This window comes from Streptomyces sp. NPDC050997 (assembly GCF_040660135.1).
Lineage (GTDB): Bacteria > Actinomycetota > Actinomycetes > Streptomycetales > Streptomycetaceae > Streptomyces.
In genome coordinates, this window is record NZ_JBFAGK010000008.1 from 285,590 (window position 1) to 366,492 (window position 80,903).

Consider the following 80,903-nt stretch of genomic DNA (forward strand, 5'->3'; position numbering starts at 1 on the left):
CTGTTCCCACTGGTGGCTGCCGCGTCCCGCCGCACGCCGGAGGAGCTCGCCGAACTCGCCGCCTTGCCCGACGACCAGCTGATCGCCCGAGCGGAGAAGACCGCGGGCGAGCTCCCGGTAGCCGTACCGGAGGCCGACCCGGTCCGCTACGGCCTGGACGACGCGGGCGCGGTCCGCGCGCTGCTGGGTTGCGTCCGTGAGGCGGGGGCACAGGCCGCCGTCGACGTCCTCGCCGAACGCGAACTGGACGAGGGCGCCGCCAGCGGCGTTTACCAGACCCCGGAGGGCCTGGCCCTGCTCATGGCACGGCTCCTGCCCGCCGGCGCGTCCGGCGTCCTCGACCCCGCCTGCGGCAGCGGTACGCTCCTCTCCGCCGCCGCCCGGCAGGGCGCACAGGAGCTGTACGGGCAGGACTCGCTCCCCGTCCAGGGCCAGCGCACCGCGGTCCGGCTGCTGCTCGCCGCGCCCGAGGCCGAGACGGCGATCCGCGTCGGCGACAGCCTGCGCGCCGACGCCTTCCCCGACGTCACGGTGGACGCCGTCCTGTGCAACCCGCCGTTCGCCGACCGCGATTGGGGTCACGACGAGCTGGCCTACGACCCGAGGTGGTCGTACGGACTCCCGCCGCGCTTCGAATCCGAACTGGCCTGGGTGCAACACGCCCTCGCGCACCTGGAGCCCGGCGGTTACGCGGTCATGCTGCTGCCGCCCGCGCTCGCCTTCCGCTCCTCCGGCCGCCGCGTCCGCGCGGAACTCATCCGCAGCGGGGCCCTGCGCGCCGTTGTCTCACTTCCGGCGCGTGCCGCGTATCCGCTCCACATCGGCCTGCAGATCTGGGTGTTCCAACGCCCCGAGCCGGGCGGCACGGATCGTACGACGGTGCTGTTCGTCGACGGGGAGGGCGAGCAGCGGGACGGCGCCACGGGCACGCCGTCCGCCCCCGACACGGCCACGGCCGGCGTCGGCACCCGCGGCGGCTCACGCCCCCGCCGATCCGGCTCTTCCTCTTCCGCCGCCTCCTCTGCCCCCGCCTCTTCCGCCTCTGCCTCCGCCTCCTCCTTCGACTGGGCGGGGCTGACCGACCGGGTCCTCGCCCAGTGGGCCGCGTTCACCCCCGCCCCCGACACCTACGCCGACGAGCCCGGCGTCGCCCGCGCGGTGCCGCTCGTCGACCTCCTCGACGACGTCGTCGACGTCACCCCGGCCCGCCACGTCCGGGCGACCGCGGCCGACATCGACCCGGCCGCACTGGCCCGCCGCGTCCACGACCTGCACGAGCAACTGGCCGAGCAGGTAGCCGCCCTGGCGGCCGCCTCCGCGTCCGGCGGGTGGCAGCCGTCCGGGGCCTCGGCCCGCGAGTGGCGTACGGCGACCATCTCCGACCTGGCACGCGGCGGGGCCCTGACCGTGCTCCGGGCGGCGGCGCCCGGCACGCGAGGCTCCAAGGGTCCCGCCGCTCCCACCGTGGACCGGCCGGTCATCACCGCCAAGGACATCTCCGCCGGAAACCCCCCGTCCAGCGGGGCCGTTGACATCCACGCCGACACAGCGCAACCCGTCGCCGCCGGGGACGTCCTCGTACGCGGCGTCGCGGGCGGCGGCGACGCGGCCGCGATGACCCGGGTCGCGGACGACCGGGACGCCGGAGCCCTGCTCGGGCCACAGGTCCATCTCCTGCGCCCCGACCCGGCCCGTCTCGACCCGTGGTTCCTGGCCGGATTCCTCGGCGCCGAGGACAACATCGCCTCCGCGTCCACCGGCAGCACCCTCGTGCACGTCACACCGGGCCGCCTGCGCGTACCGCTGCTGCCCCTGGAGGAACAGCGGCGCTACGGCGAGGCCTTTCGCCGTGTGTACGAGCTGCGCGCGGCCGTCCGCCGAACCGCCGACCTCGCCGCCGACACCGCGGCCACCCTGACCACCGGCCTCACCGCCGGCGTACTCCTGCCACCGGACACCCCGGGCACCCCGGGCACCCCGGACAGTCGTTCCGCCTGAAACGCCCGACACGTCCCACCGCACACGACCACACTGGATCCCTGCCGTCCCACGCCCGGACGGTGCTCTTCGAAAGGAAGCCGGGACCTCTTGAACAGCAGCAAGCACACGGAGCTGGCGAATCACGCCTGGTCCGTCGCCGATCTCCTGCGCGGCGACTACAAGCAGTCCGACTACGGCAAGGTCATCCTGCCGTTCACCGTCCTGCGCCGCCTGGAGTGCGTCCTGGAGCCGACGCGCGAGAAGGTCGTCGAGACCGTCGCCAAGTTCGCGGGCCAGGAGATCGACACCGGCCACTTCCTGCGCAAGGCCTCTGGCCACTCCTTCTACAACAAGAGCGACCTGACGCTGCGGAAGATCGCGGCCGACCCACAGAACGCGGCGAAGAACCTGCAGATCTATGTCGGCGCCTTCTCCGACAACGCCCGCGAGGTCCTCGACAAGTACGAGTTCAACCAGCAGGTCAAGAAGCTCGACGGCGCCAACCTGCTCTACCAGGTCATCGGCAAGTTCACCGACCTCGACCTGCACCCCGATGTCGTGCCCAACCACAACATGGGCTACATCTTCGAGGAGTTGATCCGCCGCTTCGCCGAGCAGTCGAACGAGACCGCGGGTGAGCACTTCACCCCGCGCGAGGTCATCAAACTGATGGTCAACCTGCTGGTGGCGCCTGACGCGGACGCCCTCAGCCTGCCGGGTGTCGTCCGCACGGTCATGGACCCGGCCTGCGGCACGGGCGGCATGCTCAGCGCCGCCGACGACCGCATCAAGGCCCTCAACCCGGACGCGACGGTCGAGGTGTACGGGCAGGAGCTCAACCCCGAGTCCTGGGCGATCTGCCGGTCCGACCTCATGATCAAGGGCCAGGACCCGGAGAACATCCGCTTCGGCAACTCCTTCTCCGACGACGGCCACGCCCGCCGCAGGTTCGACTACATCCTCGCCAATCCGCCGTTCGGCGTGGAGTGGAAGAAGGTCAAGGAGGAGGTCGAGTACGAGCACAAGTCGCTCGGCGATGCCGGCCGCTTCGGCGCGGGTCTGCCGCGCATCAACGACGGCTCGCTGCTCTTCCTCCAGCACATGATCTCGAAGATGAAGCCGGTGGACGTCAACGGCGGGGGCGGCTCCCGCATCGCCATCGTCTTCAACGGCTCCCCGCTGTTCACGGGCGCGGCCGAGTCCGGCGAGTCCAACATCCGCCGCTGGATTCTGGAGAACGACTGGCTGGAGGCCATCGTCGCCCTCCCCGACCAGCTCTTCTACAACACCGGCATCTCCACGTACTTCTGGATCCTCACCAACCGCAAGGACGCTGACCACAAGGGCAAGGTCGTCCTGCTCGACGCGCGCGACCAGTGGCAGAAGATGCGCAAGTCGCTCGGCGACAAACGCAAGGAACTCGGCGACGGGACGAACGGCCGGCCCAACCACATCGGCGACATCACCCGCCTGTACGCGGAGGCCCTCCAGGTCGCGAAGGCTCCCCAGCACCCGCTGCACGGCAAGGCCAAGGTCTTCGCCAACGAGGACTTCGGCTACCAGCGCATCACCGTCGAACGGCCGCTGAAGCTGCGCTTCGAGGTCACGGAGGAGACGTTGGCCGCACTGGCGGAGGCCAAGCCGGTCGCGAAGCTGGAGCGGAGTGAGGAGTTCGTCGCGGCGGTGAGTACGTTGCTCGGCTCGTCCTGGACGACGAAGTCCGAGGCGTTCATCGCACTCAAGGACGCGGTGGTCGCGGCTGGCCTGACCTGGCCGTCGGGCGCGCCGTTCGCGAAGGCGGTACGGGAGACGATCGGCGTCCGGGACCCGGAGGGCGAGATCCAGAAGGTCAAGGGCGTGGCGGAGCCGGACACGGACCTGCGGGACTACGAAAACGTGCCGCTCGGCGAGGACGTCGAAGAGTACCTCAAGCGCGAGGTGCTGCCGCACGTCCCGGACGCGTGGATCGACCACACGAAGACGAAGATCGGCTACGAGATCCCGTTCACGCGGCACTTCTACATGTACAAGCCGCCCAGGCCGCTGGCCGAGATCGATGCGGAGTTGAAGTCGTTTGAGGCGGAGATCCAGACCCTGCTGGGTGAGGTGACCAAATGACGTTTCCCGCCAACTGGCAGACTCGCCGAGCTCGCTTCTCCTTCTCGCGTCGCGACGTACGAGGCGCTGACGCCCCCTTGGCCTCCGCAACCAAAGATGGCGTCAGTCTGCGAAGCGACCTGGACTTCTCAGTGTGGAACCCGGACTCCAACGTCAGTAACTACAAGCTCGTCGAGCCAGACGACTTCGTCATCGGCCTGCGGTCCTTCCAACACGGGATTTCACACTCCGCCGTGCGGGGCATCGTGAGCCCGGCATACACGGTTCTGCGGTCAGCAGGCGACTTGGATCCGAGATTCTTCAAGCACTATTTCCGATCCAGCCTGCTCATCTCCCATCTGGCGAACGTCACCCAGGGGATCCGGCAAGGTCAGGCAATTGACATTGAGGCCTTCCAGAACCTTCCGATGCCTGTACCCCCGCTAGAGGAGCAGCGCCGCATCGCCGACTTCCTCAACGCCGAGACCGCCCGCATCGACCTGTTGGTACGGAAGCGTCAAGCACAGCATTCGCTGATTGACGAGCGAGCTTATGCGCATGTCTCCGAGACTCTAATCCCGGGCATCCTGACCCACCCGCTCGAGCGAGGCCCGTGGCCGTGGCTCCCGGCTGTCTCCTCGGTCCACCCCCTGGTGCGGCTCGGCTACATCTGCCGCATTCAGAATGGCCTCACAGTCGACGGGAAGCGCGACGTGACGGGAGACGTGCTGACGCGCCCGTACCTTCGTGTGGCCAACGTCCAAGCCGGATACGTCAATCTCGACTCGGTCGCCGAGATCACTGTCCCCCGAGCAGTCGCCAGCCGCAGCACACTCCGTCCCGGTGACGTCCTCATGACCGAAGGCGGCGACCTCGACAAACTCGGCCGCGGGACGGTGTGGAACGGCGAGCTCCCGAATTGCCTGCACCAGAACCACATCTTCGCGCTCCGCGTGGACGAGTCCCGCCTGGACGGACACTACCTGGCTCTGATGACACAGACTGTGCACGGGCGTTGCTACTTCGAGAGCACGGGCAGCCGCACCACGAACTTGGCATCAACCAACAGCAGCAAGATCTTGAGTTTCCCTGTCCCGCTCCCACCCGTCGCCAAGCAACAAGCCCTGGTCCGAGAGGTGAATACGAAGCTGGACTGCGTCCGGCGCGCGAAGGAGAGACTCACGACTCAGCTCGACCTTCTTTCTGAACGCCGCCAGGCCCTGATCACCGCTGCCGTGACCGGGCAGTTCGACGTAGCCACCGCCAGCGGACGCAACGTAACGGACGGAGTGAGCGCATAGCCATGAGCCCCATCCACACGGAGTCCGCCTTCGGTGACGCCATCGTCGCCGCCATGGTCGAGCGCGGCTGGCGCGAAGCGCGTCCGCAGGACTACCGGGCCGATCTCGGCCTGGACACCAACGAGTTGTTCACCTTCATCGGGGCGACCCAGCCCGAGGAGTGGAGCGAGCTGCTCACCGTCTACGGCGGCGACCCGAACGAGGCGCAGCGCGGGTTCGCCGGTCGCCTCGACCAGGCCATCGCCACCAACGGGCTCCTCGACGTGCTTCGCAACGGCGTCAAGGACCGCGGTGTCCTCCTCCGCGTCGCGTACTTCAAGCCGAACCTCGTCGCCCACGACTCCGTGCTCGACGGCTACCGGGCCAACCGCCTCACCGTCGTCCGCGAGCTCGAGTACGCGACGAAGCAGGCCGACTGGGGCAACCGGCTCGACCTCGCCCTCTTCCTCAATGGAATCCCGGTCGCCACGGCCGAGTTGAAGAACCCGCTGACGAAGCAAGGGGTGGAGCAGGCCAAGGAGCAGTACCGCACCGACCGCGACCCGACCGAGCTGATCTTCACGCGCCGGGTCGTCGCGAACTTCGCCGTGGACCCGGACCTGGTATTCGTCGCCACCCAGCTCAAGGGCAAGAACACCCGCTTCCTCCCGTTCAACACCGGCTCCAGCGGCCCCGGCCAGCCGGGCGGCGCCGGCAATCCGGCCCCGACCGCCTACGGCACGTACGCGACCTCCTACCTCTGGGAACACGTCTGGCAGCCGGACAACTGGCTGGACCTGCTCCAGCGGTTCGTGCACCTGCACAAGAGCAAGTCGCCCGGCGGCGGCACCACCAAGACGATGGTCTTCCCCAGGTTCCAGCAGTGGGACGCGGTCAAGAAGCTCACCACGCACGCCGCAACGAACGGCGCGGGACACGACTACCTGGTCATGGCCTCGGCCGGCTCGGGCAAGTCGAACACCATCGGCTGGCTCGCACACCGCCTCAGCGACCTGCACACCCCTACCGACCCGTCGGCGCTCGACCCCGAGGCCGTGGCCAAGGGCCTAAGGCCGGGCGTGCCGGTCTTCGACAAGGTCATCGTCATCACCGACCGCCGCAACCTGGACGCGCAACTCCGGGAAACGGTCGGCAATTTCGAGCAGACCGCGGGCCTGGTCGTGAAGATCGACGAGAAGCACGGGGCGAAGGGCGAGCAGCTCGCCCAGGCCCTCTCCCGCGACACCGGGAAGATCGTCACCGTCACCCTGCACTCCTTCCCGGCGCTGCTCGACTACCTCCAGCGCAACCCCACCGAGATCCAGGGCAGCCGCTTCGCGATCATCGTGGACGAGGCGCACTCCTCGCAGTCCGGCGACGCAGCCACCGCCGTACGGTCAGCCCTACGTGACCTCGGCCTGGATTCCGATTCGGACGACGCGGGCGCGACCACGGTCAAGGCCCCGGCCGCCGCCACCCTCGACGAGCAGCTCAAGAAGAGGGCCGAGCAGCGTTCCCGCGCCGCGAACCTCTCCTACTTCGCGTTCACCGCCACGCCGAAGGCCAAGACCCTCGAACTCTTCGGCACGCTCCAGGACATCGACGGCAAGGCGACGTACCGGCCCTTCCACACGTACTCGATGCGGCAGGCGATCGAGGAGGGCTTCATCCTCGACCCGCTGCGCAACTACGTCACGTACAACACGTACTGGAAGCTGGTGAACCAGAACCCTGACGAGCGGGAGGTCGACCCGTCGAAGGCGAACGGCCTGCTCGCCCGGTACGCGCTGACCCATGACTCGACGGTCGCGCAGCACGCGCAGGTGATCGTGGAGCACTTCGTGGCGCACAGCCGGGGCCGTCTCGGCGGGCGGGCCAAGTCGATGGTGGTGACCGCCTCGCGGCAGTCCGCCGTGCAGATGGCGCGCGCCATCAAGAGCTACGTCAAGGACCGGGACTACGACACCAAGTACCCGGACCTGGGTGTCCTCGTCGCCTTCTCCGGCTCGCTCACCGTCGACGGCGAGGAGACCACCGAGCCGAAGGAGAACGGCGGGCTGTCGGAGAGCGCGCTGCCGAAGGCGTTCGCGTACACGCGCGCCGATGACAAGGCCGCGCGAGCCGGCGGGGCGGGACAGCGGGAGTACAAGATCCTGGTCGTCGCGGAGAAGTATCAGACCGGGTTCGACCAGCCGCTCCTGACGACGATGTACGTCAACAAGACGCTGACCGGCATCTCCGCCGTCCAGACCCTGTCCCGGCTGAACCGGACCGCCGAGCGCAAGACCCAGGCCGACCTGGCGGTACTGGACTTCGTCAACGACGCCGACGACATACAGGAGTCCTTCCGCCCGTACTTCGAGGAGGCGATGACCCTCCCCTCCGACCCCAACCTGCTCTACACCGCGCAGAGCCGGGTCATGCAGGCGCCGATCCTGTCCGGGCAGGAGATGGACGAGTTCGCCGCCGCGTACTTCGCCGCCAAGGAGAAGGCGGCAGGCTCACAGTCCAAGTGGGAGAAGCTGCACGCCGAGTTGTACCGGCTGCTCTCCCCCGCCGTCGCCCGCTTCACGCCCCTGCTCGAAAGCGACGACGAGGACGACCAGGAGACGGCCGAGGGCTTCCGCGCCGACCTCAACGACTACGTCAGGAAGTACGGCTTCCTCGCGCAGATCGTCCCCTACCGGGATGCCGAGCTGGAGCGGTTGCACCTCTACGGCCGCTACCTCCTCAACCGGCTGCCGCGCCGCGCGGACGGCGGCGTGGACATAGGCGAGATCGACCTCAGCCACATGCGCGTGGAGAAGACCGGCGAGTACGACGTCTCCCTCACTGCCGAGGGTCCGACAACGATGCAGGGCTTCGGCGACGGCTCAGGCGGCGCGAAGGAAGCGGAGAAGTCGCTGCTCTCGCAGTTGATCGACAAGTTCAACGAACGCTTTGGCACCGAGTTCACCGAGCAGGACGTCATCCGGCCGTTCGAGGAGGCCAAGGCCGACCCGAAGGTACGGGCGGCGGCCGTCGTCAACGACGAGGACAACTTCGGGCTCGTCTTCGACAACGTCTTCGCGGACAAGATGGCCGACCACATCGACACCATCGCGGGCATGGGCCGCCAGTACTTCGGCCCCGACAAGGGCTTCAAGTCCAGCCTGGACCGCAGCGCCCGCAAGGCCGCGTGGCGGATGATCCGCCGCGAGGAGGGGCTGGACGACGACGTCTGATCCGTACGCCCCGGCTGGACATGCTGACCGGGGCACCCCTTGGCCTCGATTCGTCTGCGGCCTGACACCTGTGGTTGATGTGGCGTGATTTGTCCGGATTATCGTCGGTTCGCCGGCAGGCAGCGCCCGTAAACGAATGCACGAGGTTCATGCCGTTCTTGTCCGATGCAAGCCATAGGTTGTTGTGGGAAAAGAGGGGGAGACGATGACTGACGACCGCAGGGCACTCGTTCCGGTGTGGACACTGGCGACCGGTGACGTCCGGGTGCCCGCATTGGCCGGAGACGAGCCGATGACGGCTGAGCGCCTGGCTGAACTGCGCGGTGTGCTGGCCGCCCTGGCCGACGCGCCGATTGCCACGCTGGAGATGCATCCGCTGCCCGCCAAGCTCGCCCGCAGCCGAGGCATCCCGCTCGATGCCGCGAGTCCCCTGGCGCAGCACCTGTCACAGTTCATCACGCAATCGACGCGAAGTTCCCTTACGGCGGCCAGGGCGACCGCTGCCGGCGAAAACCTGTATCGCATGGTGGTTCCGGCGAAGGTTGCTGCCCAGTTCGGTCAGGGCATGGTTCGCCCGATGGCGTCGAAGGCGGCGGCCGGTGGCATCCACAGTGCACTCATGAACTCGACGGGCATCGCCGCCAATGCGACGTTCGTGCCAGTCGGTAAAGCGGCCGCAGCAGGCGCAGTCGGTGGAGCCGGTGCAACAGCAGGCGTCGCGGCCGCCGGCAGCGCGGCGCTCACCGTGGCCGCGCCGCTCGTGCTCATGGCCGTAGCGGTGGGGGTAAGCGCGCATGCCGACTACAAGCGCCAGCAGGCTATCGAACACATCACAGAACTGCTGGAGCAACTGCACGAGCAGAAGCTCGAAGACGAGCACAGCGAACTCGACGGCTGCCGCGATGCCATCGACAAAGCCACCGCCATTCTGCTCGACCAGGGCAAACTCGGTATCTCGCTAGGACTGGACTCGGCGGTACATGCCATCAACACGGCTCTGGGCGCCGCTGACCGCCGCCTTGCCCGGTGGCAGACCGCACTCGACAAGCTGCCTGACGACAAGCCCGTCGAGATCAGCACGCTGACCAAGTCGTTCCTCGGCGTCGACGAGCATGGCGGCACGTTCCGAGCCCACCTCGAACTCGCCGCCTTGGCCATTGCGCTGAAGCGGCGGGTCGTCGTCCTGCAGGCGGTCGAGCATGCCCAGGACAACCCTGACAACATGTTCGAGAACTTCACCCGCGAGCTCAAGCGCGACCAACAGCGCCTCGACGAGCTGGAGTCGAGCATCGCCGGTGTGCTGGTGCACCTTTCGGCGCTGGAGCTGGCAGGCCCGCAGGGTTTGCGGCCCGTCTTCACGACCGGTGAAGTCGATCGCCTGATGCGCGCGGCAGACCGCATTCGCAAGCTGGGCGACGGCGTCATGGTCAACAGCCGCACGACAGACGTGGCGATCGAGATTGCCCGCAACAAGGACGGCTCGGTGATCGTGTTCCCCGCGCTGCCCATGCAAGCGTAGGCGCACTCGCCTCAGCAAGGACGGCCCCGCATTACGATCCGCCATAGACAAGCTGCGTACCGTCGAGGACATGGCGACGCAGACGGTGTCCGTGTGACGTGTGGGTGGAGTACGACCCCGGACGTGGGCCCAGCCGCCTGTGCGACTGGGCTCGGGGCTACGAACGTACGGCTCAGATGGTCTGGGCGGCGGCCAGCCGGACGAGCCCGGCCCACGTCTCGGGAGTGATCGTCAGAACCGGTCCGGATCGGACCTTCGAGTCACGGATGTGTATGCCGTTGACGGCGGCTGCGACCTCGACACACTCACCACCCCCGCCGCTGCTGTAGCTACTCGTGAACCAGGCCGACACCGGCACAGTCGACTCGGTGAGCTGAACACTCATTTCTCTCCCAGCAGTTCCTCGATGAAGGCCAGCGACTCACAGGGGGTGAGTGCCTGTGACCGGAGAATGCCATATCGGGCTTCGAGCTCACGGATCTTTCCGGCGCTGGTGTACAGACGACTGTCGTCCTGGACCTCGGTACGCGATTCGTCGCCCGTCGGCGTTGTCGATCAGATTGAAGGGTCCGCCCAGCCCAGCATGGTCCTCTCGGTCGGTGGGCATCACCTGAATCTCCACGTTGCGGTTCTGCCCCACGAGCAGGATCTGCTCCAACTGTTCGCGGAGTGTTGCCAGTCCACCGATCGGCTTGCGCAGCACCACTTCCTCGATGATGAAGCTCAGAAGGGGGGCTGGGCGACGAGTGAAGATTTCCTGCCGCGCCATCCGTGCCGCCAACCGCTGTTCAATGACGTCGTCATCCAGCAGGGGGCGCTGCATCTGGAAGACGGCCCTCGCATACTCCGTTGTCTGTAACAGGCCCGGCACCGCAAGAGCCGCGTACACAGACAGGCCGACCGCGCTCGCCTCCAACCGCGCCATGTCCCGGAAGAACGCCGGATACTGTGCCCGCCCCACCTCCTCCTTCAGTGCCTTGAGGACGCCCCCGGCGTCCAGCACCTCGTCCGCGCGGTCGATGAACCTGGGGGAGGGGATCCGTCGGCCCTGCTCGAAGGAGGCGATCGACTGGCCCGCGTAGCCCGTGAGCTTCCCGAACTCCGGCCGTTCCAGGCCCGCCCGTACCCGCAGCAGCTTCAACTGCCGCCCGAACGCCATCACCACGCCGGACCCCGGCTCGTCCTCCGGCCTCGGCCCGCCGTCTTCCCGCTCGCCCTCGCTCTGCTCCACCGACTCCACCGAATTCATGGGCTCCACCGCCTCCCCGGCCCGGTTCCCCGGCCCAACTCGCCCGCCCCGAGCCGGTCACGCGGCGCGCCTCGTACAGACCCCACCCCGCCGCGTACAACCGGAACGCGACGGCGCGTCACCACTGGTCGCGCTACGCCACCACCGGGAGCGTTGAGGGCATGATCAGTGAGACCGCTCCCCCCGACCGCGTCCCCCGACCCACCAGCCCCACAGGCCACTTCGCGATGCGGTTCAGCTCCACTCCGCGCGGTGCGCGGCTCGCCCGGCGGCTTGCCGGGGAGCGGCTCGACGCGTGGGGCATCCCCTACGACTGCGACACGCACCACGCGCTGACGCTGATCGTCGCCGAGCTCGCCGCCAACGCCGTCCGGCACGGCCGGGTCCCCGGCCGCGACTTCCAGCTCTCGTTCGCCCGCAACGCCACGACCGTACGGATCGAGGTCACCGACACCCGCACCGAAGGCGTACCGGTCGTGGCGACGCCCGCGGACCTCGGCGACACCGGCCGCGGCCTGCTCCTGGTGGAGCACCTCGCCAACCGCTGGGACTGGCACCCGCGCCCCGACGGCACCGGCAAGACGGTCTGGGCGGAGTACGTCCTGCCGGCGGGAGGCCGACCGGTCGCCGCACCCTCCTGCCCGTCGTCCATCGCCGAGCCCGTACCCGTGGAGCAGCGCGATCCCTGGACGGCAGATCGACGCAGCGGTCACACTTGACCCCTGACCGTGACTGTTCATCACGCACACCGGGGGCAAGGTGCCGCAGGAGGCGATCTCCGACCGTTACGAACTCCTGGAGGAGCTCAGCCACGGCGGCATGGGCGACGTGTGGCGCGGCTACGACGCCGTGCTCGACCGGCCCGTCGCCGTGAAGCTCATCCGGCAGGCGTCGGTCACCTCCCCGCAGCTGGCCGAGGAGTTCGCCAAGCGCTTCCGTCGCGAGGCCCGCATCACCGCGCGCATCCAACACCCCGGCGTGCCGCAGGTGTACGACGCGGTGCTCGACGCGTCGTACGAGCGGCTGTTCCTGGTGATGGAGCTCGTCGACGGCGTACCACTGTCCGCCTACCTAGACCCCGGCCGGCCGCTGCCGGTCAGCTGGGCGGCCGCCGTCGCCGCGCAGGTCGCGACCGTGCTGTCGTACGCGCACGACGTGCCGGTCATCCACCGGGACCTCAAGCCGGGCAACATCCTCGTCGCCCGTGACGGCACCGTGAAGGTCCTCGACTTCGGCATCGCGGCGATCCTGCGCACCGACGTCACCAAGCTGACCGCCACCGGCAGCCCCATCGGCACCCACCAGTACATGTCGCCCGAGCAGGTCCGCGGCGGACGCATCACCCCGGGGACCGACCTGTACGCGCTGGGCTGCGTACTGCACGAACTCCTCAGCGGGCGCGTCGTGTTCGAGGCGGAGAACGAGTACCTGCTGATGTACCAGCACGTCAACGCCGCCCCCACCCCGCTGCGACGGCTGCGGCCCGACGTCCCCGAGGCGATGGAGGAGCTGGTCCTGCACCTGCTGCGCAAGGCGCCCGAGGCGCGGCCCGCCGACACGCAGGAGGTGTACGCGCGGCTGCTGCCGTTCCTCCCGCCGCCAGGCGGAGAACCCGGCACAGCCGACGCCGGGCCGGTCGGCGCGCCCGATCCGACAGGCGTGTTCCGTCACCCTTTCGCGCCCCGCGCCCGCGCCCAGGCTCCCGCACCCGGCGGTTCCACGCCGACAGCCGTCCTCCCCAGGGCCCAGCCGGTGCCCGTCCCCGCCCAGCTGCGCGAGGACATCAAGGAGGCGTACGCCCACTCCGACGCCCTGCTGGAGGAGGAGCGGTTCGCGCAGGCCGCCGAGGTGCTCGGCGAGGTCATCGAACCCGCGGCCCTCGCCCTGGGCTCCGAGAGCAAGCAGGTCCTGGCGCTGCGCCGCCAGCGCGCGGCGATCCGCCTCCTCGGTGGCGACTACCGGGCCGCCCTGCCCGAGTTCGAGGCCCTCGCCGACGCGTACGCCCGCATCGCCGGACCCACCGGCGAGCAGGCCCGCGCCTGCCGCGCCCAGGCGGCCCGGTGCCGCGCCGAACTCGGCCAGGTCACCGACGCGCTCGCCGCGCTCCAGGGCGTGCTGAACGTCGTACGGGCCGTCGACAGCGACGTGAGCGAGGAAGCCGTGGAGCTGCGGCACAACATCGGGATGCTGCTGCTCGCCCAGGGCCGGGCCGTCGAAGCCCGGCAGATCCTCGAACCGCTCCACCAGGACATGTGCATGGTGTTCGGCCCAGACGACGAGATGACCGTCGAGATCGCCGAGGCACTCGCCGTGATCCGCCTCGGCCTCGACGGTTCGGCTTCCTGACCCGGGTCCTCCAGAAGCAGCATCGGCCGAAACCATGCTGCTCGCGACGAGTTCGGATCCGCGCCGCGTCGGTGACCACAACTTACGAGCCGGGCTCCCCGGGTGAGCGACAGCCTGCAGGTGCATGAGCCCTGAAGTCTGCTGTCCCTGACTCCTTACAGATCCCACTCGTCGGCCAGCAGTCCCACGAGCCGCCGCTGCCGCTTCTGCAGCAGTCCCGGCGCCCAATCCTGGTGCTGCAACACTCCTCACCGGCGCATGCGAAGCCCGGCTTTCTGCCACCGTCAGGTTCGTCCGAAAAGACCTTGGCTCGGGGGGCTGAGCCGTCGGCGGACGATGTCGCTCGCCGAGGGAAGAGAAGGGGACCACGACGGGAAGGCCGCGCTACATAGTGGCATGTATGTGTACACACGCTCCTAGAAGCTCGCAGTTCATGCTGCTCCTGGTGATGCCGAGTCACCAGCTCGTCCGAAAGGGAGTCGAGTTGGGGTTCCATATCTGGTCGGTATGGGATCGGTCGCAGCTTGAGGCCGACTTCGCGCCGCGCGTCGAAGAGGTCTCCGAGGAATTGCTGCTGACCGATTTCACCGACGAGACCGGACTGCGCGAAACCATCGCGCGGACCGCGCGGCGCCATGGCATCGACACCGTGCTGCACTGCGGACACGGCAGCTCCGTGCTGCCGGTGGTCCGGGAGGCATGGCAGCTGGGCCTGTCTCCGAACCCCCCGGCGGTGCACGAACGGCTCCAGGTTCACGAAGGGGACGACCGGGTCCCTGCCGAGGCTCCCCGGGTGAGCGTCGAGACGCTGACCGTGAACGGGACCCACTACGTCGTGGGGATGACCGCTCAACGCATCACGGGGCCACCGCACTACCTCGTGACGGGCTACCTCCATCCGGCGCCGTTGACCGACGACGAACGAAAGATCATCGGGGCGGCGGTCGAGGAGCGGCTGACGGCGACCGGATACCGTTCCGGCCCGGCCCACACGGAGGTGGCGTTGCTGCCCCACGGGCCGCGGATCGTGTCCTGCCGCGCGCACCTGGGCGCCGACCGCATCCCTCTGCTCATCGAGACCGCGAGCGGGTTCGACCTGGAGGCGGCGGTCTTCAAGGGCCTCCTTGGCAGCCGCCCGGTCGTGCCGAACGCTTCCCAGTACGCGGAGGTCGGGTTCTTCCTGCTGCCCGAGGGGCGGCTGGAGACGTACACCGGAACGGAGGACATCGCCGTGACCCCTTGGGTCCGTGGAGCCCGCTTCCCGTACACCGTCGGTGACTGGGTCGCTCCCGTCGGCGACCCACGAGCCCGGCGCGCCTATGTGGTCGTCGAGGGGGACACACCGGAACAAACCCGCGAACGAGTCGCCAAGGCGCGACAGGACCTCGTGGCCGAGATCCGGCCAGCCACCCGATGACGTGCGCCGGGTAGTTGTGTTTTCCTTCTGAACGAAGCGAAGGCACGGAGGGGCGGGGACGCAGGATCGAACGTGCCTGGAGTATGTGCTCCGCGAGATGATCTACCCTCGCGGTGACGTGTGTCCCATCTCATCGCTGACGGGGGAGAACAAGGTGCGGGCCGCGACATCGAGACCTGTTCAAGACGGCACGAGTCCCAGACCGGAATTCGCCATTCTGGGATCTCTGGAAGTCCGCAGCGGCAGCGAACTCTTATCGGTCAACGGGGCTCTGCAACGGCGCGTTCTCGTGATGCTGCTTCTGGAGGCCGGGCGCGTCGTGCCCGTCTCCCGTCTGGTGACGGCGGCATGGGACGAAGAACCGCCGGACAGCGCCGAGCACCAGGTGCGCAAGACGGTTGCCAAACTGCGCGGCCGCATTCCGCACGGCCCCGAGATCATCGTCACCGACGGGCCCGGATACCGCGCGGTCGTCGACACCGAGCAACTCGATCTGCTGCGCCACCAGCAACTGTTGAAACAGGCCAGGGAATCACTGGACGCGAGGGAGACGGAGCGGGCCACCCCACGGTTGCGTGAGGCGCTGGCGCTGTGGCGAGGTCCGGTGCTGTCCGGTTCCGGCGGCCGTGTGGTCGACGCCGCCTCGACGGCTCTTGAGGAGCAGCGGCTCACCGCTGCCGAGCAGCTCTACGATCTGTGCATCGGCGCGGGCGAGGCCGCCGAGATAACGAGTGAGCTGCGTGTCCTCGTCGACGAGCATCCGCTGCGTGAGACGCTGCGCGGCCGGCTGATGCTCGCCCTCTACCACTCCGGTCAACAGGCCGCCGCGCTCGACGAGTACGCCCGTACCCGAGGGCACCTCGCGGACGAACTGGGCATCGCCCCGGGCACGGAGCTGACCGGACTGCACGAACGCATCCTGCGCCAGGACCCGTCGCTCACCCGCCCGGAACGCGCCGCGTCCCGTGTCCCGCACCAGGTGACGGAGGCTCCGCACGCGCTGCCGTTCGACGTGCCCGACTTCTCGGGCCGCAGCCCCGAGTTGCAGTGGGTCTGCGATGCGGCCAGACGTGCCCCGGAGGGGGCACCGACGGTCCTGTCCGTCGACGGCATGGGCGGCGGCGGCAAGACGGCACTGGCCATCCGCGCCGCCCATCAACTGGCTGAGCAGTATCCGGACGGCAATCTCTTCATCGACCTGCACGGCTTCACACCGGGCAAGACACCGCTCAGCGCGTTCCAGGCACAGGGAGACCTGCTCGCCGCCGCCGGCATCTCCAGCGAGGAGCTGCCCACGGCGCCGGCGGGACGCGCCGCGCGGTGGCAGTCCTACATGCGGGGCCGTCGCATGGTCCTGGTGCTGGACAACGTAGCCGCCTCGGAGCAGGTGCGGCAGCTGATCCCCGCCTCGTCCGACAGTCTGGTCCTGATCACCAGCCGCCCGCGACTGACCGGACTGGACGGAGTCGAGTGGCTCTCCCTGGGCGCCCTTCCGGAGCGGGACAGCCACCAGATCCTGAACAACATTCTCGGTGCCGAGCGCGTCGAAAGAGAGCCCGTCGCGGCCCGTCAACTGCTGCGGCTGTGCGGAGGACTCCCGCTGGCGGTCCGGATCGCCGCCGCCCGGCTGGCCAACCGTCCGCACTGGACCCTCCAGCGACTCGTCGAACGGCTGCGGGACCATGACCGGCGCCTGGACGAACTCACCAGCGAGGGAAGGGGCGTGGCGGGGGCGCTGCTGCTGTCGTACCAGTCCATGCCCCGGGAACAGCGAACGGCCTTCCGGCTTCTGGGGCACCACCCCGGACGCTATCTGGATGCCGAAGAAGCCGCCGCACTGCTGGACACCGATGTCCTGACGGCCGAAGACGTGCTGGAAGGACTGGTCGACGTAAGGCTGTTGGAGGCCAGGGAGCCGGGGGTGTACGCACTCCACGATCTGGTGCGCAGCTTCGTGCAACGGGTCGCGCAGGGCCAGACGGAGCCGGAGGACGGGCAGGCGGTGCGGCGACTGCTGGATCACTACCTGAACACGGCGGAACGCGCGTGCGACACGTTGTTTCCCGGACGGCGCCGTTTCGGAGACCACGACGAAAAGGGCCTGGGACGAATCGAGTTCGACCACAAGGACAAGGCGCTCCAGTGGCTCGACCAACACCGCGACAGTCTGCTGGCGGCCGTGGACGCCGCGTGTCACGAGGGACTGCTGTGGCACGCTGCGCGGCTGCCGCGCGAGTTGGGCTTCCACTCGAGCATCCGCGGCTACGACGCCAGCGCGAACGCGGCGCTGGAGAAGGGTGTCAGCGCGTCGCGAGAACTCGGGGACCGGTCGTTGGCCCGGCTGAACCTGATGAATCTGGCCATGGGGAAGTGGCGGCTGGGGCAGTTGAGCGACGCGGTCGCCCGACTGGAGGAAGCCGTGGACCTGTCCCGGCAGATGGAGGATGTGCACAGCGAGGCGGAATGCCGGGCCCGGCTGGGACAGGCGTGCAACAGCATGGGGGAGCTGGAACGCGCGCTGCAGCTGTGCCAGGAGGCCAACGCGCGTGCGCAGGAGCTCAGCTTCACTCGGCTCGACGGCTCGTCGCTGAGCACGCTCAGCCTGGTCCAGTTGCGGCTCGGGCGGTTCGATGAGGCGGCGGCGTCGGCGGAGCGGGCGGTGGCCATCTTCGACTCGATCAAGGAGGTCCAGCTCTCCGTGGACGCGCTGAGCAATCTCTCGCAGGCGATCGAGCGCCTCGGCCGCTTCGAAGCGGCGCTCGCTTGGGCTGACGCGGCGCTGGAACGGTGCCGGCGCATCAGCATGCCCTCGGTGCTGCCTCTCGTACTCGCCCGCAGAGCCGACGTGTTGGTACGCATGGGAGAGTTGGAGGAGGCGTCGGACAGCGCCGACCACGCACTCGCCAAGGCCACCAGCAGCACCGACGACATCCACCGCGCCACTGTGCACCTCTCGGTCGGGCGCGTGCGGTACGCGCAGGGTGACCTGGAGACGGCGCAGACTCAGCAGCTGCTGGCCCACGAGATCGCCTGCCGTATGGAGTTGCGCTACGACGAGGCGTGCGCGCTGTGGGACCTTGGCCGTACCGCCGAGGCCCAGGGACACTCGCAGATGGCCCGGCAACACCGCTCGGCGGCGGACAGCCTTTTCTCCCTCATGAAAGTGCCGGAGACCGCACGGTGAGTCCTGCGCGTCGGGCGGCCCACGACGCGGGGATCGGGCGGGTGTCCAGAGGGGAACGGGCCGGGAAGGCAGATCGCAATCATGAAGGAGTCAAAACGGCCTGCCTGTCCCAAGGAGTTCGCTCATGCGCTTAGCCCCTGTCGCCGCCGCCTCCGTCATCGCTTTCGGCGCACTTCTGGGGGGATTCACGGCCTCCTCCGACGCCGACGCGCCGGAGACGGTCCAGCAGCGCACCGTCGCCTTCGCCCCTTCGACGGACGTGACCGTTCTCGAGACGCCTGACAACAACGGCAACGGCTGAGCTGGTCGGCCGCGACCACTGATCGCGGCCTATTAGTCCAGCTCGCCGGAAGAGTCACAGGCCCTCGCGATATCCGGGCGTTGACGTGCCGCACGCCGGCGCGAGCTGCCTGCTCGGCAAGGACGCAAGCCCGCAAAAGCGGATCACCCTCGGTCCATGTCATCCGTACGAGATCGCTCGTTCGAGTCTCAGGCGCTGCCTACGGTCATGGCTCACGAGTCATGTGTCATCCCACCCCATCTTGTATGCCCGCAACCCGATCCGAGGGAGTCTGTCATGCCTCTTTCTCGTGCCGAATCACTCTGTGATGTACAGCAGGGCCCCATCACACGCATAGGAATTGTGGGCTCGGGGACCATGGGCGCCGGTATCGCCGAGCTCTGCGCCGTGCGTGGTCTCGACGTTCGCCTGGCGGTTTCCCGGGAATCGTCGCTCGCCCGGGCGCCCCGTCGCATCGCGGAGTCCCTCGACCGGCGGGTGGCGAAAGGGAAGCTCGACGAGCAGGTGAGGGACGACGCACTCGCGCGCATCCACGTCACCATGGACATGGGCGAACTGGCCGACCGGCAGCTGGTCATCGAGGCCGCTGTCGAGGACAAGGCTGTGAAATGCGAGATCTTCGGCGCTCTGGACAAGGTCGTCGCGCCGGAGGCGATCCTCGCTTCAACCACCTCCTCCTTCTCGATCGCCACTTTGGCGCAGGTCACCAGTCGGCCCGAGCGTGTGATCGGCGTTCACTTCTTCAATCCCGTCAGTGCGCTGCGACTGGTCGAAATCGTGCCGACGCTGCTCAGTGACGAGGCGGTCTCCGACCGTGTCGAGCAGTTCGTGACCGGCGTACTGGACAAGACGTGCGTGCGCACCGCCGACCGCAGCGGATTCGTCGTCAACGCCCTGCTCATTCCGTATCTGCTGGCGGCCGTCAGGCTGGTCGAGGCGGGCACCGCCTCGGCGGAGCAGGTGGACCTGGCCATGGAACTCGGATGCGCCCATCCCATGGGGCCGCTGCGGCTGGCCGACCTGATCGGCCTCGACGTCGTGGTCGCCATCGCCGATTCGCTGCATGAGGAGTTCAAGCAGCCCCACTACGCCACTCCGCCGTCGCTGCTGAGGCTGGTCGAAACCGGATGGTGCGGGCGGAAGAGCGGCCGCGGCTTCTACGTCTACTCCTGATCCGCTCCTGATTCCTCGGACGGCCCCCGGGACACCCCGGCGGTCTCGAGGCGACTGTCGAGCGTTTCTGAAGGTTCCCCGCAAGAAATTCTCCGAGCGAAGGCTGTGAAAGAGCGAACCATGCACACATTCCTCAATGTCAAGAAGTCCGCCCGGATCAGTGACGTGTTCTGGGACGTCACGGAAGAGGCTGGTCTGTTCGACGTCGTCGTCAAGGGGCTCGGCGATGGAGAGCACCGGGCGATAGATGACGGACGCGAGTTCATCAACATGTCCTCGTACTCGTACCTGGGCCTGGACACCCACCCCGGGCTCGTCCGGGCCGCGGCGGACACCGTTCTGGCCGAAGGCGCGCTGAATACCTCGACGTCCCGCATGCGGGTCCGGTTCGAGTCGCTGCGCAACGCGGAGGAGGCACTGTCCGGGCTGTTCGACGCCGAAGTGGTCACCGTGGCCTCCTGCGCGGAAGCGGCCTGGGCCACCCTGCCCCTGGTCGCCTCGGGCTTGTTCACCGACGAAGAGCCGCCGCTCATGGTCTTCGACCGCAACGCGCACTTCTGTCTGAACGCGATGAAGCCCAGCGTGGCCGACGAGACCGAGGTGACCTCGGTCCGGCACAACGACGTCGAGGCACTCGAAGAACTCTGCAAGCGGAACAAGAGAGTCGCGTACGTCGCCGACGGCGTGTACAGCACCGGCGGTCAGGCGCCCGTCAAGGAACTGCTGCGCCTGCAGGAGAAGTACGGCCTGTTCCTCTTCTTCGACGAGGCGCACGGCACCTCCACCGTCGGCGAGCGGGGACGAGGCGTCGTACTGACCGAAATGGGTGAGATCAACGATCAGACGCTGATCATCACCTCACTGAACAAGGGCTTCGGAGCCTCGGGCGGCGCGGTGTTCCTCGGCCCCCGCGGATCCGCACGCAGGCGCACCGTCACCATTCGCAACGGTGGTCCCATCATGTGGTCCCAGCGGATCAACACCGCCGGACTCGGAGCGGTGCTCGCCTCGGCCGAACTGCACAGGACCGCCGAACTCACGGATCTCCAGCAGCGGTTGCAGGACAACATCGCGCTCTTCGACAGCCACATCACCACGGAGCAGCACGGCGACGGCCTGCCGATCCGGCACGTCAACCTCGGTGACGAGGAGCTGACGGTCCAGCTCGCCCAGCGGTTGTTCGAGGAGGGCTTCTACTCGTCCCCGATCTTCTTCCCGGTCATCGGCCGTGGAAAGGCCGGCCTGCGGCTGATGCTGCGGGCCAACATGGAAAAGGCCGACATCGACCGCTTCTGCCTGTTGCTGACGAAGCTGCGAAACGAACTCGGCTGAGTCACGGGCTGCCCACCGAGGTCCAAGAGTCCATGAGGCGACGCGATGCAAGCGTCAACAGGGGAGCCGGGGTTCTCATCGCATGGCTGTACTCACAACGAACATCGACACCGGATCAGGCGTTTTCCGCCGGAACGTAGAGGACTTCGAGCGTAGGCGCGACACCGTCGTCCGGGCCCGCGGCGCCTCGACGGCCGGCGGCGACGAACGCGCCCATCGACGGCACACCGAGCGAGGCAAGCTCACCGCACGGCAGCGGATCTCCCGACTGCTCGATCCCGGGACCCCGTTCCTGGAGATCGGGCAGCTGGCGGGCCACGACGTGTACGACCAGCCCGTGCCCTCGGCCGCGCTGGTCACCGGCATCGGGGTGGTCGCCGGCCGCCTGGTGACGATCTTCGCGAACGACGCCACGGTCAAGGGCGGCACGTATTTCCCGCTCAGCGTGCAGAAACACCTCCGCGCTCAGGAGATCGCCCGCGAGAACGGCCTGCCCTGCGTCTACCTGGTCGATTCCGGCGGGGTGTACCTGCCGTTGCAGGAGGACCTCTTCCCGGGGGAGCACCACCTGGGCCGGATCTTCCGCAACATCGCGGAGATGTCGGCGGCCGGGACAGCCCAGATCGCCGCGGTCATGGGATCGTGCACGGCCGGAGGCGCGTACATCCCGACCATGTGCGACGAGGTGGTGATCGTACGCGGAACCGGCACGGTGTTCCTCGGGGGACCGCAGCTGGTGAAGGCGGCCACCGGCGAAGTCGTCGACGCTCAGACGCTCGGCGGAGCCGACCTGCACACGAGGGTCTCCGGCGTGGCCGATCACTTGGCGGAGGACGACGAGCACGCCCTGGCCCTCGTCCGCGAGATCGTGTCGCGCCATCCCGCGCCGCCGGTGAGTGAGCCGCCCGTCCCGCCCCAGGAACCTCTCTACGACCCTGCCGAACTCCCTGGCATCGTCAGCGCCGGGCTGCGGGAGCACATCCCCGCCCGCGAAATCCTCGCGCGTCTGCTGGACGGAAGCGAATTCTCCGAGTACCGGGCCAGGTACGGGACCACCATCGTCTGCGGCACCGGCCGCATCGGCGGATATCCGGTCGGCGTCGTCATCAACGACGGCGTCCTCTTCCCGGACAGCTCGCTGAAGGCGGCCAACTTCATCGAGCTCTGCGTCCAGCGGGACATCCCCCTGCTGTTCCTCCACAACATCAACGGCTTCATGGTCGGCTCCCAGTACGAGGCCGAGGGCATCGCCAAGCACGGAGCGAAACTCGTCAACGCGGTCTCCACCGCGCGCGTCCCGAAGTTCAGCATCGTGATCGGGGGCAGTTACGGCGCGGGCAACTTCGCGATGTGCGGCCGGTCGATGGGACCGCGGCTGATGGCCATGTGGCCGAGCGGCAGCTCCACCGTGGTCGGCGCGGAGCAGACCGCGACGGTGATGGCGCTGATCCACCAGGACAAGCTGGCCAAGCAGGGCAGGACCCTCTCCGAAGAGGAGGAGCAAGCGATCAAGCAACCGATCATCGAGGCGTACGAGAAGCAGTCGCAGCCCGTCTACTTCGGAGCTCGGCTGTGGGTGGACGCGGTGATCGATCCCGTGGAGACCCGGGAGTGGATGACGTTGAGCCTTGCCATGGCGGCCGGTTCGCCCAAGCAGGAGACGCGTTTCGGCGTCTTCAGGATGTGAGGGGCCATGCTGAAGCGAATCCTGATCGCCAACCGCGGTGAGATCGCGCGGCGGATCGCCCGCACCTGTGCGCGGCTCGGCGTCGAGTACGTCAGCGTCTACTCGGACGCCGACGCCGGGGCCGAGCACCTGACGGGCGCCTTCGAGAAGGTCCGCATCGGCGCGGCTCCCGCGGTGGAGAGCTACCTCGACATCGACGCGCTGATCCACGCGGCGCTGCGCCACGGGTGCGACGCGGTCCATCCGGGGTACGGGTTCCTGTCCGAGAACCCACGGTTCGCCGAACGGGTCGTCGAGGCGGGCCTGACCTTCATCGGACCCCAGCCGGAGACCATCCGGGCCATGGGCGACAAGGCCACGGCCCGGAAGCTGATGCAGGCGGCGGGCGTACCTGTCCTGCCCGGCTCCCGGGAGGCCACCGAGTCGGTGGCCGAAGTGGCCGCGGACGCACGGAGAATCGGCTACCCGCTCATACTCAAGCCCGCCGCGGGGGGCGGCGGCAAGGGCATGCGGGTGGTCGCCGACGAGTCCGAGCTGGCCGACGCGGCGGCCGAGGCCATCCGGCTGGGACGGGCAGCCTTCGGAGACGGGCGGATCATCGCCGAGCGGTACATCCCGTCGCCACGCCACATCGAGGTGCAGGTCTTCGGGGACACCCAGGGTTCCGTCGTCCACCTGTACGAGCGTGACTGTTCGTTGCAGCGCCGGCACCAGAAGATCGTCGAAGAGGCGCCGGCCTTCGGCCTCGACGCTTCCGTACGGGAGGCGATGCTCGAAACCACCGTGCGCGGCGCGCGGGCGCTGCACTACGTGAACGCGGGCACCTTCGAGTTCATCGTCGCTCCCGGGGGCGACTTCTTCTTCCTCGAGGTCAACACCCGACTGCAGGTCGAGCATCCCGTCACCGAGGCGATCACGGGGGTCGACCTGGTCGAGTGGCAACTTCGGGTCGCGGCGGGCGAGCCGCTGCCGCTGGCACAGGAGGAGATCGTCAGCAGCGGCCACGCGATCGAGTGCCGCGTCTACGCGGAGGACCCGGCGGCCGGCTTCCGGCCGGCGCCTGGCCGGGCGCTGTACGCGCGATGGCCGGACTCGGTGCGGGTGGAAGCGGCCTTCGACACCGCGGGCGTGGCGTCGGAACACTACGACCCGCTGATCGCCAAGCTGGTGGCCCACGGGCCGGACCGTGCCGCGGCACTGAACCGCATGCTCGAGTCGCTCCGGTCCACCACCGTCCTTGGCCTGACGACGAACGTCGGATTCCTCGCCCGTCTCCTGGGCGATCCCCGAGTGATGGCGGGCCGTACGCACACCCATCTGGTGGACGGCGTCGTACCTGACGAGGGTCCCGACGCAGCGGATCTCGCCGTCGTCTGCGCCGCCGCGATGGCCGGCATGCCCGCGGGCGACACCGCGTCACCGTGGTGGGGACGGGTGGGGCCCTTCGACCGCACGGAGCTGGCGCCCGAGGCGCCGCTGGGCCAGGTGACGGTCTACTGCCGCGGGAACCGTCGGCAGGCGGCCATCACGGCCCGGACCGGGTCCCTCCTGACCGTCGCCGTCGGGGACCGGGCCTTCGACGTCCGGGTCGTCCGGCAGGATGCGATGTGGCATGGCCACGTCGGAGGTCGCCGATGGTCCGGTATGCGCACGGGCGCCGACGTCGAACTGTCCATCGACGGACACCGGTTCACCGTCACTGGCGAAGTCCGGTCCGACCAGGGCGCCGCGGCGTCGGACAACGTCCTTCGCGCGTCGCTTCCCGGCGTCGTGGTCTCCCTCCCGCACACGGAAGGAGATTGGGTCGAAGCCGGTGAGACGGTCGTCGTGATCGAAGCCATGAAGATGGAGCACCGCCTGGCCGCGCCCGCCCCCGCCAGGATCGAGAAGCTCGGCTGTGTCCTGCACGAGTCCGTGGCGGCGGGTCAGGTCCTGGCGATGCTGCTGCCCGAGGAACCAACGGGGCCCCCGCCGGGACAGCCGGTCGGGCCCGAACCGGAACGGAGCGAACATGACCGTTGATCACACTCCCCGCCCCACCCTGCTCCTCGTCGGCGGCGCCCGCGCCGTGACGATCAGCGTCGCGATGGTGGTCGAAGCCTTGAAACAGGCCCGCGCACGCGGTATCCGAACGCACGTCGTCGCCCCGGCCGCCGCTCTGGCCGCGACGCCCGAGGTCATCGCCGCGGCCGACGCCGTATCGGCGGTCGACTTCATCGATCCGCAAGCCATGTCCGAGTGGGCCACCGCCGAGGCGGCAGAGGGCCGGACGATCGACGCCGTCTACGCGCTCCAGGAGATGGCCCAGGTCACCGTCGCGGAGACCGCGCGGGTCGTCGGAGCCTCGGGCAATCCCCCAGAGGCGGTCCACCGAGTCCGTACGAAGGACCTGTGCCGGGCAGCGCTGTCCGAGTCCGGCTTCACACAACCGCGGGTACGTCTGTGCGACAGCGCGGCGGATGCTGAAGCGTTCATGGAGGAAGTCCCCGGCCCCTGGGTGGTCAAGCCCCGAGATGCCATGGGCAGCATCGGCGTGAGCCTGGTCGAAACGCCGGAGCACCTCGCGAGGGCCCTTGACGCCCTGCCCGATCCGAACCGATTCCTGATCGAAGAGTTCGTAGTAGGACCGGAGTTCAGCGTCGAGGGCGTGTTCCTGGAGGGACAACCGCACATCTTCGCCATCACGGCGAAGGACAAGGCCGCGCCGCCCTTCTTCGTCGAGATCGGGCACACGCTTCCCGCGGTTCTGTCCCCCGCCGAAAAAGCCCGCATCGAGGCGAGCGTCACCGCCGCTCTGCGCGTCCTCGGCCTGCGTGCCGGCGCCTTCCACGTGGAGCTCTGGCTCACCCCGGACGATGTCGTGCTCGGTGAAGTGCACGGCCGCTACGGCGGAGACTGGATCCACCGCATGCTCGAGCACGCCGTCCCGGGGCTCGACCTGTACGGCGTCGTCTACGACGACCTCCTCGGGCGCCGCGACGGGCGGTCCGGCCAACTTCCCGAGCGGGGCGCGGCCGTGCGCTACTTCACTCCGCCTCCCGGAAGGCTGCTTTCGGTCGAAGGGTGGGACGAAGTGCGACGCCACCCCTCGGTGCTGTACTCCGAAATCTCAGTGAAACCCGGTGACCGTATCCACCCCCTGCGCAGGTCGAGCGACCGGGCAGGGCTGATCGTGGTCGGCGCGGAGGACGCCCCGGCCGCCGAGAAGCTGGCGCGGGAACTCGCCGAATCCCTCGTCTTCACGGTGGAGCCCGACCGCTCGACCGATCCATCCTCCTGATGCACCACGATCCGGAAAGCATCGACGTACCGCCAAGGAAGCAAGGCACGCCAAGAACGCACAGCACTCGACACCAAGCACTCCAAGGAGACACCGCATGAACCATGTGATCGGCGTGCTGGGCACCGGCTCCTACCTGCCCGAACGCATCGTCTCCAACATGGAGATCGCCGGACCCGCCGGGGTGGACGCCCCCTGGATCGAACGCAAGACCGGGATCCGTTCCCGGCACCGGGCGGCCGAGGACCAGGCCACGTCGGACCTCGCGGCAACAGCCGCTCGGCGTGCGCTGGACGCGGCCGGGCTCGATGCGTCGGACATCTCCCTCGTCATCGTCGCCACCTCCACCCCCGATCAACCCCAGCCGGCGACCGCGAGCTTCGTCCAGGACCGGATCGGCGCCGCCCAGGCGGCCGCGGTCGACGTCAACGCCGTCTGCAGCGGATTCGTCTACGCCCTGTCTCTGGCTCGCGGACACCTCGCGGTCGAGGGCTCCGGCGGCGCGGCACTCGTCATCGGCGCGGACGTGTACTCGCGGACCCTCGACCACACGGACCGCAGGACCGCGGTGCTGTTCGGCGACGGCGCGGGCGCCGTGGTGCTCGGCCCGGTCGCCCGGGGACGCGGACTGTACGCGAGCAAGCTCCGCGGGTTCGGCGAGGGCAAGGACCTGATCCGAGTCGAGGCCGGCGGCTCCCGACTGCCCGCCTCGGAGCGGACCGTACGCGACGGCCGACACCACTTCCGGATGGAGGGCCGGGCGGTGAGGGAGTTCGTCTCGGACACTGTGCCCAAGCTCGTGCACGAACTGCTCATGGAACAAGGCGTAGCAGCCGACCTGGTGCGGCACTTCATACCGCACCAGGCGAACGGGATCATGCTGGGCGAGCTCTCGGAGCTCCTCTCGCTGCCGACGGCCACCACTCATGTGAACGTGGATCGCGTGGGCAACACCGGCGCCGCCTCCATACCCATCGCCCTGGACGAGGCATGCCGGGCGGGCAGGATCGGCGCGGGCGAGACCGTGCTGCTCGCGGCCTTCGGCGGGGGCATGAACAGTGCGCTCGCGCTTCTGGAGCGGTAGCGCTCCGAGAAATCCCGGGTGACCCTCCGGCACGCCCGGCACCGGAAGCCGATCGGGCGCCCGGGCCGAACCTCTGCACGACACCGCGACTTCGCCATGGAAAGGGTCGAACCATGTCCGCAATGCTTCCCGCGGGAAAGCCACAACGGCTGCTGGTCGCAGCGACGTTGCTCACGATGCTGGGGTACGGCATCTACCTTACGGCCGGTGTGCTGTACCTGACGCGCGGGCTGAACCTGCCGGCCACGCAGGTCGGTCTCGGCATGAGTGTCGCGGGCGCGGTGTCGCTGGTGGCGGGCATTCCGATCGGTCATCTCGCCGATCGGCTGGGAGCACGTGCCGTCTACACGGTCACGCTGCTCCTGGGCGGTCTGGCGATGGCCGGTCTGTGCCTGACCCGGGACTTCTGGGCCTTCGTGGTGTGCGCGTCCCTGGGCGCCGTCGCGCAGGCCGCGGGCCCAGCCGCGCGCAGTCCCCTGGTGCAGAAGTACGGGGGCGAGAAGCCGGCCGAGTTCCGCGGCTACCTGCGGGCGGTGACGAACCTCGGCATCGCGGCCGGTTCCGTCGTCGCGGCCTGGGCGATCGAACGCGACACCAGGTCGGCGTACGTGCTGATCATCGGCGCGAGCGCGGTGTCGTACGCGGTCGGGGCCGCGATGGCGGCCTTCATGCCGAGCGTGCCGCCGCTGAACGCGCGCCCCGGTCCGCGGTGGATCGCGCTGCGGGACCGTCCGTACGTGGTGCTCACGGTCCTGGACGGGCTGATGGCCATGCAGTACCGGGTGCTGACCGTCGCGGTTCCGCTCTGGCTGCTCGACCGGACTGCGGCTCCGGCCTGGTCGGTGTCAGCCGTGATGCTGGCCAACACGGCCCTCGTTGTCTGCCTGCAGGTGCGCGGGAGCAGGAACATCGACACCGTTCCCTCCGCGGCGGCCGCGTTCCGCCGGGCCGGGTTCGCGTTCCTGCTCGCGTGCGTCGCGATATCGGTACTGCCCGGGCTGCCGACATGGGCTGTCCTCCTCGTGCTGCTCGCGGCCGTCACCGTCCACACGGTGGGCGAGATCTGGCAGGCCGCCGGCGGCTTCGAGCTCTCCTTCGCGCTCGCGCCCAAGGAGTCCCTCGGCCAGTACCAGGGCCTGTTCGGGATGGGCTTGGGACTGGGCACTTCGCTCGGCCCCTCCGTCCTGATCGCGCTCTGCATCGACCAGGGCCGGGTCGGCTGGTGGATCGTGGGGCTCGGCTTCGCCCTGACCGGCCTCGCCATCCCTCCGACCGCCCGCTGGGCCGAACGCGCACGCTCGTCGGCCCGCCCATGGGCCGACGCCGGAGCCGCCGTGCCGGAGCGCCACCATGAGTCGGCGCACTCACCGTCATCACCTTCTGGAACCGGCGTGAGCGAGCGCTGAGCGGTCTTCGGCCTGCTGGGCGTTCTGCGAACTGGAGTCGGGCCTTCCCCCAAGGCCGGGTAGGCCGGTGAGTACGGCCCTGGTCATGGCGGGCGGGCCGCGGACGTACACGTCGCGTTCGTAGATGTGGCCCCGTTCCCAGTGGAGATCGAACTCGGGCAGGTCTGACCAGGCGCTGCTCGGCAGCCAACAGTTCCGACCAGGGGAAACAGCACCGCGCGGCAGCGCCGGCCCCCACCCCGCAAGGACGCGATCCCACTCCTGAAGCGGGTGTCGCAGGTTCGAATCCTGCCGGGGCACCAGGCACCCTGAGTAGCTCCCCCTCCAGGGAACGGATCCCGGCCTCGCTCAACTCGCCCTTCCGCACCGCAAGCGGCGCCGCGGTGGACCTTCTAACAAAATTTTTATCGAAATTGTCAACGATCCACAGGCTCCTTGCCTACAGTCTGGGACTCGAGTGAGCCGCACAGCCCGACCTGCCCGCGGTGTCGCCGGGGCGGTGCGCAGGTACGGCTGTGACCACGTAACCCGCTGTACAAGGAGGTCTACGGGTGGACATCAACCGCAGAGCCGTTATCCGGGGCGCCGCGGCCGTAGCCGCGTTCGGAATCGCAGAGGGCGCGGCAGGCACGGCCTTCGCCGGCACCTCATCGTCGCGCAGCTCGTCGAGCACGTCCTCGGCGTACTCGCTGGAGTTCGATTCCACCGCCTGGTCGTACGACTCGCCCAACGACGTGTACTACCAGCTCGGGAAGGTGTACGTCGCCAACCCGGCCACGACGGACTACGAGAACCTGTCGATCTATGTGCCGGGCGCCTATCTGACGGCCACCGTGAACAGTGATGGGACCACGTACACCGCGACGGTCAACCCGAAGGGCACCGTCGGCGACTACTCGGGACGCACGGCACCGATCGTGATCCCGGTCAACACCCCCGGCTACGCCTCGCAGAAGCCGGCCACGTCCTACAGCTACAGCAGCGTGTCGAAGTACCTCGCGGCCGGGCACATCTACGTGTGGCCGGGCCTGCGCGGCCGGGACGGCTCCACCAGCACCCGTTCCGACGCGGCCCCCTGGGGCGTGACCGACCTCAAGGCCGCGGTCCGCTTCCTCCGGTACAACCGGAGCGTCCTGCCCGGCAGCACGGACGACATCGTCCTGTTCGGCATGAGCGGCGGCGGCGCCCAGGACACCGTGGCGGGTGCGTCCGGTGACAGCCCCCTGTTCGACCCCTACCTGCGTACGATCGGCGCGGCGATGGAGGACGCCAAGGGCCGACCCCTCAGCGACGCGGTCGCCGGCGTCATGGCCTGGTGCCCGATCACCAGCCTGCACGAGGCCAACCTGTCCTACGAGTGGAACATGGGCCAGTTCGCCTCGACCGGCACGCGCGCGTCCGGCACATGGACCAGCGCCTACTCGACGGACCTGGCAAAGGCCTGGCCCAAGTACCTCAACCGTCTGGGTCTGCGCGACGAGCAGGGCAGGCGCCTGGAGCTGACCGAGTCCAGCAGCGGCATTCACCTGGCCGGCAGTTACTACGACTACCTGATCGAGGTGATCACCACCTCGCTGAACCACTTCCTGTCCGACACCACCTTCCCGTACACCGTCACCACGATGGGCGGCCCGCCCGGATCGGGCCAGCCGGGGTCCTCGACCACGTACGAGACGGTCGCCGACTACATCGCCTACCTCAACACCGACAGCACCTGGGTCACCTACGACGCGACGACCAACACCGCCACGGTGTCCGGCCTCAAGGGCTTCGCCAACAGCCAGAAGACCGGGAACAAGCCGGTCGGCGCGTTCGACGGGTACTCCCGCGCGCAGACCGAGAACAACGTCTTCGCGATGGGGCTGGGCGCCCCGTCGCACTTCGCGCCGCTCACCCGTGACGTCATCAAGGCGAACGAGACGACGTACGCCACGTACTCCGACTGGAACTCCGACTACGGCTCCTCGGCGTACGACAGTGACTTCGCCAAGAAGGACAGCGTCGGCAAGGACATCGCCTGGCGGGCCGACGCGTACAACCCCCTGTACTTCCTCTCACCCGCCTTCGCCGGCTACCGCCGGTCGCAGGTGGCGCGCAACTGGCGCATCCGCACCGGCATCATGCAGGGTGACACCGCCAATACGACCGAGATCAACATCGCGCTGGCCCTGCAGAACTACGGCATCCACAACGTCGACTTCGCCACCGTGTGGGCCCAGGGACACACACAGGCCGAGCGCACCGGCGACTCCACGACGAACTTCATCAGCTGGGTGGCGTCCATCACCAAGAGGTGACCACCGGCCCGGACAGCCCGGGTGCCTGAGCGACGAGCCTCGATCAGACGCCCGGCACCGGAGCGGAGACGCTCCCGGCAGCACAACCTCCGGCGCTGCCCGCCTACACGACGTGCGTCGGGAGTCCCCCGCTCACGCGGACTTCCGGCCGGTGGTCGGCAGATCCAGGATGAGCGTGCGCAGCAGGTCCGCCACCAGCGCGGCAGCGTGCGAGAGCGGCTGCACCTCGGGGGTGCACAGGGACATCGCGGTACGCAGCCGGGCGTCGGCGAAGCGGTAGATGCGAACCTCGTCGGGGGCGAAGTTGGCCTTGGCGGCCGTGAGCGGCAGCACCGTCACACCGAGCCCGTTCACCACGGCGTCCCGCAGCACCGTGTTCGGCTCGACCTCAGCGACGACCGAGCAGTGCAGTCCCGCCGCGTGGAAGGCGGCGTCGGTGATGTGCCGGACGGTGTGCAGTTCGCTCGGCATGATGAAGTCCAGGCGGCTGGCCTCCTTGAGCGTGACGGTGCCGCCGCGGCTCGTGACGGGCGGTGTCCTGACGCTGGTGATCAGATGGAACTCCTCCTCCAGGACGTGCTCGAAGACGACTCCCTTGACATAGCCGGGGTCGTAGATCAGCGCCATGTCCACCTGGCCGAGCAGCACGGCCTGGCTCATCACCACCGTCAGGTTCTGGATCAGCTGGAGTTGAATGTTCGGGTACCGTTCGCGCACGGCCCGCAGCAGCGGTGCACCCAGGCCCGGAGCCATGCTGTACGAGGCCAGGCCGACGGTCACCAGCCCGGCCGGGGTGTCGCTGCCGGCGCGCAGGTCGATCCGTGCGGCCTTCTCGAGGCGGAGGATGCCCTGTGCGTAGCGGTAGAGGGAGCGCCCGGACGCCGTGACCTCCACACCGCGGCCGGTGCGTTCGAGCAGGCGGGCCTTGAAGTCGTTCTCCAGCGCCGAGATGTGCTGGCTGAGCGCGGATTGCGTGATGTGCAGCGAGTCCGCGGCCCTGGTGATGTTCCCGACGTCGACCACCCTGACGAAGTAACCGAGCCTGCGGGTGTCCATCGAGCTCCTCCTCGGGGTGGCGCTCTTCCTTTGGGGTGGCGGTCCTCGCCGTGATCAGCGGCGTCCGAGGTGACCGCCCACGGCGCCGAGACCGTCGTCATGGGCGGAGGAGGGTAACCACATGAGGAGAGACATCCCGGTGAACGTACCCCGCCGCTCATCAGTGCGTCGAGCACGGCGACGCCGTACCGGCGGGGCCGGTCTCCGGGTCGACAGCACGATCCGCGCGCGCAGGCCCTCGGGGTGTGCGACGGCTCGGCTCCCGAACTCGTCTCACTCCTCGACGACCAGGCCCTTGACCTTCAGCTTCTCGGTGAGCCCGTGCACCTCGATCAGCGTCCTGTCACCGCGGCGATGCTGCTCCCGGATCTCCGCCTCGTGGTCCTCACGCTGCCGGCAGAGCCGTACGACTTCCTCGGCCTCCTCCGGGTCGACCACGACGATGCCGTCGGAGTCGCCGCGCAGGATGTCGCCGGGCCGGACGATCTGCCCGCCGACGGAGATCGGGCGGTTCACCAGGCCGAGGGTCTCCTTGACCGTTCCCTCGATGCAGACCGAGCCGGAGAAGACAGGAAAGCCCAGTGTCCGCAGGTCCGCACTGTCGCGCACGCCGGAGTCGGTGACGAACGCTGCCAGTCCCTTGCTCTGACAGGCGGTGGCGAGGACGTCACCGAAGGAACCGGCCTGCTCGAACTCCGAACCGGCGACGATCACGACGTCACCGGGCTCGGCGTACGAGATGGCGACCTGGACCATGATGTTGTCGCCCGCCTGCGCCTCGACCGTGAAGGCAGGCCCACAGAACGACATGGCGGGGTCCACGGGCTTCAGCCGGTGCGCCAGAGCGCCCTTGCGGCCCTGCGCCTCGTGGATGGTCGCGGCGGAGAACCGGCCGAGCGCCGCCACCACCTCCGCGGACGGGCGGTCGATCTTCGTGCGTACGTGGATCACGACGGGGCTTCCTTTTGTTCGAACAGTTCAAGAGCTGAGGTACTTGGCTCGTTGTTGTGACCGGGCCGCCTGCGGGGTCAAGTGAGCAGCGTGGGCGGCACGTTGACGACCTCGTCCGGCTGTTCGCCACGGCTCACCGCGATGAGCGATGCCACCACGCTCGCCGAGACCGCGGCGGTGTACTGGTCCGTCCAGCACAGGGAGTGCGGGGCGAGGACGACGTTGTTCAGCGCGATCAGCGGGCTGTCGCTCTTCAGTGGCTCCTCGGCGAACACGTCCAGACCCGCGCCGGCCAGCCGGCCGTCCGACAGCCGCGCGGTCAGCGCCTCCTCGTCGACCACCACTCCGCGCGAGACGTTGATCAACCGGGCGGTCTGCCGCATGAGCGCCAGTTCACGCTCCCCGATGAAGTGCTGGGTACCGGCGTTCGCCGCGACGGTGACGACGACGTAGTCGCTCTCCGCCAGGACCTCGTGCAGCGGGCGGAGTTCGATACCGATCCCTGCCGCCTCCCGGCTACGGTCGCTGCGGTTGTACCCCAGCACACGCAACCCCTGCGCACGCACCCGGCGCGCGGTCTCCAGCCCGATGCCGCCGAGCCCGACGATGCCCACCGTCGCGCCGGTCAGCCCGGAGCCGCGCCATGCCTCGCGCTCGGCCCACCGTCCCTCCCGCACCAGCCGGTCCTTGACGACCAGGTGGTGCGACAGGGCGTACAGCAGAGCGATCACGGAGTCGGCCACCGGCCGCCGTACCGCGTCGGGGGCGTTGGTCACCAGCACACCGCGCCGGGTACAGGCCTCGGTGTCGACGGCGTCGAAGCCGGCGCCGAACCGCGCGACATGCCGCAGCCGTCCCGACGCCGGGATCGACTCCGCGGTGACCCGCTCGTGCCCCAGCACGAGGACCGCGTCCGCGTCATCGAGTTGGTCGGCGCGTAGCTCCTCGATCTCCTCGTCCAATACCCGCCACGCCAGTCCGGCGTCGGTCAGCCGGGAGAGCCCGATGTCGCCGAAGACGGTACTCCCGTCCGGCTGGGCATAACCTCGTGTAATCACTACCTGATAAACCACAATGGCCTTTCTCACCGGCCGCGACATTCACACGCCGTGTCGGCCGGTCTACCGGTTCGCGTCGATGTCGGCCCGTGGAGCTATTTCGCCGTCGTGACCGTCGAGAGGCTGTCGATCGCCTCGACGTCCGCCGGGGACAGCGCCAGGTCGACGGCGGACAGGTTCCGCTCCATCCGCTCACGGTGCGCGGACTTCACGGTCACCGCGACTTTGTGGTGCAGGTTCCATGCCAGGACGACGTCGCGCGCCGAACGGTCGTGCCGCCGTGCGATGTCCGTCAGCACCGGGTGGTCCAGGTCGGTGCTGCGCAGCGGGCTGTGCGCGCTGAGCAGCACGCCGCGCCTGCGCATCGCCTCGGCGAAGTCCGGTTCGTGGTCGCCCGGCCCCCACTGCACCTGGTTGACGGCCGGGTAGACGCCGGTCTCCTCGTGCAGCGCGTCGATGAGCTCGACCGAGTAGTTGCTCACACCGACGGCCCGTACGAGGCCCTCGTCACGGGCGCGGACGAACTCGCGCCAGCTGGTGACGCCCGGATATCCGCCCGGCGGCCAGTGGATCAGCCACAGGTCGACGTAGTCGCAGCCCAGCGCGGTGAGGCTCTGTTCCAGCGTCAGCCGTTCCCTGCCGACCTGGTCGGGCGGCATCTTGGTGGTCACGAACAGGTCGGACCGGGGCAGGTCGGTGGCCGCGAGGGCCGCTCCGACGGCGGCCTCGTTGCGGTAGCGGGTGGCGGTGTCGACGAGCCGGTAGCCGACCGAGAACGCGGTCAGCACCGCTTCGGTGGCCTGGTCGCCACGCATGGGGTGGGTGCCGAAGCCGATCAGCGGCACGGTGTGGCCACCCGCGTCGGCCGTGGGTACTCGGCCCGCTCCGGACGGGAGGGTCGTGTCCATGGCGGTTCTCCTCTTACGGTTCACACGGTTCTCACGGCCGCACCGTCGTACGGTCGTGGCAGCTCGGCGGGGCGGTACAGGTCTCGGTGCAGTACAGGTCCAGGTCCAGGTACAGGTCTCAATACAGTTCGACGAGGCGCAGCGGCGTCCGCGCCTGTGGGTCCGCGCCCGAGGCGGTCACCACGACGGTCTCCGCGAGTTCGACCGAGCGCCGGCCGGGCGACACGACCTCGGTCCGTACGCCGAGCACCATGCCGGGCTGGGCGATCACCGTGCTGTCGGGCAGCAGCGGCAGTGACGCCCCACCGTCGCGCAGCGCGACGATCCGGCAGGTCGCCAGGTGCTCGCCGGCCTCTCGGTCGAACGCCGCGCAGCCGTCGCGGAGCGGGGCGCCCGGCCGCAGCGCCGCAAGCAGCGCGGCCGTAGCGGCGGCACAGGCGTCGCCGGCGGCGCGCAGTGGGCCGTCCGCCTTGCTGAGCACGGCGGTTGCGGCGGCGTATCCCGCGGCCCCGTCCAGCAGCGGGTGCAGAACGTAGCGGACCGGGGTCGCGGCGGTCAGCCGCGCGGTGCCGGGGTCGTGCCCGCGGACGGTCACCAGGTCCGAACCGGCCGCCCCGCTCGCGCCGTACGGGTCGTACCAGCCCAGCAGGCCACCCGCCCGGCGGATCGAGCGGTCGACGTTCCCCGACAGCTCACGTACGTCCATGCCGACGTGCAGGTGGTCCATGACCGCCGTGTAGCCGACGGAGGCGAGGTCCGCGGCGGCGGCGAAGGCGGGCAGTTCGCCGGGTTCGCAGCTCGCCAGTTCGGCGAAGACCAGGTCGGCGGCGGGGCGCAGTTGCACGCCCGCGTTGCTGACCTGCTCGAGCACCTCCCAGGGCACATCGGTCTCCGAGCCGACCACGCCGGCTCTTACGCCGGCCGCACTCAGCGCGGCGGTGACCGCAGCGGTGAGGTCACCGGTCGCGCTCGCCACCGTGCCGTCGGTGGTGAGCAGGACGGCGGTTCCGTCGGCGAGGCCGGGCGCCGATCCCCGCACGTACCGGCACCCTGCGGGCGAGGTCAGCAGAAGGGCCGTGAAGCCCGCCTTGTCCAGTCGTACGCGGAGCTCGTCGAGTCGGGCTCCGGCCTGGCAGGTGGCTGCTGTCGCCACGGGACCACCGTCCTTTCGGAAATGTGTGTTCGGCTGGGTATGCCAAGTTCAGCGTTTGAGCGGTTCGAACGCCGTCTCGCGGATGCGCAGCGCGGTGAACCCGGCGACGGCGGAGGTGAGGACGAGGTAGATCGCCGGAATCCAGATGCTGCCGGTCGCGGCGATGAGCGCCGAGACGAGCAGGGGTGCACCGCCGCCGAAGATCGCGGTGCCGAGGTTGTAGCCGACGCCGTACGCCACGGTGCGCACGCGGGTGGGGAACAGCTCCGCGAGCGTCACCTGCATCACGCCGTTGGTACCGGCGAAACACACGGACATCAGCACCGCGCCCACCACCGCTGTGGCGAAGGAGCCCCGCGTCAGCAGCCAGTAGCAGGGGAAGCCGATGACGACCATGCCGAACGCCGAGCTGCTGAGCAGCTTTTTGCGGCCCACCCGGTCGGACAGCCGTCCGGCGTAGAGCACGGCGAACGTGCCGACGGCCAGCATGATGGCCGTGACGAGCAGTCCCTCCGTGGCTGAGAAGTGCATCTGGTCCGTCATGTACAACGGCATGTAGATGAAGAGTACGAAGTAGCCGGAGCTGTTGAGCAGCGGCAGCACGATGGTCAGTCCCATCGCGCGGAGGATCTCGGGAGAGGTGAACGCCTCCTTCAGCGGGCTGCCGGTCACCTCGCCCTTCTCCTCGGCCTCGGTGAACTCCGGTGACTCGTCGGCCAGTCGGCGGACGAGCAGGCCCACCACACCGAGCGGCAGGGCAAGGAGGAACGGCAGACGCCAGCCCCATGCCTCCATGGAGGAGGTACTGAGCACCGCGGTGAGCAGTGCGGCGAAGAGGGTGCCGAGCAGCATCGCGACGAACGTGGCGGCGTTGGCGTAGCTGACCACCCGCCCCCGCCGCCCGTCCCCGGCGTGCTCGGCGAGGAACGAGTTGCCGTTGCCGGGCTCTCCGCCCATCGCGAAGCCCTGGACGAACCGCAGCAACAACAGGCAGATCGGCGCCCAGACGCCCGCCGTGGCGTAGCTCGGCAGGGCGCCGACCAGGGTGGTGGACAGGGCCATCATGGTGATGAGCACCAGCAGGACGCGTTTGCGGCCTACCCGGTCGCCCCACGATCCGGCGACCGCGGCACCCACCGGGCGGAAGAAGAACGGGATGCCGAAGGCCACGAAGGTCAGCAGGACACTCGTGGTCGGAGCGTCGCTCGGGAAGAACACCACCGCGAGGGTCCCGGCCACGAAGCCGTAGATGGCGTTGTCGTACAGCTCGATGAAGACACCGACGAGACCGCCGATGATGGACAACTTCGTCGCCCTCGGCCTGGCCAGAGGCGTCTGCGCACGCGGCGGAGCCGTGGAGACCTTGCTGTTCACGGGCACTACCTTTCACGAAAGTGACGTCGCCGTCACCGGAAGGTTGACGCCGGCCGACCGGCCGTCGGGGCCGACCCGCCCCTCGCGGTTTCAGTGCGAAATCCGTGACGCTGGTCGCGTTCTCCCGGGTGGCGGATCACCGGCACTAGGAACTTTGGCCCGTGATTATTTCCTCGGTATTGCCGGTGGGTATACCCCGTCGGATTCCCAGTGCGGCTTCTTTTGCCGCCATCACGGAAACTTATTCCTGTCGGCCCGCGAAGCGGAGACACAGGGAGGTGAATTCATGGGCGGCGCAGGAGGGATACCGCATGTGCGAGCCCCGAGACGGCTTCTCGAATGGTGTCGGAGGACAATGCGAAGCTGGCCCGGAAATGGTTTGGGCTGCCGTAGGAGTCACCCGTGATCACCACCACGCCGGAGGTCTCCAGGAAGTACTCCGCGAGATCGGCGTCGGATGCCAGCGTCGTTCCCGAGGGGGTCACGGCCCCCAGCAGTCCGGAGGAGTCGGTCCACACATAGAAGCCGCCCTCGGGGACCGCCGGGCGCAGTCCGTCGATCGCGCCGAGCCCGGACACGAGCAGGTCGCGTCGCTCGGCGTAGATGCGTACCGTGCGGTCGATGAACTCCCGGCCGCCGTCCAACGCGGCCACCGCCGCGGCCTGACTCACCGACGACGGGCATGACGAACTCTGCGACTGGAGCGTGCCGATCGCCGCGCACAGCCGGGATGCGCCGGCGCCGTAGCCGACCCGCCAGCCGGTCATGGCGTAAGCCTTGGACACACCGTTGACGAGGAAGATGCGTTCCCGCAGGTCGGGGGCGACGGTCACGGCGCTGGGCACCGGCCGCGCACCAAAGTTGATCTCGTCGTAGATCTCGTCGCAGAGGACCGAGACGTGCGGGTGCGCGCGGAGTACATCAGCAAGACCGCGCAGCTCAGCCTCGCTGTAGACCGCGCCGGTCGGGTTGTTCGGCGTGTTCAGTACGACCCATTTCGTCCGGTCGGTGATGGCCTCGCGCAGCCGGTCCGGGGTGAGTTTGTACCCTTCCGCCGCCGTGGTGCCGACGACCACGGGGTGCCCGCCGTTCACCGTGACCATGTCCGGATAGGACACCCAGTACGGCGCCGGGACGATCACCTCGTCGCCCTCGTCCAGCGTCGCCACGAACGCCAGGAAGATGAGCTGCTTGGCGCCGCCGCCCACGCAGATCTCGTCGGTGGTGTAGGACTGCCCGGTCTTCCGCAGCAGACGGGAGGTGATCGCCGTCTGCAAGGCGGGGGTGCCCTTCGCCGACGTGTACTTTGTCTCGCCCGCGCGGATCGCCGCGATCGCCGCGTCCTTCACATGGTCCGGCGTATCGAAATCGGGTTCGCCGATCGTCAGCGGGAGGACCTTGCGGCCCGCCTCCTGGAATGCACGCACCCGGTCCGCAACCCGGGAACTCGGTGACTCCTTGACACGCGACATCCGCTCGGCAGGCGCGGGCGCCCGAAGCGTTTCGGAATGGGACATCCCTTTTCTCCTTCGGTGGTGCGAGGGGTGTTCATACGAAAGGTTCAGGCAAGTGCCGCGAAAGCGGTGCGCGCACGCAGTGCGATCCGGTCCAGGAGCCGCCGCCGCTCCACGTAGGCGGCGGTGGCGGCGGCCGCGGTCGTCCGGCGGAAGCGGACCTCCTGCCCGGGTCTGAGCTGCGCCGCGTTGTCCAGGGCACCGGAGGTGAGCACCGCGAGCACCGGGTAGCCCGCGGTGACCCCCCGGCCGCGCATCAGGACGAGCAGTTCGTCGCCCGCCGGGGCCTCGATGGCCCCGACCGGCACACCACGCGACAGCACCTCCCCGGTGACCGAACGCCGGGGGACGTGCCCGGCCACGCGCAGCCCGACGTGGTTGATGCGCGGCGTGACCGTGTACGGGGAGTCGTACAACCGCTGGAGTCCCGTGCCGAATTCGGCGGCGTCGGGCCCCTCGATCACATCCAGGACCGCGGACACGCGGCCGACGTCGCGGGGGATGCCGAAGTCGAACACGGTGGCGCCGAAGTGCCGGTTCACCAGCGGCGGGTGGGATCGCGACAGGGACAGGGAGGTACCGGCCGTGACGTGGGTGCCGAACTCGATCATCGAGTCCGGTGCGCAGCTTCCCATCAGCCGGGGAACATCGAAGGACCCGTGCACGGCGACATAGGCGCGCAATCCCGCGTCGGAGACGCGGATCCGCACCGTCTCGCCCGCGCGCACCGAGATCGGCGCCCAGGCCGGATACGCATGGCCGTCGACGGCGGGTTCGGCGGGCGCGCCGGTGACGGACATGAGGACATCGTGGCTGGGACGGAGGGTGACACCGAAGCCGGTGGCCTCGATCAGCGGGTCTGTGGGCGCGTTGCCGACCAGTACGTTCGCGGCGCGGGCGGCGAACTGGTCGAGCGCGCCGTTGACCGCCAATCCGCGCGCGGGGCCCGAGACCCGGCCGAGGTCGGTGACCACGCACGCCGTCGCGGACTCGACGTGCAGTTCGGGGCGATCACTCATCGTGCCGGTACCCCATCGGAGCGCCGAGCAGGTCGGCGTACTCGGCCTCGTCGATCGGCAGGAACCGCACTCGGTCGCCCGGGCGGTACGGGACAACGGCGTCAGTACTCGGGTCGGTATTCGGGTCGGTATTCGGGTCGGTATTCGGGTCGGTATTCGGGTCGGTCCGCAGGATGTCCAGGGGGGTGCGTCCGATCTGCCGCCAGCCGCTCGGTGCGGCGACGGGGCCGATGACCGCCTGCCGGCCCGCGACGGAGACCGCGCCGGGCGGTACGCGTAGCCGTGGGGTCGCCAGCCGGGGAATCGGGATCCCGAAAGCCGGTCCGTCCATCATGGCCGACGCGGCCGGGCCGCCCAGGCAGCGGATGACGTGCTCCCTCGCGCAGACGAGGTCGACGACTTTCGGCACCGGCTCGCCGACGATGCCGGCGACCCAATCCAGATCGGGCCCCGCCTCACCGCCGAACAGCACCGGCACGTCGATGACATCGCCGTCGGCCTCCCCGCCATCGCCGGTCAGGGTGTCCCAGGAGCGGATGTGCGAGGCGATCACCTCACCCACCGCGTGGTAGGGATCGAACTCCACGAGCACCGCGTCGTAGGTCGGGACGGCCCTCACCGTGGGGTGGGTCACACCACTGTTGAGCCATCCCGCGAGCCCGTGCACGGTCGTCCACACCCGGTCGCTGTCGGTGCCGTCGACGGTGACGCGCAGCGCGGAGTCGCCGCACGGCGAGATGGCGATCGTGATCGCTGTGCTCGTGTCCGTCATGCGGCCTGCGCATTCAGCACCTCGCCCAGCGGCGCCAGACGGACGCCGGCGGCCTGGAGTGCGTCACGGATGCGCGTCGCGAGCTGGAGCGCCGCGGGACCGTCGCCGTGCAACTGCACACAGTCCGTCCGCACCGGTATGTCCGTCCCGTTCCGGCTGGTGATCACCCCTTCGGTCACCATCCGGACGGTCCGGCGGGTGACCTCGTCCGGGTCGTGGAGCACGGCTCCGGGCTCCGACCGCGACACCAGCGTGCCGTCGTCCTCGTAGGCGCGGTCGGCGATGCCCACCATGGCCATCCGCAGGCCACGTTCGCGCGCCACGGCCGCCATCTCCCCCTCCTGCATCAGGATCACCAGGGACGGGTCGAAGGCCTCGACCGCGTCGGCGACGGCCTCGGCGTACTCCCGCCGGACGACCACGAGGTTCCCGAGGCGCCCGTGCGGTGCCAGGTGTCCGATACGGGTACCGTGCGCGCGGGTGAACGCGGACAGCGCCCCGATCTGGTACAGCACGTCGGTGCGCACCTCGTCCGGGGTCAGGTCCATCGCCCGCCGTCCGAAGCCCACCAGGTCGGGGAAGCTCGGGTGCGCGCCGATGCCGACGCCGCGCTCCACGCAGGCGCGCACCGTCGCGTCCATCACCCGCGGGTCCCCCGCGTGGAATCCGCACGCGACGTTCGCGGACGTCAACAGTTTCAACAGTTCGGCGTCGTTGCCCATGGTGTAGGCCCCGAAACTCTCTCCGAGATCGGCGACCAGATCGACGACAGGCACAGTGAGGCTCCTTTCCTGCCGGGTCGGGACGGCGTCGAATCACGTCCGGCGCTCGCGTGGAACGGGTCCGGTGAAGGACCGCCTCCAGGTCAGAAGCTAGGTCCGGCGGGGTCGGGGGAGGAAGGGCTCATCAAGAAGCCACATGGCCGCATAGCCGTTCGCGATGGGTGGTGCCCGTGGATGTGGGCCGGGCGGGCGACCCTGGCGACGGGCATTCCGGCGAGCGCGGAGACGATCGGGGCGGCAGCGCTGTCGGCGGCGGCCGGCCGCCCCTACCTGGACCACCAAGTCGTGCCAATTTTCCGGGTGTTGAGCCGCCGGCGCACACCAAAAACTGAGAGGCGCCGCGTGGGCGCCTCTCAGTCGACGTCGAGGGCGAGGAGAGCGAAAGGACTTGAGTTCATTTCCAGTGAATGAGAAGGAAGCCCCTTCATGGCCTCGCCGTGGGCCACGCTAGCACTCAGCCCGGGATCAAGTCGCGCAGATTTTCGAGGGTGATGACCTGGGAGTCCGGGTGCAGCCCCTCGGGACGTTCGAGACCGATGTACATCACGGGCTCGTCCGGGACCGGCTCGCCGCCCCACAGGTCCACGGCCGTGGTGTCGCGGGACATCAGGTCGATCAGGTACCCCGTCGTCAGCTGCTCGCGCTCCACGAGAGCACGCACCACCTTGGACACCGACACCTGGTTCTCCTCGACCCGGTTTTCCTCCGAGATGCCCCTCAGATACAGGTGCAGCCACTTCGCACGCCACCGGCCGTCGTCCCCGCGCTGGAAGACCAGCGGCAGCGCCACACGGCCCGCCCCACGCAGCTCCGACTTCATCCGCACCGTGCGCGGCTCGAACGGACGGCCCTTCTGCTCACCGTCGCGCAGCATGAACCCGAAGAACGACTCCTCGACCTCCTCGAAGCTTTCGCCCGCGTAGATGTTGACCTGCGGAACGATGAACGTGCTGCGCACCCGGTCCAGGGACAGGTTGATGAACTCCGAGGCCCCGTCGGGCGCCTCGGTGACATCGCCCGAGTGCTCGCCCCCGACCGCTGTGAGGGCCGTGTAGGAGAGCCAGGAGTCGGTGCTGTAGTCGCTGTGCAGAAGCAGGGCCGACAGGTCGTAGTCGGTCTGGCGCTCGGTCTCCTTCCAGTACACGAAGAAGCGCAGCAGTTCGCCGTCGACCTCCGAGACCGAACCCCGCGGCAGTACGCCGAACCCGGCCGCGGTCGCCCTGCCACTGAGCGGGAGCGCCACGTCGAGGACGTCGGGGTCGAGCAACAGCCGGCCCGGCGCCGGTAGCCGACGGCGTATCTCTGCGTCGAGGGCGGCGATCAGACGGTCGCGGTCGGCGGCCGGTACCGGAGGCCGGATGTCGGAGGTCACCCAGGCGCGGCCCCGGCGGTTGACGAAGATGCGGGGTTCGTCGGTCTCCCGCTCCCGGTTGTGGAAGTGCTCACGGACCGAGAGGACGACCCGGCCGGAGACCTCGGGAGCGACCTCCACCGCGACGGCCACCACCGCGTCCCGCGCCTCCTGGTCGGCGGCGATACGCAGCAGGTGGTCCAGGGCGCGGAACAGCTTGCCGGGAGCGGACTTCAGCAGCTTCACCGCACCGGTGACGTCGAACTCGTCGAGCAGCTCCCCGACGCGGCTGTCGAAGGACCGCGCCTCCTTCTCGCCCCGCGCCACGGCGAACACATCGGCGGCGTGTGGCCAGCGCGGGTACTCGTGTGGATGGAGACGCTCACCGAGCCGCTTGAAGGGCTCCCGGCGCGCGTGCACATCGGCGAGCTTCGCCGGGTTCGCCGCGACCACGGCGTCGAGGCCCGCGAGCAGCCCCCGGCGCACCGGCCGCGACAGCGTCCGGAACCGGGTCGGCTCCTGGAGCGTCACGTCGCCGCCCGACAGTGCGCAGGCCAGCCGGAGCACATCGGTGACGGTGTCCAGCAGGAGGTCGGCGCCGACGCCGAGGCGGGCCTCGTTGACGACCGCCCGGTTCTCCCGGACGGGGATCGCCTCCGGCTGGGGGCCGAGCGCGCATCGCTCGGCGAGGGTCTTGAGGTCGCGCAGGTGGTCCTCGCCCAGGGGCGTCGTGCTGCCCGCCAAGGCCAGGTACAGGTCCGTGAGTTCGTCGTCCAGGTCCCGCCCGAGGTGCAGGACGGTCACCCGGTCGCCCGCCGAGGCGATCAGCTCGTCCTGCGCCGCGAGCATCTCCTCGTACGTCTGCTGGTAGCGGCCGTACGTGGGGAGGCTGAGCAGGTCCAACACCCCGTGCGCCAGCTGCGTCAGCACGTTCTCGCGCGACGTGTCGTCGCCGAGCGCCTGCGCCACACACCGCATCCAGAACTCTTCGGTGTCCGGCACGTTCGCCGGAAAGTCGATGAAGTACGAGTTGTGCCGGACGTGGTCGCCCACCATCTCGCTCACGGTGCGCAGCGTTCGCTCGGCGGTGTGCACGACCGCGGCCTCGGACAGCCCTGACAGCCGCTCCAGCAGCTCGGCCGAGAGCTTGAAGCCCACGGATGTCAGCACCGCGTCGAACTGCCGTGCGGCGGCGGCTCCTTCCCCGGCAGAGCCCTTGGGGGAGGAAAGGCGGTGGGTGTGCCGGATGACCAGCGATTCGAAACTGTGCGCCATTCGGGGATAATCGCAGAGGTGCGCGAGCCGACGCCCAGGAGTTTTTTCCGGTGGGCGGCCGTCCGGCAGCGATCCGGTGGGCGGCGGGTCCGGTGGGCGGCGGGTCCGGTCAGCCGAAGAACGTCTCGAACTCGTCGTACAGCGACGGATCGACGAGCTTGTTCTTCGCCGTGGCATCGGCGAGGGGGACGCGGACGATCCGGGTGCCCTTGAGGGCGACCATGACGCCGAAGTCAGCGTCCTTGACCGCGTCGATGGCGTGCAACCCGAAGCGCGTGGCCAGCCAGCGGTCGAAGGCGCTCGGGGTGCCGCCGCGCTGGATGTGCCCCAGCACCGTGGTGCGGGCATCCTTGCCCGTGCGCTCCGAGATCTCCCGAGCCAGCCACTCGCCGATGCCGGACAGCCGCGTATGGCCGAACTCGTCCAGCGACTGGTCCTTGAGGACCGCCTGCCCCTCCTTCGGGGCGGCCCCCTCGGCCACCACGACGATCGGCGCGTAATTGATCTTGAATCGGCTCTTCACCTGCTCACAGACCTGATCGATGTCGAAGGGCCGCTCAGGGATGAGGATCACGTTGCCGCCGCCCGCGACGCCGGCGTGCAGCGCGATCCACCCGGAGTGCCGCCCCATGACCTCCACCACCAAGGCGCGCATGTGCGACTCGGCGGTGGTGTGGAGGCGGTCGATGGCCTCGGTCGCGATGCCGACCGCGGTGTCGAAGCCGAAGGTGTAGTCGGTGCCGAAGACGTCGTTGTCGATGGTCTTCGGCACGCCGACCAGGGGGATTCCCTGACGGCTCAGTTCGGTGGCCACGCCGAGGGTGTCCTCGCCGCCGATCACGATGAGCGCGTCCACGTCGTGCGTGGCAAGGGTGTCCTGTATGCGTCGCAGCCCGTTCTCGTGTGTGAACGGGTTGGTGCGGGAGGAGCCGAGGATCGTTCCGCCGCGGGGGAGGATCCCTCGCACGGCGGCGATGTCCAGTGGCATGACGTGGTCCTGGAGCAGGCCGAGCCATCCGTCCCGCAAGCCGACGAAGTCGAAGGCGTATTCGTGGACGCCTTTGCGTACGACACTGCGGATCACGGCGTTGAGGCCGGGGCAGTCACCGCCGCCGGTCAGTACTCCGACCTTCATGGGTTTCTCCCATCCGCTGGACGCCTGCGCGGTCGCGGCCTTGTCGTCGTACGAGGTGCTGCCGAGAACAGGATCGCCTGCTTCAAGCCTCCCTCCGTTCGGTCCACAGTGGCCACTCGACGGACGCCGGGTCCAAAGCCCTGGCCGTGGCGCTACCCCTGCGTTCGGCCCCCTCCCGGGGCGGCCGGAACCGCGTCGGCGGACAGGGCGGACGGGGTACGGCCCGAAGCGTTCGTGGCAGCCCTGACTGTGGCGGTTGCCGCTTTCCTCGGGGTGCGCAGCAGGATCGCGGAGACCAGGGCGGCGAGCAGGGTGAGGGCCGCGGCCACGATCAGGCACAGGTGGAGGCCGTCGAGGAAGGCTTCGCCCACGGCGCCCAGAGCCTGGCCGGTGCTGCCGCCCAGGTCCATCTGGGCGACTGCGCCGAGGCCGCCCGCCTGTGCGGTCTCCACGATGCTCTGTTGTGTCGCCCCCGTGACCCCGGCGTCGGCGAGGTGGCCAGGGAACGTGTCGAGGGCCCTGGCGGTGAGCAGCGCGCCCAGGACGGCCGGGCCGAGGGCCCCGCCGACCTGCCGGAAAGCGTTGTTGCCGGCCGCGGCCATGCCGGCCAGGTGGTGGGGCACGGAGGCGACGGCGGTTGCGGTCATGGGTGTCAGGACGCCGCCGATCCCCAGACCCAGCAGTGCCAGTCGCCACGCGATGGAGGCGAACGAGGTGTCCGCCTCGACGGTGGTCAGCGAGAACAGCGACCCGGAGACGACGAGCAGACCGACGGTGATCAGCAGGCGTGCGGAAACCCGGTGCATGAGACGTCCGACGGGCTGGCCGATGACGATGGCCGCAGCGGTGACCATGAGGAGACGCCAGCCCGCCTGGAGGGTGTCGAGCTGCTGCACCAGGCCGAAGTAGAGGCTCAGGAGGAAGAAGAAACCGATCAGCGCCAGGAAGGTGATCATCGCGATGAGCGTGGTGGCCGTGAACGCCGGGCTGCGGAACAGCGTCAGATCCAGCATCGGGCTGTCGCTGCGTCGCTCGGCGAGGACGAAGGCGACACCGCTGACCACGGCGATGAACAGTGCCGACATGACCCGTACGTCGGTGAAGGAGCCGGCGCCGCCTTCGATCACGCCGTAGACCAGCGCGGTGATCGCCGGCGCGGCGGTGAGCTGGCCGGGCCAGTCCAGCCGGCGCCCGTGCGGGGCACGCGAGTCGGTCAGCAGTCGCGCGGCGAGGACCATCGCGGTCAGTGATACGGGGATGGCCAGCAGATAGATCCACCGCCAGGCAGCGTGGTCGAGGATCACCCCGGCGATCAGCGGGCCCACCGCCAGCGCCACCAGGAGCGAGGTGGCCCACAGGCCGATGAACTTGCCCCGCTCCCGGAAGTCGGGCACCGCGTGGCTGATCAGCGCCAGTGTGGTCGGCAGCAGCGCGGCCGCGCCCAGTCCGGCGAGAGCCTGGCCGATCCACAGGACCTGGATCGACTGGGCGGCCAGCGCGACGGCGGCACCGGCGGCGGAGAACAGCAGACCCGCCTGGAACACCTTCTTGCGCCCGTGAACGTCTCCGAACACACCGGCGGTCAGGATGAACGCGGCCATGGGCAGGACGAACGCGTCCTGGACCCACGACAGTTGGGCGGTCGACGCGGCCAACGCCGCCTGGATCGCGGGCAGACTCACGGCGACTGTGGTCACCGGCAAGTAGGCGACGAACACGCCCAAGCAGGCCATGACGAGCGTGGCAGCCCGCCGGTCGGTCGGCCCGCTCGCCGATGGTGTGACGTTCACGAGAACACTCCTTTGCGGCGCGCCACGCCGCGGTTGACATCTGGTGAGGTTCGGTCCGGCCAAGTGCCGGTTCCTCGGCGGCCGCGAACCGCGCACCGGCGCCGTCCCGCACATGAGGTTCGGGCCGGGAGGCTCTGCTTGCCTTTCGGAGCCTGTTCTTCGGGGCCTGCCCTTCGAGGCCTGACATTCGGGGCCTGTCCTTCGGGGCCTGTCTTCGGACGAACCCGCACACCAGCATCGACGGAGCAGTGCAGTATCGACAAAGAAACGGCCTGAGTCGATGAGAAACCGCTATGGCACACCGCTCAGTGACACACTTCCACCGTGGCTGACGACGTCGACATGCAAATCCTCCGCGCGCTGCAGTACGCCCCGCGCGCTCCGTTCCGGCTCATCGGCGACGTGACCGGGGTTTCGGAGCAGACCGCGGCCCGCCGTTACCACGCGCTTCGCCGCAGCGGGGTGATGCGCGTCGTGGGTCTGGTCAACCCCGCCGTGTACGGAGAGGCGCAATGGGTCGCTCGTATCCGATGCCGCCCCGACCGAGTCGGCCCGCTCGCCGACGCTCTCACCCGGCGGCCCGACATCGCCTACGCCAGCATCGCCTCGGGCGGCTCGGAGATCATCTGCATCATCCGGTCACCGCTCCAGGCCCAGCGCGATGACATGCTGCTGCGCCAGTTGCCCAAGTCCGCTTCCGTGCTCGACGTGAGCATCGACCTGCTCGTCCATCCGTTCGGCAGTCCTGGCGCAGCCGGCTGGACCGGCTACGGCGGCCACCTCACGGCCGAGCAGGAACAACGGCTCATCAGCGGCCGGCCCCCCGCACCGACCGGGCCTCTCCTGACCCCCACCACCGAGGACGCCCCACTCCTCGACGCCCTCGCCGAGGACGGCCGCACCACCCACACTCAGCTCGCCGACCTCACCGGCTGGTCCAAAGGCCGCGTAGGTCGTCGGCTGGAGGCCTTGGAGACGTCCGGCACGCTCTCCTACGACGTCGACCTGATTCCGGAACGCCTCGGCCGCCACCTCAACGCCACCCTCTGGCTGCGCGTCGCCCCAACCCATCTGGAGCGCACCGGAAACGAGATCGCCCGCCACGACGAAGTCGCCTTCGCCGGAGCCACCAGTGGCGACCACAACGTGATGGCCATCGTCGTCTGCCGCGACGCCGAGGACTTCTACCGCTACCTGACCACCCGCCTCGCCGCCATTCCCGGCATCGACGGCTACGGGGTCAGCATCAGGGTCCGCCGCCTCAAGCAGGCCGCCTCCCTCATCTCCCACGGCCGCCTGGTCCATCCCACGCTCGCGTAGACCCGGCTTCGCGCCGGCCCGCGGTCGGCCACTGCGGATTCCGGGCTGGACCCAACACCGCCTCCCCCATGGCCTGTTCGCGACATGGCGCTACGGTCACACCGACGCGCGGACCACGATCCGGCCTGGCACGGGGGCCAGGCCCTCCGTGTCGATACCGAGGGCGCCTCGGGCGGCGAGCCGCCCGAGGACTTCGGCGTCGATGTGGACGGTGGTGAGCGCGGGCGTGGACAGGGAGCCGTACTCGGTCTCGTCGAAGCCCATCACCGCCATGTCCTCGGGCACGCGCACCCTGAGGTCGTGCAGGGCGGTCAGGCTACGCAGGGCGATGTCGTCGTCGAAGGCGGCCAGGGCGGTTACGTCCGGGTGTGCTGCCAGAAACGTCTCGACGGCGGCCGCGCCGGCCTCCCGTGGCCGTGGCACGACGAGGCGTTCCAGGGGCGGAAGCCCCAGGCGCCGGGCGGCTTCCCGGGCGAATCCGAGGCGAGCCTCGGTGAGCGGGAAGTCATGGTCGGGCATGGCGATCGCGATCCGGAGGTGCCCCCGTTCGGCGAGGTAGCCGATCTGCAGGGCGGCGTTGGCGGCGAACCCGTTGTCCCAGTCCTCTTCGATGGGCCCGTGGCCCCGCATGTAGACCTCGCCGAGCCTGAACACCGCCCGCGGCGCGATGGTGTCGAGGATCTTCTGCGTGGCCTCGGGCGCGGCGTGTCCGTGCCGGACGAGAAGGACGTGGTCGTGCTGGGCCAATTCCTCGTCCAGGCCCCGGACGTAGCTGCGGGAGAAGTTGCCCTCGACGCCCCAGTCCACGTTGAGCACGACGATGCGCGACGACCCTTCGCGCAACGCGCGGGCGATCCCGTGCGGGACGTAGCCCAGGTCGCGGGCCGCTTCCAGGACCCGTTCCCGGGTCGCGCCGGAGATCGTCTGCCGTGGGTCGTCGTTCAGCACGAAGCTCACCGTCGCCCGCGACACGCCGGACGCCTCGGCCACGTCGCTCAATGTCACCCGGCCGGAACGGCCCATATCGGCATACTCCCTCTCCGTCGGACGGGGCACGCCCCGCCCACGAGCGGCGTCACCAGAAGTGGTGTCCGAACCCTAGAACGATTAAGCGCAAGGGACCAGCCTACGCGTGTTCCCGTTCCTTGACGCGTGACCGCGGCTGTACGGCGCCGGGACCGGGCCGGCCGCCGGTCGTCGCGGCCGGACGGCTCGGTCACAGGGATGGCGCACGACAAGACCGTTTCGTCCCTGCACCGGGCGGTTCTGCGTGCCGGAGAACAGTCCTCCGGCAGGCGAAGACGATGGTGTGGTTGCCGTCGCGGATGACCCGGTCCTCGGCGTGCCACAGCACGGCGCGGGAGAGCACCGCGCGTTCCACGTCGGCGCCTCGGCGGGAGAGGTCGGCGGCGGTCTGGGCGTGGGTGACGCGGACGACGTCCTGCTCGATGATCGGCCCCTCGTCGAGGTCCTCGGTGACGTAGTGGGCGGTGGCGCCGACCAGCTTCACGCCCCGCTCCTTGGCCTTGGCGTACGGCCCCGCGCCGATGAAGGCCGGCAGGAAGGAGTGGTGGATGTTGATGAACGGGACGCCGACGTCCTCGATGAAGTCGCCGGAGAGGATCTGCATGTAGCGGGCCAGGACGACGAAGTCGACGTTGCCCCTCAGCAACCGCAGGTGTTCCGCCTCGGCGGCGGACTTGTCCGGGCCCTGGCAGGGGACGTGGAAGAACGGGATGCCGAAGCCGCGCACCTCCTCGGCCACGTCGGGGTGATTGGAGATCACCATGGCGACGGTGACAGGGAGTTGGCCCTGCCGGTGGCGCCAGAGCAGGTCGAGCAGACAGTGGTCGGACTTGGACGCGAAGATCGCGACCCGCTTGGGCACCGACATGTCCCGAAGCGTGTAGCTCAGCCCGAACCCCTCCACCAGGCGCTTGTCGAGTTCGGCCCGCAGCGCGGGCATCGCCGCCTGGAGAGTGTCCAGGCCGAACACGGTGCGCTGGAAGAAGGCGCCGCCCTGTGGATTGTCGGAGTACTGGTCGAGGGAGACGATGTTCGCTCCGTGGCCACCGAGGACCGACGTCACGGCCGCGACGATGCCCGTGGCGTCGGCACCCTGCACGATGAGCGACGCCTGCTGGGCGGGGGGCTTTCCCGTCGCGGGGCGGGCCGGGGCGTCGTGCGTGAGGGTCATGCGAGGCTTTCCTTCCGGAAGCGGGCGGCCCAGTCGGAGGTGGCCTTGAGCCCGCCGAACGTATAGAAGTGGATCTTCAGGTCGCCGTGCCGGGCGGGGTCGTGGGCCGCGGCGAGGTCGCGCAGGAAACGGTCCGGTCCCGCGGTGCCCATGAGGTTGGTCAGCGAGAACCCGTATTTCTTGACGACGGACGCGCTGGTACCGACGCCGAAGCGGGCCGCGTACGACATGAGCCGGCGCACTCCGGCAGGCCCGGGCACACCGATCCTGATCGGGAGGCCGATGCCCTGGCCGCGGACCTTTTCCACCCAGGTGAGCACCCGGTCGACGTCGAACCCGAACTGCGTGATGACACCGCCCTCCAGGGGCTGGACGGCGAGCGCCCTGTGTTTGTCCCGCAGTGCGGACCAGAGCGATTCGCCGTCGATCGCCGGGTGGCCTTCCGGGTATCCGGTGATGCCGACATGCCGAACGCCGTACTCCTGCAGCAGCCCCGTGTCGATCAGGGACAGGGAGTCCGCATAGGGGCCCTCGGGGTGTGCCGGGTCTCCGCCGACGAGGAACACGTCGTCGGACGTGCCGTCGGCCCGCAGACCGGCCAGGAACCGCTCGAAGTCGGCGCGCGAGCCGAGGCGCCGGGCGGATATGTGCGGCACGGGCACGAAGCCGAGCCGCTTGACCGCGCGGGCCGCCGCCAGCCGCATCGGCAGATCCTCGTTGCCGAGGAAGGTGACATTGATGCGGGTGCCCTGGGGAATGGTGTCGCGGGCTTCTTCCAGTTTGGGGATGTCCTTTCCGGTCATCTCCAGGGAGAAGTCCTCAAGGAGCGATGTACCGACGGCTGTTCGTGCCGTGCTCGCGGGATTCATCGTCTTTCCTCTCACTTTCTCGTCTGCGGGGCCCAGCCCTCCAAGCCCCCGTCGCACCGCCGTGGCGGTGCGACGGGCCGGCGACGCGGCGACGCGGGGGCGCGGCACGCGTCGCAGGCCCGTGGGGCCGGAGCGGTGCCAGGCAGGTGGTCGCGTCAGCGGTCGCGGCGGTAGAAGGTGCGCGCGTGCTCGTTGAACGGGGAAGGCTGGACGGTGGCACGGATGCGGGGGAAGCCGAGGTCGGCCTCGGGGTGGGTGCCGGAACCGGGGTGCTCGCCCCAGACCACCGTCACCCCGGTGCCCGCGGCGGCATACTCGGAGTCGATCAGGGTCTGCGCCAGAACGGTGCCCACCGGGTCGATCGACGCGCTCTGCATCGTGACGCCGACCAGACCGGCGGCGGTCTCCACGCGGTGGCGGGCGTAGGTGAGCACGAAGCCGGGGTCCTGGCCCTCGCCGATGACCCTGCGCACGTCATCGGGGTCGAGGACGAGGGTGACCTTGGTGCGGCGTACCTCGCCCTTGGCCTTCTCCAGGGCGTCCCGGCCCACGAAGTCGTGGTTGAAGGAGATCATCTTTCCGTAGCCGAGTTCGTACGGGGAGACGTAGTAGTCCTCGATGTCCTCGGAGAAGAAGCTGCCGTTCAGCGGGCGCTTGCCCTCGATGCCGAACAGGGCCAAGTGCCGCCGGTAGTCGAGCAGTTCGGGGTCGGTGTAGATGCCGGGCACCGGCGAGGGGATCCAGCCGCTCTCCACGCTGGGCGTGGTGTAGGCCAGGGCGCCGACCTGGATCAGGCCGAGCGGCTCGCCGACCTTGAGGAACGTCTCGTGGACGTACGCCGCGTGCTCCCAGGGGCCGATGAACTCGAACCCGGCCTGGCCCGCCATGCCGTGGCGCAGGGCACGGAGGGGGCGGCCGTCCAGGGTGACCGCGCTGGAGTGGAAGAACTTGGTCTCCGGCAGCGGCCCGCCGAAGGCACGCTCGACCAGTTCCGCGGCCAGCGGGCCCTGGATCTGGTACCGGAACAGCTTCGGGTCACCGCCGCCGGGCCGGAAGGCGGACGAGGGGTCGGTGACGAAGCCGACGTCATAGCCGCCCTTCTCCGCGTGGTACCGCACCCAGTGCTGCGCCGCGGGGACGCCACTGAGCAGGTACTTGTTCTCGCCCTCGCGGGCGAGGATCCCGTCGGTGACGATCTTGCCGCTGCGGGTGACCGGCACGTACTGCTTGGCCTGGCCGATGGCGAACTTCTCGAAGTTGTTGGCACCGTGGTCGGCGAGCACCCGCGTCGCGTCCGGGCCCTCGATCCACATGTCGTACATGTGGTGCGAGAGGTTGAGCAGGGCCACGCCCTCGTGCCACGCGGCCTGCTCCTGACGCCAGCCCGCGTACTCGCGCTCGACAACCTCGGGGGTCCACGGCTCGGCGTTCGGCCGCCACAGCAGCTTCATCGGCGAACCGGCCTTCTCGATGCCGTCCTGAAGGGAGGGGGTTGCCATTGCGGCTCCTTTTTCGTAGCTGTCTGTCCCGAGAGAGCTAAATCGATCTAGTGCAGGCCAGCGGCAGGCCATGGCGCATGATCCGTCGATGGATCGACGGCACTAAAACGATCTAGCGAAGCTAGCAGAGCGGTCTCACTCAGGCGAGGCGCTGGGTTCGCATTCATTACGTGCGATCGACGCGCTCGACATAGGCGGTGGCCATGTGCACCGCCTATGTCGAGGCTCGCGCGGACGTCGTGCACGCGAACGCAGAACGCGCCTGCGACCGATGAGTGGAAGCCTGGGAACGTACGGCGCTACATCCACCCCCTCGCCGGAGGCGATCGTCTGCTCGCGCCCGGTGACAGCAGGCGCTGAACGTCGACCTCTACAGGGGGTTGTCCCGGAGCCAGGTCAGGACCTGGGCGGCGTGTTCGTCCGGGGGGAAGATCGGATAGAAAACGTGCTCGATCACGCCGTCGCGGATGATCAGGGTCAGCCGCTTGTACAGCGTCAGCCCGCTGGTCTCGAACGTGGGCAGGCCGAGTTCCTGTCCCAGGCTGTGTGCGGGGTCGGAGAGCATCTGGAACGGCAGGTTGAGCCGCCCGACGACCTCGCGCTGGTAGTCGGTCTCCTGGCTGGAGAGGCCGAACACGCCGTCCGCGCCGGCGGCGAGAAGATCCTGGTGGTGATCACGGAACCCGCATGACTCAGGGGTGCAGCCGCGCGCCCCGGGGATCGAGTCCCAGCCGTCGGGCAGGTCGATGCCCGGGCGTCCGGTGAGGGGGTAGACGTAGATCACCGTGCGGCCCACGCCGAGCGCGTCGAGGCGGACGGCCGTGCCGCCGGTGCCCTGGAGTACCAAGGGCGGCACCTTCGTGCCGGGCAGATGAGCGGCCGCGCCGTCATCCTCGGGGACGGGCAGGTCGGCGGGCATGCTCGTGTAGTCAGTCATCAGGTCCTCTCCTTCGTCGGCCGGTGAGACCCGGCTGCCGCGGTGAGCGGCCTGTCGCAGGTGCGCGACCAGTAGCGTCCGACGGGCGGTGAGTCCCTCGATCCGCTGAGTGAGCTCGTCGATCGCGTCCCGGTAACCGGCCAGCGACGCCGGACAGTCGTCGGCGTGTCGATGGCCGGCCGTGAGGCACTCCAGGAACGGGCGGGTGCGCTCGACAGGAATTCCGAGACTGCCCAGCGTCCGGATCTCCTGCGTGAGTCGTACGTGGTGCTCGTTGTAGTCCCGGTAGCCGTTGGCCAGTCGCTCGGGCGTGAGCAGGCCCAGCGATTCGTAGTAGCGCACCGCTTTCGTTGTCACGCCCGCCCGGCGGGCCAGCTCACTGATCTGCATGCCTCTCACCTCGAAGAACGCTAAACCTTGCCCCCGAGGGCAAGGTCAAGTCGCGGCGAGGCTCCCGCCTGCGCGGGCAGGTCGTTCGCGGTACGCGAACCGGTACAGGGCATCACATCTGTTGCAGGCGATGCGCGCTGAGTGCCAGAACCACCAAGGCCGCGTCCTCGGGGCGTCTGGGGTCGCGGCCGGTGAGTTCGGCGAAGCGGTTGAGGCGCTGTTGGATCGTGTTGCGGTGGCAGTACAGGGCGGCGGCCGTGTCGGCGACGGATCCGCTGCCCGACAGGTGCACCTGGACGGTTTCCAGCAGCCGGTCCGCCTCCGCCGGGGGAACTCCCGCGTGCAGCCCGCCGAACACGTCGGCCGCCAGATCTCGGCCGAGGTCCTCGGCCCGGTGGACCAGGACGTCGAGCCAGCTGTCCTCCAGCCGATGCGGTTCCGTGGCGTCGCGCGGCAGCACCCGGGCCGTGGCGGTCGCCAGCGCCACCGCGCGGGGCACCTCGGTCAGCCCGGTCACCACCGAGGAGACACCGCACGGCGTCCCCTGAAGCTGTGTCAGCACCGCTTCTCGGGACAGTCGAGGGCCCAACTGAACGACCAGGACCATGTCCGAGGCGACCGCCTGCTGCTGCAGCGGGGCACCGAGGCCGCGGAGTGCGTTCGCGACTCCACGCAGCGACGCTTCGCCGCCCCCGGGCGCGACCGCGGACAGGAACGGCCCGGACACCTGGAACCCGAGAGCCCGCGCGGCGTCCTGCACCACGGTGGGATTGTGGCCGTCGCTGTCCAGGAGCCGACTGAACCACAGACGCCGCTCCTCCTCCGTCCGCCGCCCCATCTCCAGCACGGTGCGCTGATAGGCGGTCATGATGCCGGTGACGTGACGCTCGACCGCCTCCCACACGTAGTAGGCGGAGGTGACCAACTGCGCCCTGCCCTCGTCACCCGCGCGCCGCACCAGGGCGGCCCAGACGACCCGGAAGTCCACGCGAGCGGCTTGCAGCAGCGCGTCCAGCGGAACGCCCTGCCGGGCGCGCTGTTCGCCGACCCGCTCGGAGACGCATGCGATGTGTTCCGGCACCGGCAACTGGGCGACGGTGCGCAACAGAACCTCGAACGCCTGCCAGGCGGTGTCGCGGAACTCCTGCGGGGAGACCAGGTCCGAGTAGGAGGCGCGGACCGGACCCACGTACTCGACCCACTCGTCGACCAGACTGTCGATCTCCTCCAGGCACTGGCGCGCCAGGGCGATGACATGAGGGTCCGGCAGGGGCAGCGACGAGTGCGGCGTGTGCATGTGCTCCATCGTGGCCTCGTCCTCACCTGGCATCAACGGAGGGGGCCGGTCCTCCACCTCGCTGTCCAGGCTGCGGCATCGTGTCACGCTTCGGCTTCGAGCGGAGTCAGCGAGCGTGTCCGCGTACGCGTATGACCTTCCGGTTGACGAACTCGCTCATTCCGTACGCCCCCAGCTCCCGCCCCACGCCGGAGAGCTTGACTCCGCCGAAGGGGAGGTCCTCCTGTGTGTCGGAGGGGCCGTTGATCGAGACCATGCCGACGTCGAGGGCGTCGGCGACCGCCTTCGCGGCCGGGATGTCGCGGCCGAACACGACGCTGCCGAGGCCGTACGGGGTGTCGTTGGCGAGGCGGATCGCCGTCGCGGTGTCGGGGACGCGGTGGACGACCGCGACCGGGCCGAAGATCTCCTCCTGGTACGCGCGCATGCCGGGGGCGACACCGGTGAGGACGGTCGGTTCGACGAAGGCGCCCTCGCGGGCGGGCCGCGTGCCTCCGGTCACCGCCGTCGCGCCCTGCTCCACCGCGTCGCTCACCTGCGCGATCACCTTTCGGGCGGCTTCCTCGGAGGAGAGGGGCCCGAAGGAGACGCCGTCGTCGGTGGGGTCTCCGACGGTCAGGGCTCGCACCGCGTCGGTGAAGGCGTCGAGGAAGCGGTCGTAGAGAGGGTCGACCACGATGAACCGCTTCGAGGCGGTGCACGCCTGGCCCGCGTTGCCCATCCGGCCCTGGACGGCCGCGCTGACGGCGGCCTCCAGGTCGGCGTCGGGGAGGACGATGAAGGGGTCGGAGCCGCCGAGTTCGAGGACGTACTTCTTGAGGTGGCGGCCCGCGACCTCGCCCACCGCGCGCCCGGCACGCTCCGAACCCGTGAGCGACACGCCCTGGACCCGCCGGTCCGCGATGACGCGGGCAACCTGCTCGTTGGTGGCGTACACGTTGACGTACGCGCCGGCCGGCAGTCCGGCCGCCCTCATGATGTCCTCGATCGCCTGCGCCGACTCGGGGCAGCTCGGCGCGTGCTTGAGGATGACGGTGTTGCCGAGGACGAGGTTGGGTGCCACGAAGCGGGCGACCTGGTAGTAGGGGTAGTTCCAGGGCATGACGCCGAGCAGTGCGCCGAGCGGCTCGGACCGGACGACCACGTCGTCGCCGCCGCGGATGTCGAGCCGCTGGTCCTCGGCGAAGGCGGGGCCGTGTTCCGCGTAGTACGCGAAGATCGCCGCCGACAGGTCCACCTCCCCCAGGGCCTCGCGGGTGGTCTTGCCCATCTCGCGGGTGATGATCGCGGCCAGTTCCTCTCGCCGGTTCTCGAACTCCCGGGACACGGCGAGGACGGCGTCGGCCCGCTCCTTGATCGGGCGTCGCCGCCAGTCGGCGAACTCCTCCGCGGCGGCCGCGATCGCGCGGTCGATCGCGGCGTCGTCCGACGTCGGATAGCGCCGCACGAGGCTGTTCGTGGCGGGGTCGACGATCTTGTATTCCGTCACGTGTTCCGTCTCGTGTGCCGTCACGTGTGCCGTCTCGTTCTCCGCCTTGATTTCCGTCTCGTGTGCCGTCTCGTGTTCCGTCACGTGCTTCTTCCTTCGCGGCTTCGGGTCGTGGACTGGTGATCGGTCAGCGCGGACGACCGGTCAGCCGAGGTGGAGGAGCGTCCGCAGGTCCTCGCCCGCCCGGATCCGCCGTAGGAGTTCCGGCTCGGCCGCGTCCGACAGTTCCGCCTGGTGCACTACGGCGGCCAGCGCGGCCGGCGGCAGGGCGATCACGCCGTTGGCGTCGCCGAGGACGAGGTCCCCCGGGGCGACGCGGACACCGCCGATGTCCACGGGCACCTGATGCCGCCCGCCCCGGCCGTCCAGTCGCTTGGTGGTCAGGCAACTGGTACCCCGGGCGTGGACCGGCAGTCCGAAGTGCGGATCCGTGAGCATGTCCACGTCGGTCACCACTCCGTCGACGACGATGCCCGCCGCCCCCCGTGCTCGCGCCGCCGCGATCGTGACGGCGCCGATCGGCGCGTGGGTGTGGTCGCCGCCCATGTCGACGACCAGCACCTCACCGGGGCGCAGTGCGACGAGCGCGTGGTTGAGCGCGGTGGCGTCCGGGGCGTCCAGGGCGAGGGTGGCGGCCGTACCGGCCATCCGCCGCGGCTGCCCCAGCCGCCGTACGGCCGGGTCGACGAAGCCCTCTTCGAGCAGATGGCCGAGGGTCGGGAGGTCGACTCGCTCGAGACGCTCCAGCAGCGCCGTGTGTACGAGGTCGCCCTGGTCCGGGGCCGTCACGCTCACCGCTCCGCCTCTGTCCTGACCACCGCGACGCACTCGATCTCCAGGGACACGCCCCACAGTCCCACGCACACCGTCGTCCGCGCCGGGCGACGGTCGGCGAAGAACCTCTCGTACGCCTCGTTGTAGGGCGCGAGCTGGTCCGGTGAGCTGAGGTAGGTGTTGACCTTGAGGATGTGGTCGAGGTCGGAGCCCGCCGCGTGGAGCACGGCTTCGAGGTTGCGCAGCGTCGCGTGCACGTCGTCCTCGAAGGTGCCGGTCGACTGTCCCGGGGCGGCGGGTATCTGGCCGGTGGTGAAGACGAAGCCGCCTGCGGACGTCGCCTGGACGTAGGGGCCGACCGCGGCCGGGACGCCCGGCGCCGAGTCGATCCGCGTGATCCCGCTGACGCTGTTACTCATGCGACCGCCCCGATCGGGCGCCCGGACGGCTGGGAGGCCAGGCCCGGCTCGTCGATGTCCCCGAACCGGGTCTCGGCGAGCAGGAGCAGGGCCAGCAGGGACAGGGTCGCCGCGCCGAGCACGTACCAGGCGATCGAGGAGCTGTTGCCGGTCGCCGTCAGGAGCCACGCGGTGATGGCCGGCGTCGCCGCGGATCCCAGCAGGCCCGACAGCATGTAGGCGACCGAGAGGCCCGAGTACCGCACCCGGGTGCCGAAGAGCTCGGCGAGGAAGGTCGCGATGGGTCCGTAGTTGGCGGAGAAGGCGATCATCATCAGGGCGTAGGCCACGAAGACCAGGGGCGCCGATCCGGTGTCCAGCAGCCAGAAGAACGGGAAGGCGAGTACCGCCTCCGCCGCGATGCCCGCGTAGATGACGGGCTTGCGGCCAACACGGTCGGAGAGCCGGCCGAAGTACGGGATGGCCAGGAAGGCGACACCGCAGGACACCATGACCGCCCACAGCATCAGGTTCTTCGAGTGCCCGAGGTCGCCTGTCCCGTAGCTCACGCCGGAGGCCACCATCAGGGTGAAGGTCGACCCCGTGGACAGCGTCGCGACGCCGCCCAGCAGCACCTGGCGCCAGTACCGGCGCATCAGGGCGAAGAACGGGATCTTGGCCTTGACGCCCTCCTGCCGGACCGCCTGGAAGGACGGCGTCTCCTCGATGTGGAGCCGGATGTAGAAGCCGATCCCGACGAGGATCGCCGAGGCCAGGAAGGGGATCCGCCAGCCCCACGAGTACAGCGCGTCGTTGCTCGTGGTGGAGGCCACCAGCAGGAACGCCCCGTTGGCGAGCATCGTCCCGATCGGTACGCCGATCTGGACCATGGAACCGAAGAATCCGCGCCGGTCGTCCGGTGCGTGCTCGACGGTCATCAGTACGGCACCGCCCCACTCGCCCCCCAGTGCGAGGCCCTGCACCACCCGAAGGCCGAGCAGCAGGAGGGGCGCGGCCACGCCGATGGCGTCGTAGCCGGGGACGAAGCCGATGGCGAAGGTGGCCACGCCCATCGCCGTCAGGGAGATCAGCAGCATGGACTTGCGGCCGAGCCGGTCTCCGAAGTGGCCGAAGAGTACGGCGCCCACCATGCGCGCCAGGTAGGCGGAGGCGAACGTCAGGAACGACAGGATCGTGCCGACGGCCCCGTCGAACTCGGGGAAGAACACCTTGCCGAACACCAGCGCGGACGCCGTGCCGAACAGGAACAGGTCCTACCACTCGACCGTGGTGCCGATCATGCTGGCCAGGGAGATCCTGCGCATCTTCGTCGCGTCGAGCCGGCTGCCGGGGGTCGGTGGGGAAGCGGGAGCGGTCATGGGGACTCCGGTCTGAGCAGAGGAAGCGTCTGGGTGGTGTGGGGGCGCCGTCCGGTCGGCCAACCGTGCATCGACGACTTCACCGACCACAAGAAGCAGAAGCACACCGCCAGGGCCCGGTGACTGTGCAGATGACCAATGCGCCACGTCGCACCGCGAAGCTTGGATGAAAACTTCGTGTTACGTACCTGGGCCCCACGCCCACCTCTGTTCATCTGCACATCGGGGCGCCCGCATCCGGGGGCCTTTGCCCCGTGTTTCCGGCCGCCTCGAAAGGAACACTGGCCGGGCAACCTCGGCCTCGAGAGAAGGACAGACCCCGATGGTGAACGTCGTACCCGAACCCTCCGCGCGCCCCCTCTCCGCCGGCCATCTCATCGTCGCGCAGCTGGAGCGCGAAGGCGTACGGCGGGTGTACGGCGTTCCCGGTGAGTCCTTCCTCGACGTTCTCGACGGCCTGCACGACTCGCCGGTCTCGACCGTGGTGACCCGGCACGAGGGCGGTGCGGGCTTCATGGCGCTGGCGGAGGGCAGGCTGACCGGGCTGCCCGGGGTGGCGATGGTCACCCGGGGTCCGGGCGCCGCGAACGCCTTCATCGCCGTACACACCGCGTACCAGGACGCGACCCCGATGCTCCTCTTCGTCGGACTGGTCCCGGTGCCCGACCGCGGCCGGGAAGCGTTCCAGGAGTTCGACCTCAGCGGATGGTTCGGCAGCACGGCGAAGAAGGTCGTCATGCTGGACGACCCCACCGCCGCCGCCCGTGTCGTCGCGGAGAGCATGCACGTGGCGCGCAGTGGTCGGCCGGGTCCCGTGGTGATCGGTCTTCCCGAGGATGTCCTCACCCTGCCCGCGGGCCCCTCCGGCAAGGTCCGGCCGCTCGCCGTACCCCGGCCCCGCGCCGCCGAGGCGGAGCTGAAGGAGCTGGTACGCCGGTTCGAACGGGCGCGGCGGCCCCTGGTCGTCGTAGGAGGCGAGGGGTGGACCGCGGAGAGCGGCCAGGAACTCATGCGCTGGGCGACGCGGCACTCGATCCCCGTCCTCGCCGACTTCCGCGCCTACGACGCCGTCCCCCACGACCTCGAGGACAACGGCGCCTACGTCGGCTCACTCGGATACGGCCGCGGCGACCACGCGGCCCGGCTGCTGGACGAGTCGGACCTCACGGTCTTCCTCGGCGCTCCGCGCGGCGACGTGCTCAGCGACGGATACACCCGTGGCCTCGACTCGGAGACGGTGCTCGTCCTCCCCGGCGACGCACAGGGCCACAGCGGCCGTATCGACCAGTTCGTCTCGGCCCACGCGCCGTCCTTCGTCCTCGACCTGGTCACCACGCCCGCGTCGCCGGACGCGGACGTCGCGTGGTTCAGGGCCGCCGGGGAGGCCCACGCCCGCTTCACCACTCCCGCGCCCGAGCCGGCCTCGGACGATGACGCCCACGTCGACCTCACCGCGGTCATGAGTGTGCTGCGGGAGGAGCTCACCCCCGACGCCGTCATCACCTACGGCGCCGGCAACCACGCCCTCTGGCCGGCCCGTTACCTTCCGCACCGAGCCCCGGCCTCCCTTGTCGCGCCCCGCAACGGCGCCATGGGCATGGGCATACCGGCCGCCGTCGCCGCCTCGCTGGCCTTCCCCGGCCGCGAGGTCGTGTCCGTGGCGGGCGACGGCTGCTTCCTGATGAACGGTCAGGAGATCGCCACCGCGGTGGGACACGGAGCCGTCTTCGTCGCCCTGGTGGTCGACAACGGCTGCTACGCGACGATCCGGGAGCATCAGGAGGGCGCCTACCCGGGCCGCCCGTCGGGCACCCAGCTGACCAACCCGGACTTCGCGGCGTGGGCCCGCTCGTACGGTGCGTACGGCGAGACCGTGACCTCGCATCGCGACTTCCGCGAGGCGTTCCGGCGTGCCCGCGCGAGCGGGCTCCCGGCGGTGCTGCACCTGATCCAGGATCCCGTGGTCCGCGCTCCGGCGACCGCCGGCTGAGCCGCGAAGCCGCCCGCTCGATGAGCACGGCTGGACCGCGGCCGCCGCTCTGCAACGTCTCGCCCCTGACCACCGGTCCTGACCACTGGTCCTGACCACCGGTCCTGAGCCGGCCACAAACGCGTTCCCGCACCCCACCCGCAAACCGACAGGACGTGATCATGAGCAACCCCGACACCATTTCCACTGCTCCGGCTGCACACGACATCACCCTGCTGGAGGACTTCGCGACCCTCTCGGCGTTCGGTGCCACACCCGGCGGCGGGGTCGACCGCCAGGCTGCCACCCCCGCCGACGCGGAACAGCGTGCCTGGCTCCACCAGTGGCTCACCGCCCGCGGCGCCGACGTGCACTACGACGGTGTCGGCAACCAGTTCGGTCTCTTCACCGTCACGCCCGGAGCCCCGTACGTCCTCACCGGCTCGCACCTGGACAGCCAGCCGCTCGGCGGCCGCTACGACGGAGCGTACGGAGTGCTCGCCTCAGCCCACGCCGCCCACCGGGCCGTGGAACGGTGCAGCGTCTCGGAGGCTTCTCCGAAGTACAACGTGGCCGTGGTCAACTGGTTCAACGAGGAAGGCTCCCGGTTCAAGCCGAGCATGATGGGCAGCTCGGTGTTCACGGGGAAGCTGCCGGCCCGGACCGCCCTCACGACGACCGATCCCGCGGGCACCACGGTCGAAGCCGCTCTCCGCGAGATCGGAACGATCGGCGACTACCCCGGGCCGGACGTGGCAGCGTACGCCGAGATCCACATCGAACAGGGCCGCGACCTGGAGAACAAGGGGATCACTGTCGGCCTGGTGGATGCCACCTGGGCGGCACGCAAGTACCAGGTCGTGGTCCGCGGCGAGCAGTCGCACACCGGATCGACGATCATGGCGGACCGACGCGACGCCCTGTTCGGCGCCTCGCTCCTCGTCGTGGCGGTGCGCGAACTGGCCGAGCAGAGCACGGACACGCCGCTGCACACCTCGGTGAGCGAGATGACCATCGAGCCCAACTCTCCCGTGGTGGTCGCGCGCGAGGTGCGCATGCACGTCGATCTGCGTTCGCCCGACGAAGCGCTTCTCGACTCGGCGGCCAAGAAGCTGGCCGAGTCGATCCCCGGCATCGAGGGGCGTGCGTCGGTCACCATCGAGCAGGTTCAGACACACGGTTGGGGCGTGGCGTCGTTCCCGGCGGCCGGCGTCAAGCTCGCGGCCCAGGCAGCCGACGAGCTGGGGCTCAGCCACCAGACCATGATGACCATCGCGGGACACGACTCCGTGAACATGAAGGATGTCGCGCCCTCGATCATGCTGTTCGTGCCCAGCATCGAGGGAATCTCCCACAACGAGGGCGAGTTCACGAACGACCAGGACATCAGCGCGGGCACCGATCTGCTGACCGAGGTGGTCGGCCGGCTCATGTCGGGTGCTCTGGACGCCACACGGTGACTGTGCCGAGGAATCGGCATCCGGTGCGGTCGGCGCCCCGCACCCGCGAGCTCTGAGAACCCCAGGTCTCAGGACCTGGGGTTCCTGGATTCCCCTGTGGGTGGGGGTGCTCAGCTCAGGGCGTTTGCTCAGCTCGGGGCGTTGAGGGCCTCCGGGGCGGTGGATCTCGACTTCCCGTTGCTGGACGGCCGTCCGAGGGCACGCGCGGTCGTGGCGGCACGGCGGGCTGGACGTGGCGCTGCTGCGGCTGGAGACGGCGGTCGAACACGCGCGGCCCGTGCCGCTGGTCGACGGGACCGGCGTATGGGGCCACACGTTCCGGGCACTGGGTTACCCCGTCGGCGCCGACCGCGGTGTGTGGGCCTCGGGCACCCTGCGGGCCGGGCCCGCCCGACGACCGAGGCCTGGCCGGCCAGGGAGTCAGTCCGGCGAACCGGTGCTCAGCCGGAGGAGGACGGCGGTGTTGGCGCGTGGCAGGGAGACGGTGAGGTTTCCGTCGGCCGGGTTCCACTCCGCGGAGGTGTCGGCGGTCGTGGGTTGGAGCACCGTGGGGTGAACGGATGTGCCGCGCAGGTGCGGGACGGTGAGCGTGCGGGTGGTGTCGGCGGGCCCGCCGGGGCTCAGGCCCAGGTCCCGCCTCCAGATCATCAGGAAGGTGGACTCCTGACCCCGCAGTCCGTGAGCGATCCAGGTGTCCTCCCAGGAAGGCAGGCCCAGCGGCCAGAACGGGTGCGCGTCGCTGATCTGCGGCCGGATGTCCTTGTAGACGGAGATCGCCGAGCGGACGAGGCCGAACTGTTCGTCGCTCATGAGGTTGAGGAAACCGGAGAGGTGGACGCGTCCGAGCAGTGCGCCGGTGAGGGTGAAGGCGATCTCGTCGAGGCTCTGGTCCGGCTGCGGGTAGGCCCACACGGCGGCCTGCTCCGGTGTCGCCGCGGTGGCGGCCGCGGCGGCGATGGGCGGGTAGCGCAGGGGGTCCTGCTGGTCGCTGGTGGACTGCAGTTGGGCCACCGCCAACTGGGCGTAGTCCATGCGCAGGCCGCCCGAACCGCAGTTCTCCAGGACGAGGTGGGGGTAGCGGTCGAGGAGTGAGTTCATCCAGTCGAGGTGGGCGCGGTGGTGTCCGAGCAGGCCCGCGCCCGCGCTTCCGACGCCGCTCGCCGTGCCGACGCCACCCTCCGCGCCGGCAACGCCCTCCGTACCCGCCCCGATGTTGATGTTGTAGTCGAGCTTCAGATACCCGACGCCCCACTCGCCGACCAGCCGGTCCACGACCGCGTCGAGGTGGGCGCGTGCGGCCGGGTGCCGCAGGTCCAGATGGTGCCGCCCGTGTTCCGTGACGCGCAGGCCGCCGCGTTGGAAGAACGCCTCGGGCGGCAGGGTGTGGGCCAACGGGCTGCGTACGCCGACGACTTCGGGTTCGAGCCAGAGGCCCGGGGTCATGCCGTGCCGTCCGATGGCGTCCAGGACCTCCCGTATGCCACCGGGAAAGCGGTTGGGGGCGGCATCCCAGGCGCCGACGGCGTCCCACCAGCCCTGTGCGTCGTCGTCGTACCAGCCCGCGTCGATGACGAAGATCTCGGCGCCGGCCGTCCCCGCCGCCTCGATGAGGGGCAGGAGCCGTTCGGTGGTGGGGTCACCCATGAGGGTGTTCATGTAGTCGTTGTAGATCACCGGGAGTGTGCGGTGGTCGGGGTGGTCGCGGCGGATGCTCCGGCGGTAGTCCGTGAGGGTCCCGAAGGCGGCGTCCAGGCCGCCGGACTCGGCGCGGACGAGCACGGCGGGGACGGTGTGGAACTCCTCGCCGGGGGCGAGGGTGTGGTGCCACTGGTGGTGGACGTCGTCGGGGCCGAACAGGGCGACGTAGGCCGCGCCCTCGCGTTCGCCGGTCTCGAAGCGCCAGCCCGCGCTGGACTCGATCTGCCAGAGCCAGGCGCCGCCCTCCGAGTCGGTGAGCGCGGCGACGGGGAGATGGCGGCCGGTGGACCAACTGCCCTGCGAGTAGCGCTCGAAGCAGCCGCGTCCCTCGTGGCCGTGGGCGGACCGGCTCAGCGGGACGATCCGGTCGCGGAACGCGGCCTGGCGCCAGCGGCACTCGGCGAGCCAGTCGTTGTCCGCCCAGTGCAGGGTCAGGCCGTCGAGGCCGCCGTCGGCGTCGGAGATGCCGCCGAGGGTCAGGGTCGTCACGCTCTCCAGCCGGAGCGGAGTGCCGCCCTCGTTGACCAGACGTACGCGCGCACGCAGGAAACCCGCGCCGGGCCTCGCCTCCAGGGTGACCTCGGCGGCCAGCCCGGTCACCGGGTCCGCCAGCCGGATCGTCGTACGCTCCAGGCTTCCGTCCTGGACCGTCTCGTGGCTGCGGTAGGCCAGGCGGTCGCCGACGACCGTCTCGATGAAGCGCTCCCCCGACCACATGCGCCCGTGACCGGTGACGGTGACCTCGACGAGGGGCACCAGACGGGCCCAGTCCTGGCCGGGCGCTCCCAGCCGCACCGAACCGGCGGCGTCCACGACGGCGTGCAGCCCGAGCGCCTGGTGTGCCCAGATACCGGACCTCTCGACTGTTCCTACGGCACTGGTCAACGCAATTTCCCCTTCTGGGACGGTTCAGGTCCTGCGTGTCTCGTGTAAGCGCCGAGCTGGAGCTGCACGCTCGGCGGAAGGGATCCGTGCCGCGCCGACGAATGTGGTCGCAGAGTGAAGCCGCGGTTACCGGTCTCTTGACGCCCACGTTGTGACCGCTCACAATCCTCGCATGTATGTGACCGGTCACACAAGCTCCGGCAGCCACGGCGGCCCCCGGCAGGGGCAACAGAAGGCCCCGAGCATCCGCGATCTCACTCACGCGGCAGGCTCGGGGCCACGAGACCCATGAGCCGGGCCGGACTACGCCCGCGCTCGCCGAATCCGCCGGCCGCTTCCCCGCCGCAGCCATGGCGCCTCCCCGCCGCCATCGCCAACCACCGCACTCGTCGCGCCTCCCCCGCAGTCGCCGCCCACCTCCGCACTCATCACTCCTCCCCGCAGCCTCGCCCCTCCCCGCAGCGCCGCCCCTCTCCGCAGCCCCGCCCCTCTCCGTAGCCCCGCCCCTCCCCGCAGCCCCGCCCCTCCCCGCAGCGCCGCCCCTCTCCGCAGCCCCGCCCCTCCCCGCAGCGCCGCCCCTCTCCGCAGCCCCGCCCCTCTCCGTAGCGCCGCCCCGCCTCCCGTCTCCGTCCGACCAAGGATCTCGCCATGAGAAGAGCCGTTTCCGTCCTTGCCGTCGCCTGTGTCCTCGGGCTGACCGCCACCGCGTGCAGCGACAGCACCGGTGGCACCACGGCCGCCGCACCCCAGGGTTCGGTCGACCCGACTGCCTCCCTCAAGGGCGTCAGCCTCACCATGTGGGTCGCACAGAACAGCGTCTCGGAGCCCAAGCAGGCCATCGACGCGTTCGAGAAGGCCACCGGAGCCAAGATCACCACTGAGGTGATACCGGACCCGTACGAGTCGAACGTCCCGACCAAGCTCGCCTCGGGCGTCAAGCCGGACCTGATGTTCTGGCAGCCCACGGGCAGCACCCTGCCGTTCGTCCAGCCGGCCAAGAACCTGCTGCCGCTCGACAAGGAGGACTGGGTCTCCAAGCTCGGCGAGACGGAGAAGAGCCTCGGCCAGGTCGACGGTCACCGTTACGCGGCCATCGTCACCAGCCCCGCGGTCCTCGGCGTCTACTACAACAAGGACGTCTTCAAGAAGGCGGGCATCACCACCATGCCCACCAGCTACGACGACATGCTCGCCGCCGCCGCGACGATCAAGGCGAAGGTCCCGTCAGTTGCCCCGTTCTTCGAGGTCGGCGGCGACAAGTGGCCCCTGCAGTGGCAGGTCCAGGCCCAGATGACGGACCTGCCGCAGTCGTTCTGGGACAACCTCAACAAGAACAAGGACAGTTGGACCAACAAGACCATCGTCGAGGCCATCACCACGTACAAGACGAAGGTCCTCGACGGCGGCCTGGCGCAGCAGAACTACAAGACGGCCACCTTCGTGGACCAGGGCAAGGCGATCATGGACGGCACCGCCGCGATGGCGGTGAACGTCACCGCGCTCCAGTCCGAGATCCAGGCCACCTCCAGCACGGCCGAGATGGACAAGAAGCTCGGCTGGTTCCCCATCGCCAACAGCTCCGCCAAGGCCGAGTACTCCCCCGACCAGACCAACGGTGTCGTCGCCTTCAACACCGGCGACGCCAAGCGTCAGAACGCCGCCCGGCAGTTCATGTCCTTCTGGCTCGGCCCCAACTACCCGGCCTACATCAAGGCCAACAAGCTCGTGTCCGTCGAGCCGTCCGTGCCCAACCCCGCGGGCCTGCCGCAGACCGCCATCGCCCAGGCCGAGGCCCTGTCCACCGCCCAGGGCGTCTTCCAGGTCAAGGCGCTCACCGCCCCGGACATGCACCTCGCCCTCGCCGACATGATCTACGGCAAGAAGACCCCGCGCGAGGTCGCCCAGGCTGCCGAGGACCAGTTCAAGCAGGTCCTCAAGGCACGCGGCGTCTCCGGTTTCTGACCGACGCCCCGCCCAGGGGCGCCTTGCCAGCCCGTCTCCCGGGTCGCCCGTCGGTGGCGTGCCCGGGGCCCGTACCGGAGGTAGGAAAGTGGTGGACGCCGCCCCGATGGACGCCATCGACGCCACGCGTGCGAAAGACCGGAAAGACCATGCGGAGGACGCCGCGAAGGAATCCGCGAAGGGCTCTGCGAAGGGCTCCGCGAAGGACCGGGAGCGGTCGTCCCGGCGCGGCCGGCGCGGCCGGCGCGGCCGGCGCGAGCGCGTCCGCGGCAAGGCCGACCAGCCCTGGTGGTTCGCGCTGCCCGCGCTCGCCGTGTTCGGCCTGTTCTTCCTGCTGCCGAACCTGCTGAACTTCGTCTACCCGTTCACCGACTGGTCGGCGTTCCACTCGAAGATCGGCTTCGTGGGCCTGTCGAACTTCAGCACCATCCTGCAGGACGGGTCGATGGCCCGGGACATCCGCATCACTCTGGAGTACGCGGTCCTCGTGGCCGTATTCCAGAACGGCTTCGGTCTCGGCCTCGCCCTGCTACTGGAACGCGACACCCGCTTCAACCGCTTCTTCCGCGCGGTCTTCTTCCTCCCCGTGCTGATCTCCGCGCTGGCCGTCGGCTACCTCTTCCGGGCCCTGCTCGCCCAGGACGGGGCGCTGAACAGCGTGCTGTCCTCCCTGGCGGGACACCACGTCGACACCCCCTGGCTCGGCTCGACCACCTGGACGCTGGTCGTGGTGACCCTCATCCACGGCTGGAAGTGGATGGGCCTGGCCATGTTGATCTACCTGGCGGGTCTGAAGAGCATGCCCGGTGACGTGCTGGAGGCCGCCCGCATCGACGGGGCCGGTGCCTGGCGCACCTTCTGGTCGATCAGGTTCCCGCTGCTCGCGCCCGCGGTCACGTTCAACGTGACCACCGCGCTGATCGGCTCCATGAACACCTTCGACATCGTCCAGGCCACCACCGCGGGCGGTCCCGGCAGCGAGACCGAGGTGTTCAACATCTACATGTTCCGCATCTTCGGCCAGGGGCTGTACGCGCAGGCGTCGGCGATGAGCCTGGTGCTGTTCCTCATCGTCGTCGTCCTCGCCGTGCCCGTCATCGTCGGCCTGCGTCGCAGGGAGAACAACCAATGACCACCGCCACCGCGTTCGCCCCCGCACGCCGGCGTTCCCTGCGCTGGGTACAACCGGTCGCCGTCCTGTTCATCGCCGCCCTGACCATAGGTATCCCGCTGTGGCTGGTGGCGGTCACCTCCGCCAAGCCCCAGGCGGAGGCCATCAAGCCCAACCTCTCCCTGCCGCACCACGTCCAGGCCGCCGCGAACTACCGGCAGAGCTTCGACGAGGGCAAGATCGTCCAGGGGTTCGTCAACAGCCTCCTGGTCGTCGCGCCGTCCGTCGTCATCGTCCTGCTCCTCGGCGCCGGCGCCGCCTGGGTGTTCGCCCGCCGCAAGGGACGTCTGGTCAACGCCATGTACGCGCTGAGCATCAGCGGGCTGCTGCTCCCTCCCGCGGTGATCACCATCGTCATGGAGCTGCGCCAGCTGGGACTGGCCGGCACCCGGCCCGGCATGATCGGCGTCTACGCCGGGATGTACCTGTCCACCTCGATCTTCTTCATGACCGGGTTCATCCGCGCCCTCCCCGAGGAACTGGAGGAGGCCGCGCGGATGGACGGCGCCGGGCCGATGCGGGTCTTCCTGCGCATCATCCTGCCGCTGCTGCGGCCGGTCATCGCCACGGCGACGATCATGGTGATGCTCTTCGCCTGGAGCGACATCTTCTACGCCTTCTTCGTCCTCGGCGGCGGTGCCAAGGCCACGCTGCCGCTCAACCTCTACCAGGTCGCCAACGCGCAGCTGTACCTCAACAACTGGCACCTGATCTTCGCCTACGTCGTGATGATGAGCCTGCCGATGGTCCTCGTCTTCGTGCTCGCGCAGCGCCGCATCGTCTCCGGCATCACCAGCGGCGCCGTCAAGTAGCCGTCGGCGCCGCTCTCTTCGCTGCGGCAACCCACCCCGCGGCGGCAGTGACCGCCGCCCTCGTGGGCACGGCGCTGACCGTCCCCACCGTCGACGGCGGCTCGCCCAAGACGATCACCTACACCCCGACCCTGAACTCGGCGTCGGCGACCACCAGCGTGATCTTCTTGCCGACCGGTACGGCCGTGGAGACGGGGGCGGCGCTGCTCGCGCCGGACGTCGAGGCGCCCGGGGTCAGATCACTGCACGCGGTGAGTGCCGCGGCGCCGATCGCGCCGGTGGCCGTGAGGAAGGTACGTCTCGAAAGGGACGACGGGCTGGGGCTCATGAGGTCTCCCGGGCGTGGCGGGACAGAGTGGGAGCCGACGACGGGGCCGGCGGCGGAGGCGGCGAGGAGAGCGCGAAGAAAGCGCGAAGAGGGCACGAGAAGTTGGACGGCGGCGTGGACGGGCCGGGGTCGCGGCGGGTCCAGCGGGCGGCGGTGTCTCAGCGGTTCGACGGCGCGGTAGCGCCGTACCGCCGAACCGCGACAGTGCGCTAGTTCGATAAAGCAGTTGCGTTTTATAATCAGAGCGAGTCCGGTCCGCGTCAAGGACTCATGGCTGGATTGTTATCGTCGGGGCGGCCCGCGCCGGTCCCCGTCGAGCCACTCCGCGTGCCACTCCACAGGAGGTTGATCATTGGCCACGTCCAGGGACCGCTCCCCGTCCACGGCTCCCGCCACGCAGGCGCTGTGGCCGCTCAGCGGGCCGTCGGAGCCGAGCTCCCCCGGGCCCGGGCTGCCCGCGGTGGTGGGCGTCGCGGACCTGCGTGCCACGAACGCCGCGGCCGTCCTCGCCGCCGTCCGCTCGACGGACCCGCACCCCCGGCTCTCCACCCTGGCCGAGGCGACCAAGCTCTCCCGCCCCACGGTTGAGGTGATCGTCGAGGAACTGACCGACTGCGGCCTCATCGAGGTCGCCCCGGCCGTCTCCGCCCGCGGACAGCGCTCCCCCGGCCGCCCGGCCCGCCGGTTCCGGTTCCGCCCGCACGCGGGCTTCGTCGTCGGCGTGGACGTACGGCCCCGGTCGGTGAGCGCTTGTCTGGCCGACCTCGACGGCCGGGCGGTGGCCGTCGAACGCAAGGCGGTGCGCGCCGACCTGGGCGGCCCGGCCCGCGCCCGTGCCGTCGTCTCGGTGGTGCGGCGCGCCATCGACCACGCCGGAGCCGACGCCCGGGTGTGGGCCGCGACGATAGGCACCCCCGGCCTGGTGGACCGGAGCAACTCCCGTATCCGGCAGGCCGACAACCTCAAGGGCTGGGCCGAGGCGGACGTTGTCACCACCCTCCGCGACGCCCTCGGCTGCCCGGTCGCCGTGGAGAACGACGCCAACCTCGCCGCGCTCGGCGAGCAGTGGCGCGGGGTCGGCGGCTCGGCCGACGAGATGGTCTTCGTCCTGCTCGGTGAACGCCTCGGTGCCGGCGTCATCACCGGGGGCCGCCTGCTGCGCGGGCACCGCGGCGCGGCCGGTGAGATCGGCTTCATCCGCTTCCCCGGCAGCACCTCGTCGCGGCCCGGCCTCGAACCCCTGGTCGGGGACGGCGTCACCCCGGACCGGACGGACCCGGCCCGTCACCAGGGTGCCGACCTCGTCCGCGCCGCCGCCGAGGGGGATCCGGAGGCAGTCGCGGCCATCACCTCGTACGGGCGGCGGCTGGCCGCGGGGATCGCCCCCGTACTGCTCGCGCTCGACCCGGCCCTGGTCGTGCTCGGCACCGGCCTCTTCGCCGATCCCGTCCTGCTTCCGGCGGGGGAGATCCTCCTGAGCGCCACCGAGCAGGAAGCCGGCAGCCTCCTCGTCGACCTGCCGCGGTGGCGGCTGTCGGACCTGGGCGACGAGGCCGTGATCACCGGCGCGGTTCGTTTCGCCCTCTCCTCCGTGGAAGAGGTGCTCCGAACCCGGCCGACCCTCCTTCCGGCCCGGGGCCGGTGAGTCCCACAACCGGGATCGTGATCGCCGACTCCGCGTCCGTGAACGCCCCGTGGGCCGGATCGACGTCGGGAAGCAGGGCGGGCGTCAAGGTCCGGCCGGAAGGACGACACCGGACGGCGTTAGCATCCGCTGCATGACGACTGCAGACAGCAACGGTGTTTCCCCCTCCTCTCCCCTCGACGTCGAGATCGGCGCCCTCAAGGGCGGTTCCGCGGACCTCTCCCAGTACGCCGGCCAGGCCGTGCTGGTCGTGAACGTGGCGTCCAAGTGCGGACTGACCCCGCAGTACACCGGACTTGAGCGGCTGCAGGAGCAGTACGCCGGGCGTGGCTTCACGGTGCTCGGGGTGCCCTGCAACCAGTTCCTCGGGCAGGAGCCCGGCAGCGCCGAGGAGATCGCCGAGTTCTGCTCGGCGACGTACGGCGTGACCTTCCCGCTGACCGAGAAGGCCGAGGTCAACGGAGAGGGCCGGCACCCGCTCTACGACCGCCTGATCGGCTTCGCCGACTCCGAAGGGCACAGCGGGGACATCCGCTGGAACTTCGAGAAGTTCCTGATCGGCCGCGACGGCGAGGTCGTGGCGCGTTTCTCGCCGAAGACCGAGCCGGAGTCGGCGGAGCTGGTGGCGGCCGTGGAGAAGGCGCTCGGCTAGCCGAGCCTGTCCGACCCCAGAGGCACCCGCCCCGTCACCTGTTGACCTTGCCCCTGGGGCAGGGCGGAGCGTCCTCGTCACCGGGCGGAAGAGCCGCCCGGCGACGGAGGATGATCCGGTGGACGACGAAGAACTGCTCACCATCGGCGCGTTCGCGGCTCGGTCCCGCCTCTCGGCCAAGGCCCTGCGGCTGTACGACCGGCTCGGACTGCTGGTCCCGGCGCACGTCGACGAGGCCAGCGGCTACCGCTACTACCGCGCGGGCCAGGTGGAACGCGCCCGGCTCGTGGCGATGCTGCGGCAGCTCGACATGCCGCTGGCCCGGGTCGCCGAGGTGGCCGGGGCGGACGGGGCGCAGGCCGCGGACCGGCTCGCCGCGTACTGGGCGGACGTCGAGAGCCGGGTGGCCGGGCAGCGCACGCTCGTCGAATACCTCCGTGGACGACTGTCGGGGAGGAGCTCCGAGATGTACGGGAAGTTCGTGGTCGAGACGGTGGACGTGCCGGCCCAGCTGGTGATCACCGAGAAGCGGCACACGCTGGCCGATGAGCTGCCGGCCTGGATCGGCGCGTCGCTCGGGCGGCTGGAGGAGGCGGCCCGGGAGTGCGGGGGTGTGACGGGGGCGCCGTTCGTCGTCTACCACTCCGCGGTGTCGATGGAGAGCGACGGTCCCGCCGAGTCCTGCGTGCCGGTGACCGACGAGGCGGCGGCCCGGGCGTGGGCGGAGCGGCGGGGGCGGGCCTGGCAGGCGACGGTACGGGTGGAGCCGGCCGGGCGGCTGGCGTACACCCGGATCACCAAGGCGCAGGTGGCCCATCCGCAGATCCTGGCCGCGTTCGAGGCGGTGGAGGAGTGGATGACGGCTCAGGGCCTGCGGCCGACGGGGCCGTGCCGTGAGGTGTACTTCGCGGACTGGGACGCGTCGGGGCCTGAGGACCCGGTGTGCGACGTGGCGTTCCCCGTGGGGTGAGGGGGACTTGGGCCATCACCGGTCGGACGGCGCCCTGGTGCCAGCCGCGTGCCGGGGGCGGGCAGAGCCGAGCCCCCTCGGCAAGGACGGCGATCTGGTCGAGAGGGCCCGTGGCATGGTGCTTGTGTAGTTGTGGGTGACGCGTTCGGCTCGGGAGCGGGGCCAGGAGGAACCGCCCCCTTACGCCTTGACCGAGGCCACGAAGGCGTTCCACGCGTCCGCGGGGAACCTCACCTTGACTCCGTCGGGGCCGACCTTGGTGTCCCCCACGTCCAACGAGGTCTCAGTGGTGGACCTGACCATCACACAGGCGCCGTTGTTGTTCGTGTACGAGGACGTCAGCCACGTTTCCGTGGCACCCAGGCGAATCGCCATGTTCTTTGCTCCGTTAGGCAGTAGCACTGTTCGGTTTCCGCCAACCATTACTGATCGTTGACGTGATCGACGCTACTCGCCGCCCTCCCCTTTCGGAGCAGTCGTTCACTCTTCCGTGTGGCATATTCCAGGTGGGTCTTCCAGGCGACCGGGCCGGGGTGTACTATCCGGCGCTTCCGCCCGGAAAGGCTCAACTGGCGTACTCCCGGGCGTACTCCTTCGCCACGTCCTCGATCAGCTGACGCGACTTGTCGACGTTCAGCGCCTGGGCCCGCAGGTGCTCGTACATGACCGTGTACTTCTGCACGTCCTGCGCCTTCTCCAGGTACAGGTCGCTGGTGACGCCCTCGATGTACACCACGCTCGAGTCGGCCGCGTCGGCGAACTCCAGGATCGAGTACTGGCCGTTGATGCCGGGATGCGCCCCCACGTCGAACGGCAGCACCTGCACGGTGATGTGCGGACGCTGGGACACCTCGGCCAGGTACTCCAGTTGTTCGCGCATCACCTGACGGCTCCCCACGGCCCGGCGCAGCGACGCCTCGTCCAGCACCACCCACAGCCTGAGCGGCTCCCCCGCGGCGGCGATACGATCCTGCCGCCGCAGCCGGACCTGCGCGCGTTTGTCGATCTCGGTGTCCGACGTCTCCGGCGAACCGCCTCTGATGATGGCCTCGGCGTAGGCGCGGGTCTGCAGCAGGCCGGTAATGATCTGCGGCTCGTAGACCCTGAGCGACTCCGCGTCGGTCTCCAGACCGATGTAGACGCTGTACGGGATGTCCCCGAACGCGTGCCACCAGCCCTGTTGCCGGGAGTCCTTGGCCATCTGCATCAGCGACTCGACGATGCGCTGGTCCTCGACCTCGTAGACCCCGCACAGGTCACGGACGTCGCGCTGGCTGATGCTGCGCCGCCCGTTCTCCAGACGGCTGATCTTCGACTGGGACACCAGCAGTCGCTCGGCCACTTCCTCGGCCGTCATGCCCTTGAGCTCACGGAGCCTGCGCAGCTCCTGGCCCAGCCGGCGTCGCCTGACAGTGGGATTGACATTGGACGCCACGGGACGTGCACCTCCGGCTGCGTGCCTCATACTTGCCACTTTGCGTATCTGCTGCTGAGCAGACTGCCACCAAGGTGCTTACTACCGCTGGGAAACGGTGGATATGCGCTGCGTACGCGAGGGGTGAAGCGTTTTCGGCCGCCTTGCTCCCGGCCGGGCTTCCCGCCCGGGCCCGGACATGCGGCCGCGCGGGGCGGCGGGACCGTTTCTTCGCCCGGTGGTCCGGACGTACGGTCCCATCGCCCCGCGCGGACCAGCGGCTCCCGAACCGGTCTTGGGGACTGCGGTGCGGCGCTCGGCGGTACGTGGTGCGTGGTGCCCTGCGGTGCCTCAATGCTGTTGTCGTGTCGTGTCGTGTCGTTCCGTGCCGTGGGACTGCGGCTCAGTGCGCCACGGCGCGCGCCATAGGTCCGCGGCGCGGTTGCATCGGAACGCCGCGCGCGGGTTCCGGTGCGGGCCCGACTCCCGGGCCGACCTGACGGCCTGCCGGTGCCGGGCTGCGGCGAGGCTGGATCGCCACGCCGTTCTGAACGTCCATCACGGCGTGCGCGACGAGACCGCCCATGGGGTCATGCCTGATCAGATCCCTGAGCCGGGAGCGGGAGGACCGCCCCTCGTTCCCTGGGTACAGATGCTTGCCGAGACCGACCGCGTGCGCCAGTGCGGCGAGCGCCGCGGTCCGCGGGTCCGGCGGTACGCCGGTGCGGATCGCGGAGTCCAGTCGGGCTCTGATCTCCCGGCTGATCTCGGTTTCCGTCGCCTGATAGCGAGTCGTCGGCAGCACTCCGCACATCTGGCCCGCCACGGCATGCACCATGCCGCACCGCTCCAGATGCGAGAGGTAGGTCTGGCGGAGCCCAAGTCGCGGCCCGCCAATCCAGTGGACGGCCCGTACGGGGGCGCCACGCCTTCGCAGCAACTCCAACGCGCAGTCCAGTGTTGGATCTCCAGTCGGCCGTGGGGACACCACGGCGATACGATCCCCGTCTGGGGCTATCCGTCCGGCCAGCGCCAGCTCCACTAGCTGTGCTCCGGCCAGACCAAGGTCGAGCGACTGCGGCTGTGCGGTGGTACCCGTGGTCGGGTCCAGCGCCAGCAACAGCAGCTCCTCCGGAATGGTTCTGCGGCTCCTGCCCATCCATGCCTCCCCGCGTGGATGAATGACAGGGTGACCCCTCTCACATTGGTCTGTCGAGGGTGCGTGACCTGTTTGTAAGGGAACCAGTAGGTATGTCGTTCTCGTCTACCGGGTCAGTCAAGCCCGCACACAGGACACTGGTAGATGGTTCGGACAGCGCCTGGAGCGGTGTCCCGGGCGGCTGTTCACGGTTCGGTAGCCACGCAGAGGGCGTGTGGCGCATGGAGGAGGCATCGGTGGCGGGCGAGTCCCCCGACAGGTCGAAGCAGCACGAGTCGTCGGCAGAACCGACGTCGGGGAGCGAGGGTCCGGTTCCCGAGGCCAGGAACGAGGCGAGCCGGCCACGTGACCCGCGGCTGGCCGTGGCCCGCGAATCGGCCTCGAAGGCGCGTGGAGGCGTGGACACGGCGACGCGGGTGCTCTCCGTCCGAGAGTTCACGGCGACCCCTGAGGGGGCCGAGGAGGCCACAGAGAGCGCACAGGAGCCCCCTGAGGAGGCCGAGGCCGTCTCGGACGCCGAAGCGGGCGCAGAGGCCGGGAGCGCGGACGCGGAGACCGCCGGTTCCGGAGGCGAGGACGACTCGGACACGCCTGACGCGTCCGACGCCGACGCCACCGAGGCGGACGCGGACGCGGATGCGGATGCGAAGGACGCCGACTCCGAGGCCTCGGACGCCTCCGACGCCCCGGACGGCGGCGACGAGGCCGTCGGGACGGGAGACGCCCGGCTGCGGGACGCGGTGGCCGCTTGGGTGGCCTCGGCGGACGAGGAGCCCGCGGCGGACACGAAAACCCCGAACGAGACGGATGAGGCGGACGAGGCGGACGAGGCGGACGGTGAGAGTGCCAACGACGCGACCGACGCTTCGGACGCGGACAGCGCCACGGACGACGCCGAACCTGAGGCCGATCAGGCCGATCAGGCCGACGGAGCCGGTGAGGACGAGGGTGCCGGGGACGCCGTAGACCCGGCAGGAGACGGCCCCGAGAGCGAAGCCGAGGCCGAGGCGGAAGCCGAAGGCGAGGCGGGTGGCGAGGCCGAGGCGGCCGACGCCACCGATGACACCGCCGACGCGGCCGACGCCCCGGACACGGATGCAGACGCAAACGCCGCAACGGACTCGACCCCTGACTCGAACCCGGACCCGGACCCGGACGAGTCTCCGTCCGCCGAGAAGGACACCGGCACCGACGGCGACTCGAAGACCGACGCCGACGCCGACGCCGACCAGGCAACCGACACCGCCGAAGCCGACCCGGCCGACAAAGCCCCCGCTTCCGACGAACCCCCCGTCGATCACCCCACCGCCGTCTTCAAGGCCCCGCGCCCCTCCGCGCCCGCGGTGGATCAGCCGACGACCATGTTGAAGCTCGGCGACGTGCCCAAGGCCAAGGACCCCAAGGCCAAGGACCCGAAGTCCCAGGCCCCGAAGTCCCAGGACCCCAAGGACCCCGAGGCCAAGGCCCCCCAGGCCAAGGCCCCCGAGGCCGACGTCGAGCGGACGAGCACGTTCGTCGCGCTCAAGCCGTTGGACGATCCCTCGGTGCGGAAGCCGAGGGCCGCCGACGCCACCACCGCGCTGCCGCAGGTGACGAAGCCACCGGCCGACGAACCCTCGCAGGCGCCGCGGTTCAGGCCGGAGCGGACGACCCAGCAGCCGTTGCCGCCGAAGCCGCCGCTGGACCTGCTGGCGGAGCTGACGAACACGCCGCCGCCCCCGGACACCCCGGTGCGCACGGCCATCCGCCGGGTCAAGATCTGGACCCCGCTGGCCCTGCTGCTCATCGTCGTCCTCGCGGTCGCACAGGCCGTACGCCCGTTGCCGGCGCCCGAACTCCAGCTCACCGCCTCGGACAGCTACACCTTCAAGGGCGACAAGGCCGACATGCCCTGGCCGGCCGACGGCCAGGCCGCCCTGGACGTGCAGGGCATCGGCAGCTTCGGCTCGTCCGGCGAGCAGAAGCCGGTGCCGATCGCCAGCGTCGCGAAGGTCATGACGGCGTACGTCATCCTGCGCGACCACCCGCTCAAGAGCGGCGCCGACGGCCCGAAGATCAAGGTCGACCAGACGGCCGAGGACCAGTCGAAGGCCGGACAGGAGTCGACCGTCGACGTGACCGCCGGTGACTCCCTCTCGCAACGCGAGGCACTGGAGAGCATCCTGATTGCGTCCGCGAACAACATCGCGCGGCTGCTTGCCCGCTGGGACGCCGGGTCGGAGAAAGCGTTCGTCAGCAAGATGAACGACGCCGCCAAGGACCTCGGCATGACCAACACGACGTACACCGACCCCTCAGGCCTGAACAACACCACCGTGTCGACGGCCGTGGACCAAGTGAAGCTGGGCAAGAAGGCGATGGACGAGCCCGCCTTCCGGGAGGTCGCCGCGATGATGTCGTACGTCGACTACAAGGGCACCAAGCACGACAACTGGAACCGCCTGGTCGGCTCCAACGACGTCGTCGGCATCAAGACCGGCACCACCACCTCGGCCCTCGGCAACCTCGTCTTCGCGGCCAAGAAAGAGGTGAACGGCGAGATCCGACGGGTCGTCGGCGCCGTGGTGCGCCAGCCCGCGGGCGGTGCGGACAACACCATCCTCGCGGGTGCGCTGGACGCCGGCGACAAGCTCATCCGGGCGGCGCAGGCAGCGCTCGACTCCGCGACGATCCTGAAGAAGGGGGACGTCGTCGGGTACGTGGACGACGGTCTCGGCGGCCATACCCCGGTCGTCACCACGAAGGACGTCACGGCCGTCGGCTGGGCGGGTCTCACGGTCAAGCTGACGTTCGCCGGCAGCGACCTGCCGCACACGGCGAAGGCCGGCGCCCAGGTGGGCACGCTCACCGTCGGTGACGGCTCCGGCAACGCGGTCAAGGTTCCGGTGGCGCTCCAGCAGGAGCTCGTGGAGCCTGGCTTCACGGACAAGTTGACGCGCCTCGGCTGATTCGGACGAAGAAGTGCGCCGCCGCACCCCGCCGACCGGAACCCGTCCCGGTTCCGGTCGGCGGGGTGCGTGCTAGCGTCACGAAACGGGGCAGGCGCCGCTGACGGGACGCGGCCGAGAACAGAAGACAGGACACCACGGGGAGTGCCTACAGGTGGCCACAGCGGAGCCGACACGCGCCGACGAAACCGATCAGGGCCCGGGAACCGGCCCGCGAATACGGCTGCCCGCGCGCCCGGACGAGGCCCACGGCCGAACCGACACCGGCGCTGACACCAGCACCGACACCGGCGACGACGACAGCACCCACGACTCCGCCGAGGACAACTCGCCGCCCTCCGGGTTCGCCGGGGCGGCCTTCGCCACCCTCCGCGCATGGGGCCGACGACACCCGGTCCTGTTCATCACCGCCTTCGCCGGCGCGCTGCACATCGCCTGGTTCTTCACCTTCGCGAACAGCGGGGGCGACCTCGCCGCGCAGGACGCGTGGGCGGAGTTCGTCGGCCGGCACCCGGACTCGGCGTACAACCTGGCCTGGTACGGCGGTATGCACCCGGTGTCGTACAGCGTGGTGTCGCCGTATCTGATGTCGGTCCTCGGCGTCCGTACGACGATGATGATCGCGGGGACGCTCTCGGCGGCTCTGCTGATGCTGGTCCTGCTGCGCTGCCGCCCGGTCCGCAAGCCGCTGTGGCCGGCGCTGGCCGGGGTCTTCGCCCTGCTGTGCAACGCGATCTCGGGCCGGGTGACGTTCGGGCTGGGCACGATGTTCTCGCTGGCCGCGGTCGCCGTCGTGTTCTGCTGGCCGTACCGATGGCGCTACAAGCGGTGGGCGAAGGCCCTGTGCGCGGCTCCGTTGGCCGCGCTGGCCACGATGGCGTCGCCGGTCGCGGGTCTGTTCGTGGGGCTGGTGGCGGTCGCGCTGTTCCTGCAGAAGCGGCGGCCGGGCGCGTGGGCGCTGGGTCTCGCGCCGGCTGCCGTGGTCGCGGTGTCGGCGTGGCTGTTCCCGTTCTCCGGCACCCAGCCGATGTCGGTCTTCTCGACGATCCTGCCGATGGCGTCCGCGGCGGCCGTGTTCGCCGTGGTCCCGCGCGAGTGGACGTCCGTACGGATCACGTCGGCCGTGTACGGCCTTGCGGTGCTGCTGGTGTGGCTGGTCAGTTCCCAGATCGGCTCCAACATCACGCGGCTGCCGATGCTGTTCGCGGGGGTCGTGCTGCTGGCGGCGCTGCCGTTCACGGTGCCGCGCTCGCGCAAGTGGTACACGGTCGTGCTGGCCTTCGTCGCCTTCACCGGATGGATCGGCTTCAAGACGGTCGACGACATCATCCACACCACCCCGGCGGCGTCCTGGGCGCGTGAACTCGCGCCGCTGGTCAACGAGCTCCAGGAGGTCGGCGCGGAGAAGGGCCGGGTGGAGGTCGTGCCCGCCCGCTCCCACCGGGAGGCCTCCGCGCTCGCGCCCTATGTGAACCTGGCCCGCGGCTGGAACCGGCAGGCCGACATGGAACGCAACCCGCTCTTCTACGACGACACGCTCAACTCGGCGAACTACCACGAGTGGTTGCAGCGCTGGGCCGTGCACTTCGTCGTGCTGCCCAAGGACGATCCGGACGGTGACGGGGGCGAGCGCGAGCGGCAGTTGGTGCAGCGCGGGATGCCGTATCTGCGGCAGGTCTGGGGCGACGCCAACTGGCAGCTGTTCAAGGTGACCGACCCGGCGCCGCTCGCCGAGCCGGACGCGATCGTGGACCGGGCCGCGCAGGGCGAGCTGACCATGGAGGTGGCGAAGGCCGGGCGGATCCTCATCCGCATCCCGTACTCGCCCTGGCTGAGCATCGTCGACGCCGAGGGGAACAAGCTGAAGCCGCCGCAGGAGACGGATGCGTCGAAGGAACGGGGCGAGGGCGAGGCGAAGTCGTACGACAACGTCAACGGGTGCCTGATGGAGACCGCGGAGGACGCCGAGGGCGACAAGTGGACGATGCTGCTCGCCCCGCGGGCGGGGACGTATCGACTGGCGGCGCCCTACACGGTGCCGCGGGGCACTCCGTGCCCCGACGAACTGAGGTGAGCCGACTCGGTGGGGCAAGAAGCGGGCCTTGCCCTGGGGGCTGCCGCCCCCAGACCCCCACAGTCGGAGCCCACCGGGCCGGTGTCGCATGAGTGGCCGCGCACTCGCCCACGGCGGCAAGGGGACGGGACGGGGGTGTCCGCCCGCAGCGTCTGGCGCGTCAACACCGCCCACTCACCAAGAAACCGATTCCGCGCCAGACCGAGGACGGAC

General features: G+C 69.7%; 58 protein-coding genes, 1 tRNA gene and 1 pseudogene (1 of these 60 cut by a window edge). 30 read left to right on the forward strand and 30 right to left on the reverse strand.

The features are described 5' to 3' along the window. The 5 genes from AB0H86_RS20940 to AB0H86_RS20960 all read left to right on the forward strand — a co-directional run. On the forward strand, positions 1–1,998 hold the 3' portion of the coding sequence (locus AB0H86_RS20940) for an N-6 DNA methylase (protein ID WP_362440480.1). The gene continues 240 nt to the left of window position 1, outside the view; the window shows 1,998 of its 2,238 coding nt (coding positions 241–2,238); its start codon lies beyond the left edge, outside the window; it ends in the stop codon at positions 1,996–1,998. A 90-nt stretch (positions 1,999–2,088) separates the two neighbouring features. Continuing rightward, positions 2,089–4,098 carry a class I SAM-dependent DNA methyltransferase gene (locus tag AB0H86_RS20945; RefSeq protein ID WP_362440483.1) on the forward strand — a complete coding sequence of 670 codons (2,010 nt, stop codon included), beginning with the start codon at positions 2,089–2,091 and terminating at the stop codon, positions 4,096–4,098. Next, complete coding sequence (locus AB0H86_RS20950; protein ID WP_362440486.1) at positions 4,095–5,378, forward strand: restriction endonuclease subunit S; 1,284 nt, start codon at positions 4,095–4,097, stop codon at positions 5,376–5,378. The genes AB0H86_RS20945 and AB0H86_RS20950 overlap by 4 nt, the downstream gene beginning before the upstream one ends. A 2-nt stretch (positions 5,379–5,380) precedes the next feature. Beyond that, positions 5,381–8,581 carry a type I restriction endonuclease gene (locus AB0H86_RS20955; protein WP_362440489.1) on the forward strand — a complete coding sequence of 1,067 codons (3,201 nt, stop codon included), beginning with the start codon at positions 5,381–5,383 and terminating at the stop codon, positions 8,579–8,581. A gap of 205 nt (positions 8,582–8,786) precedes the next feature. Beyond that, a complete protein-coding gene (locus AB0H86_RS20960; RefSeq protein WP_362440492.1) occupies positions 8,787–10,100 on the forward strand; it encodes a hypothetical protein in 1,314 nt (437 codons plus the stop codon). A 172-nt stretch (positions 10,101–10,272) separates the two neighbouring features. Here AB0H86_RS20960 and AB0H86_RS20965 read toward each other — a convergent pair whose 3' ends face one another. After that, the gene (locus tag AB0H86_RS20965) at positions 10,273–10,485 is read right to left on the reverse strand and encodes a DUF397 domain-containing protein (RefSeq protein ID WP_362440495.1); all 213 of its coding nucleotides are present in this window, start codon (positions 10,483–10,485) and stop codon (positions 10,273–10,275) included. Beyond that, positions 10,482–11,349, reverse strand: a pseudogene (locus tag AB0H86_RS20970) (helix-turn-helix transcriptional regulator). Before AB0H86_RS20970 ends, AB0H86_RS20965 begins: the two are co-directional and overlap by 4 nt. 161 nt (positions 11,350–11,510) lie before the next feature. Here AB0H86_RS20970 and AB0H86_RS20975 point away from each other — a divergent pair. From AB0H86_RS20975 to AB0H86_RS21040, 14 genes are all read left to right on the forward strand, one after another. Next, the gene (locus AB0H86_RS20975; RefSeq protein ID WP_362440498.1) at positions 11,511–12,068 is read left to right on the forward strand and encodes an ATP-binding protein; all 558 of its coding nucleotides are present in this window, start codon (positions 11,511–11,513) and stop codon (positions 12,066–12,068) included. A 40-nt stretch (positions 12,069–12,108) separates the two neighbouring features. Continuing rightward, the gene (locus AB0H86_RS20980; protein WP_362440501.1) at positions 12,109–13,695 is read left to right on the forward strand and encodes a serine/threonine-protein kinase; all 1,587 of its coding nucleotides are present in this window, start codon (positions 12,109–12,111) and stop codon (positions 13,693–13,695) included. Between the two features lie 400 nt (positions 13,696–14,095). Next, positions 14,096–15,112 (forward strand): phosphoribosylglycinamide synthetase, encoded by a 1,017-nt coding sequence (locus AB0H86_RS20985; RefSeq protein WP_362440504.1) that lies wholly within the window; start codon positions 14,096–14,098, stop codon positions 15,110–15,112. 154 nt (positions 15,113–15,266) lie between these two features. Beyond that, entirely contained in the window at positions 15,267–18,296 is a 3,030-nt protein-coding gene (locus AB0H86_RS20990; RefSeq protein WP_362440687.1) for a BTAD domain-containing putative transcriptional regulator, read from the forward strand. A 124-nt stretch (positions 18,297–18,420) separates the two neighbouring features. Further along, complete coding sequence (locus AB0H86_RS20995) at positions 18,421–18,597, forward strand: hypothetical protein (protein WP_362440507.1); 177 nt, start codon at positions 18,421–18,423, stop codon at positions 18,595–18,597. A gap of 276 nt (positions 18,598–18,873) precedes the next feature. Then, positions 18,874–19,770: a 3-hydroxybutyryl-CoA dehydrogenase gene (locus AB0H86_RS21000; RefSeq protein ID WP_362440689.1), complete on the forward strand. Its 897-nt coding sequence runs from the start codon at positions 18,874–18,876 to the stop codon at positions 19,768–19,770. A 120-nt stretch (positions 19,771–19,890) separates the two neighbouring features. Next, complete coding sequence (locus tag AB0H86_RS21005) at positions 19,891–21,102, forward strand: aminotransferase class I/II-fold pyridoxal phosphate-dependent enzyme (protein ID WP_362440510.1); 1,212 nt, start codon at positions 19,891–19,893, stop codon at positions 21,100–21,102. A gap of 82 nt (positions 21,103–21,184) precedes the next feature. Beyond that, on the forward strand, positions 21,185–22,789 hold the full coding sequence (locus AB0H86_RS21010) for a carboxyl transferase domain-containing protein (protein WP_362440513.1): 1,605 nt from the start codon (positions 21,185–21,187) through the stop codon (positions 22,787–22,789). Between the two features lie 6 nt (positions 22,790–22,795). After that, positions 22,796–24,811, forward strand: coding sequence for a biotin carboxylase N-terminal domain-containing protein (locus AB0H86_RS21015; protein WP_362440515.1), 2,016 nt, complete (start codon positions 22,796–22,798; stop codon positions 24,809–24,811). After that, positions 24,801–26,069, forward strand: coding sequence for an ATP-grasp domain-containing protein (locus AB0H86_RS21020; RefSeq protein ID WP_362440518.1), 1,269 nt, complete (start codon positions 24,801–24,803; stop codon positions 26,067–26,069). The genes AB0H86_RS21015 and AB0H86_RS21020 overlap by 11 nt, the downstream gene beginning before the upstream one ends. A gap of 97 nt (positions 26,070–26,166) precedes the next feature. Further along, positions 26,167–27,153: a ketoacyl-ACP synthase III gene (locus tag AB0H86_RS21025; RefSeq protein WP_362440521.1), complete on the forward strand. Its 987-nt coding sequence runs from the start codon at positions 26,167–26,169 to the stop codon at positions 27,151–27,153. A 113-nt stretch (positions 27,154–27,266) separates the two neighbouring features. Further along, the gene (locus AB0H86_RS21030; RefSeq protein ID WP_362440524.1) at positions 27,267–28,559 is read left to right on the forward strand and encodes an MFS transporter; all 1,293 of its coding nucleotides are present in this window, start codon (positions 27,267–27,269) and stop codon (positions 28,557–28,559) included. A 230-nt stretch (positions 28,560–28,789) separates the two neighbouring features. After that, a tRNA-Phe gene (locus AB0H86_RS21035) sits at positions 28,790–28,861 on the forward strand. 249 nt (positions 28,862–29,110) lie between these two features. After that, positions 29,111–30,856: an esterase gene (locus AB0H86_RS21040; RefSeq protein WP_362440527.1), complete on the forward strand. Its 1,746-nt coding sequence runs from the start codon at positions 29,111–29,113 to the stop codon at positions 30,854–30,856. 132 nt (positions 30,857–30,988) lie between these two features. Here AB0H86_RS21040 and AB0H86_RS21045 read toward each other — a convergent pair whose 3' ends face one another. From AB0H86_RS21045 to AB0H86_RS21105, 13 genes are all read right to left on the reverse strand, one after another. Continuing rightward, a complete protein-coding gene (locus AB0H86_RS21045; protein WP_362440530.1) occupies positions 30,989–31,912 on the reverse strand; it encodes a LysR substrate-binding domain-containing protein in 924 nt (307 codons plus the stop codon). 273 nt (positions 31,913–32,185) lie between these two features. Further along, positions 32,186–32,863 (reverse strand): 4-carboxy-4-hydroxy-2-oxoadipate aldolase/oxaloacetate decarboxylase, encoded by a 678-nt coding sequence (locus AB0H86_RS21050; protein WP_362440533.1) that lies wholly within the window; start codon positions 32,861–32,863, stop codon positions 32,186–32,188. 77 nt (positions 32,864–32,940) lie between these two features. After that, positions 32,941–33,921 (reverse strand): NAD(P)-dependent oxidoreductase, encoded by a 981-nt coding sequence (locus tag AB0H86_RS21055; RefSeq protein WP_362440536.1) that lies wholly within the window; start codon positions 33,919–33,921, stop codon positions 32,941–32,943. Between the two features lie 95 nt (positions 33,922–34,016). After that, positions 34,017–34,829, reverse strand: a complete 813-nt coding sequence (locus tag AB0H86_RS21060; RefSeq protein WP_362440539.1) for an aldo/keto reductase — start codon at positions 34,827–34,829, stop codon at positions 34,017–34,019. A 118-nt stretch (positions 34,830–34,947) separates the two neighbouring features. Next, positions 34,948–35,982, reverse strand: a complete 1,035-nt coding sequence (locus AB0H86_RS21065; RefSeq protein WP_362440542.1) for a M24 family metallopeptidase — start codon at positions 35,980–35,982, stop codon at positions 34,948–34,950. A 48-nt stretch (positions 35,983–36,030) separates the two neighbouring features. After that, positions 36,031–37,356 carry an MFS transporter gene (locus tag AB0H86_RS21070; RefSeq protein WP_362440545.1) on the reverse strand — a complete coding sequence of 442 codons (1,326 nt, stop codon included), beginning with the start codon at positions 37,354–37,356 and terminating at the stop codon, positions 36,031–36,033. Positions 37,357–37,640: 284 nt separating this feature from the next. After that, on the reverse strand, positions 37,641–38,873 hold the full coding sequence (locus AB0H86_RS21075) for an aminotransferase class I/II-fold pyridoxal phosphate-dependent enzyme (RefSeq protein ID WP_362440548.1): 1,233 nt from the start codon (positions 38,871–38,873) through the stop codon (positions 37,641–37,643). Between the two features lie 44 nt (positions 38,874–38,917). Further along, positions 38,918–39,889 carry a biotin-dependent carboxyltransferase family protein gene (locus AB0H86_RS21080; RefSeq protein WP_362440551.1) on the reverse strand — a complete coding sequence of 324 codons (972 nt, stop codon included), beginning with the start codon at positions 39,887–39,889 and terminating at the stop codon, positions 38,918–38,920. After that, positions 39,882–40,661, reverse strand: a complete 780-nt coding sequence (locus tag AB0H86_RS21085) for a carboxyltransferase domain-containing protein (RefSeq protein WP_362440554.1) — start codon at positions 40,659–40,661, stop codon at positions 39,882–39,884. Before AB0H86_RS21085 ends, AB0H86_RS21080 begins: the two co-directional genes overlap by 8 nt. Next, positions 40,658–41,437 carry a 5-oxoprolinase subunit PxpA gene (locus AB0H86_RS21090; RefSeq protein ID WP_362440557.1) on the reverse strand — a complete coding sequence of 260 codons (780 nt, stop codon included), beginning with the start codon at positions 41,435–41,437 and terminating at the stop codon, positions 40,658–40,660. Before AB0H86_RS21090 ends, AB0H86_RS21085 begins: the two co-directional genes overlap by 4 nt. A 460-nt stretch (positions 41,438–41,897) precedes the next feature. Further along, positions 41,898–44,069 carry a hypothetical protein gene (locus tag AB0H86_RS21095; protein WP_362440560.1) on the reverse strand — a complete coding sequence of 724 codons (2,172 nt, stop codon included), beginning with the start codon at positions 44,067–44,069 and terminating at the stop codon, positions 41,898–41,900. 109 nt (positions 44,070–44,178) lie between these two features. Then, entirely contained in the window at positions 44,179–45,204 is a 1,026-nt protein-coding gene (locus tag AB0H86_RS21100; RefSeq protein WP_362440563.1) for a 6-phosphofructokinase, read from the reverse strand. Positions 45,205–45,356: 152 nt separating this feature from the next. After that, the gene (locus AB0H86_RS21105) at positions 45,357–46,994 is read right to left on the reverse strand and encodes a DHA2 family efflux MFS transporter permease subunit (protein ID WP_362440566.1); all 1,638 of its coding nucleotides are present in this window, start codon (positions 46,992–46,994) and stop codon (positions 45,357–45,359) included. Between the two features lie 324 nt (positions 46,995–47,318). Here AB0H86_RS21105 and AB0H86_RS21110 point away from each other — a divergent pair, with 324 nt between their 5' ends. After that, positions 47,319–48,314 (forward strand): AsnC family transcriptional regulator, encoded by a 996-nt coding sequence (locus tag AB0H86_RS21110; protein WP_362440569.1) that lies wholly within the window; start codon positions 47,319–47,321, stop codon positions 48,312–48,314. A gap of 96 nt (positions 48,315–48,410) precedes the next feature. On the opposite strand, the gene AB0H86_RS21115 is transcribed toward AB0H86_RS21110, so the two are convergent. The 10 genes from AB0H86_RS21115 to AB0H86_RS21160 all read right to left on the reverse strand — a co-directional run bounded on the left by AB0H86_RS21115 (position 48,411) and on the right by AB0H86_RS21160 (position 59,405). Continuing rightward, positions 48,411–49,337 carry a LacI family DNA-binding transcriptional regulator gene (locus AB0H86_RS21115; RefSeq protein WP_362440572.1) on the reverse strand — a complete coding sequence of 309 codons (927 nt, stop codon included), beginning with the start codon at positions 49,335–49,337 and terminating at the stop codon, positions 48,411–48,413. Positions 49,338–49,530: 193 nt separating this feature from the next. Next, positions 49,531–50,511, reverse strand: coding sequence for a formyltetrahydrofolate deformylase (gene purU, locus AB0H86_RS21120; RefSeq protein ID WP_362440575.1), 981 nt, complete (start codon positions 50,509–50,511; stop codon positions 49,531–49,533). Further along, entirely contained in the window at positions 50,508–51,380 is an 873-nt protein-coding gene (locus tag AB0H86_RS21125; protein WP_362440578.1) for a methylenetetrahydrofolate reductase, read from the reverse strand. The genes purU and AB0H86_RS21125 overlap by 4 nt, the downstream gene beginning before the upstream one ends. Before the next feature lie 155 nt (positions 51,381–51,535). Further along, positions 51,536–52,879, reverse strand: a complete 1,344-nt coding sequence (locus AB0H86_RS21130) for an aminomethyl transferase family protein (RefSeq protein ID WP_362440581.1) — start codon at positions 52,877–52,879, stop codon at positions 51,536–51,538. 370 nt (positions 52,880–53,249) lie between these two features. Beyond that, a complete protein-coding gene (locus AB0H86_RS21135; protein ID WP_362440584.1) occupies positions 53,250–54,206 on the reverse strand; it encodes a redoxin family protein in 957 nt (318 codons plus the stop codon). Between the two features lie 112 nt (positions 54,207–54,318). Continuing rightward, on the reverse strand, positions 54,319–55,503 hold the full coding sequence (locus AB0H86_RS21140; RefSeq protein WP_362440587.1) for a helix-turn-helix domain-containing protein: 1,185 nt from the start codon (positions 55,501–55,503) through the stop codon (positions 54,319–54,321). A 106-nt stretch (positions 55,504–55,609) separates the two neighbouring features. Further along, positions 55,610–56,992, reverse strand: a complete 1,383-nt coding sequence (locus AB0H86_RS21145; protein WP_362440692.1) for an NAD-dependent succinate-semialdehyde dehydrogenase — start codon at positions 56,990–56,992, stop codon at positions 55,610–55,612. Positions 56,993–57,136: 144 nt separating this feature from the next. After that, positions 57,137–57,781, reverse strand: a complete 645-nt coding sequence (locus tag AB0H86_RS21150) for an RraA family protein (RefSeq protein ID WP_362440590.1) — start codon at positions 57,779–57,781, stop codon at positions 57,137–57,139. A 2-nt stretch (positions 57,782–57,783) separates the two neighbouring features. Next, positions 57,784–58,185 carry a Rid family hydrolase gene (locus tag AB0H86_RS21155; protein WP_362440593.1) on the reverse strand — a complete coding sequence of 134 codons (402 nt, stop codon included), beginning with the start codon at positions 58,183–58,185 and terminating at the stop codon, positions 57,784–57,786. Then, entirely contained in the window at positions 58,182–59,405 is a 1,224-nt protein-coding gene (locus AB0H86_RS21160; RefSeq protein WP_362440596.1) for an MFS transporter, read from the reverse strand. Before AB0H86_RS21160 ends, AB0H86_RS21155 begins: the two co-directional genes overlap by 4 nt. 460 nt (positions 59,406–59,865) lie before the next feature. Here AB0H86_RS21160 and AB0H86_RS21165 point away from each other — a divergent pair, with 460 nt between their 5' ends. Beyond that, positions 59,866–61,533 (forward strand): thiamine pyrophosphate-dependent enzyme, encoded by a 1,668-nt coding sequence (locus AB0H86_RS21165; RefSeq protein ID WP_362440599.1) that lies wholly within the window; start codon positions 59,866–59,868, stop codon positions 61,531–61,533. A gap of 161 nt (positions 61,534–61,694) precedes the next feature. Further along, a complete protein-coding gene (locus AB0H86_RS21170) occupies positions 61,695–62,972 on the forward strand; it encodes a M20 family metallo-hydrolase (protein ID WP_362440602.1) in 1,278 nt (425 codons plus the stop codon). A gap of 420 nt (positions 62,973–63,392) precedes the next feature. Here the strand turns inward: AB0H86_RS21170 and AB0H86_RS21175 are convergent, their stop codons facing one another. Beyond that, positions 63,393–65,555, reverse strand: coding sequence for an alpha-galactosidase (locus AB0H86_RS21175; protein ID WP_362440605.1), 2,163 nt, complete (start codon positions 65,553–65,555; stop codon positions 63,393–63,395). Positions 65,556–66,203: 648 nt separating this feature from the next. On the opposite strand from AB0H86_RS21175, the gene AB0H86_RS21180 reads away from it, so the two are divergent. From AB0H86_RS21180 to AB0H86_RS21190, 3 genes are all read left to right on the forward strand, one after another. Then, positions 66,204–67,517 (forward strand): ABC transporter substrate-binding protein, encoded by a 1,314-nt coding sequence (locus tag AB0H86_RS21180; protein ID WP_362440608.1) that lies wholly within the window; start codon positions 66,204–66,206, stop codon positions 67,515–67,517. 88 nt (positions 67,518–67,605) lie between these two features. Next, positions 67,606–68,649, forward strand: a complete 1,044-nt coding sequence (locus tag AB0H86_RS21185) for a sugar ABC transporter permease (RefSeq protein ID WP_362440611.1) — start codon at positions 67,606–67,608, stop codon at positions 68,647–68,649. Next, positions 68,646–69,500: a carbohydrate ABC transporter permease gene (locus AB0H86_RS21190; protein ID WP_362440613.1), complete on the forward strand. Its 855-nt coding sequence runs from the start codon at positions 68,646–68,648 to the stop codon at positions 69,498–69,500. Before AB0H86_RS21185 ends, AB0H86_RS21190 begins: the two co-directional genes overlap by 4 nt. Positions 69,501–69,618: 118 nt before the next feature. Here the strand turns inward: AB0H86_RS21190 and AB0H86_RS21195 are convergent, their stop codons facing one another. Beyond that, positions 69,619–69,828, reverse strand: coding sequence for a hypothetical protein (locus tag AB0H86_RS21195; protein WP_362440616.1), 210 nt, complete (start codon positions 69,826–69,828; stop codon positions 69,619–69,621). Positions 69,829–70,180: 352 nt separating this feature from the next. On the opposite strand from AB0H86_RS21195, the gene AB0H86_RS21200 reads away from it, so the two are divergent. The 3 genes from AB0H86_RS21200 (at position 70,181) to AB0H86_RS21210 (ending at position 73,095) form a co-directional block, all read left to right on the forward strand. Continuing rightward, positions 70,181–71,473, forward strand: coding sequence for an ROK family protein (locus tag AB0H86_RS21200; protein WP_362440619.1), 1,293 nt, complete (start codon positions 70,181–70,183; stop codon positions 71,471–71,473). A gap of 133 nt (positions 71,474–71,606) precedes the next feature. Next, positions 71,607–72,125, forward strand: coding sequence for a glutathione peroxidase (locus AB0H86_RS21205; protein ID WP_362440622.1), 519 nt, complete (start codon positions 71,607–71,609; stop codon positions 72,123–72,125). A gap of 118 nt (positions 72,126–72,243) precedes the next feature. Then, positions 72,244–73,095 (forward strand): MerR family transcriptional regulator, encoded by an 852-nt coding sequence (locus AB0H86_RS21210; RefSeq protein WP_362440628.1) that lies wholly within the window; start codon positions 72,244–72,246, stop codon positions 73,093–73,095. Positions 73,096–73,275: 180 nt separating this feature from the next. On the opposite strand, the gene AB0H86_RS21215 is transcribed toward AB0H86_RS21210, so the two are convergent. From AB0H86_RS21215 to AB0H86_RS21225, 3 genes are all read right to left on the reverse strand, one after another. After that, positions 73,276–73,470, reverse strand: a complete 195-nt coding sequence (locus tag AB0H86_RS21215) for a DUF397 domain-containing protein (protein ID WP_362440631.1) — start codon at positions 73,468–73,470, stop codon at positions 73,276–73,278. 190 nt (positions 73,471–73,660) lie between these two features. After that, positions 73,661–74,530 (reverse strand): helix-turn-helix transcriptional regulator, encoded by an 870-nt coding sequence (locus AB0H86_RS21220; protein ID WP_362440633.1) that lies wholly within the window; start codon positions 74,528–74,530, stop codon positions 73,661–73,663. 382 nt (positions 74,531–74,912) lie between these two features. Next, a complete protein-coding gene (locus AB0H86_RS21225; RefSeq protein WP_362440636.1) occupies positions 74,913–75,668 on the reverse strand; it encodes a GPP34 family phosphoprotein in 756 nt (251 codons plus the stop codon). A gap of 221 nt (positions 75,669–75,889) precedes the next feature. On the opposite strand from AB0H86_RS21225, the gene AB0H86_RS21230 reads away from it, so the two are divergent. After that, complete coding sequence (locus AB0H86_RS21230; RefSeq protein ID WP_362440639.1) at positions 75,890–78,616, forward strand: D-alanyl-D-alanine carboxypeptidase; 2,727 nt, start codon at positions 75,890–75,892, stop codon at positions 78,614–78,616. 154 nt (positions 78,617–78,770) lie between these two features. After that, positions 78,771–80,690, forward strand: coding sequence for an MFS transporter (locus AB0H86_RS21235; protein WP_362440642.1), 1,920 nt, complete (start codon positions 78,771–78,773; stop codon positions 80,688–80,690). The last annotated feature ends 213 nt before the right edge of the window (positions 80,691–80,903 follow it).

Excerpts from the sequence above, each read along its gene's own strand:
- AB0H86_RS20950 (WP_362440486.1), top strand. The coding sequence starts at position 4,095 with ATGACGTTTCCCGCCAACTGGCAGACTCGCCGAGCTCGCTTCTCCTTC.
- AB0H86_RS20955 (WP_362440489.1), top strand. The coding sequence starts at position 5,381 with ATGAGCCCCATCCACACGGAGTCCGCCTTCGGTGACGCCATCGTCGCC.
- AB0H86_RS20960 (WP_362440492.1), top strand. The coding sequence starts at position 8,787 with ATGACTGACGACCGCAGGGCACTCGTTCCGGTGTGGACACTGGCGACC.
- AB0H86_RS20965 (WP_362440495.1), bottom strand. The coding sequence starts at position 10,485 with ATGAGTGTTCAGCTCACCGAGTCGACTGTGCCGGTGTCGGCCTGGTTC.
- AB0H86_RS20975 (WP_362440498.1), top strand. The coding sequence starts at position 11,511 with ATGATCAGTGAGACCGCTCCCCCCGACCGCGTCCCCCGACCCACCAGC.
- AB0H86_RS20985 (WP_362440504.1), top strand. The coding sequence starts at position 14,096 with ATGTGTACACACGCTCCTAGAAGCTCGCAGTTCATGCTGCTCCTGGTG.
- AB0H86_RS20995 (WP_362440507.1), top strand. The coding sequence starts at position 18,421 with ATGCGCTTAGCCCCTGTCGCCGCCGCCTCCGTCATCGCTTTCGGCGCA.
- AB0H86_RS21000 (WP_362440689.1), top strand. The coding sequence starts at position 18,874 with ATGCCTCTTTCTCGTGCCGAATCACTCTGTGATGTACAGCAGGGCCCC.
- AB0H86_RS21005 (WP_362440510.1), top strand. The coding sequence starts at position 19,891 with ATGCACACATTCCTCAATGTCAAGAAGTCCGCCCGGATCAGTGACGTG.
- AB0H86_RS21010 (WP_362440513.1), top strand. The coding sequence starts at position 21,185 with ATGGCTGTACTCACAACGAACATCGACACCGGATCAGGCGTTTTCCGC.
- AB0H86_RS21015 (WP_362440515.1), top strand. The coding sequence starts at position 22,796 with ATGCTGAAGCGAATCCTGATCGCCAACCGCGGTGAGATCGCGCGGCGG.
- AB0H86_RS21020 (WP_362440518.1), top strand. The coding sequence starts at position 24,801 with ATGACCGTTGATCACACTCCCCGCCCCACCCTGCTCCTCGTCGGCGGC.
- AB0H86_RS21025 (WP_362440521.1), top strand. The coding sequence starts at position 26,167 with ATGAACCATGTGATCGGCGTGCTGGGCACCGGCTCCTACCTGCCCGAA.
- AB0H86_RS21030 (WP_362440524.1), top strand. The coding sequence starts at position 27,267 with ATGTCCGCAATGCTTCCCGCGGGAAAGCCACAACGGCTGCTGGTCGCA.
- AB0H86_RS21045 (WP_362440530.1), bottom strand. The coding sequence starts at position 31,912 with ATGGACACCCGCAGGCTCGGTTACTTCGTCAGGGTGGTCGACGTCGGG.
- AB0H86_RS21060 (WP_362440539.1), bottom strand. The coding sequence starts at position 34,829 with ATGGACACGACCCTCCCGTCCGGAGCGGGCCGAGTACCCACGGCCGAC.
- AB0H86_RS21075 (WP_362440548.1), bottom strand. The coding sequence starts at position 38,873 with ATGTCCCATTCCGAAACGCTTCGGGCGCCCGCGCCTGCCGAGCGGATG.
- AB0H86_RS21080 (WP_362440551.1), bottom strand. The coding sequence starts at position 39,889 with ATGAGTGATCGCCCCGAACTGCACGTCGAGTCCGCGACGGCGTGCGTG.
- AB0H86_RS21085 (WP_362440554.1), bottom strand. The coding sequence starts at position 40,661 with ATGACGGACACGAGCACAGCGATCACGATCGCCATCTCGCCGTGCGGC.
- AB0H86_RS21095 (WP_362440560.1), bottom strand. The coding sequence starts at position 44,069 with ATGGCGCACAGTTTCGAATCGCTGGTCATCCGGCACACCCACCGCCTT.
- AB0H86_RS21100 (WP_362440563.1), bottom strand. The coding sequence starts at position 45,204 with ATGAAGGTCGGAGTACTGACCGGCGGCGGTGACTGCCCCGGCCTCAAC.
- AB0H86_RS21115 (WP_362440572.1), bottom strand. The coding sequence starts at position 49,337 with ATGGGCCGTTCCGGCCGGGTGACATTGAGCGACGTGGCCGAGGCGTCC.
- purU (WP_362440575.1), bottom strand. The coding sequence starts at position 50,511 with ATGACCCTCACGCACGACGCCCCGGCCCGCCCCGCGACGGGAAAGCCC.
- AB0H86_RS21125 (WP_362440578.1), bottom strand. The coding sequence starts at position 51,380 with ATGAATCCCGCGAGCACGGCACGAACAGCCGTCGGTACATCGCTCCTT.
- AB0H86_RS21130 (WP_362440581.1), bottom strand. The coding sequence starts at position 52,879 with ATGGCAACCCCCTCCCTTCAGGACGGCATCGAGAAGGCCGGTTCGCCG.
- AB0H86_RS21135 (WP_362440584.1), bottom strand. The coding sequence starts at position 54,206 with ATGCAGATCAGTGAGCTGGCCCGCCGGGCGGGCGTGACAACGAAAGCG.
- AB0H86_RS21140 (WP_362440587.1), bottom strand. The coding sequence starts at position 55,503 with ATGCACACGCCGCACTCGTCGCTGCCCCTGCCGGACCCTCATGTCATC.
- AB0H86_RS21155 (WP_362440593.1), bottom strand. The coding sequence starts at position 58,185 with ATGAGTAACAGCGTCAGCGGGATCACGCGGATCGACTCGGCGCCGGGC.
- AB0H86_RS21165 (WP_362440599.1), top strand. The coding sequence starts at position 59,866 with ATGGTGAACGTCGTACCCGAACCCTCCGCGCGCCCCCTCTCCGCCGGC.
- AB0H86_RS21170 (WP_362440602.1), top strand. The coding sequence starts at position 61,695 with ATGAGCAACCCCGACACCATTTCCACTGCTCCGGCTGCACACGACATC.
- AB0H86_RS21180 (WP_362440608.1), top strand. The coding sequence starts at position 66,204 with ATGAGAAGAGCCGTTTCCGTCCTTGCCGTCGCCTGTGTCCTCGGGCTG.
- AB0H86_RS21190 (WP_362440613.1), top strand. The coding sequence starts at position 68,646 with ATGACCACCGCCACCGCGTTCGCCCCCGCACGCCGGCGTTCCCTGCGC.
- AB0H86_RS21195 (WP_362440616.1), bottom strand. The coding sequence starts at position 69,828 with ATGAGCCCCAGCCCGTCGTCCCTTTCGAGACGTACCTTCCTCACGGCC.
- AB0H86_RS21205 (WP_362440622.1), top strand. The coding sequence starts at position 71,607 with ATGACGACTGCAGACAGCAACGGTGTTTCCCCCTCCTCTCCCCTCGAC.
- AB0H86_RS21215 (WP_362440631.1), bottom strand. The coding sequence starts at position 73,470 with ATGGCGATTCGCCTGGGTGCCACGGAAACGTGGCTGACGTCCTCGTAC.
- AB0H86_RS21225 (WP_362440636.1), bottom strand. The coding sequence starts at position 75,668 with ATGGGCAGGAGCCGCAGAACCATTCCGGAGGAGCTGCTGTTGCTGGCG.
- AB0H86_RS21230 (WP_362440639.1), top strand. The coding sequence starts at position 75,890 with ATGGAGGAGGCATCGGTGGCGGGCGAGTCCCCCGACAGGTCGAAGCAG.